The sequence below is a fragment of the Streptomyces sp. NPDC007157 genome (assembly GCF_040634235.1).
Lineage (GTDB): Bacteria > Actinomycetota > Actinomycetes > Streptomycetales > Streptomycetaceae > Streptomyces.
Genome location: NZ_JBEYFE010000039.1, coordinates 1 through 80,829, shown reverse-complemented (window position 1 = coordinate 80,829; position 80,829 = coordinate 1). Strand labels below are relative to the sequence as shown.

The following is an 80,829-nucleotide window of genomic DNA, read 5'->3' as shown; positions in this document are numbered from 1 at the left end:
ACGCCCGGTTACATTCCGAACCCGGAAGCTAAGCCTTACAGCGCCGATGGTACTGCAGGGGGGACCCTGTGGGAGAGTAGGACACCGCCGAACAATTATTCAAAGGGCTGGACCCGGAATTTCCGTTCCGGGTCCAGCCCTTTTTTGGTATGCGTAACGCAAAGTTCACGTTGCGCGCAGAGCATCGCTGTCATGGGTACTGCTGCAATGCTCAGGGCCGCCGGCGTCGGAGTCGGCGACGAGGTCATCGTGCCGGCCTTCGGGAACGCGGAGGTCGCCGAGGCCGTGACACTCGCCGGCGCGCTTCCGGTGTTCGCCGACATAGATCCGGTGAGCTACTGCCTCGACGTCTCGGCGGTGGAAGCGGCCGTAACTGCCCGGTCCGCGGCCGTGGTTGTCGTACACCGCTTCGGACGATGGGCCGACATCCGGGGGTTGCATGCGCTGGGGCAGCGGCACGGGCTGCTGGTCCTGGAGCAGGGCGAGTCCGAGGCGCCGTACGACGAGATCGCGCAGCGGCGGCAGCGGGCCGCCTACCTCGATGCGAAGCTGCGTGGCGTGCGGACGCCTGACGGTGGCGACGGGCACACCTACCAGCAGTACGTCGTGCGGGTGCCAGGGAACGGCCGGCCCGACCGGGACGCTTTCGCGCGGGCCCTGCGGGGCAAGGGGGTTGACTGCCGGGTGCCGGTGAAGACGCCCGTGCACCGGTTGCCGGAATTCCGGCGTTGTGTGTCGCTGCCGGAGACCGAGCTGGCGGCCGACGGGACGCTGGCGCTGCCCGTGGACGCCTCGTTGACGAAACGGGAGATGCAGCGGATCGTCTCCGCCTGCAACGCTCTCGGCGGACTGCTCCAGCCCGCCTTCTGAACGGGTTTGGGAACTCGGCTCCGTTCGGGGTATGATCTATTCCGTTGCCGCGGGGGAAACTCCGAAAAGGCAACAGGCCCCTATAGCTCAGTCGGCAGAGCGTCTCCATGGTAAGGAGAAGGTCAACGGTTCGATTCCGTTTGGGGGCTCCAGCAAGAAAAGTCCCGCCCTTTCGGGCGGGACTTTTTTGTGTCTTCTTCCGCCCCCGCCCTCAGTCCTTCTGAAGGCCGGGGACCCGCATCGCGAGAATCGCCATGTCGTCCGACGGGGCGTCGGACGCGAAGCGCTCCACCGCGCGCATGATGCGTGCGGCGACGGCACCCGCCGTCAGGCCCGTGCAGGTCGTGAGGACGTCCGCGAGACCGTCGTCGCCGAGCATGCGGGTGCCCTCCCGGCGTTCCGTCACACCGTCCGTGACGCACAGCAGGACATCACCCGGGTCGAGGGTGATCGTCTGCTCGTAGAGTTCCAGGTCCTCGATGACGCCGAGCAGCGGCTGGGGTTCGGCGGCGGCCTCCACCGTGCCGTCCTGGCGCAGGCGCAACGGCAGCGGATGGCCGGCGCACACCACCTTCATCTCCGCGCTGCCGTCCTCCTGCGGGCGCATCTCGCCGTACAGGAGGGTCAGGAAGCGGCTGCGGGAGCCCTCGTCGAGGATGGCCGAGTTGAGGCGCTCCAGGACCGCGGGGCCGCTGAGACCCTCCCGGGCCAGGAGCCGGAGCGCATGCCGCGCCAGGCCCGTCACGGCGGCCGCGTTGGGACCCGTACCGCAGACGTCGCCGATGGCGAAGCCGTACGTGCCGTCGGAGATGGGGAAGACGTCGTAGAAGTCGCCGCCGACCTCGTTGCCCTCGCCGGCCGCGCGGTAGATGACCTCGACCTCGACGCCCTCGATGTGCGGGGTGCCCGGGGGCAGGAGGCTGCGCTGGAGGGCCTGGCTGATGGCCGTGCGCTCCGAGTACAGGCGGGCGTTGTCCAGGGCGAGGGCGGCCCGGCGGGACAGGTCCTCGGCCAGTTCCAGGATTTCCTGACGGAAGTGTTCGTCGGTGGGCTTGCCCAGGGTGAGCATGCCGATGACGCGGTTGCGGGCCACCAGGGGAAGGACGACGGTCTCGCCGCCCACGGCCGAGGCGGTGGCGAGCGTCGGGCCGATGGCGGAGGACACCTGGCGGGCGGGGCCGCCGGTCAGGCCCAGGCTGCGCATGGAGCTGCGCAGGGCGGCCTGGTGGGCGTGCTCGGCGGGGGCCGCCCAGACGCGGGCGCCAGGGGTGGGTACCGGGTCCGGCGGGGGCACCTTGGAGAGCAACGACTTGATGCCGTCGATGAGTTCCTCGTCCTCGTGCAGGACGTACGACAGGTAGGGCTCGGAGGCCTGGTCGGCGATCGTGTAGACCGCGCACCAGGTGGCGAGGGTCGGGACCGTCATCTGTGCCATCAGGGCGAGGGTCTGGTCGCGGTCCAGGGTGCCGGCGAGCAGGTCGGAGGCCTCGACCAGGAAACTGAGCGAGCCGCGGCGCAGCCGCTCCAGTTCGCCCAGGCGGGCCGACTCGACGGCGAGGGCGATGCGGTCGGCGGCGAACTGGAGGCGCAGCGCCTCCTCGTTGGAGTATCTGCCCGGGCCCTCCGCGGCGACGCCCAGGGAGCCCGTCAGGCGGCCCTCGACCTTCAGCGGGACCGTGACGACCGAGCGCATGCCGGTGCCGCCCAGGAGGGGGACCGCGCCCGGAACGGCCGTCAGATCCTCGTGGACGGCCGGCATACGGGCCGAGCCGTAGCGGCCGGGGCCGGCTTCGACGGGCACGCGCGCGAAGCGCTGACGGGCGGACGGCAGCCCCGTGGAGGCGCGGACCTCCAGCTCGGTCTCGTCGTCGGTCGCCAGGAGCAGGAACGCGGAGTCGCCGTCGAGCATGTCGCGGGCGCGCTCGACGGTGCGCTGGAGGAGGCCGTCGAGGTCGTCGGGGGCCGGCGAGCCGATGAACACCTCGAAGGGGTCGGTGCTCTGGCCGTCGGGGGCGCCGCTGCCGTCGGAGGCGGGCAGGCGCAACGGGGTCTGCAGGACGGCGCGTTCGTGGTCGCGCACCAGCAGACAGACGGTGGAGGGCTCGCCGCCGGTGTCGCGGACCCTCAGGTGCGAGGCGTAGACGGAGGTGACGCGGCCGTCGGCGCCGCGGATGCCGTAACTGCCCTCCCAGCGGGACAGCTGGAGGGCCTCGGCGACGCCGGTGCCGGTTCCGGGGGTGTGCGGCCAGGCGGCGAGGTCGGTCAGCGGCTTGCCGGTGACCTCGGCGGTGGTGTGGCCGAAGAGTTCCTCGGCGTCCTCGTTCCAGGCCGTGATGGAGCCCTTGCGGTCGATCTGGACGACCGCGACCCGGACCCGGCCGTCCGCGAGGGGCAGCAGGTCGGCGGGGAGGGACGGGCCGGCCGCGCGCGTGCCCACCGGACGCTCGGGGAGATCGATCTGGAACCAGACATTCTTGTACGTGGGCGTGTACTCGACACCCCAGCGGGCGGCGAGGGCCGCGCAGAGCTGGAGCCCGCGGCCGCCCTCGCGGTCGGGGCTGCCCATGTTGACGGCGGAGCCCTGGAGCGGGACCTCGCGTTCCGGGTAGCGGTCGGCGACCTCGATGCGCACCCCGTCGTCCGCGCGCAGGCACAGGACGTCGGCGTGGGTGCCCGCGTGCACCACCGCGTTGGTCACCAGTTCGCTGGTGAGGACCACGGCGTCGTCGACGACGTCCGCGAAGCCCCAGCCCTGGAGCGTGTCGCGGACGAAGGCCCGGGCGGTCGCGACCGATCGCCCGACGGGCTCGAAGCTGGCGGCCGCGCGCGCGGTGATCACAGAACTCCTCGACCGGTTCTCGACATGCGGGCTTCCCTGGCCGGCCGGCTCGTGCCGCTGCTGCGGCATCCGCTCGCCCGTGGGCCGTGGCTCCGGGGTGTGTCCCCCGGGGATCACTCCGGTGGTCATGGTCTGCGGCCGCCCCTCCGAATGCCCGCTCGTTCTCGTGCCACCGCCCAGGCCGAACAAACCGGCGCGGCTGGACAGCCGCATGCAAGGTTACTTACCTTCGCCGTCCGAGCGGATGCCGGTCGCCAGTGTTCACGCCCCAGGGTGTGCGGACGATGTGCGAAGCTGCCGAACTGTTATGGCCTGGTTCGGACAGGGTGAAACACTGGGCAAGCTTCTGATGAAGGTACGGGCAGGCTGAGTGCGTTGCGTGTACGGCGGGCAGCAGCCCCTGGTGTGGCCGGATCCGATCTGGCAGAAATACGCAGCAGTAACGGGTACGCAGCAGTAACGGGTACGCCGGAGTGAGCGGTACGCCGACCAAGGCGGGTATCCGAGCACAGTGGTACGGGCACAGTGGTAACGGTCGACCCCTGCGGGAGGGACACAGTGGAGTCTGGCGCAGCGGCGCGGGGCACTAAGGCGCGCGCGAAAGGCGGACCGTCCCTGAGCAGGCAGCGGGGCGGTGACGGGACCACGGCGGTGGACACGGCTGCCCTGAACCGGCTGGTGGTGGCTCTCGAGGCGATGCGCGACGGGAACTTCCGCAAGCGGCTCACGGTGTCCGGTGACGGCGTGATGTCGGAGATCGCGGCGGTTTTCAACGAGGTCGCCGACCGCAATCTCCACCTCACGGGTGAGCTGTCACGGGTGCGGCGGGTCGTCGGACGTGAGGGAAAACTCACGGAACGGCTGGAAACGGGTGCCTGTGAAGGCTCCTGGGCGGCTGCCGTGGACAACTCCAACGCCCTTGTCGACGACCTCGTGCGGCCGGTCTCCGAGGTGGGCCGGGTCCTCACGGCGGTGGCCGAGGGTGACCTGTCGCCGCGGATGGATCTGCGGTCGCCGTCGGTGGACGGGGCCGGGCACCCGCTGCGCGGTGAGTTCCTGAAGGTCGGCCGGACCGTCAACAACCTGGTGGACCAGCTGTCGACGTTCACCGACGAGGTCACGCGCGTGGCCAGCGAGGTGGGTACCGAGGGCAAGTTGGGCGGGCAGGCCCGGGTGCGCGGTATGTCCGGTTCGTGGCGGGACCTCACGGACTCGGTCAACACGATGGCGTACCGGCTGACGGCCCAGGTGCGGGACATCGCGCTGGTGACGACCGCGGTCGCCAAGGGTGATCTGTCCCGGAAGGTCACGGTTCAGGTGGCCGGCGAGATGCTGGAGCTGAAGGAAACCGTCAACACGATGGTGGACCAGCTGTCGGCCTTCTCCTCCGAGGTGACCCGGGTCGCCCGTGAGGTGGGCACGGACGGCATCCTGGGCGGCCAGGCGCATGTGCCCGGGGTCGCCGGCACGTGGAAGGAGCTCACCGACTCCGTCAACACCATGGCGGGCAATCTGACCGCCCAGGTGCGCGGGATCTCCGAGGTGACCACCGCGGTCGCCAGCGGTGACCTGTCGCGCAAGGTGACCGTCCCGGCCCGTGGTGAGGTCGCGCAGCTCGCCGAGACGATCAACCAGATGACCGAGACGCTGCGGATCTTCGCGGACGAGGTCACGCGCGTGGCCAACGAGGTCGGTGCCGAGGGACAGCTCGGCGGGCAGGCGAACGTGCCGGGCGCGGCGGGCACCTGGAAGGACCTGACGGACTCCGTCAACACCGTCTTCCGGAACCTGACCACGCAGGTGCGGGACATCGCCGCGGTGACGACGGCGGTGGCCAACGGTGACCTCTCGCAGAAGGTCACCGTGGACGTGGCCGGCGAGATGCTGGAACTGAAGAACACCGTCAACGGCATGGTCGACCAGCTGTCGTCGTTCGGTGCCGAGGTCACCCGCGTGGCCCGGGAGATCGGTGTCGAGGGTGAACTGGGCGGCCAGGCCCAGGTGGCCGGGGCCGCCGGCACCTGGAAGGACCTGACCGACTCCGTCAACACCGCCTTCCGCAACCTCACCGGCCAGGTGCGCAACATCGCCCAGGTGACGACGGCGGTGGCCAACGGCGACCTCTCGCAGAAGGTCACGGTCGACGTCTCCGGTGAGATGCTCCAGCTGAAGAACACCGTGAACACGATGGTGGACCAGCTCTCCAGCTTCGCCGACCAGGTGACGCGGATGGCCAGGGACGTGGGTACGGAGGGCCGCCTCGGCGGTCAGGCCCGCGTGGACGGCGTCTCGGGCACCTGGAAGGAGCTCACGGACTCCGTCAACTTCATGGCCGGCAACCTCACCTCGCAGGTGCGGCAGATCGCCCAGGTGACGACGGCGGTGGCACGGGGCGACCTGTCCCAGAAGATCGACGTCGACGCGCGCGGCGAGATCCTCGAACTGAAGAGCACGATCAACACGATGGTCGATCAGCTCTCCGCCTTCGCCGACCAGGTCACCAAGGTGGCCCGCGAGGTGGGTACGGAGGGCCGGCTCGGCGGGCAGGCGCAGGTGCCCGGTGTGGCCGGGGTGTGGCGGGACCTGACGGACTCGGTGAACGGCATGGCCGGCAACCTCACCGCCCAGGTGCGCAACATCGCCCAGGTGGCGACCGCGGTGGCCCGGGGTGACCTCTCCCAGAAGATCACCGTGGACGCGCGCGGTGAGATCCAGGAGCTGAAGAACACCCTGAACACGATGGTCGACCAGCTGTCGTCGTTCGCCCAGGAGGTCACGCGCGTGGCGCGCGAGGTGGGCACCGAGGGCATCCTGGGCGGCCAGGCCGAGGTGCAGGGGGTGGCGGGCACCTGGAAGGACCTCACCCAGTCCGTGAACTTCATGGCGAACAACCTGACCATCCAGGTCCGCAACATCGCCGAGGTCACGACGGCGGTCGCCAAGGGCGACCTGTCGAAGAAGATCACTGTTGACGCGAAGGGCGAGATCCTCGAACTCGTCACGACGGTCAACACGATGGTCGACCAGCTGTCCAGCTTCGCCGAGCAGGTGACCCGGGTGGCCCGTGAGGTGGGTACCGAGGGCATCCTGGGCGGTCAGGCGCATGTTCCGGGTGTCACGGGCATCTGGAAGGACCTCAGCAACAACGTGAACCTGATGGCCAACAACCTGACCATGCAGGTGCGGAACATCTCCCAGGTCTCGGCGGCGGTCGCCAACGGCGACCTGACCCGGCAGGTCACCATCGAGGCCAGCGGTGAGGTGGCCCAGCTCGCCGACACCATCAACACGATGGTCAAGACGCTGAGTTCGTTCGCCGACCAGGTCACCAAGGTGGCCCGTGAGGTGGGCACGGACGGCATTCTGGGCGGTCAGGCGCACGTACCGGGTGTGGCGGGTACGTGGAAGGACCTCACCGAATCGGTGAACGGGATGGCGTCCAACCTGACCGGTCAGGTGCGCAACATCGCGATGGTCACCACGGCCATCGCCAAGGGCGACCTGACCAAGAAGATCGACATCGACGCCCGCGGCGAGATCCTCGAACTCAAGACGACGATCAACACGATGGTCGACCAGCTGTCCAGCTTCGCCGAGGAGGTCACCCGGGTGGCCCGCGAGGTGGGCACCGAGGGGCAGCTGGGCGGTCAGGCACGCGTGCGTGACGTGGACGGCACCTGGCGGGACCTCACCGAGTCCGTGAACGAGATGGCCGGGAACCTGACCCGGCAGGTGCGTGCCATCGCGCGCGTGGCGACCGCGGTGACCCGCGGCGACCTGAACCTGAAGATCGACGTGGACGCCTCCGGCGAGATCCAGGAACTGCAGGACTACATCAACAAGATGATCGCCAACCTGCGCGACACCACGGTCGCCAACCAGGAGCAGGACTGGCTCAAGGGCAACCTGGCGCGTATCTCGGCGCTGATGCAGGGCCGCCGCGACCTGGCGGACGTGGCCTCGCTGATCATGAGCGAGCTGACGCCGGTGGTCACCGCGCAGCACGGCGCGTTCTTCATGGCGATGCCCCTGGTCGACGGCAAGGACCTGAGCGCCGAGACCGAGGAGGCCTACGAGCTGCGCATGCAGGGGTCGTACGGCTACTCGATGGGCTCCATGCCGACGTCGTTCCGGCCCGGTGAGGCGCTGATCGGCACGGCCGCCCAGGAGAAGCGCACGATCCTGGTGGAGAAGGCGCCCACCGGCTACCTGAAGATCTCCTCCGGGCTCGGCGAGGCCCCCCCGGCGCAGGTGATCGTGCTTCCGGTGCTGTTCGAGGGCAATGTCCTCGGGGTGATCGAGCTGGCGTCCTTCACGCCGTTCACCCAGATCCAGAAGGACTTCCTCAACCAGATCGCCGAGATGATCGCGACCAGCGTCAACACCATCTCCGTCAACACCAAGACCGAGGTGCTGCTGAAGCAGTCGCAGGAGCTGACCGAGCAGCTGCGCGAGCGGTCGGCGGAGCTGGAGAACCGGCAGAAGGCCCTTCAGGCGTCCAACGCCGAACTGGAGGAGAAGGCCGAGCTGCTGGCCCAGCAGAACCGCGACATCGAGGTGAAGAACACCGAGATCGAGGAGGCCAGGCAGGTCCTGGAGGAGCGTGCCGAGCAACTCGCCGTCTCCATGCGCTACAAGAGCGAGTTCCTCGCCAACATGTCGCACGAGCTGCGCACCCCGCTCAACTCGCTGCTGATCCTGGCCAAGCTGCTCGCCGACAACGCCGAGGGCAACCTCTCCCCGAAGCAGGTGGAGTTCGCCGAGACCATCCACGGCGCGGGATCCGACCTGCTCCAGCTGATCAACGACATCCTCGACCTGTCGAAGGTCGAGGCGGGCAAGATGGACGTCTCCCCGACGCGTATCGCGCTGGTCCAGCTGGTGGACTACGTGGAGGCCACCTTCCGGCCGCTGACCGCGGAGAAGGGCCTCGACCTGTCGGTGCGGGTCTCCCCGGAGCTGCCCGCCACCCTGCACACCGACGAACAGCGGCTCCTCCAGGTGCTGCGCAACCTGCTTTCCAACGCGGTGAAGTTCACCGACTCCGGCTCGGTGGAGCTGGTGATCCGGCCGGCCAGCGGCGACGTGCCGGTGGGGATCAGGGAGCAGCTCCTGGAGGCCGGCTCGCTCAGCGATCCGGACGCGCCGCTGATCGCGTTCTCGGTGACCGACACCGGGATCGGCATCGCGGCCAGCAAGATGCGCGTCATCTTCGAGGCGTTCAAGCAGGCCGACGGCACGACCAGCCGCAAGTACGGCGGTACGGGCCTCGGTCTGTCGATCTCGCGGGAGATCGCGCAGCTGCTCGGCGGTGAGATCCACGCGCAGAGCGAGCCGGGCCGCGGCTCGACGTTCACGCTGTACCTGCCGCTGCACCCCAGCGAACTGCCGCCGCAGGGCTACCAGCAGTCCGTGCCCGCGCTGGAGGCCGGGGACCTGGTCGCCTCGCAGAACCGCGGCTCGGAGCTGTCCGGTGTGGAGATCGAGACGCCGGCCGAGGTGAAGTCGTACCAGGAGACCCAGAACGGTGCCGCGGCGCTCTTCCGGCGCCGCCGCCGGGCCACCCCGCAGATCGCCGAGTCGTGGCCGGTGCTGGCCGAGCAGGAGGCGATGGCTCCGGCGCCGCGCCGGGGCGTACGGTTCACCGGGGAGAAGGTGCTGATCGTCGACGACGACATCCGCAACGTCTTCGCGCTCACCAGCGTCCTGGAGCAGCACGGCCTGTCGGTGCTGTACGCCGAGAACGGTCGCGAGGGCATCGAGGTCCTGGAGCAGCACGACGATGTCGCGGTCGTTCTGATGGACATCATGATGCCCGAGATGGACGGCTATGCGACGACCACGGCGATCCGTCGGATGCCGCAGTTCGCGGGGTTGCCGATCATCGCGCTGACCGCCAAGGCGATGAAGGGCGACCGGGAGAAGGCGCTCGAGTCGGGAGCTTCCGACTATGTCACCAAGCCGGTCGACCCCGATCACCTGCTGGCGGTGATGGAGAAGTGGATGCGCGAGGAGTGACCGGAACGGGCGGGTGTGATGTGAACGTTTCGGGAACCTTCCGTGTGCACGGGGAGTTGCTGACTCAGGGTTGTCGAACCCGTGTAGAAGTGCGGGATTGGGGGAACCTTCTGGTCCCCGGCTGCGTTTCTGCTACGTGCACAGTGACATCGCGGTGACAGGGTGTGGCGACAGGCGGGGTGCGGCTACCATGACCGGCACAAGGACGGGCGGCGAAAGGGAGTCGTCCCCTGGGGCGGCGCCCGGTGCACATCCGGGGCGAGGAGGGCGGGCCATGGTGCAGAAGGCCAAGATCCTCCTGGTCGATGACCGGCCGGAGAATCTGCTGGCGCTGGAGGCCATCCTCTCTGCGCTCGATCAGACACTGGTGCGGGCATCGTCCGGGGAGGAAGCGCTCAAGGCACTGCTCACGGACGACTTCGCGGTCATTCTGCTGGACGTCCAGATGCCGGGCATGGACGGTTTCGAAACCGCGGCGCACATCAAGCGGCGGGAGCGGACCCGGGACATCCCGATCATCTTCCTCACCGCCATCAACCACGGCCCGCACCACACCTTCCGGGGTTACGCGGCCGGCGCGGTGGACTACATCTCCAAGCCCTTCGACCCGTGGGTGCTGCGCGCCAAGGTCTCGGTGTTCGTCGAGCTGTACATGAAGAACTGCCAGCTCCGTGAGCAGGCGGCGCTGCTTCGCCTGCAGTTGGAGGGCGGCGGCAAGGGCGCGGTCACCGGCAAGGAGTCCGCGGGGCTGCTCGCCGAGCTCTCCGCGCGGCTCGCGGCCGTCGAGGAGCAGGCCGAGGCGCTGTCCAAGCAGCTGGACGACGAGTCCGCGGACGCGGCGGCGGTGGCCACGGCGGCCCATCTGGAGCGCAAACTCACCGGCCTGCGCCGGGCGCTGGACGCTCTCGAACCGGGCACCGGAGGCGGCGCTCCATCGCTTCCCTCGCAGAACTGACGAAGGCGGCGGCCACAGTTGCCCATGAGAGCGCGTCAGTTCCGCGCCCCCGCAGGGGCGACACGAACGGGTGAAGCAGTGGGCACACGTGTCCCCTGTCGCATCCCCCGGTAACCTCACACCCATGGCCTCACGTCCCTCGGCAGCCAAGAAGCAGCCCCCGAAGAAGGCCGCTCCCGCGAAGGCGCCGGCGAAAAAGGCCGCCGCGAAGAAAGCCCCGGCCAAGAAGGCACCCGCCAAAAGGGCCGCGGCGAAGAAGGCCGCGCCGGCGCCCAGCCCGACCGGGGGCGTCTACCGCCTGGTGCGCGCCCTCTGGCTCGGCCTCGCGCACGCCGTCGGCGCCGTCTTCCGCGGCATAGGACAGGGAGCCAAGAACCTGGACCCGGCCCACCGCAAGGACGGCGTCGCGCTGCTCCTGCTGGGTATCGCCCTGATCGTCGCCGCCGGCACCTGGGCAGACCTGCGCGGCCCGGTCGGCGACCTGGTGGAGATCCTGGTCACCGGTGCCTTCGGCCGTCTCGACCTGCTGGTGCCGATACTGCTCGCGCTGATCGCCGTACGGTTCATGCGCCACCCCGAGCAGCCGGAGGCCAACGGCCGGATCGTGATCGGCCTGTCCGCGCTCGTCATCGGTGTGCTCGGCCAGGTCCACATCGCCTGCGGCTCGCCCGCCCGCAGCGACGGCATGCAGGGCATAAGGGACGCCGGCGGCCTCATCGGCTGGGCGGCGGCGACCCCGCTGACGTACACCATGACCGAGGTCCTCGCCGTACCGCTGCTGGCGCTGCTCACGATCTTCGGGCTGCTCGTCGTCACCGCGACCCCGGTGAACGCGATCCCGCAGCGGCTGCGCGCGCTCGGCATCCGCCTCGGGCTGCTGCACGACCCCGAACCCGACGAGTACGGCGAGTACGGCGAGTACACCGACGACGAGCGCTACGACGAGCAGTGGCGCGAGGCGCTGCCCGCGCGCTCCCGCAGGCGCTCCGGCGCCTCCCAGGCCTACGACCCGGACGTCGCCGAGCGGGAGGCCCTCGCCAAGCGCCGGGGCCGCCCGCGGCGCTCCGCCGTGCCGCAGCCCGAGATGGGCCGTCAGATGGACGCCGTGGACGTCGCCGCGGCGGCCGCCGCCGCGCTCGACGGGGCGGTCATGCACGGGATGCCGCCCTCGGCGCTCGTCGCCGACCTCACCCAGGGCGTCAGCGTCGGCGACCGCGAGGACACCACGCCCACGCCCGTGCCGGCCCCCAGCCCCAGCCCCAGTCCGGGCCCCAGCCCGAGTCCGGTCCCGGCCGCGCGGCCCAAGCAGGAGCAGCTCAAGGTCGAACAGGTCGTCGCCGACCTGACCAAGCCGGCCCCCGAGAAGCCCCGCGACCTGCCGCCGCGCGCCGAGCAGCTCCAGCTCTCCGGCGACATCACCTACTCGCTGCCCTCCCTGGACCTGCTCACCCGGGGCGGCCCGGGCAAGTCGCGCAGCGAGGCCAACGACAAGGTCGTCGCCTCGCTCTCCAACGTCTTCTCCGAATTCAAGGTCGACGCGCGCGTCACCGGCTTCACCCGCGGCCCGACGGTCACCCGGTACGAGGTGGAGCTCGGCCCCGCGGTCAAGGTCGAGCGGATCACCGCCCTCACCAAGAACATCGCGTACGCCGTCGCCAGCCCGGACGTGCGGATCATCAGCCCGATCCCAGGCAAGTCCGCCGTCGGCATCGAGATCCCCAACACCGACCGGGAGATGGTCAACCTCGGTGACGTGCTGCGGCTCGCCGAGTCCGCCGAGGACGACGACCCGATGCTGGTCGCCTTCGGCAAGGACGTCGAGGGCGGCTACGTCATGCACTCGCTGGCGAAGATGCCGCACGTGCTCGTCGCCGGTGCCACCGGCTCCGGCAAGTCGTCCTGCATCAACTGCCTGATCACCTCGGTCATGATGCGGGCGACCCCGGAGGACGTCCGCATGGTCCTGGTCGACCCCAAGCGGGTCGAGCTGACCGCCTACGAGGGCATCCCGCACCTGATCACGCCGATCATCACCAACCCGAAACGGGCCGCCGAGGCGCTCCAGTGGGTCGTGCGCGAGATGGACCTGCGCTACGACGACCTGGCCGCGTTCGGGTACCGGCACATCGACGACTTCAACCAGGCCATCCGCGACGGCAAGCTGAAGACGCCGGAGGGCAGCGAGCGGGAGCTCAAGACCTATCCGTATCTCCTGGTGATCGTCGACGAGCTCGCCGACCTGATGATGGTCGCGCCCCGGGACGTCGAGGACTCGATCGTGCGCATCACGCAGCTCGCGCGGGCGGCCGGCATCCACCTGGTGCTCGCCACCCAGCGCCCGTCGGTCGACGTGGTCACCGGCCTCATCAAGGCGAACGTGCCCTCCCGGCTCGCCTTCGCCACCTCCTCGCTCGCCGACAGTCGCGTCATCCTCGACCAGCCCGGCGCCGAGAAGCTGATCGGCAAGGGCGACGGCCTGTTCCTGCCGATGGGGGCGAACAAGCCGACCCGTATGCAGGGCGCGTTCGTCACCGAAGAAGAGGTCGCGGTGATCGTCCAGCACTGCAAGGACCAGATGGCGCCGGTCTTCCGGGACGACGTCACCGTGGGCACCAAGCAGAAGAAGGAGATCGACGAGGACATCGGCGACGACCTCGACCTGCTGTGCCAGGCGGCCGAGCTGGTCGTCTCCACGCAGTTCGGCTCCACCTCCATGCTCCAGCGCAAGCTGCGGGTGGGCTTCGCCAAGGCGGGCCGGCTCATGGACCTCATGGAGTCGCGCGGGGTGGTCGGACCCAGCGAAGGGTCCAAGGCGCGCGACGTTCTGGTGAAACCCGATGAGCTGGACGGAGTGCTTGCTGTGATCCGTGGGGAGTCTGAGGGGTAGGTCTGTTTCAGGGCTTCGGGCGCCCGTAGGCCGGGTGGAGCATGTCGTGATCCACCCGTTAGAGACCGACGGGCAACCGTTTCCCTTCGACGTACGTCAAGTTGAGCGAGAGGAAAGGTGTGCACCCCACCCTGGGGCGCGCACCTGACCCGTCATCGGGATGCCCGGCCATACCGATGGCGTACAAAGTCCCACCGCCCGGTTGCCCCACCCTTTCGTACCCCCCATAGACTGAACTTCCAGCACAGGTGGCTACACGCTCGAAAGGCGCCCCCGTGTCCATCGGCAGCAACTCCCCTGAAGACGAGCGTCCGTTCCCAGACGTGTCCGAGGAAAACCGCCCCTCCGTAGGCCGAGCCCTCAAGCAGGCCCGCATCGCCGCCGGGCTGACCGTCGACGAGATCAGCGGGAGCACCCGGGTCCGCATCGCCATCGTGCACGCCATCGAGGCCGACGACTTCGCCCCCTGTGGCGGCGATGTCTACGCCCGCGGGCACATCAGGACCCTCGCCAAGGCCGTCGGCCTCGACCCCGAACCGCTGCTGGCGCAGTTCGCGGCCGAACACGGTGGTGGGCGGCCCGCGCCGACGCCCGCCGCCCCGCTGTTCGAGGCGGAACGTATCCGCCCCGAGCGTCGAGGACCCAACTGGACGGCGGCCATGGTCGCCGCGATCGTCGTCGTGATCGGATTCGTCGGCTTCACCGCCTTCAAGGGCGGCGGCGGCGACGACGCCAAGCAGTCGGTCGCCGAGGGAGCCACCCCGACGACCAGCAAGCCGGCCTCGCCGACCCCGAAGGAAAGCAAGCCCGACAAGACCCCCGAGCCCTCCGACAGCGCGATCGCCGCCGCACCCCAGGACAAGGTCACCGTCCAGGTCAGCGCGGTGGACGGACGCAGCTGGATCTCGGCAAAGGACCACAACGGCCGGATGCTGTTCGACGGGCTTCTGAAGAAGGGCGAGTCCAAGACCTTCCAGGACAGCTCCAAGATCAACCTGATCCTCGGCGACGCCGGAGCCATCCAGCTCTACGTCAACGGCAAGAAGATCGAGGACCAGTTCCGGCCCGGAGCCGTGGAGCGCCTGACCTACACCAAGGGCGACCCGGAAGTCGGATAAGCGTTCGGATCGAGCACGTACCCGAGGGGTTGGCCATGATCGGCCAGCCCCTTCGACGTGGGCTGTCGGTGGGACGAAGTAGTCTTGAGCCCATGCCTGAACGCCGTACCGTCGCACTAGTCACTCTCGGCTGCGCCCGTAACGAGGTGGACTCGGAGGAGCTCGCAGGCCGTTTGGAGGCGGACGGCTGGCAGCTCGTCGAGGACGCCGAGAACGCGGATGTCGCCGTCGTCAACACCTGTGGATTCGTCGAGGCCGCCAAGAAGGACTCCGTCGACGCCCTCCTCGAGGCCAACGATCTCAAGGGGCACGGCAGAACCCAGGCCGTCGTGGCGGTGGGCTGCATGGCCGAGCGGTACGGCAAGGAACTCGCCGAGGCGCTGCCGGAGGCGGACGGCGTGCTCGGCTTCGACGACTACGCCGACATCTCCGACCGGCTGCAGACCATCCTCAACGGCGGCATCCACGCCTCGCACACCCCGCGCGACCGCCGCAAGCTGCTTCCCATCAGCCCGGCCGAGCGGCAGGACTCGGCCGCCTCGGTGGCACTGCCCGGGCACGGCCCGTCCGACCTCCCGGAGGGCCTGGCGCCCGCCTCCGGCCCGCGTGCGCCCCTGCGCCGCCGGCTGGACGGCGCCCCGGTCGCCTCGGTCAAGCTCGCCTCCGGCTGCGACCGGCGCTGCTCCTTCTGCGCCATCCCCTCCTTCCGCGGCTCCTTCATCTCACGCCGCCCCAGCGACGTGCTGAACGAGACCCGCTGGCTGGCCGAGCAGGGCGTGAAGGAGGTCATGCTGGTCTCCGAGAACAACACCTCGTACGGCAAGGACCTGGGCGACATCCGCCTTCTCGAGTCCCTGCTGCCGGAGCTGGCCGAGGTCGACGGCATCGAGCGGGTGCGCGTCAGCTACCTCCAGCCGGCCGAGATGCGCCCCGGCCTGATCGACGTCCTCACCTCCACACCCAACGTCGTCCCGTACTTCGACCTGTCCTTCCAGCACTCCGCCCCGGGCGTGCTGCGGGCCATGCGCCGCTTCGGCGACACCGACCGCTTCCTGGAGCTGCTCGACACCATCAGGTCCAAGGCGCCGCAGGCCGGCGTCCGCTCCAACTTCATCGTCGGCTTCCCCGGCGAGTCCGCGTCCGACCTGGCCGAGCTGGAGCGCTTCCTGAACGGCGCGCGGCTCGACGCGATCGGCGTCTTCGGGTACTCCGACGAGGAGGGCACCGAGGCCGCGACGTACGAGAACAAGCTGGACGAGGATCTTGTCGCCGAGCGGCTCGCGCGGGTCTCCCGGCTTGCCGAGGAACTCGTCTCGCAGCGGGCCGAGGAGCGCGTCGGCGAGACCGTGCACGTCCTCGTGGAATCCGTCGACGACGAGGACGGCGTCCGTGGCCGGGCGGCCCACCAGGCGCCGGAGACGGACGGGCAGGTGCTGCTCACGAGCGGCGAAGGACTGCGCGTGGGCCGTATCGTCGAGGCGAAGGTGGTCGGTACGGAGGGTGTCGACCTGGTGGCCGAGCCGCTGCTGGGCTCGGCCGCGTGGAGTGAGGAGGCCGGCAGATGACCGGAGTCCCGGCGTCCGCCGCGGGCGGCTCCTCCGGCGCGCAGGGCGCCGTCCCGGGCTCCGCCGCCACCTCCGGTGCCGCTCCGGACCTCTCCGGTCCGGATCTCTCCGGTCCGCAGAACGCCGGTGCCGAGGATGCCGGTCCGCGGAACGTCAGTGCCGAGAACGACGGTGTCGAGAACGCCGGTGTCACGGGTTCCCCGGGTGCCGAGCACGCTGGTGCCCCGAGCCTCGGCGCCGAGGGTTCCGGTTCGCGTGACGGCGAGCGGCCCGTGCGGGGCGGGAAGATCGCCGCTGCCGCCGTCAACCAGGCCAGCCTGTGGAACGTGGCCAATCTGCTGACCATGCTCCGGCTGGTCCTGGTCCCCGGCTTCGTCGCCCTGATGCTGGCCGGCGGCGGATACGACCCGGCCTGGCGCTCGCTCGCCTGGGCCGCCTTCGCCATCGCCATGATCACCGACCTGTTCGACGGCCATCTGGCGCGGACCTACAACCTGGTCACCGACTTCGGGAAGATCGCCGACCCCATCGCCGACAAGGCGATCATGGGCGCGGCGCTGATCTGTCTCTCCTCGCTCGGCGATCTCCCCTGGTGGGTGACGATCGTGATCCTCGGCCGGGAACTCGGGATCACCCTGCTGCGTTTCGTGGTCATCCGCTACGGCGTGATCCCGGCCAGCCGCGGCGGCAAGCTCAAGACCCTCACCCAGGGCATCGCCGTGGGGATGTACGTGCTGGCACTGACGGGGTGGCTGGCGACCCTGAGGTTCTGGGTGATGGCCGCGGCCGTCGTGCTGACGGTCCTGACGGGTCTCGACTACGTGAGACAGGCCATTGTGCTGCGGCGGCAGGGAATCGCCGAGCGCGCGGCGGCGTTGGAGGAGACGGAAGCGTGAATTCCACGGCCGCCGAACTGGTGCGACTACTGACGGTGAGGGGTCAGACCCTGGCTGTCGCCGAGTCGCTGACCGGCGGCCTGGTAGCGGCGGAGATCACCACGGTCCCCGGGGCGTCCAAGGCGTTCCGGGGTTCGGTCACCGCCTACGCCACCGAGCTCAAGCACGACGTGCTGGGTGTCGACGCCACTCTGCTGGCCCAGCACGGCGCGGTGGATCCGCAGGTCGCGGCCCAGATGGCGGCCGGAGTGCGGCAGGCACTGGGCGCCGACTGGGGTCTTGCGACCACCGGGGTCGCGGGTCCCGAACCCCAGGACGGCCGTCCGGTCGGCACGGTTTTCGTGGCCGTCGACGGCCCCTTCGCAGCAGGTTCCGGTTCTGCCGCTGGCGGAAAAGTGGAGGCCCTGCGGTTGAACGGCGACCGTGCGGAAATTCGTAGAGAGAGTGTACGGAGCGTACTCGCACTGCTTCTGAGGGAGCTTGCGAGCGAACAGACCGGGAATGAGCGGACACAGGATACGGAACAGAACGGGGGGTTTTGATGTTTGCAGCCCTGAGTGAACACGACATCGCTCCCCGCACGGCCGCGGCGCAAGGCGGTACGGTGGGGCGTGAAGGATGCGGCTACGCGGTCCGAGGAGGGAGCCACCGATGATTCTGCTCCGTCGCCTGCTGGGTGACGTGCTGCGTCGGCAGCGCCAGCGCCAGGGCCGTACTCTGCGCGAAGTCTCCTCGTCCGCCCGAGTCTCACTCGGCTATCTCTCCGAGGTGGAGCGGGGGCAGAAGGAGGCTTCCTCCGAGCTGCTCTCCGCCATCTGCGACGCGCTGGACGTACGGATGTCCGAGCTCATGCGAGAAGTGAGCGACGAACTCGCTCTCGCCGAGCTGGCCCAGTCCGCTCAGGCCACCGAGTCCGTTCCCACGCCGGTTCGCCCGATGCTGGGTACCGTCTCGGTGACCGGTGTGCCACCGGAACGGGTGACCATCAAGGCGCCCGCCGAGGCAGTGGACGTGGTCGCCGCGTGACGCCTGTGCGGGCGTAGCCCGACGCGGCGCCGACCCGGCGTCGAAGAAGTGTACGAGGCCCCGGCCCGGGCCTCTCCAGGCAGACCTGGGGAGGCGCGGCCGGGGCCTTCGTACGCCCGGAGACGGTGTGCGTCCATTTGCCGGTGTCCGGTGCTGCGGTCATGGTGGGAGGGACCGACAGGGGGCGAAACGACCGGAGAGACGCATGTACGTCGTGAAGAGCCCGCTGTCCGACGCGGACCTGAAGACCGTGGCCGAGGCGCTCCAGGGCGCCCTCGTCGATCTCGTGGACCTGGCGCTGATAGCCAAGCAGATCCACTGGAACGTGGTCGGCCCCCGCTTCCGGACCGTCCACCTCCAGCTCGACGAGGTCGTCGGCACGGCCCGGACGCACTCCGACACGGTCGCCGAGCGGGCCTCGGCGCTGGGCGTCTCGCCGGACGGACGTGCGGTGACGGTGGCCGCCGGCAGCGGCATCGCCACGGCCCCCGGGGGCTGGGTCAAGGACTCGGACGCGGTGGGTGCCCTGGTGGACGCGCTGGGCGCGGTGATCACCCGGATGCGGGAGCGGGTCATGGCCACCGCGGAGCCGGATCCGGTCTCCCAGGACATCTTCATCGGGATCACGGCGGATCTGGAGAAACATCACTGGATGTTCCAGGCGGAGAACGCGTAGCTGTGGCCGACGTCGGCCGACGGCCGTTGCTTCGGTGAGCCCTCGGTGCGCCTCCCCGGTGGACCGGGCGGCGTTCTAGCGTCCGGCTGGAGGTGGCGGCCATGGTGGGACGGATAGTGCGCTGGGGGGTTGCCCTGGGATTCGCGGCGGTGTGGTGGTGGGCCGTGCTGCGGATCACCTTCGCCGACGGCGCCGGGGCCCTGGAGGGGACCGTGGCCGCCGGAGGATGGGGACTGAGCCTGCTGCCGGTGAACTGCGTGCCGAGGAACCGGGCGGCGGGAGCCCTCGGCCCCGGGCGGTGGCGGGCCGCGTGGCGGACGCGGGGCGTTACCAGGGCATCGCGACCCCTCCGTTCGGGCGCAGGATCTGGCCCGTAGTGAACGAGGAGGCGTCGGACGCCAGATACAGCACGGCATGTGCGACGTCCGCCGCCTCGCCGACCCGGCCCAGGGGCGACAGCCGTGCCATCCATGCCTCCGTCTGCCGCTGCTCCTCGCCGTCGTCGCGCTCGGTCATGGGGGTGCGGGTCCAGCCCGGGGCGACCGCGTTGACGCGGATGCCCTGCCGGCCGACCTCGTTCGCGAGCGTCTTGGTCAGCTGGACCACGGCCGCCTTGGCGGCGCCGTAGCAGAGCAGGCCGGGGCCCCCGGTGTCGATCGCACCGGATGCCATGGTGATGATGCTGCCCCCGGTCTGCCGGTCGAGCATCAACCGCGCCGCCTCCTGGCAGGAGTGCAGGACGCCCTTGAAGTTGACGTCCAGCACTCGGTCGAGGTCCTCGTCCGTGGTCTCCAGTACCGGGCTGCGGTGCATGATCCCGGCGATCGCCGCCATGACGTCCAGTCGCTCGCAGGACCGGACGGCCTGCCCGAGCTGCGTCCGGTCGGTGACGTCGACGGTGTGGGTGTGGGCGGTGCCGCCGCCGTCCTTGATCAGCGTGGCCGTCTCGTGCAGGCCTTCCGCGTTGCGGTCGGCACAGTGCACGGTCGCACCCGCCTCGGCGAGCAGCACGGCGGAGGCACGGCCGATACCGCCGGCGGCCCCTGTGACGAATGCGGTGCGTCCGGTGAGGTCGTACGCCTTGAGGGACATGAAGGGACGGTACGAGCGTTTCTGACGGGTCGTCAATTAGTCGGGCGGGGGCGGCTTCTCGGGGTGTGTCGAGAGCCGGGGGCGGGGCCGGTCTGGCAGGCGGGGCACCAGTAGGTGGGGCGCTCGCGGGAGCCGTCGCCCTGGTCGGCCACCCGGATCGGGGTGTGGCAGCGCAGACAGGGGCGAGGCGCACGGCCGTAGACGAACAGGTCCTGGTCGCGCAGGCCCGTGGTGCGGCGGACCAGGCGCTCGCGGTTGGCCTCCAGGAGCCGCTTGGCGAGCTCGGGGAGTTGTGCGGCGCGGTCGGCGGGGAGCGCGCCGACCGGGAGCCAGGGAGTCGCGCCGATCAGGAAGCAGAGCTCGCTCTTGTAGACGTTGCCGATGCCGGCCAGGTTGCGCTGGTCGAGCAGGGCCTCGCCGAGCTGGCGGGCGGGGTCGGCGAGCAGGTTGGCGAGGGCGCGGCCGGGGTTCCAGTCGGGGCCCAGCAGGTCGGGACCGAGGTGGCCGACCGCGCGCTCCTCCTCGCCGGTGCGCAGGAACTCCAGGACCTGGAGGCGGTAGCCGACGGCCGTGCGGTCGGCGGCGCCGAGGATGGCCCTGATCTGGTGGGCGGGACCGCCTTTCCAGCGTTCGCCGCTCCCGTAGACCTTCCACGCGCCCTCCATCCGCAGATGCGTGTGCAGGGTCAGGCCGCCCTCGAAGCGGGTGAGCAGATGCTTGCCGCGTGGGGTGGTGCCGAGGACGGTGCGGCCGGTCAGGTCGACGGTGGCGTACTTGGGCACCCGGAAGTCGCTGCGGGTCAGCACCTGGCCGGCGAGCGCGTCGTGCAGGCGCCGCGCCGCCTGCCAGACCGTGTCACCTTCGGGCATGGGTCAAGGGTGACACGGGGGCGTGGAAGGTGGACCGGGGGCGGCGAGGGCGCAGGCGGCGCACCGGGGGCGCGGTGTTCATGTTCCTGCTGGGTCACGCCCGTAGGCGCAGGCCGCGCGGGGTCGCGATGAAGCCCGCTCCTTCCAGCACGGTGCCCAGCGGCGAGGTCAGGGCCGTGGCGCCGTTGACGCGCTCCACCGTCACCGTGCCGAGGGTGCCGGCGCGGGCGGCGGCCGCGAGGGCCTCGGCGGCCGTACGCAGGCGGGGGTCGTCGCCGGCGTCCGTGTCCGGGGCGGAGGGCCAGGCCAGCAGGGTCTTGCCGCCGCGCTCCATGTAGAGGGTCAGCTCACCGTCCACCAGGACGACCAGCGAGCCCGCCTTGCGGCCCGGCTTGTGCCCGGCGCCGGTCGGCGGCTCGGGCCAGGCCAGGGCGGCGCCGTAGGCGTTGGCGGGGTCGGCGGCGGCGAGGACCACGGCTCTGGGATCGGGGGTGGCCGGGGTACGGGTGTGGCGGTTGCCGTAGGTGTAGGGGTTCGCGGGGCTGCCGCCTCGGGGGCCGCCGTAGCCGGGGGCGGCGAAGGGGTCGGCGGGGGCGAGGTCCTTGGGGGAGACGTAGTCCCCGGGGGCGGTGGGCGGCTCGGGTGGCCAGGTGAAGTCGCCGTCCAGGCCCTGGAAGTCGGCCTCGTCGATGGGGCCGAGGGGGGTCTCGATGCCGAAGTCGGCAGGAGTGGCCGGGCCGCTGTCCCCGAAGCCGGCGGGATGGACCGGGCCGCCGTTCGCGAAGCCCGTGGCCGGGGCGCGGTTTCCGAAGCCGGTGCCCAGGGGTGCCTCCCCGCGCTCGCGGGCGTTGGACACCGCGCGCAGCCGGTCCACCGCGCCGTCCATCGCGAACTGGGCCGCGCCGAGCCCCTCGACGACGTAACCCCGGCGGGCCTGCCCGCTCTCCTCGAACGCCGACAGGATGCGGTACACCGCCGAGAAGCCGCCCTCGACGCCCTCCGCCGCGACCGCTCCCCGGGTGACCACACCGTGCCGGTCGAGCAGGGTGCGGGCCAGGGCGTGGGCGCGCACGGTGGTGTCCGGCTCGCGCTGCGGGAGCAGGGACCAGCGGCCGGCGACGGTCGGCGGGCCGGTACGGGAGGCGGTGCGGGCGGCCGCCGTCAGGGAGCCGTAGCGGCCGCGTGGGACGGCACGCTTGGCGCGGTGGGCCGTGGCGCCCGCGGTACGGCCCGAGCCCAGCAGCGAGCGCATCGGGGCCAGCGTGTCGTTGGTGAGCCGGCCGTACCAGGCCAGGTCCCAGACGGCGTCGGCCAGTTGGGGGTCGGTGGCGTCGGGGTGGGTGGTGGCGCGGACCTGGTCGGCGATCTGACGGAAGAACAGGCCGTAGCCACCGGAGAGGGTGTCCAGGACGGACTGGTGCAGGGCCGTCAGCTCCAGGGGGTGCGGCGGTGGCAGGAGCAGCGGGGCCGCGTCCGCCAGATACAGGCAGACCCAGCCGTCCTTGCCCGGCAGGGCGCCCGCGCCGGCCCACACGATCTCTCCGGCGGCGGTGAGTTCGTCGAGCATCGAGGGCGTGTAGCCGGCCACCCGGGACGGCAGGACCAGCTTCTCCAGGGCCGACGCCGGTACCGACGCGCCCTGCAACTGCTCGACGGCGCGCACCAGTCCGTCGATGCCGCGCAGCCCGTGCCCCTTGCCGATGTGCTGCCACTGCGGCAGGAACTTTGCGAGCGCGGCCGGTGCCACCGGCTCCAGCTCGTGCCGGAGCGCGGCCAGGGAGCGGCGGCGCAGCCTGCGCAGCACGGCCGCGTCGCACCACTCCTGGCCGATGCCCGCCGGATGGAACTCGCCCTGCACCACCCGGCCGCCCGCGGCCAGCCGCTGCAAAGCGCCCTCCGTCACCGCCACCCCGAGGCCGAACCGGGCCGCCGCCGTGGCCGACGTGAACGGGCCGTGCGTGCGGGCGTACCGGGCGAGGAGGTCGCCGAGCGGGTCCTTCACCGGTTCGGTGAACGCCTCGGGGACACCGACCGGCAGGGCGGTGCCGAGGGCGTCGCGCAGCCGGCCCGCGTCCTCGATCGCCGCCCAGCGGTCGGTGCCGGAGATCCGGACCCTGATCGCCCGGCGGGCCCCGGCCAGCTCCTTGGCCCAGTGCGGTTCGGCGCCCCGCTCGGCCAACTCGGCGTCCGTGAGCGGTCCGAGCAGCCGCAGCACGTCGGCGACGCCTTCCGGGTCCTTGATCCGGCGGTCCTCGGTCAGCCACTGGAGCTCGCGCTCCAGCTCGGTCAGCACGTCCGCGTCGAGCAGCTCGCGCAGCTCCGCCTGGCCCAGCAGCTCGGCCAGCAGCCGGGAGTCCAGGGAGAGCGCGGCCGCGCGGCGCTCGGCGAGCGGGGAGTCGCCCTCGTACAGGAACTGGGCGACGTATCCGAAGAGGAGGGAGCGGGCGAACGGGGACGGCTCCGGGGTGGTGACCTCGACCAGACGGACCTTTCGGGATTCGAGGTCGCCCATCAGCTCGACGAGCCCGGGGACGTCGAAGACGTCCTGGAGGCACTCGCGGACCGCCTCCAGGACGATCGGGAAGGATCCGAACTCGCTCGCCACCTGGAGCAGTTGGGCGGCGCGCTGACGCTGCTGCCACAGCGGGGTGCGCTTGCCCGGGCTGCGCCGGGGCAGCAGCAGCGCGCGGGCCGCGCACTCGCGGAACCGGGAGGCGAACAGGGCCGAGCCGCCCACCTGGTCGGTGACGATCTGGTTGACCTCGCCCTTGTCGAAGGCGACGTCCGCCGCGCCGACGGGCGCCTGCTCGGCGTCGTATTCGGTGCCCGACCTCGTGGGGGCCTGGTCGAGCAGGTCCAGGCCCATCAGATCGGCGTCGGGCAGCCGCAGCACGATGCCGTCGTCGGCGTGCATGACCTGGGCGTCCATGCCGTACCGCTCGGACAGCCTGGCGCCGAGGGCCAGTGCCCACGGGGCGTGCACCTGGGCGCCGAAGGGGGAGTGGACGACGACCCGCCAGTCGCCCAGTTCGTCGCGGAAGCGCTCCACGACGATCGTCCGGTCGTCGGGGACATGGCCGCAGGCCTCGCGCTGTTCGTCGAGGTACGACAGCACGTTGTCCGCCGCCCAGGCGTCCAGGCCCGCCGCGAGCAGGCGCAGCCGGGCGTCGTCCTTGGACAGCGAGCCGACCTCGCGCAGGAACGCGCCCACCGCGCGGCCCAGTTCGAGCGGGCGGCCCAGCTGGTCGCCCTTCCAGAAGGGCAGCCGGCCCGGCACCCCGGGGGCCGGGGAGACCAGGACGCGGTCCCGCGTGATGTCCTCGATGCGCCACGAACTGGTGCCCAGGGTGAAGACATCGCCCACCCGGGACTCGTACACCATCTCCTCGTCCAGCTCGCCGACCCGGCCGCCGCCCTTCTTGGGGTCGGCTCCGGCCAGGAAGACCCCGAAGAGGCCGCGGTCGGGAATGGTGCCGCCGGAGGTGACGGCGAGCCGCTGGGCGCCGGGGCGGCCGGTGACCGTGCCCGCGACCCGGTCCCAGACCACGCGTGGGCGCAACTCCGCGAAGGCGTCGGACGGGTAGCGGCCCGCGAGCATGTCCAGGACCGCGGTGAACGCCGACTCCGGGAGCGAGGCGAACGGAGCCGCCCGGCGGACCATGGCGAGCAGGTCGTCGACCTGCCAGGTGTCCAGCGAGGTCATCGCGACCAGCTGCTGTGCCAGCACGTCGAGCGGGTTGGCCGGCACCCTCAGGGACTCGATGGAGCCGGTGCGCATCCGCTCGGTGACCACGGCCGCCTGCACCAGGTCGCCCCGGTACTTGGGGAAGACCACGCCGGTGGAGACCGCGCCGACCTGGTGTCCCGCGCGGCCCACGCGCTGCAGGCCGGAGGCGACCGAGGGCGGCGACTCGACCTGGACGACCAGGTCCACCGCGCCCATGTCGATGCCCAGTTCAAGGCTGGAGGTGGCCACCACGGCGGGCAGCCTGCCGGCCTTCAGGTCCTCCTCGACCAGGGCGCGCTGCTCCTTGGAGACCGAGCCGTGGTGCGCGCGGGCGATGACCGGCGGGGCGCCCTGGGCCGCGCCCGAGCCGCCCATCAGCTCGGCGGGGGAGTGGTGCTCGTCCAGCGGCTCGCCGGTCACGCGCTCGTAGGCGATCTCGTTGAGCCGGTTGCACAGCCGCTCCGCCAGCCGGCGCGAGTTGGCGAAGACGATGGTCGAGCGGTGGGCCTGCACCAGGTCGGCGATCCGCTCCTCCACATGCGGCCAGATCGACGGCCGGTCCCCGCCCTCCTTGCCGTCGGTGGCCGGGGAGCCGCCCAGCTCGCCCATGTCCTCCACGGGTACGACGACGGAGAGGTCGAACTCCTTGCCGGACCGGGGCTGGACGATCTCCACCTTGCGGCGCGGCGAGAGATAGCGGGCCACCTCGTCGACCGGGCGGACGGTGGCCGACAGGCCGATGCGGCGGGCCGGCTTCGGCAGCAGCTCGTCCAGCCGCTCCAGGGAGAGCGCGAGGTGTGCGCCGCGCTTGGTGCCCGCGACCGCGTGCACCTCGTCCAGGATCACCGTCTCGATGCCGGTCAGCGCGTCGCGCGTGGCCGACGTCAGCATCAGGAACAGGGACTCCGGGGTGGTGATCAGGATGTCCGGCGGGCGGGTGGACAGGGCGCGGCGCTCGGCGGGCGGGGTGTCGCCGGAGCGGATACCGACCCTGACCTCCGGCTCGGGGAGGCCGAGGCGCACGGACTCCTGGCGGATGCCGGTCAGCGGACTGCGCAGGTTCCGCTCGACGTCGACCGCGAGGGCCTTGAGTGGAGACACGTACAGCACCCGGCAGCGCTTCCTCGGGTCGGCCGGGGGCGGGGCCGAGGCCAGCTGGTCCAGGGCGGCGAGGAAGGCGGCCAGCGTCTTGCCGGAGCCGGTCGGGGCGACCACCAGCACGTCCGAGCCCGCCCCGATGGCCTGCCACGCGCCGGCCTGGGCCGCGGTGGGCGCGGAAAACGCCCCCGTGAACCAGCCGCGGGTCGCGGGGGAGAAGCCGTCGAGGGCTCGGTGCGCGGATTTCGCCATGCGTCCATCCTGCACCCGGCCACTGACAACCAGGTCTGACCTCTGGATATGCGGGAGGAACGGGGGTGTGGATATGCGGGAGGGGCGGGGGCCGGCCGCGGAGAGCCGGACGGGGTGGCGGCCGGCGGCCCGGCGGGAAACGGGAAACGGGAAACGGGGGCCGGGGTGCGGGCGGTCGGGTGGGGCGGGGCGGTCGACAATGGGCGTATGACGGGATCGGACGAGCGGGCGCGGCACTGGCGGTACGAAGCGCTGCCCGACGTCGATCTGCTGCGCGCCCGGTATGTCCGCAAGACGTTTGTCCGGCACACCCACGAGCACTTCGTGATCGCCGGGATCGCGGACGGGGTCGAGGTCTTCCGGCACCGGGGCTCCGACGTGACCGTCGGCGCCGGGGCGCTCGCGCTCGTCAACCCCGACACCGCGCACACCGGCCGGGCCGGGGTCCCCGAGGGCTGGCGGTACGGGGCGGTCTACCCGTCCCCGGAACTGGTGGCGGCGATCGCCGCGGAGACCACCGCGATCCGGGGCACCCCCGGCTTCGTCAGCCCGATGCTCGACGACCCGTATTCGGTCTCCCTGGTGCACCGGGTGCTGCGCGCCGCCGACGAGGGCAACGCGCTCGCCGCCGACACGCTGCTGCGGGTGGCGGTGACCCGGCTGCTGCGGTCGAACGGCGGTCCGCTGCCGCAGCGGCAGGTCCGCACCGCAGGCGCCCTGCTCGCCGCACGCGCGCGTGCCGTGCTGGAGGAGCGGATGGCCGAGCCGCCGACCCTGGAGCGACTCGCCACCGACCTCGGCACCAGCCCCTTCGCGCTGCTGCGGGCGTTCCGCGACGCCTACGGCATGCCCCCGCACACCTGGCTGACCGACGCCCGGGTACGCCGCGCCCGGCTGCTGCTGGACGCGGGCACGGCACCCGCCCAGGCGGCCGTCGCCGTCGGCTTCACCGACCAGCCGCACCTCAACCGGCACTTCGCCCGGATCGTCGGCGTCCCGCCGGGCGCCTACCAGCGCGAGCGCGGAACCGGAGCGGACCCGCGCGGGCGGGGTCCCGGGCCGGACCCGCGCGGGCACCGTTCCGGAGCGCGCCCGAGCGAGCGCGGTTCCGGCGGCGCGCGCCCGAGCGGGCGCAAGAACGTACAAGACGCGCCGGACGGCGGTACGTAACGTCCTGGGCGTGGCACAGCAGACAGCACTCGCAGACATACATGGCGAAGGCGAGCCGAAACCGGACTCCGCCGTCGTCCGGGACGCCCTCGGGGTCGGCGTCGCCGTGGGACTCTCCGGGTTCGCCTTCGGGGTGACCTCGGCCGGCAGCGGGCTCGGCCTGCTCCAGACCTGCGCACTCAGCCTCCTGGTGTTCACCGGCGCCTCCCAGTTCGCCCTGGTCGGGGCGCTCGCGGCCGGCGGCAACCCGCTCACCGCGGCGGCCGGCGCCTTCTTCCTGGGGGTACGCAACGCGTTCTACGGGCTGCGTCTGTCGCAGGTGCTGGCCCTGCCGCGCGCGCTACGGCCGCTGGCCGCCCAGTGGGTGATCGACGAGACCACCGCGGTGACGCTCGCCCAGCCGACACGGCGCGCCGCGCGGATCGGCTTCACCGTCACCGGACTCAGCCTGTACGTGCTGTGGAACCTCACCACCCTGCTCGGCGCACTCGGCGCCAAGGCCGTCGGCGACACCGGCGCCTGGGGCCTGGACGCGGCCGGACCCGCCGTCTTCCTGGCACTGCTCGCCCCCATGCTGAAGACCACGACCGACCGCGCGGTCGCCGCTCTCGCGGTGCTGCTGGGACTCGGCCTGCTGCCCGTGCTGCCCGCCGGGGTGCCGGTCCTGGCGGCCGCGCTGGCGGCACCGGCCGTTCTGTACGTCTCCGGCCGCCGGTCCGGTCGTACCCGCGACGACGCCTCCGAGGAGACCCGATGAACACCTGGATCGCGATCGCCGCGACCGTCCTCGGCTGCTACGCCGTCAAGCTCGCCGGCCTGCTGGTGCCCGCGGGCGTCCTGGAGCGGCCGGTGGTGCGGCGGCTGGCCGCCCTGCTGCCGGTGGCCCTGCTCGCCGCCCTCACGGCCCAGCAGACGTTCGCCGACGGGCACACGCTCGTACTGGACGCCCGGGCCGCGGGGCTCGGGGCGGCCGCCGTGGCGCTGGTGCTGCGCGCGCCCTTCCTGGTCGTCGTCGGCGCGGCCGTGCTGGTGACCGCGGGGGTGCGTGTCATCGCGGGCTGAGCGGGGCCGGGGCTGCGAGGGCAGCGGCTGAGAGAGGGGTCACCCCACGAAGTGGCCGTACGACCTGAGCGTGCGCAGCGCCTCGACCGTCACCATCGGGCGGGCCTCCAGGGCGGTGGTCGGCGCCCACTGGAGCCAGCCGATCGGCCAGCCGCCGTCCTCCTGCTGCTCGGCGGCGAGGTGGTCCAGCGAGCGGGTCATCTCCTCGTCGGTGAACCATGCGCGCGCGAGCGAGTGCGGGGACTTCGCGAAGTCGTGCGGGAAGTGGTGCTCACCCGGGGCGTAGCCGGGCGCCACCGGGTACGCGTCCAGGTGCTCCGGGTCCAGCGCGGCCAGCCGGTGCTCGCGCACCAGGCGGCCCAGCCGGTCGGCGGCCGCCTCCGCCCGGGCGCGGTCGGGTACCGCGTCCAGGAAGGCGACGGCGGCCTCGACCTCGTAGGGATGTGACTTCTCCAGGGACTCCACCGCCTCCCAGCAGAAGTCGGTGGCCCGGAACAGCCAGGCGTGCCAGACCTCGTTGCGGTGCAGCAGACCCACCACCGGCCCGGTGGCGAGCAGCTCGCTGGGCGGGTCGTCGGTGATCGGGATGAACGGGGCGGCCGGATAGCCGCGCTGGCTCGGATGGATCGCCGGCAGCGCCCCGTCCGCGGTGGAGACGGACGTCAGATAGCGGCACACCCGCTCCACCCGCTGCCCGCCGCAGCGACCGATGGCGTCCAGGACGGCCAGCGCGCGCCCGGTGTGCAGCGGCTGGCTCACCGGACCGCGCAGGTCGGGTTCCAGCGCGTGACCGTACCCGCCGTCCTCGTTGCGGTAGGCGTCCAGCGCCGTCTCCACGGGATCGGGGCTGCCGCTCAGGAAGTGGTAGGCGAAGAGACGCTGCTCCAGCACGCGTGCGGTGAGCCACATGAACTGTTCGGCGCGGAAGAGCGGGGAGTGCGCCGGGGGCGTAGGGGGGAGTGGGGAAGCTCCGGTTTCGGCCATGCGTCAGACCGTAGGGCGGAAAGCGGTCTCGGCAGGCGGTCCCGGGCAGGGCCCACTCTCAGGGGCGGGATACTGGTGTCATGCGGTTGACGGTCTTCTGGCAGCGGATGGCGGAACACTTCGGTTCCGGGTACGCCGACACCTTCGCACGCGATCATGTGATGACGGAGCTCGGCGGACTCACGGTGCACGAGGCGCTGAACGCCGGCTGGGAGGCCAAGGAAGTGTGGCGTGTGGTCTGCACGGTCATGAACGTTCCCGGGGAGAAGCGCTGAACGTGCACAAAGATCGGATACGGGCCACACGTTGTCAGTGGCGTCGGCGAGACTTGCACCGTGGCACCCACTGACGACGACGGGCGGACCGCCCAGGACGCATCCCCGGTCGACACGACGCCGCCCGCCGGACCCCCGGCCGCCGGCGCCGCGCTACGTGCTGCCCGCATGCCGCGCTGGCTGCCGCGCGCCATGGTGCTGGCGCTCGCCCTCATCGCCGCCTTCCAGCTGGGCAGCTGGGCCTTCCACCAGCTCACCGGTCTGCTGATCAACATCCTCATCGCGTTCTTCCTGGCGCTCGCCATCGAGCCCGCGGTGAGCTGGATGGCCTCCCGCGGCATGCGCCGCGGGTTCGCGACCTTCCTGGTCTTCCTCGGCCTGGCCATCGCCGTCGCGGGATTCGTCACGCTGCTCGGCTCGATGCTGGCCGGCCAGATCATCAAGATCGTCGAAGACTTCCCGGACTACCTGGACTCGGTCATCAACTGGGTCAACCACACCTTTCACACCGACGTGAAGCGGGTCGACGTCCAGGAGGGTCTGCTGCACTCCGACTGGCTGCGCAAGTACGCGCAGAACAGCGCGGCCGGTGTGCTCGACGTCTCCGGGCAGGTGCTCGGCGGCCTCTTCCAGCTGCTGACGATCACCCTGTTCGCCTTCTACTTCGCCGCCGACGGCCCCCGGCTGCGCCGCACCCTGTGCTCCGTCCTGCCGCCCGCCCGCCAGGCCGAGGTGCTGCGCGCCTGGGAGATCGCCGTGGACAAGACCGGCGGCTATCTGTACTCGCGCGGTGTGATGGCGCTGATCTCCGGCATCGCCCACTACATCCTGCTGGAGGCCCTGGGCGTGCCGTACGCGCCCGTGCTCGGCGTCTGGGTTGGCCTGGTCTCGCAGTTCATCCCCACCATCGGCACCTATCTCGCGGGCGCGCTGCCGATGCTGATCGCGTTCACCGTCAACCCCCTGTACGCGGTGTGGGTGCTGGTGTTCGTCGTGATCTACCAGCAGTTCGAGAACTACATGCTCCAGCCCAAGCTCACCTCCAAGTCCGTCGACATCCACCCGGCGGTCGCCTTCGGCTCGGTCATCGCGGGCACCGCGCTCCTCGGCGCCGTCGGCGCCCTGATCGCGATCCCCGCGGTGGCCACGCTCCAGGCGTTCCTGGGCGCCTATGTGAAGCGGTACGACGTCACGGACGACCCCCGGGTGAACGGCCGCACCCGACGCGGCCCGACCGGCCCCGGGCTGCTCACGCGCGCGCGGCGCACGATATGGCAGCGGCCGGCCGAGGACACCGGAGAGGGCCCGGCCTGAGGTCCGCCGCGATCAGTGACGGCCGCCGGGATCGGTGAAGGCCACCGGGATCGGTGACGGGCACTGTGATCGGGGTAACGGGCACCGGATCCGTGACGGCCGCCGTGGTCAGTGCGGTCACCGGATCGACAACGGCCGCCGCGATCAGTAGGTGAGTACCGCCCACACCCCGGCGGCGGCCACGGCGGCCGTGTAGCAGCCCACCGCCGTGGCCACGACCCGCCACCGGACCTGTTCGCTCCAGGAGGTGCGGGACAGCAGCCAGGCCAGCGCGGGCAGCACCACCACCGCGTGCAGACTGACCCCGTGCAGCGGCTTGAGCGGGGCCGTCGAGTCGTATGCCGCCTCCTGGTGCCCGGTCCGGACGAGCACCACCCCGCGCGCGATCATCGCGGCCCCCGAGGCCAGCGCCACGAGCAGGACCGCGAACCCGGAGCGCACGGCGAGCGCCATGCCCACGGGACCGGTCGGCCGCCGCCGGAACGACACCACGGCGAAGACGGTGAGCAGCACCACCAGGACCCCGCCGCCCACCGCGAGTGTCATCGACACCGCCGTGTCGAACGGCGTCTCCATGTCGAGGTGCGAGGGCACCCGGCGCCACGCCTGCAGGGTGATCCCGCCGACCTCCACCACACAGTCGGCGGCGAACACCAGGAGCAGCACGGTCCGCAGCCGCTCCCCGATCCTCAGATACGAGGTGACCCAGGTGACCGCGATCAGCGTCAGCCCGAAGGACAGCCCGAAGGTGACCGGCTTGCGCCAGGAGACCGGGCCGTACCAGGGGCCGCCGTCGACCGCGAACACCACCAGATGCACCAGGCCGGAGAGGACGAGGAACACCCCGGTCGCATGACAGAGACGCTCGGCGGGGCGGACCCGGCGCAGGCGGCTCGCCGGTGGATTCCGGAGCGGACCCGCCAGGGAGGGCGGAGTCTCCGCGGAGGACGGACTTTCCAGGGGTGAGGGCATGCGACCACCCTCCCGGGGGCCGTCCGCGCGGTCGTCGTCCGGCCGAAGACACCCGTCGTACGCCGTCGGGAGTAGGCGTGGGCAGTGGGCATGGGCGGCAGGCGTGCGCGGTAGGCGTGCGCGGTAGGCGTGCGGACGGTCAGGAGACCGTGGCGGCCGGCGGGGTCCACCGCCGGGTGCGGGGCACCGCGCCCGGGACGCCGTAGTCCTTCCTGAGATGTTCCGGGATGGCGTAGTGCATGACGCGGCCACGGGTGAGGGAGGACAGTTCGAGGACGGTGGTGAGATGGCCGAGGCGGTCCAGGGCCCAGGCACCCAGCGGGGAGCGGTCCTCGATGGTCTCCAGGACGCCGAGGAGGTGCGGTACGGCCTTGACGACGGTGTCCCACGGGGTGCGCGGCACCTCCAGCCAGTCCGCGCAGGTGTCGCCGACGAGGTGGCGGACGAGGGCCGGGACGATCGGGTCGAAGAAGGTGCCGGGGACGACCTCCTCGTAGAGCTCGATGAGCTGCCGGGTCAGGTGGGCGCCCTCTTCGGAGGGGCCCATGTACCGGATCATGTACAGGTCGAGGAAGCGGCGGGCCTCGTCGAGGGTCTTGGGAACGGCCTCCTGGTCGACGCCGAGCATGGCGCCGACCACCCGCCACGCGTAGTAGTACGACTCCGCGCCCTCCGTGGACAGATGGATGCCCAGCCGGTGCAGGCTGTCGAGGACCAGCAGCGAGAAGAACATCTGCCCGCCGATCATGTCCTCCTGGCAGATCGGCGTCCCCAGCGCCTCGGTGTCCCAGCGGTTCTCGCGCTTGAGGTGATGCCGGATGGAGGCGTGCAGCAGGCGCACCTTCTGGGCGGCGGGGACGAAGCGGCCGCCGGCCTCGAAGGCGTCGGGCTGCATCAGGTAGACGGTGAACTGGCCGGTCTCCGCCATGCGCTTGGAGGGATAGCTGAGCCCGTGCGTGGCCGACAGCAGCTTCGCCACGCGTGGGACGACGTAACAGGCGGGCATGGAGGCGAAGGAGAGCGCGGTCGCGATGTGCACGTTGTTGTCGATGAAGAACAGCCGGGCCTTCTCCATCTCGCCCCAGTCCACCCAGGACGGCGGGACCCGGGTGGCCTCCAGATACTCCCGCGCGACGTCGGGCAGCCCGTCGGGCAGGGGAGCGCCGACGGTGGAGACATAGCGCATCAGGGTGTTGAACGTACCCACCTCCCCGCGCTCGAAGAGTGCGGCGACCGTGGCGTCGGCCAGTTCGTCACCGGCGTACCGCAGGGCGTCCAACGATGCCTCGGTGTGGGTCACGCAGGGCTCCTTGTCTTCGCGGATCTCTTCGCGGGTGTCTTCGTGCGTGTCTTCGCGGGGTGTCTTTCGTGGGGTGTCTTCATGGGTTCGTTCGTCCGTGCCACCGGGTGGGTGTCAGGACAGGCGGACCGCCGCCGAGTGGGCCAGCGCGGTCAGGGCGCCGGCGGCCGGGGCCGGCACGTCCAGGGAGTGGAGGGCGTCCAGCGCTTCCGTGACCCGCACCCCGATCATGTGCTCGATCCGGTCGGGCGCCCCGAGCCGGCACATCACCTCGCGGACCGCGTCCAGGCCCTCCGCACCCAGATCGCGCTTGCCGAGCAACGCGGCGAGCCGCTCCCGGTCGTCGTCACGGGCGAGCCGCCAGGTCTCCGCGAGTAGCGCGGTGGGCCGGTGGCCGCGCACGTCGTCGGCGTTGGCCTTGCCGGTGTGCTCCGGTTCCCCGAACAGGCCGAGCAGGTCGTCGCGGAGCTGGAACGCCTCGCCCAGCGGCAGCCCGTACGCGGAATACCCCGCCCGCAGCCGCTCGCCGGCCCCGGCCAGGGCGCCGCCGATCAGCAGGGGCTGCTCGACGGTGTACTTGGCGGTCTTGTAGCGGATCACCTTCAGCGAGGCGGTCGTGTCCGGACCGGTACCGGTGCGCAGGATCTCCAGGCACTCGCCCGCGATCAGCTCCCGGGCCAGCTGCGACCACAGGGGGCGGCCCCGGGCGAGATAGGCGGCGGGCAGACCGCAGGTCGCGAACAGCTGCCCGGCCAGCGACATCAGCAGATCGCCCACGAGCATCGCCAGCGACCGCGCGGTGCCGTCGGCACACGGGCGAGCCGGCACGGCTGCGCGCAGGGCGACATGTGCCGTGGGGCGCCCGTGCCGCAGCGGGCTGTCGTCGATGAGGTCGTCGTGCACGACGGCGGCGGCGTGCACCAGCTCCATGGAGGCCGCCGCCCGCACCAGCGCGTCGCTGTCCGGCTGCCCCACCGCACGCCAGCCCCAGTAGCAGAACGCCGCCCGTAGTCGTTTGCCGTCCGCGACCGCCGCCTCCAGCTGTTCGGCCACCGGGCCCAGGATCGGATCGATCGCCGCGAACAGGTCGGCCTCCTGAGCGACGAACCGGTTCAGTACCTCGTCGACGCGGACCTTGAAGGCGGTCGGATCCCACCGGTCAGTCATGGTCGGCGGTCCGCCGCGCGAGGGCGTGCCGGGCGAGGGTCTCCAGATGGGCCGGGGGCACGGTCGCGTACCGGTCCAGGACCAGGCGTCCGCGCGCGGTGAGGTCGTGCTCGGCCTCCGCCGCCAGTGCACCGGCGTCCGAGCGGCGCAGCAGCCCCCGTACCGTGCCGACGGCGGTGCCCAGCGTGCTCACCGCCAGGTCGGCCAGCCCCGCCGCCAGCAGTACGGCCTGCTCGTCCAGGCCGCGTCGTCCCGTCTCACGTGTCATGCGCTCTCCCACCCACGGCACACAGGGGCGCCGCCTACCGGCCGCCTCTTCGAGGATCGCGGCACGACGGGCGCGGGCATGCGGAAACTCACGATCGGGTGAACGCCTTGCCGGGTGGTGTGGATCGCCGTGCCGGGGTTCCGCTTCCGGCTGCCGCCCCCGGTGCGCCGCGCGCCCCCGCCCGCGTGCCGCGTACGACCGATTCGAGGGCGCCGCCCGTCCCCGCCCCGTGCGCCCCTCCCCGCGTCTGGCGCGCCCCGTCACTGCCCGACGCACCGCCCGGAGTCCTTGGGCGAGCGGCCCGGAGTCCGTGGGTGAGCGGCCCGGAGTCCGTGGGTGAGCGGCCCGGAGTCCGTGGGTGAGCGGTGGGTGAGCACCCTGCGGGGAAGTGGCGGGAGTACCGCGTGGTGCGCTTGACACGAAAATCGAACATCCATTCTTATGGAGGCTCCGGTGAGGTTCCCGACGGGGACTCCAGTGGCGGATCGACACGGTTTGGGCGGATATGCCACCGAGTTATCCACAGGCCGGACCGGCGTCGGGGCGCATTGTCAGTGGCAGGCGTTAGCGTCTTTGACGTGAAGCGATCGACTCAAGCAAACCGGGTGGAACCCATGGCAGGTACCGACCGCGAGAAGGCTCTCGAAGCCGCACTCGCACAGATTGAACGGCAGTTCGGCAAGGGCGCGGTCATGCGCATGGGTGACCGGACGAAGGAACCCATCGAGGTCATCTCGACCGGGTCGACCGCGCTCGACGTCGCCCTCGGTGTCGGCGGTCTGCCGCGCGGCCGGGTCGTGGAGATCTACGGACCGGAGTCCTCCGGTAAGACGACCCTGACCCTGCACGCCGTGGCCAACGCGCAGAAGGCCGGCGGCCAGGTCGCGTTCGTGGACGCGGAGCACGCCCTCGACCCCGAGTACGCGCAGAAGCTCGGCGTCGACATCGACAACCTGATCCTCTCCCAGCCCGACAACGGCGAGCAGGCCCTGGAGATCGTGGACATGCTGGTCCGCTCCGGCGCCCTCGACCTCATCGTCATCGACTCCGTCGCCGCGCTCGTCCCGCGCGCCGAGATCGAGGGCGAGATGGGCGACAGCCACGTCGGCCTCCAGGCCCGGCTGATGAGCCAGGCGCTGCGGAAGATCACCAGCGCGCTCAACCAGTCCAAGACCACCGCGATCTTCATCAACCAGCTCCGCGAGAAGATCGGCGTGATGTTCGGCTCCCCGGAGACCACGACCGGTGGCCGGGCGCTGAAGTTCTATGCCTCGGTGCGACTCGACATCCGCCGCATCGAGACCCTGAAGGACGGCACGGACGCGGTCGGCAACCGCACCCGCGTCAAGGTCGTCAAGAACAAGGTCGCGCCGCCCTTCAAGCAGGCCGAGTTCGACATCCTCTACGGCCAGGGCATCAGCCGCGAGGGCGGTCTGATCGACATGGGCGTGGAGAACGGCTTCGTCCGCAAGGCCGGCGCCTGGTACACGTACGAGGGCGACCAGCTCGGCCAGGGCAAGGAGAACGCGCGCAACTTCCTCAAGGACAACCCCGACCTGGCCAACGAGATCGAGAAGAAGATCAAGGAGAAGCTGGGCGTCGGCGTCCGCCCGCAGGAGCCCGCCGCCGAGCCCGGCGCGGACGCGGCGGTCACCACCGCGGCCCCGGCCGACGCCGCGAAGACGGTGCCCGCCCCGGCGGCCGCCAAGGTCACCAAGCCCAAGGCCGCCACCGCCAAGAGCTGACGCCGTGACACGACGAACCGACTGGGCCGACCACGAGTACATGTCCCCCGGTGCCCCCCGGGGGAGGGGCACCGGGGACGGTTCCGGGGCCTATGGCACGGGCGGCGACGGATACGGGGGCGACAGCGGGGGACACCCGGTGGCAGGTCGGCGCCGGGACGGGGGAGCGACACGGGGGAGCGATGGCTCATACGGGCGTGACGGCTCGTACGAGGACGACGGCCCGCCCGACTCGTACAGCGCGTACGAGAACGGCACGCACGAAGGCCCGGACGGGCCCCGCGGACACGGATCACCCGGCCGTGGCTCGCGGCGGCCCGGGACGCGCCGCCGGCGTGGCTCCGGGGGGCCGTCAGGTGAGGACGGGGGTTCCTCCTCCTTGTCGAGGGCCGAGCAGGGGGAGTCTCCGGCGGACCCGGCTGAGCGGGCGCGGGCGATCTGTCTGCGCCTGCTCACCGGGACCCCGCGCACCCGGAAACAGCTCGCGGACGCCCTGCGCAAGCGGGAGATCCCGGACGATGTCGCCGAGGAGGTGCTGTCGCGGTTCGAGGAGGTCGGGCTGATCAACGACAGCGCGTTCGCGGACGCGTGGGTGGAGTCCCGGCACCACGGCCGGGGGCTGGCCCGCCGCGCGCTCGCCCAGGAACTGCGGACCAAGGGCGTCGAATCGACGCTCATCGACGAGGCCGTCGCCCAGCTCGACTCCGAGCAGGAGGAGGAGACGGCCCGCGAACTCGTCGCCCGAAAGCTTCGCTCCACCCGGGGCCTCGACCGGGACAAACGCCTCCGCCGCCTCGCCGGCATGCTCGCCCGCAAGGGATACCCCGAGGGCATGGCCCTCAGGGTCGTCCGGCGAGCCCTGGAGGAGGAGGGCGAGGACACGGACTTCCTCGAGGGCGGGGACTTCTGACGGGCAGGCAGGCCTGACGGCCGACCAGGGCCGAGGCCTCAGCGGCTTGTAGGGGGTGGGGTGATCACCCTCCCAAGACGCCGGCTGGTCCTGGCGAGGGCGAAGGACTAGAGGTCGGCGTCGGCGTCGTTGTCAGGGTCGACCGGCAGCCCCGCTGACTTCCAGGCCTGGAAGCCGCCGACCAGGTCCGTCGCACGGTGCAGGCCCAGCTGGTGCAGAGAGGCGGCGGCCAGGCTGGAGGCGTAGCCCTCGTTGCAGATCACGACTATCCGGAGGTCGTGGCCGGTGGCCTCGGGGACCTTGTGGCTGCCCTGGGGGTCCAGGCGCCACTCCAGCTCGTTGCGCTCTATGACGAGGGCGCCCGGGATCACCCCGTCCCGCTCGCGCAGCGCCGCGTACCGGATGTCGACCAGCAGGGCGTCGCCGGCCTGCGCCGCCTCGTACGCCTCGTGCGCCGCCACGCGCCGGTAGTCGGCCCGCACCCGCTCCAGCAACTCGTCGATGCCCACGGGGTGCTGTCCGGCGCCGCTCACTGCCAGTCCTGCGGGCGCTCGACCTGCTCCAGGCGCAGCACCGGTCCGTTGCGGCTGTAGCGGCGGATCCGCGGCAGCGGCGGGTAGTAGGCGTGGACGGAGATCGCATGGTGCTCGGTGGACTCGTTGAGCACCTCGTGGACGTGGTCGCGGCCGAAGGAGCGGCCCTTTCCGGCGGGCAGCCGACGCTCGCGGTCGATGTCCTCGGAGAGCTCCAGGGTCTTCCAGCCGTCGGTGGGCAGCCTGGTGGCGAGCGAGTACTCCTTCAGCTCACCGGTGGCGGTGAGGAAGGCGCCGACCGACTCGGCGTGGTCGTGCCAGCCGGTGCCGGAGCCGGGCGGCCAGCCGATCAGCCAGGCCTCGCTGCCGCCGGGACCGTCGAGCCGTACCCAGGTGCGGCCCTCCGGGTCGAGCGGGAGCGAGGAGATCAGCTCGGTGTCGGCGGCCGTCCGCCGGACGAAGTCGAGGAGGTCCGCCTGGGTGGGCGCGGCGCCGGGCGCGGAGGCGGACGGGGAAACGGGGGAGGACGGAGTGGAGAGAGAGGCAGACACGTGCACCGTTCCTGATGAAGATTCGCCGAAGGGAGCGCAGACGGCGCCCCTGAGAAGGAAGGAGAAAAAGCGAATTCAGCAGGACGGGAGACACACGCAGCCCGCATAGCGGACCAGGTCAACATGGACCTTCCGCCACAGGCGCACAGTGGTGTCGTTCACGTTGCGGAGTACACCATGCCGGTGTGGACGGGTCAACTCACTGTCACTATGTGGACGGCGCGATCACCGCGCGCCGGATCCGGCCTGTGCTTCCGCCTCCGCCTCCTCCTCCGCCTCGGTCGTCTCGGGGTTCTTGCCACCCAGCGTCGCCTCGGCGGCCGCGTACAGGTCGGCCGGGCGGACCCCGTTGAGGGCGGTGACCAGATGGCCGTCGGGGCGCACGAGCAACACCGAATGCGCCGGTGCGCCCGGGTAGGCCTCGGCGACCAGCAGCTCGGCGGGGTGCGGCAGCGCGGTCACGGCCGCGGCCAGCCGGGGCATGATCCCGGCGGAGACCCAGTGCTTGCGGTCCCACACCCCCGTACCGGGCGCGATGAGGACGACGAGCAGCGCGCCGCGGCCGAGCCGGGAGCGCAGCTGTACGAAGGTGCCGTCCTCCGCGGTGACCCGGACGTCGGTGACCGGCGCGCCCAACGGGGTGTCGACCGGGATCTCGTGCTCCAGGTGCCGGGGCGCGAGCGGCGAGTCGGCGTACGCCCCGGGCGCGCCGAGCGGGCCGTGCCCCAGGTGACCGTCGGTGAGGAGCGCGTCGTGCCCCCGGGCCGTGCCGGGCACGATCCCGCGCAGCCCGCCACCGCCGCGCAGCACCGGCAGCACCTGGTCGGCGGCGCGCAGCCGGGCGGCGACCACCGCCCGCCGCTCGGTCTGGTAGCTGTCCAGCAGTGCCTCGTGCGGACCGTGGTGCCAGGCGGGGGCCAGCTTCCAGGCGAGATTGTCCACGTCCCGCAGGCCCTCCTCCAGCCCGTGCGTGCCGAACGCGCCGAGGAGATGCGCCGCGTCCCCGGCGACGAACACCCGGCCCACCCGCCACCGCCGGGCGAGACGGTGGTGGACGGTGTGCACGCCGGTGTCGAGCAGGTCGTACGGCGGTGTGGTGCCGTCCGTCCAGCCCGCGAGGGTCTCGCGGATCCGGTTCACCAGGAGCTCGGGGGTGACCAGGTCCTTGCCGGGCGGCAGCAGCCAGTCCAGGCGCCAGGCGCCGTCCGGGAGGGGGCGGGCGGTCACCTCCCCGGCCGAGGGCCCGGACATCCGCCACGGCGGGGTCCGATGGAGCAACGCCTGACCGGGCCACGGAAGTTCCGTGCGCAGCGCGGCGACCGCGTGCCGCTCCACCGCCGTACGGCCCGGGAAGCGGATGTCCAGGAGCTTGCGCACGGTCGAGCGGGGGCCGTCGCAGCCCACCAGGTAACTGCCGCGCCACCAGGTGCCCTTGGGGCCACGGGTGTGCGCGGTGACACCGGAGCGCTCCTGCTCCACGGTGTCCAGCCGGCTCTCCGTGGCGACCCTGACCAGCGGCTGGTCGGCGATCGCGGCGCGCAGGGCGTTGGTGAGCGTGTGCTGGGCGATGTGCAGCGGGGACGGTTCGCCGGCCTCGTCGAAGACGACCTCGCGCATCACCTGCTTGCGGCGCATCGAGCGCCAGCCGGTCCAGCGGGTGCCCAGCTCGTCCAGCGGGGCGCCGGACAGCCGCGTCAGCAGGGCGGCGGTGTCCTCGCGCAGCACCACCGTGCGCGCCGGGCGCGGTTCGTCCTTGCCCGGGCCCTCGTCCAGGACGACGGACGGCACCTCCTGACGGGCCAGCGCCAGGGCGAGCGTGAGCCCGACGGGCCCCGCTCCGACGATGATCACCGGGTCCACGGCGCGGCGCCCCCTGCCCGTACGCAAGTCCCGACGGACACGGATGAACAGGTTGGTTGAGCAGGGTGCACGATCACAGAACGTATGCAACAGACTGGGCGCCACCCGGTCAAGCGGCGCACCCGGGGACACGTCAGCATGGCGGGCGCGCGGGCCCTCCGACGGCCCGGAAAACGGCGGAGGCAGCGATCGTACGACCGCTGCCTCCGTGGGTGTCACCCGGGTTGACTCCGTGTCAGGCGGAAGCTCCCGTGGCGAACCCGCCGCCGACCTCGGCCGCGTTCAGTTCGTTGACCTCCTCGGCCCCCAGGACCGCGCCCGTGCCGCGCTTGCTGCGCCGCAGCCGGCGCTCCAGCCAGGAGGCGAACGTGGTGAGGGCGAAGTTGAGAGCCACGTAGATCAGCGCCACGATCGTGAAGCAGGCGATGGTGTTCGCGCCGTAGTACGAGCTCATCGGGGAGACCGAGGCCAGCAGCTCGGGGAAAGTGAGGATGGCGCCGCCGATCGCCGTGTCCTTCACGATCACGACGAGCTGGCTGACGATGGCCGGAAGCATCGCTGTGACCGCCTGCGGGAGCAGGATCGACACCATGGTCTGGGTCTTGCGCAGGCCGATCGCGTGGGCTGCCTCCGTCTGTCCCTTCGGCAGGGAGAGGATGCCCGCCCGGACGATCTCCGCGAGCACCGAGGCGTTGTACAGCACCAGGCCGGTGACCACCGCGTACAGCGGGCGGTCGTCGGAGTTGACGCTGGTGTACTTCGCGAACAGGGCGAGCCCGAAGATCATCAGGATGAGCACCGGGATCGCGCGGAAGAACTCCACGACCACGCTGGCGGGTATGCGGACCCAGGCGTGGTCGGACAGACGTGCGATGCCGAAGACGGCGCCCAGCGGCAGCGCGATGAGCATGGAGAGGGAAGCCGCGATAAGAGTGTTCTTCAGACCGGGCAGGATGTAGGTGGTCCAGGCCTCGGTGCCTACGAAGAAGGGCTTCCACTTCTCCCAGTCCAGCTGCCCCTTGTCGGCGAGGCTCCGGTAGACCCACCAGACCACGGCCGCGGCGGCGACCAGGAACACGGCGGTGTAGACGACGTTGCGCCGCTTGGCCCGGGGGCCCTGGGCGTCGTACAGCACGGAGGTCATCGCTTCACCGCCACCTTCTTGCCCACCCAGCCGAGTATCAGACCGGTCGGCAGCGTCAGACACACGAAGCCGAACGCGAATACCGCGGAGATCAGCAGGAGTTGTGCCTCGTTCTCGATCATCTTCTTCATCAGCAGGGCCGCCTCGGCCACCCCGATCGCGGCGGCCACCGTGGTGTTCTTGGTGAGCGCGATCAGTACGTTGGCGAGCGGACCGATCACGGAGCGGAACGCCTGCGGCAGCACTACCAGGGTCAGCACCTGGGTGAAACTCAGCCCGATGGCGCGGGCTGCCTCCGCCTGGCCGACCGGCACCGTGTTGATGCCGGACCGGATCGCCTCGCACACGAACGCCGAGGTGTAGGCGATCAGCCCGAACACGGCCAGCCGGAAGTTGATGGAGTCGAAGTTGCCGGCGCCGAGGCTGATGCCGAGGGTCTGGTTCAGGCCCAGTGAGGTGAACAGGATGATCACCGTCAGCGGGATGTTCCGCACCACGTTGATGTAGGCGGTGCCGAAGCCGCGCATCAGAGGCACCGGACCGACGCGCATGGCGGCCAGCAGGGTGCCCCACACCAGCGAACCGGCGGCTGAGAGCAGGGTGAGCTCAATCGTCACCCAGAAGGCCCCCAGCAGGTCGTAACCTTCAAGAAAGTCGAACACGATGTCCCGCGCTCCCGCTTGTGGTCGGCCCCGGTGCGCCGCCGTCCGGCGACGGCGCACCCGTCAGGCGCTGCTTCAGCTCTTGACGTCGCCGATCTTCGGCGCGGGCTCGTTCTTGTAGCCGGCCGGGCCGAAGTTCTTGTCCACGGCCTTCTGCCAGGAGCCGTCCGAGACCATCGCCTCCAAGGCGGTGTTGATCTTCGCCTTGAGGTCGCTGCCCTTCTTGACGCCGATGCCGTAGTTCTCGTTGGTCATCTTGAAGCCGCCGAGCTTGAACTTGTCCTTGAACTGGGACTGGGAGGCGTAACCGGCGAGAATCGAGTCGTCGGTGGTCAGCGCGTCGATGGCCTTGTTCTGCAGACCGGTCAGACAGGCCGAGTACGTCGGGTACTGCTGCAGGTCCGCCTTGGGCGCCAGCTTGTCCTTGACGTTCTGCGCCGAGGTCGAGCCGGTGACCGAGCACAGCTTCTTGCTGTTGAGGTCCGACGGGGACTTGATGGACGTGTCGTCGGAGCGGATCAGCACGTCCTGGTGGGCCAGCAGGTACGGCCCGGCGAAGTCGACCTTCTGCTGGCGCTCCGGGGTGATCGAGTACGACGCGGCGATGAAGTCGACGTCTCCGCGCTGCAGCATGGTCTCGCGGTCGGCGCTCTTGGACTCCTTCCACTCGATCTGGTCGGCGTTGTAGCCGAGCTTCTTGGCGACGTACGTGGCGACGTCGACGTCGAAGCCGGAGTAGCCCTGCGGGGTCTTCTGGCCGATGCCGGGCTGGTCGAACTTGATGCCGACGGTGATCTTCTTGCCGCCGCCCGACGAGCTGTCGTCGCCCTTGTCGCTGCCGCCGCACGCCGTGGCGGACAGGGCGAGCGCGAGTACGGCGGCCGAGGCGGCGGTGACCTTGCGGAGCTGCATGATGAACATCCCTCGTTTTGGTGAAGACGTCTGGGAAAGGAAGCGGGTCCCGCCGCGCCTCAGTGGTGCAGGATCTTCGACAGGAAGTCCTTGGCCCGGTCGCTGCGCGGATTGCTGAAGAACTGGTCGGGCGTGGCCTCTTCGACGATCCGGCCGTCCGCCATGAAGACCACCCGGTTCGCGGCCGACCTGGCGAAGCCCATCTCGTGGGTGACGACGATCATGGTCATGCCGTCCCGGGCCAGCTGCTGCATGACCTCCAGGACCTCGTTGATCATCTCGGGGTCGAGGGCCGAGGTCGGCTCGTCGAAGAGCATGACCTTCGGATCCATCGCCAGCGCCCGCGCGATCGCCACGCGCTGCTGCTGGCCGCCGGAGAGCTGTGCGGGGTACTTGTCGGCCTGGGTGCCCACGCCGACCCGGTCGAGCAGGGTGCGGGCCTTCTCCTCGGCCTGCTTCCTGTCCGTCCTGCGGACCTTCACCTGACCGAGCATCACGTTCTCGAGCACCGTCTTGTGCGCGAAGAGGTTGAAGGACTGGAAGACCATGCCGACGTCGGCGCGCAGCCGGGCCAGCTCCTTGCCCTCCTGGGGCAGCGGCTTGCCGTCGATCGTGATCGTTCCGGAGTCGATGGTCTCCAGACGGTTGACGGTGCGGCACAGAGTCGACTTACCGGACCCGGAGGGCCCGATCACCACGACGACCTCGCCGCGGGCGATCGTCAGGTCGATGTCCTGGAGCACGTGCAACGCGCCGAAGTGCTTGTTGACGCTCTTCAGGACGACCAGTTCGCCGGTCGCGGCCACATCTTCCTTGGCCACCGATACTTCGGTCATCGCTATCGGGCTCCGTCCTCCTCGGTTGCGGAGGAATGTAGTTACCGCGCATGACCAGCGTCATTACATCTGAGGGAGATCTGAGCATCACGATCCGATAGCATTCGGGCACATGTCGTAGCAGCCGTGACCTGTGTGCGTATCGGCCGGGTAACGGAACCTGTGCACCGCCCAAACCCACTTGACGCCGTCGTCGTCCATCAGCGTGACTGCCATCGTGCACACGCGCGTGCGCGCATTTTCTACAAGGCACAGGTTTTCCGCAGGCAAGCCGAGAACGAACCAGGACGAAACGAACGTTGAACCGGAGGGGGCCGGGATGAGACTGCTGCTCGTCGAGGACGACAACCACGTCGCCGCCGCACTCTCCGCGGTCCTGGCCCGGCACGGGTTCTCCGTCACCCACGCCCGCAGCGGCGAGGAGGCCCTCCAGGCGCTCGTCCCCGAGGGCGACGGCTACGACGTCGTCCTGCTCGACCTCGGACTGCCCGACCAGGACGGCTACGAGGTCTGCGGCAAGATCCGCAAGCGCACCAGCACCCCGGTCATCATGGTCACCGCCCGCGCCGACGTCCGCTCCCGCATCCACGGCCTCAACCTGGGCGCGGACGACTACGTGGTGAAGCCGTACGACACCGGGGAACTGCTCGCCCGGATCCACGCCGTCAGCCGGCGCACCCACCACGAGGACGGTCCGGCCGACGGCGACGACATGCTCAGGCTCGGCTCCGTCCACATAGAACTGCCCACCCGCCAGGTCAGCGTGGACGGCAAGGTCATCCAGCTCACCCGCAAGGAGTTCGACCTGCTGGCGCTGCTCGCCCAGCGGCCCGGTGTGGTCTTCCGCCGGGAACAGATCATCAGCGAGGTCTGGCGCACCAGCTGGGAGGGGACCGGCCGCACCCTGGAGGTGCATGTCGCCTCCCTGCGCGCGAAGCTGCGCATGCCCGCACTCATCGAGACCGTACGCGGCGTGGGCTACCGGCTCGTCGCCCCGGCCGCGTAGCGGGGACGGGTGCGCACACGTCTCCTCCCGCTGCTCATCGTGCTGCTGGCGGCCGTCCTGCTCGCGCTCGGCATCCCCCTCGCCGTCAGCGTGGCCGCCGCCCAGCAGCAGAAGGTCGTCGTGGACCGGATCGACGACACCGCGCGGTTCGCGGCCCTCGCCCAGTTCGTCACCGGCACACCCACCAGCGCGCGTCCCATGCGCACGGACGACCGGCAGGAGACCCTCCACCGCGAACTCATCAGCTACTACGAGGTGTACGGCATTCGCGCGGGCGTCTTCTACCGCAATGCGTCCTCCATGGCCAACGCGCCCGACGACTGGGTGCTGCCGCAGACGGGCGAGGTACGCGACGCCTACGCCGAGGCGCTGCTCAGCCGGCGCAGCCATGACCCGCAGCAGGTGTGGCCCTGGCAGCGCACCCGGCTCGTGGTGGCCTCGCCGGTGATCCGCGACGGTGACGTCGTCGCCGTGGTGGTCACCGACTCGCCCACCGGGCCGATGCGTTCACGGACCCTGCGCGGCTGGCTGTTCATCGGTGCCGGCGAGATCGCCGCGATGCTGCTCGCGGTCGGCGCGGCGCTACGGCTGACCGGGTGGGTGCTGCGGCCCGTACGGGTGCTGGACGCCACCACCCACGAGATCGCCAGTGGCCGGCTCAAGTCCCGGGTCGCGGCGGCCGGCGGTCCGCCGGAACTCAGACGGCTGGCCCGCGCGTTCAACGAGATGGCGGACAACGTCGAGGACGTGCTGGAGCAGCAGCGTGCGTTCGTCGCCGACGCCTCCCACCAACTGCGCAACCCGCTGGCCGCGCTGCTGCTGCGCATCGAACTGCTCGCCCTCGAACTCCCCGAGGGCAACGAGGAGATCGCCTCGGTCCGCACCGAGGGCAAGCGGCTCGCCCAGGTGCTGGACGACCTGCTCGACCTCGCGCTGGCCGAACACGCCGAGGCGGACCTGATGCTGACGGACATCGGGCGGCTGGCGGCGGAGCGGGTCGCGGCGTGGGCACCGGCCGCGGCGGCGAAGGGGGTCCGGCTGAGCGGGGAGTGCCCGGCGACCACCGGCTGGGCCGACCCGATCACGCTGTCCAGCGCGCTGGACGCAGTGATCGACAACGCGGTGAAGTTCACACCGAAGGGGGGTTCGGTGGAGGTGGACGTCGCGGCCGACGGTGGCGTGTCGAAGGTCGTGGTGACCGACACGGGGCCGGGGCTGACCGCCGAGGAACTCGCGCGCGTGGGGGACCGGTTCTGGCGGAGCGGTCGGCATCAGAACGTGAAGGGGTCGGGGCTGGGGCTGTCGATCACGCGGGCGTTGCTGGCGGCGGGTGGGGGCTCGTTGTCGTACGAGCACCGTGAGCCGCGAGGGTTGCGGGTGACTGTTTCGGTGCCGCGGAGCGGGTGAGGAGTGCGGGGTGGGAGCGGTTGCGGGGCGGTGGGGGTTGATCAGGGGTGCTTCAGGGCTTCACCGAGCGGTAGTACCGTCGCGCGCCCTCCTGCAGGGGTAGCGGGTCCGTGTAGATCGCCGTGCGGAGGTCCACCAGTTGGGCCGAGTGGACGTGGGCGCCGATGTCGTCCCGGCTCTTGATGACCGTGCGGGTCACCCACTCGGTGAGACGCGGGTCCATGTCCTTGCGGGTCATGAGGAGGTTGGAGACCGCGATCGTCGGCACCGTCGTGCCCTGCTGCACCGACGGATACGCCGACTCGGGCATGTTGGTCGCCCGGTAGTAGAGCGCGGCCGCGCTCTCGGAGTGCAGCTTGGAGACGAGGCCGCCGTCTATCGGGACGAACGTGAAGCTGTACTTCCGCGCGAGGTCCAGCAGCCCCTTGGTCGGCAGTCCGCCCGACCAGAAGAACGCGTCGATCTTGCCCTGCCGCAGCCGGTCCGGGCCCTTGTCGATGCCGTCGGCCAGCGGGGTGATGTCCTTCCCGGGGTCGATCCCGGCGGCCCTGAGCACCCGGTTGGCGATCAGCCGGACACCCGAGTTGGGCAGCCCTATCGCCACCCGCTTGTGCCGCAGCTGCGCGACGCTGGTGATGCCCGAGTCGCGCCCCACCACAAGCTGGACGTAGTCGTCGTAGAGCCGCGCCACTCCGCGCATCCGGTCGGCGCCCCGGCCGCCGTTCAGTTCGTACGTCTCCACCGCGTCGGCCGCCGCGATGGTGAAGTCGGCCTGGCCGGTCGCCACCCGCTGGACGTTCTCGTACGACCCCGCGCTCTGGACCAGCTTCACCTTCAGCCCCGGCATGTCCCGGCCCAGTTCGGTGCGCAGCCGAACGCCGTACTCCTGGTAGACCCCGCTCAGCGTCCCCGTGCTGAAGGTGATCGTCCCGGTCGGCGGGTTCTCACCCAGCGGCAGCAGCCACCACAGCAGCAGGCCGAACGCGACGACGCCCGCAGCCGAGCCCTGGAGCGCGCGGCGCCTGCCGATACGGGGGAACACCTTTGACATGCGCGCGATCCTGCCAGCCGGTCCCGCTCCTGACCAGGGCCGGGTGCCCGGCGGCGGACCGGGGAGTGTCAGTGGCGGCCGCTACAGTCGTTCGCATGACCAGCTCCTCGCCCGCCCGCCTCGTCCGAGAGTTCCACCACGCCTTCGGTCTGGACGCCCGCACCAGGCCGACGGAGGTGTCCCCCGAGCTGGCCGCGCACCGTGGGGAGCTGCTCGCCGAGGAGGCCGCGGAGGTCGCCGAGGTGGCCGTCGCCGGGCCCCTGGACCGGCTTGCGCACGAACTGGCGGACGTGGTCTACGTGGCCTACGGCACCGCGCTGGTGCACGGCATCGACCTCGACGCGGTGATCGCCGAGATCCACCGGTCCAACATGAGCAAGCTGGGGCCCGACGGGCAGGTCGCCCGCCGGGCCGACGGCAAGGTGCTGAAGGGCGAGCACTACCGGGCGCCGGACGTCTCGGCCGAGCTGCGCCGGCAGGGCTGGATATCCGGCGGCGAGGCCTGACCGGGGCTCAGAGCGAGCCGCCCGCCAGCTTCCACTCGCGGTGCAGGGCGCCCAGCGGGACGCTCCGCTGCAGCACCGGCGTACCGAAGATCGACAGCTGGAGGCGCAGGGTGCCGGAGAGGTCGACACCGCCGTACAGGCTCCAGGCGCCCCGGGCGTCCGCACCCGGGGTCGCGGAGTCGGCCGTGACCGTGCCGGAGGCCTCGCCGCGCAGATAGGGGGCCAGGTCGGCGGTGACGCCCACGGTGCCGTAGAGGCCGACCGAGGCCTCGGCGCCCAACGCGGTCTTGACGCTTCCGGCGGTGGTCACCGAGGTGCGCACCGGCGTGCTCGTCATGTCGGAGCTGCTCACCGGCGTCCAGCCCTGGGTCGTGCCGAAGGTGCCGCCCGCCTTGAAGTCGCCCTTGAGGCTCTGCTCCACGTCGACGGTGATCCTGCCGTCGCCGGTGATCTGGAGATAGCAGGTCAGGTCGAGGTTGACCACGACGGGGACCGGGCCGACCTGGAGGACGGGGTCGGCGTGCAGCTTGGCGAACGGGACGCGCAGCGGGGTGGCGGTGGCCGCCGCGGCCCGGCCCCTGACCGCCCAGCCCGAGTTCCAGTCGCCGGACACGCCGAGGTAGGCGGAGCCGGGCGCGCTGCCGGTGCCCGCGCCGCCGTAGGCGAAGTCGACCTGAGGGGCGACCTGGACGAAGCCGGACACCGAGGCGGAGGCGGAGGCCGGAGCACCCGCGGCGGGCGGGATCTCGGCGCTGACGTCCAGCCGGAGGCTGCCGAGCGGCACGGTGGCGCCCTTCGGGCCGACGTGCACATCACCAGACTTGGCCCAGGACACCTTGACGTCGGGCAGCAGCTTGTCCACGTCGAAGGCGTCCGGATCGACCGGCACGGTGCCCTTCGCGGTGTCGTCGCCGAGCAGGGCGTCGAGCGTGGCGGGCTCGGTCTGCACCTCGGTGCCCTCGTCGGTCTCGCCGATCACCTTGGTGACCTTGGCGAGCAGTCCGTCCGGGGCGCCGGGCGCGGGGGCGCTGGCGATCACGTCACCGACGGAGGCCTGGCCGGCCGCGGCCGACGCCGACGCCGACGGTGACGCCGAGGTGCTGGGGGAGACGGTCGGGGACACGGGACTCCCCTTGGCCGCCTTGGACATGACGGCTCGTCGGGTCTTGCTGTCGTACGAGCTGACGGTGAGCGCGGTGCGGTGCGCCGGGCGGCCCGAACCGGCCGAACCGGCGGCCGCGGTCGCGGGCGCGGCGGGCGCGGCGGCGACCGCGAGCGACTGGCCGTCCGTGCGGGCGGCGGCGGTGGTGTCGTCGGAGATCCGGGCGGTCTCCTGGGCGCGGTCCCCGGCGGGGCTCTGGTGCGGGGATGCGGAGCAGCCGACGGCGAGAAGGAGGGCGGTCACGGCGAAGGCGGGCATGAGGGCATGCCCGGGCCTCGTGCGTCTGCGCAAGGTCAGTCCTGAGGGTGGGGGGTGGCGAGGAGACACCGACGATGGCTACCGACGGGTAGAACCGGTCGGTAACTCGGTGTGGCCCCGAGCATGCCACGCCCGCGGACACCTGGCCTCCACAATCCGGCCACAGCCCAACGTGACCTGAACCACGGCGACTTCAGGCCGCCGTGGCCGCGGACGGCGATGCGGAAGGTGCGGATGGTCATGGCGCGACACCGGGCAGGGCGGGGCGCGTCGGTGCAGCGGATCTACCGCACCTCGCCGGAGACTCCCGGACCGCCGACCTGGCCGAGCCGCAGGTTCCAGCGGCCGGGGCCGCCCGTCACCTCCGTCGCCGTCAGCGGTGGCACGTCCACGCGCCAGAACGCCGTCTCGGGCGCCCCGAGCGCGTGCAGCACCACGGCCCGTACCACCTCCGGCTCCACCACCGCGATCGTCCGGCCGGTGGTACGGCCCGTCGTCTCCAGCCACTCGGTGACCCGTGCGCAGAACCCCCGGACCGATTCGCCCCCGTGCGGCGCGGCCCCCGGGTCGGACAGCCAGTGGACCAGCGCCTCGGGCTCGGCGGCGCTGACCTCCTCCAGGGTCCGGCCCCGCCAGCGGCCCGCGTCCAGGCCCGACAGCCCGGGTTCCGCCGAGGCGTCGAGGCCCAGTGCGGTCGCCGTCTCACGGCACCGCACGCTGGGGGAGCTGACCGCCCGGCCGGCGGGCAGGGACAGCGCCACCGCCGCCGGGTTCTCGATGGAGTCACCGTCGTCGAAGCGGGCCCGCCGCAGCGAGGGTGTGATCGCCGGGGCTATGAGAATGACTCGGCAGGTCACGGGGCGGATCCTCCTGGGGCGTCCATCGGGTGGGGGTGCCGGACGGGCACGACAGTACGCGGTCCGGGGCACCCGGTCCGGCACCAGTTCGCGGACGCGGGAACCGGCGGGGCTCGCACCGACAGCGGACTTCGGTACGGGATGTCGGCGGCACTCGCACCGACAGCGCCGACATCCGGTGCCGACGGCCTGATCGTCGCCGGAGCAGGCCGCCGGCCGCCGACCGCCGATCCGGGACGGCAGCCCTACGACCCGGAACTGTCAGTGAGTTTCCCGGCATCGGCTCGCCCGGCGTCGGCTCACCCGGCGTCGGCTCACCCGGCGTCGGCTCACCCGGCGTCGCGTTCCTGCCGCCGGCCTCGGTACGCGCCGACGAGGAACACCCAGATCTCGCTGACCGTGGGGAACGGCGCGATGGCGTGCCGGAGCCGCTTCAGCGGGACCTCGCCGGCGACCGCGATCGTGGCCGAGTGCAGCAGCTCGCTGACCCCGGAGCCGACCATGGTCACCCCGAGCAGCACATCCCGGTCCACGTCCACGACCAGCCGGGCATGGCCGGTGTAGCCGTCGGCGTAGAGGTTGGCGCCCTGGGCCGCGTTGAAGTCGAGGTCGACCGTCTCGACGCGGTGCCCGGCGGCGGCCGCCTGCTCGGCGGTCAGGCCCACCGCGCCCGCCTCCGGGTCGGTGAAGAAGACCTGGGCGACGGCGTGCTGGTCGGCGGTGGTGGCGTGATCGCCCCAGTCCCCGTCGTCCAGCGGCCGCCCGGCGGCCCGGGCGCCGATGGCGTCCCCCGCCGTCCGCGCCTGGTACTTGCCCTGATGGGTGAGGAGCGCGCGGTGGTTGACGTCTCCGAGGCCGTACAGCCACTCGCCCTCGACCCCGTCGACCAGGCAGGTCGTGTCCACGTCCAGCCAGGAGCCGGGGGTCAGGCCCACGGTCTCCAGGCCGATGTCGTCGGTGCCGGGGGCCCGTCCGGTGGCGAACAGGATCTCGTCGGCCGCCAGCTCGCTCCCGTCGTCCAGAGTGACGGTCACCGGCCCGGTGGGGTCCGGCCGGCGCAGGGCGGTCACCTGGACGCCGGTCCGCACGTCCGCGCCCGCCTCGGTCAGCCCCTGCGCGACCAGTTCCCCGGCGAAGGCCTCCATACGGGGGAGCAGCCGGCGGCGGACGAGCAGGGTGACCTGTGACCCCAGCCCCTGCCACAGCGTCGCCATCTCCACGCCGACCCCGCCGCCGCCGACCACGATCAGCCGGGCGGGCACGGTGCTGGAGTCGGTACCGTGCCGGTTCGTCCAGGGCCGGGCCTCCTCGATGCCCGGGATGTCGGGCAGCACCGGCCGGCTGCCGGTGGCGACGGCCACCGCGTGCCGGGCGACCAGGGTCTGCCGGGCGCCGTCGTCCCGGGTGACGGTGACCCGGCGCGGCCCGTCGAGCCGGCCGTGCCCGCGGAAGAGGTCGGCGCCGATGGACTTGACCCACAACGCCTGCCCGCTGTCGTCCCAGTCGGTGACGTAACGGTTGCGCCGGGCGAAGACGGCTTCGGTGTCGAGCCGGCCGGTGACGGCCTGCCGGGCGCCGTCCACCCGGCGGGCGTCGGCGACCGCGATGACCGGACGCAGCAGCGCCTTGCTGGGGACGCAGGCCCAGTAGGAGCACTCGCCGCCGACGAGTTCCCGCTCCACGACGGCCACCGAGAGGCCGGCGGCCCGGGCGCGGTCGGCGACGTTCTGCCCGACCGGTCCGGCGCCCATGACGATAAGATCGTAAGTACCATTTGTACCAGTTTGGTGTGGTGCGCTCACTGCTGCCTCACATGACGATCGATGCCGGTCCGAGCTGCTGGGGCACCACCTCGAAGGCGGCGACTCCCTGTGCCGTACGGGTCATGTAACCGCTGGACGCGCGGAGTTGATCGCCCTACGACCATTCGCCTCACAAAGACCCGCCATAAGCGCAACCTCTGGCCGCCGGGCGCCGCTGACCGGCGCAAACGCGGTACGGCCGAGGCGGTGACAGTCGGTACGGCAGGCCGGTCCGCGCACTTATGGAGGCCATCGGATCCGCCGATGGCCGGACCGGAATCCGCGGTGCGCCTCGGTGCTTGAGGACTTCCGTCACCTCGCGGACGAGGTGACGGGACGACCGGTTCGCCCCTACTTTCCACACCTGAGGACTTCTCATGGGAACTGTTGATCTGACCGGACGCGTGGCCCTGCTGACCGGCGCCACCAGCGGCATCGGTGCCGCGACCGCGACCCTGTTCGCCGAACGGGGCGCCCATGTGCTGGTCGCGGGACGGGACGCGGAGCGCGGTGACAAGGTGGTCGCGGCCGTCCGGGAGGCCGGCGGCAAGGCGGACTTCCTGGCGGCCGAGCTGCGGGACGCCGACTCGGTGCGGCAGCTGGCCAGGCGGGCCACCGAACTGGGTGGCGGCCGCGTGGACATCCTCGTCAACAACGCCGGCATCTTTCCGTTCGGCGCGACGGCCGAGACGCCGTCCAGTGATGTGGACGCCGTCTACGACCTGAACGTGAAGGCGCCGTTCTACCTGGTGGCCGAGCTGGCACCGGGCATGGCCGAGCGCGGCCGGGGTGCGATCGTCAACGTCAGCACGATCGTCGCCGAGTTCGGCCTCGCGGGCATGGCGCTGTACGGGTCGAGCAAGGCGGCGGTCAACCTGCTGACCAAGGCCTGGGCCGCCGAGTTCGGCCCGCGTGGCGTACGGGTGAACGCCGTGGAGCCCGGCCCCACCCGCACCGAGGGCACGGCCGCCATGGGTGACGACCTGGATGCCCTGGCCGCACAGGCGCCCGCCGGCCGGCCCGGCGAGGCTCGGGAGATCGCCGAGGCGATCGCCTACCTGGCGAGCGACGCGGCGAGCTTCGTACAGGGCGCGATCCTGCCGGTCGACGGCGGCCGCACGGCCGTCTGACACCCGGGGGCGCCGGCACCTGTCGGCCGGCGCCCCGGCTGTGTACATGTGCGGATCCGCCGCGTGGGCGCGACCGGCCACGACGGCGCCGCAGGGCGAACGACGGCGCATCACGCCACCTGCATCGCAGCGCTCGGTCGCGCGCGGTTTCAGCGCCGCACGATTCAGTCCCGCACGATTCAGTCCCGCACCGCTCAGTCCCGCACCGCTCAGTCCCGCGCCGCCCGGTCCAGGGCCGCGACGAAGCGGCCCAGGTCGCGGCGGCGGGCGTTGGACGGCCATACCGCCCAGGTGCGGCGGACCAGTGGGTGGCCGATCAGCGGTGACCAGGTCACGTGGTCGGGCAACGGCTGCTGCCAGCCCGGCGGAGCCAGCGCGAAGGCCTGCCCGGAGGCGACCGCGGCCAGCTTCACGTCGGCGATCAGGGCCTGCCCCTCGGGCGCCTGCGGACCGAGGTCGAGGCCGTGCCCGCGCAGGATCGCGGTCAGCTCGTCGTACCAGGCGGGGCTTCCGGCCCGCGGGAACCCGACCCACTGCAGCGTGCCGAGCGCGTCCAGCGGGATGCCGTCGGGGCCGGCCAGCTCGGCGGCCTGTTCGGCGGCGATCAGCACACCGAGCCTCTCCCGTACGACGAGCAGCGCGTCGAACTCCGGCCCCGACGGCCGTTCCCGGAGAAAGCCGACGTCGAGCTCATCGGCGCGCAGCGCGGTCAGCTGCTCCGCCGTGGACAGGTGCCGGGCGCGCACCCGCGTCTCGGGATGCGCCTCGGCCAGTTCGGCGAGCGCCGGGTCGAGCAGCCCGGACGGCAGCTCCAGGGGGATCCCGATACGCAGCGCCCCGCCGCCCGGACCGGCGTACCCGGCCATCACCCGCAGCGCCTGATCGTGCCGGGCGAGTACCGCCCGTGCCTCGCCGGCCAGCGCGGTCCCCGCCTCCGTGGCCCGCACCCCGCTGTGCCCGCGCAGCAGCAGCCGTACACCCAGCTGCCGCTCCAGCCCGCTGATCGTCTGGGACAGGGCGGGCTGACTCAGGTGCAGCCGCCGGGCGGCAGCGGACAGGCCGCCCTCCTCCACCACCGCCACGAACGCCCGCAGCTCCCGCAACTCCATGCGGCCCATGCCATCACGCCCGCCGACGGGAGTCACGCGCTTACGTGGCTCGCGCGGGACCTATCTTTTATGGCGATAACACTTATCTACGACTATTTAGCCCAAATGGGAAACAGTGGCACTTCCCGTGCGTTGGTATCTACGACGGCGAATAACCGGAAGGCTGGTAATCGCCGCCGATGGAAACCGCCATCGAGGATCGGAGTGCTGTCATGTCGCTGACGTCATCCGAACGGACGTATGCCGCTCGCCCGGCCATCGTGACCGACGAGACCAGGAACCCGGCCGAGCGCGGCGAGCGGACGCGGCACGGCGACCGCTCGGGTGCCCTGCGCGCCGCGGTGTTCGGCGTCAACGACGGCCTGGTCTCCAACACGGCCCTGGTGATGGGCTTCGCCGGTTCCGGCGTCTCCGGTACGGCTGTCTTGTTCGCCGGAGTCGCGGGGCTGCTGGCCGGTGCCTTCTCCATGGCCGCCGGCGAGTACATCTCCATGCGCAGCCAACGCGAGGCCTACGAGCGGGAGATAGCGGTCGCCGCCGACCGGCTGCGCGCGGACCCGGGCGCGCAGGAGGCGGAACTGACCCAGGTCTACCGGGACAAGGGGCTGGACACGGAGGACGCCCGGCATGTCGCGACGACCATCATGCGGGACCACGACACGGCCCTGAACACCATGGTCCGCGAGGGACTCGGGCTGGACCCTGACGAGTTGGGTTCGCCGTGGTCGGCGGCGTTCTCCAGCCTCGCCTCGTTCGCCGTCGGTGCCCTGGCCGCCGTCCTGCCCTTCCTCTTCCTTTCGGGAACGGCGGCGCTGTTCCTCGCCGTCGCTCTGGCGGGCAGCGCCCTGTTCGCCGTCGGCGGTGCGATCGGCCTGCTCAACGGCCGGTCCCCGCTGCGCTGCGGGGCCCGCCAGCTCTTCGTGGGCGCCCTCGCGGCCGCGGCCGTCTTCGGGATCGGGCACGTGATCGGCGCCAGGGTCGGCTGATCTCGACCGCGGTCCGAACCGACAGCGACGACTTGATCAAGATGGCGGCCGCCCCGGCCGCCGGACCTTCCCGGGAGAGTGTGTGATGACCGAACGAACAGAACGAACCGAGCCAGCAGGGGCAACCGAGCCAGCAGGGGCAACCGAATCGGCAGAGGCAACCGAACCGGCAGGGGCAGGAAGGGCCCGGGTCGCCGTCCTCGGCACCGGTGTCATGGGCGCCCCCATCGCGCGCAATCTGCTGAGGGCCGGGTTCGACGTGACGGTGTGGAACCGGACCCGGCAGAAGGCCGAAGCGCTCGCCGGACAGGGCGCGCGGGTCGCCGGCACCCCGGCCGGGGCGGCCGCGGAGGCCGGGTTCCTGATCACCATGCTCACCGACGGCGACGCCGTGGAGAGCGCGATGACCGGGGCCGACGGCGCCCTCACCGCGCTCGGCCCGGACGCGGTCTGGATCCAGATGAGCACGGTCGGCGTGCACGCCACCCGGCGGCTGGCGGAACTCGCCGAGGGGACGGCGGAGTTCGTAGACGCCCCGGTCTCCGGGAGCTCCGAGCCCGCGGAACGGGGCGAACTGCTCGTCCTCGCCTCCGGGAACCCGGCACTGCGCCCCCGCGTGCGGCCGGTGTTCGACGCGCTGGGCCGCCGGACGCTGTGGCTGGACCGCCTCGGCGACGGCAGCCGCTTCAAGCTCGTACTGAACAACTGGCTCGCGGTCCTGGTCGAAGGCATGGCCGAGACCGTCAGTCTGACCAGCGTGCTCGGGCTGGAACCCGGTCTGGTGCTCGGCACCCTCACCGAGAGCCCGCTGGGATCCGCGTATGCGACGGCCAAGGGCCGTGCCATGGTCGAGCACGACTTCGCCCCGGGTTTCCCGCTGCACCACGCCGGCAAGGACGCGGCCCTCGCCCTGGCGGCCGCCGACCACCGGGGGCTCGAACTGCCGCTCACCGAAGCGCTGCTGAAGCGCTGGGACGAGGCGATAGCGTCCGGCCACGCCATGGACGACGTGGCCTCGGCCATCACCGCGGCCGGCCCGTCCCGGCCCTGAGCCCGGTGCGGCAGGTGCCGGGCGAGGCCGCGGTGTCCGCCGTCTCCCGGCCCGTCCTGGACGCTCTCGGGCCGTCCTGGACGATCGGACGCGGACCGCCGCTGCGGCCGACGGCCGGGATGCGGTCGGCGGCCGGCACGCGGTAGGCGGAGTCCCCGGGAAGAGATCGGCGCCGGCCGCCGAGTCCCGTCCGGGAGAGCTGGTCGCCGGTCAGAGCTGGGAACCGCCGGTGGCGTCGATGACCTGCCCGGTCACCCAGCGGGCGTCGTCGGAGGCGAGGAAGGCGACCACGTCGGCGACGTCCTCGGGGCGGCCCACCCGGCCGAGCGCCGAGAGTGCCGCCGCGGACTCCTCGGCGGCGGTGTTGCCGCGCAGCCAGGAGGCGTTGATGTCGGTGTCGATGATGCCGGGCGCCACCGAGTTGACCGTGATGCCGCGACCGCCGAGCGCCTTGGCGAGGGTGCGGGTGAAGGCGTCGACGGCCCCCTTGGTCATGGCGTACGCGATGATGTCGGTGAGTGCGATACGGGTCGCTCCGGACGAGGTGTTGATGATCCGGCCGCCGTCCCGCAGGCGCTCGAGTCCCTGCTGCGCGAGGAAGAACGGTGCGCGCATGTTGACGGCGACGGCCTCGTCGAACGCCTCGGCCGTGGTCTCCTCGATCTCGCCGCGCGGCGTGATGCCGGCGTTGTTGACCAGGATGTCGAGGTCGGTGCTGCCGGAGAATTCCAGGACCTGGCTGTCGTAGCTCTCCCAGAGGGTCTCCACGTCACCGGCCCGGCCCAACCGCCGACGTCGAGGGGACCTGCGCACCCGCAGGGCGGCGAACATCCGGTCCTTCGAGGAGAGGCTGAAGGACGCCAAGGCCCGGGGGGCGCTCCCCGAAGGGGCCCACACCCGGGCCTTGGCCGTCTACTTCGGCGCCGTCGTCCAGGGCATGTCACAGCAGGCGCGGGACGGGGCGACCACGGAGGAACTGCGGCACGTGGCCGAGTACGCGATGGCTGTCTGGCCCGAACCGGCGTCCTGAACCGACTTCTGCGTCGGGATCGCACTCGGCAGCCGGTTCGGCGGCTTCCTGCTGTTGCGTCGCCACGCCTTCCGAACCGGCGGTCGGGGAGACGACAGCCCCCACACCCGTCCCGCCTTCGCACGGTTCCCGATGACCCCGTTCCCGCGCCGGCCGCGGGAGCCGGCCCGCGACGAGGTGCTCTCGGCACCGCCTACCCTTGAGCCATGACCATCAGCAGCGACCGGAGCCCGGCAGTGGACATTCGTTCATCCAAAACGTACGAAATCCGCACCTACGGGTGCCAGATGAACGTCCACGACTCCGAGCGATTGTCCGGGCTGCTGGAGGAGGCGGGCTACGTCCGCGCCCCCGAGGGCGCCGACGGCGACGCGGATGTCGTCGTCTTCAACACCTGCGCCGTCCGGGAGAACGCCGACAACCGCCTCTACGGCAACCTCGGCCGCCTCGCCCCGATGAAGACGAAGCGCCCCGGCATGCAGATCGCGGTCGGTGGCTGCCTCGCGCAGAAGGACCGCGACACCATCGTGAAGAAGGCCCCCTGGGTCGACGTGGTCTTCGGCACGCACAACATCGGCAAGCTGCCGGTGCTCCTGGAGCGCGCCCGGGTGCAGGAGGAGGCGCAGGTCGAGATCGCCGAGTCGCTGGAGGCGTTCCCCTCCACGCTGCCGACCCGGCGCGAGAGCGCGTACGCGGCCTGGGTGTCGATCTCCGTCGGCTGCAACAACACCTGCACCTTCTGCATCGTGCCGGCGCTGCGCGGCAAGGAGAAGGACCGGCGCACCGGCGACATCCTCGCCGAGATCGAGGCTCTGGTCGGCGAGGGCGTCTCCGAGATCACCCTGCTCGGCCAGAACGTCAACGCGTACGGCTCCGACATCGGCGACCGCGAGGCCTTCAGCAAGCTGCTGCGCGCCTGCGGGAGCATCGAAGGCCTGGAGCGGGTCCGGTTCACTTCCCCGCACCCCCGTGACTTCACCGACGACGTGATCGCCGCCATGGCCGAGACGCCGAACGTGATGCCGCAACTGCACATGCCGCTGCAGTCCGGTTCGGACACCCTGCTCAAGGCCATGCGCCGTTCGTACCGGCAGGACCGGTACCTCGGGATCATCGAGAAGGTCCGGGCCGCCATCCCGCACGCCGCGATCACGACGGACATCATCGTGGGCTTCCCCGGCGAGACCGAGGAGGACTTCGAGCAGACCATGCACGTGGTCCGCGAGGCCCGCTTCACCCAGGCCTTCACCTTCCAGTACTCCAAGCGGCCCGGCACCCCGGCCGCCACCATGGAGAACCAGATCCCCAAGGAGGTCGTCCAGGCGCGCTACGAGCGTCTCGTCGCCCTCCAGGAGGAGATCTCCTGGGACGAGAACAAGAAGCAGGTCGGCCGCACCCTGGAACTGATGGTCGCCGAGGGCGAGGGCCGCAAGGACGGCGCCACCCACCGCCTCTCCGGCCGCGCCCCCGACAACCGCCTGGTCCACTTCACCAAGCCCGACCAGGAGGTCCGCCCCGGCGACGTCGTCACGGTCGAGATCACCTACGCCGCCCCGCACCACCTCCTCGCCGAGGGCGCCGTCCTGGACGTGCGCCGGACCCGCGCGGGCGACGCCTGGGAGAAGCGCAACGCCGCCGAGGCGGCCAAGCCGGCGGGCGTGCTGCTCGGGCTGCCGAAGATCGGCGTGCCGGAGCCGCTGCCGGTGGCCTCGGGAAGCGGCTGCGGCCTCGACTGACGCGAACAGGCCGGCCGTGCCGGTCCTCGCCTCGACCGACCCGGGTGATGCCCCGATCGGGGTCTGACCTCGGGCGGCCGTCGCCGCTACCCTGCCGATCATGCTTGTCGCCGCAGCAGTCTGCCCCTGCCCGCCGCTCCTCGTGCCCGAGGTCGCCGCGGGTGCCGCCCCCGAGCTGGACACCGTCCGAGCCGCCTGCGCGGACGCGCTGGGCGTGCTCGCCGCAGCGCGGCCCGACCTGCTGGTGGTGGTCGGGCCCGCCGAGCAGTCCGGGCGGGGCGTGTTCCCGCAGGGCAGCCGGGGTTCCTTCGGCGGCTTCGGCGTCGACGTCGACGTACAGCTCGGAAGCGGCGAGGCCGGTGAGCGGGAGCTGCCGGCCTCCCTCGCCGTCGGCGCCTGGCTGCTGGAGCGCACCGGCTGGGCCGACGCGCCCATCGAGGGGCTGGGCGTGGGCGAGCCCCTGGAGGCCGAGCGGTGCGTGCGTACCGGCCGGGAGATCGCCGGCCGGGCCGCACGGGTGGCGATGCTGGTCATGGGCGACGCCAGCGCCCGCCGTACCCTCAAAGCGCCCGGCTACCTCGACGAGCGGGCGGCACCCTTCGACGCCGAGGCGGCCCGCGCGCTCGGCACCGCCGACCTCGCGGCGATCAGGGCCCTCGACGTGGAGCTCGCGTACCAGCTCAAGGCCTCGGGCCGGGCTCCCTGGCAGGTCCTGGCCGGCGCGGCCGAGGGCGCGGGCCTCGCCGGGGCGCTGCTCCACGACGACGCGCCGTACGGCGTGGGCTACCTCGTGGCGACCTGGTCCTGATCTGACCCGACCTGACCTGACTTGACCTGGCCTGTTCCGTCACGACCTGACCTGACCTGACCTGACCTGACCCGGCCTGCCCTGGCCCGACCGCCTCGCGGATCGGCGGACGGCCGGGAGTCGGGTGACTCTCGACCGTCCGCCGATCCGCGTGGTCCGCCCGGCTCAGGGAGCCGGTGGCGGGTCGTTCGGCCGGGTCGGCGCGGTGGGGTCGGTCGCGTCCGGGTGCACAAACCGGTCCATGGCCTCCTTGGCCCTGCCCGTACCCGTCTGGATCTTGTCGCTGTACTTGCCCTTGGTCTTCTCGTCGACGACCCGCGCGGCCTTGTCGATGCCGTGCTGGAGTTTGTCGATCTTGTCCTCGTGCTGGTGCGCGAGATCAGAGACCCGGTCCTTGGCCGGGGCGATCTTGGCCTTCAAATTGTCCAAAAGACCCATGGCTACCTTCCCTATGGCTTCCCTCGCGGGCCGCTATGTGCGGGCGCCCTCGCCGACCTCGTTGTCGGCGGCCTCCTTGGCGGACTGCTGCTTCGGGATCTCGGTGCTCTCGGCAACGGTCCCCGCGACGGGCTCCGGTTCCGTCCGTGCCTCCACGCTTCCGTCGCCGTCCTCGCCCGGCGCCTTCACTGCCGAGGCCCCGGCCGTCTCCTCCGCCGCGGTCTCCGCCGCATCCTCCGCCGCGGACCCGTCCGGCTCGGCAGCGGCCGGTGCCTCGGTGTCCGGCTCCTCCGTGGCCTTCGGCTTCTTCCCGAGGAATCGTGCAAAAACGCCCATATCCACTCCATACGTTACTCGTGCGAGCGAAATCCCGCGTGACCCGGTGCGTCCGTTTGCGCCACCCCGGTCACCGCCTCTCGCCGGCGGCGGGAATCTCGCAACGGGCAACGAAGCCGGACACGGACTGTCACGTAACTCGTTCGAGACCCGCCGCCGAGGTTTGCGAGACTGGTGCGGTGAGCAGCGCACCCCTCGCCCCCCGTGTCATCGCCGTCGTCGGCCCCACCGCGGCCGGAAAGTCCGACCTCGGCGTCTTTCTGGCCCAACGGCTCGGCGGTGAGGTCGTCAACGCCGACTCCATGCAGCTGTACCAGGGGATGGACATCGGCACCGCCAAGCTGACGCCCGAGGAGCGCGCCGAGGTCCCGCACCACCTGCTCGACATCTGGGAGGTGACCGTCACGGCCTCCGTCGCCGAGTACCAGCGACTCGCCCGCGCCCGCATCGACGCCCTGCTCGCCGAGGGTCGCTGGCCGATCCTGGTCGGCGGTTCCGGGCTATACATCCGCGGCGCCGTCGACAACCTGGAGTTCCCCGGCACCGACCCCGAGGTCAGGGCCCGTCTGGAGGAGGAACTCGCGCTGCGCGGCTCCGGCGCCCTGCACGCCCGGCTGTGCGCCGCCGACCCCGAGGCCGGCCGTGCCATCCTGCCCAGCAACGGGCGCCGTATCGTCAGGGCCCTGGAGGTGATCGAGATCACCGGCCAGCCCTTCACCGCCAACCTCCCGGGCCACGACTCGGTCTACGACACCGTCCAGATCGGCGTCGACGTGGCACGCCCCGAACTAGACGAGCGCATCGCGCTGCGCGTCGACCGAATGTGGGAGGCCGGGCTCGTGGACGAGGTGCGCGCCCTGGAGGCGCACGGGCTGCGCGAGGGCCGTACGGCGTCGCGTGCGCTCGGCTACCAGCAGGTCCTCGCGGCGCTCGCCGGGGAGTGCACGGAAGCGGAAGCGCGGACCGAGACCGTCCGTGCCACCAAGCGCTTCGCGCGCCGTCAGGATTCATGGTTCAGGCGCGACCCCCGGGTGCACTGGTTGAGTGGGGCCGCGGCGGACCGCGAGGAACTTCCGCGGCTGGCCCTGGCGTTGCTCGAACGACCGGTCACAGCCTGATCACGTCATGGCATCGGGATGCGCCACCGGTCATCGAGGCCTCCGGCGCCGTGCCATCATCGAGCTTCGATCGCAAGTGGAGTCCTAGTTGGGAGGGCGCGTGGCGATGGAGGCCGGCCCTCGCGACACCGCACAAGACACCGAGCACGTCGCCGTGGCACCGGGTGATCCGGACGAGGGCGAGGACCGACTGACGCCGGACGGTCCGGACGACACGGTGGGTGGCGGGGTGACCGCCGACGGCCCCGAGCCGGAGGAGATGTTCACCAGCGGCCCCGAGGTCGAGGTCGAGCTCCGCCCGCAGCGCCGTCTGCGCCTGTGGCAGCTGGCCCCGATCGTGGGCCTGGCCGCGGTGGGCTCCCTGATGTTCGCCTTCCCGCTGGCCTTTGACTTCGGCGACAGCGGCGCGGTGATCGCGATGCTTGGCCTGCTCATCTGCTCCTGCGCGGCGGGCTGGGGCATGATGGCGGCCCGTCGGGTGGGCTACACCCTGCCGGGCTTCCCGGCGAGGGGCTCGGACCGCAGGCCCGACTGGCGCGTGGTGATCGGGTACGTGGTCCTGGTGGCGCTCGTGGTCGTCCTGGCCGTCTGGCGAGTGGCCCGACTGCGCTGAGAGGCGTGTGGCGCGACTGCCCTGAGAGGCGAGTGGCGCGACTATGCCGAGCGGCGAGTGGCCCGACTGCGCCGAGAGACGTGTGGCGCCGCGGCTGCGCCGAGATACGACCGCGCTCACCGGATCGCCCGTCAGGGGCGCGGGCTGTGTCGACATGCGGCTCCGCCGCCTGAGCGCGAGCAGCTCCCCGCACCGGCCCGCAGCCGAACCACCACGCTCCCCTCCCTTACCCTCGAAGAATGAGCATCCCCTTCCTCAAGGGCCACGGCACCGAGAACGACTTCGTGATCGTCCCGGACCCGGACAACGCCCTGGACCTCACCCCGGCCGCCGTGACCGCCCTGTGCGACCGCCGGTCAGGCATCGGCGCCGACGGCGTGCTGCACGTCGTCCGGTCCGCCGCGCACCCCGAGGCCAAGGGGATGGCCACCGACGCGGAGTGGTTCATGGACTACCGCAACGGCGACGGCTCGATCGCCGAGATGTGCGGCAACGGCGTCCGCGTCTTCGCCCGCTACCTCCAGCACGCCGGTCACGTCACGGAGGGCGACCTCGCCGTCGCCACCCGCGGCGGTGTGAAGACCGTCCACATCGCAAAGGACGGCGACGTCACGGTCGGCATGGGCCGCGCCCGCCTTCCCGAGAGCGACGTCACGGTGAGCGTCGGCGACCGCACCTGGCCCGCCCGGAACGTGAACATGGGCAACCCGCACGCCGTCGCCTTCGTCGAGGATCTCGCGCACGCGGGCGACCTCTACACCCCGCCCCCCTTCAGCCCGCCCTCGGCCTACCCCGAAGGGGTCAACGTCGAGTTCGTCGTGGACCGCGGCCCTGGCCACGTCGCGATGCGCGTGCACGAGCGCGGCTCCGGCGAGACCCGGTCCTGCGGCACCGGCGCCTGCGCCGTCGCCGTGGCCACCGCCCGCCGGGACGGCGCCGACCCCGCCGTCACCGGAACCCCGGCGACATACACCGTGGACGTGCCCGGCGGACGCCTCGTCATCACCGAACGACCCGACGGCGAGATCGAGATGACCGGTCCCGCCGTGATCGTTGCCGAGGGCGAGATCGACGCCGAATGGCTGGAAAACGCCGCGCGCTGAATCGGCCGGACGTCATGAACCGTGGTCCGGGGCGTCTCACAACACCCGGATCCACGGCCCGCGTTGCCCTCGGTGGCGAGAAACGTCGGCCACCCCCCGAACAGGTGGCGCAAAATCGTAAACCTCCAAATCGTCGCTCGAATGGGTGATCCGTTTCACGCTCGGCGAGAGGCGGTCAGTCGGGCGTGTTGGGCTCGGTAGCATCAAGCACCGGCACGGACGGGGGAACGTCACCAATCCCTGAGCCATGTATGCCCTGGGGCCCCGTCCGCCGGTCCACGAGCCGGAGGTGCCCATGAGTGCGGAGGCCACGAACCCTGCGACGCCCGGGCCTGTAGTGCCCACAGCGGCCCGCAGGAAGGCCCGCCCCCGGATCGACCTGCGTCGGCTCGGCCGGGCCGCGCTCCTCGGCAACGCGGCCCGCGGCAAGCTGCCCGACGCCATCGGCCATGTCGCCGAGGCGCACCGCGCCCACTACCCCGACGCCGACCTCGAACCCCTGCGCCGGGCCTACGTCCTGGCCGAGTCCTCGCACCGCGGCCAGATGCGCAAGAGCGGCGAGCCGTACATCACCCACCCCCTCGCGGTCACCCTGATCCTCGCCGAACTCGGCGCCGAGACCACGACCCTGACGGCCTCTCTGCTCCACGACACCGTCGAGGACACCGATGTGACCCTCGACCAGGTGCGGGAACAGTTCGGCGAGGAGGTCCGTTATCTGGTCGACGGGGTGACGAAACTCGAGAAGGTCGACTACGGGGCCGCCGCCGAACCCGAGACGTTCCGGAAGATGCTCGTCGCCACCGGCAGCGACGTCCGGGTGATGTCGATCAAGCTCGCCGACCGTCTGCACAACATGCGCACCCTCGGCGTGATGCGCCCCGAGAAGCAGGAGCGCATCGCCAAGGTCACCCGTGACGTCCTCATCCCGCTCGCCGAACGGCTCGGCGTGCAGGCGCTGAAGACCGAACTGGAGGACCTGGTCTTCGCCATCCTGCACCCCGAGGAGTACGCGCACACGAGGGAGTTGATCGCCGAGAACGCGGCCCGCGCGGACGACCCCCTCGCAGACATCTCCGACGAGGTGCGCGGGGTGCTGCGCGAGGCCGACATCCCCGCCGAAGTCCTCATCCGGCCACGCCACTTCGTCTCCGTGCACCGCGTCAGCCGCAAACGCGGCGAACTGCGCGGCGCCGACTTCGGCCGGCTGCTGGTGCTGGTCAACGAGGACGCGGACTGTTACGCCGTACTCGGCGAACTGCACACCTGTCTGACCCCGGTCGTCTCGGAGTTCAAGGACTTCATCGCCGTACCGAAGTTCAACCTGTACCAGTCGCTGCACACCGCGGTCGCCCGCGCCGACGGACAGGTCGCCGAAGTCCTCATCCGCACCCACCAGATGCACAAGGTCGCCGAGGCCGGTGTCGTCGCCCTCGGCAACCCCTACGCCCCGGCGGCCGACGCACCCGTCTCCGACGCCCCGGCCGACGGCGAGCGCGCCGACCCGACCCGACCCGGCTGGCTCTCCCGCCTCCTCGACTGGCAGAAGGCCGCACCGGACGCCGACACCTTCTGGTCCACCCTCCGCGAGGACCTCGCCCAGGACCGCGAGATCACCGTCTTCCGCCCCGACGGCGGCACCCTCGGCCTGCCCGAGGGCGCCACCTGCGTCGACGCCGCCTACGCCCAGTACGGCGAGGACGCGCACGCCTGCATCGGCGCCCGGGTCAACGGCCGCCTCGCCACCCTCAGCACCGTCCTCAAGGACGGCGACACCGTCCAGCTGCTGATGGGCCAGGACCCGGCCTCCGAACCCTCCCGGGAGTGGCTGGAACACGCCCACACGCCCGCCGCGCGCATCGCCATCCAGCGCTGGCTCGCCACCCACCCGGACAGCACCGAAGAGCCCCACGCCCCCGTGGCCGTACCCACGCGCCCGATCCCGGAGCCCCAGGCCGCCACGCCCCGCACCGCCAGCGCCGTGGTCGTCGACCGGCCCGACGCGACCGTACGGCTGGCCGGCTGCTGCACCCCCGTACCGCCCGACGAGGTCACCGGCTTCGCGGTGCGCGGGGGAGTGGTCACCGTGCACCGCGTGGCCTGCGCCGCGGTGGCGCACATGAAGAGCACCGGGCGCCCCGAGACCGCCGTGAGCTGGGGCGACAGCACCGCCTGCCGGGTCACCCTGGTCGCCGAATCGTTCGGCCGCCCGCATCTGCTCGCCGACCTCACCGAGGCGATGGCCCAGGAGGGCGCCGAGATCGTCTCGGCGACCGTCGAACCCCCCACCCAGCAGCGGGTCCGCCACACCTACACCGTCGAGCTCCCCGACGCGGCCCACCTGCCCGCCCTCATGCGCGCGATGCGCAACGTGGCCGGGGTGTACGACGTCGACCGAGCGCAACACCAGTAGGTACCCGTTCGAGTGGATCGGGCGCGCGGCGTCGCCATGGGCCGGGAGCGCGCTGGTAGCGGTGGTTCATGTCGCTCACCCTCCGCGCCCGTCGGCCCCGGCGCCGGCACACCGCCCTGCTCGCCTCCGCCGTCTCCGTCGCCCTGCTCGGCGCGAGCGCCCCGCCGGCGCCGCTGGGCATCGGCGACCGGCTCTTCCCGTACCTCGGCAACCCGGGGTACGACGTGGCGTCGTACGACCTCTCCTTCACCTATCCCGGCAGCAACGACAAGCCGCTCCAGGCCGTCACCACCATCGACGCCTGGGCCACCACCGACCTGGACCGGATCAACCTGGACTTCGCGCACGGCAAGGTCGAGTCCGTCGAGGTCGACGGCAGGGCCGCCGCCTTCGGCAGCGCCGGTGAGGACCTGGTCGTCACCCCGGACCAGCCGCTGCGCCAGGGCAGCTGGACGCGGATCACCGTGAAGCACACCAGCGACCCGGTGGCCGCCAAGGGCCAGGACGGCGGCTGGGTGCGGACCACCGACGGGCTGGCCATGGCCAACCAGGCCGACGCCGCCCACCTGGTCTTCCCGTGCAACGACCACCCGTCCGACAAGGCGATGTTCACCTTCCACATCACCGCCCCGAACGGATACACCGTCGTCGCCAACGGCCTCCCCACCGAGTCCGCCCGGGTCGGCCGGCAGACCACCTGGACCTACCGCACCGAGCACCCCATGGCCACCGAACTGGCCCAGGTCTCCATCGGCCGCTCCGCCGTACTGCACCGCACCGGCCCGCACGGCCTGCCCGTCCGGGACGTCGTCCCGAGCGCCGCCGCCAAGACCCTCGAACCCTGGCTGGCCAAGACTCCGGACCAGATCGCCTGGCTGGAGAGCAAGGTCGGGACGTACCCCTTCGAGACCTACGGCGTGCTCATGGCACAGGCGTCCACCGGCTTCGAGCTGGAGACCCAGACCCTCTCCCTCTTCGAGAAGAACCTGTTCACCGAACCCGCGTACCCCAAGTGGTACATCGAGTCGATCATGGTGCACGAGCTGTCCCACCAGTGGTTCGGCGACAGCGTCAGCCCACGCGTCTGGTCCGACGTCTGGCTGAACGAGGGCCACGCCACCTGGTACGAGTCGCTGTACGCGGAGGAGAAGGGCCACCAGCCCATGATCAACCGCATGAAGGCCGCCTACGGCGCCTCCGACCGCTGGCGCGCCGCCGGCGGACCGCCCGCGCTGCCCAAGGCCCCCGACCCCGGCCAGAAGATCAGTATCTTCCGCCCCAACATCTACGACGGCGCCGCCCTCGCCCTCTACGCCCTGCGCCAGGAGATCGGCAAGCCCGCCTTCGAGCGCCTGGAGCGGATCTGGGTGCAGCGCCACAGGGACGCCACCGCCACCACCGCCGACTACGTGAAGCTGGCCTCGTCGATCGCGAACCGCGACCTCACCGGCTTCTTCGACGCCTGGCTGTACGGCGAGAAGACCCCGCCGATGCCCGGCCACCCGGACTGGAAGCAGGTCCCGGCCCCGGCCAGGCACTCCAAGAAGTGACGGCGGGGCGGCCCCCGGAACAAGCGGGGCGGCCCCCGGAATAACACGGTGCCGGGACGGTGCGTACCGTGCGACCATCATGAGGTCGGCGCGGTACGGGTCGCGGGGAATCTCCCGGGGTACTCGTACGTTGAGCAAGTGAACGCCGATTTCGGCATCCCCATCGACGTAAGGACCCAATGACCTCCTCTTCTTCCCCTTCCCAGGACACCAGGCGCCTCGCGCAGGACTACCCCGAAGGTCTTCGGGCCGATGCCCTGATGGAAGAGGACGTCGCCTGGAGCCACGAGATCGACGGAGAGCGGGACGGCGACCAGTTCGACCGCTCCGAGCGCGCGGCCCTGCGCCGCGTGGTGGGCCTCTCCACCGAACTCGAGGACGTCACCGAGGTCGAGTACCGACAGCTCCGCCTGGAGCGGGTCGTGCTGGTCGGGGTGTGGACCACGGGCACCGTGCAGGACGCGGACAACTCCCTCGCGGAGCTGGCCGCCCTCGCCGAGACGGCGGGCGCGCTGGTGCTCGACGGTGTCATCCAGCGCCGCGACAAGCCCGACGCGGCCACCTACATCGGCTCCGGCAAGGCCCTGGAGCTGCGCGACATCGTCGTCGAAACGGGCGCGGACACCGTCATCTGCGACGGTGAGCTGAGCCCGGGCCAGCTGATCCAGCTGGAGGACGTCGTCAAGGTCAAGGTCATCGACCGGACCGCCCTGATCCTGGACATCTTCGCCCAGCACGCCAAGTCCCGAGAGGGCAAGGCGCAGGTCGCGCTGGCGCAGATGCAGTACATGCTGCCGCGCCTGCGAGGCTGGGGTCAGTCGCTGTCCCGGCAGATGGGCGGCGGCTCGGGCGGCGGCCTCGCCACCCGTGGTCCCGGTGAGACCAAGATCGAGACGGACCGGCGGCGGATCCGCGAGAAGATGGCGAAGATGCGCCGGGAGATCGCGGAGATGAAGACCGGCCGCGACATCAAGCGCCAGGAGCGCAAGCGCCACAAGGTGCCGTCCGTCGCCATCGCGGGCTACACCAACGCCGGCAAGTCCTCCCTCCTCAACCGCCTCACCGGCGCCGGTGTCCTGGTCGAGAACGCCCTGTTCGCGACCCTGGACCCGACGGTCCGCCGCGCGGAGACCCCGAGCGGCCGCCTCTACACGCTGGCCGACACCGTCGGCTTCGTGCGCCACCTGCCCCACCACCTGGTCGAGGCGTTCCGCTCCACCATGGAGGAGGTCGGCGACGCCGACCTGATCCTGCACGTGGTCGACGGCTCACACCCGGTGCCGGAGGAGCAGCTGGCCGCCGTGCGCGAGGTGATCAGGGACGTCGGAGCCACCGACGTACCCGAGATTGTGGTGATCAACAAGGCGGACGCGGCCGACCCGCTGGTCCTCCAGCGGCTGCTGCGCAACGAGAAGCGGTCCATCGCGATCTCGGCCCGCACCGGCAAGGGCATCCAGGAGCTGCTCACCCTGATCGACGACGAGCTGCCCCGCCCGTCGGTCGAGATCGAGGCGCTCGTCCCCTACACCCACGGCAAGCTGGTCGCCCGCGCCCACAACGAGGGCGAGGTGCTCTCCGAGGAACACACCGCCGAGGGCACCCTGCTCAAGGTCCGGGTCCACGAGGAACTGGCGGCGGAACTGACGCCGTACGTCCCGACGCCGGCTGCCTGATAGTGCGTAGGTGAAAGGCCCGCTCCCTTTTCAAGGGGGCGGGCCTTTCACCTATCTGGGGGCGCGGAGAACCGCTATCTGGGGGCGCGGGGAACCGCGCGATCAACCACGACGGCGAGTTCGCCGCCGACGCCCCCCGGTGCACCACGGCGCGAAGGCGACACGCACCGCCCTCACTGGTCAGCGAACTCCTTGCTGACCCCCTCATACACACCCTTGGCCACATCACCGAACCGAGGACCGGCCAGCCACCCCGAGCTCACCGGCCCGATCGACGTGTTGGACACCAGCGCCGGCTTGCCGTCGGCCCCCGTCTCCACCCAGCCGCCACCCGACGCCCCACCGGTCATCGTGCAGCCGATCCGGTACATCGTCGGCGCCGACGCGTCGACCGACAGCCGCCCCGGCTTGTCCGCGCACTGGTACAGCAACGACCCGTCGTACGGCTTCGCCGCCGGATACCCGGTGGCCGTGATGCTCGACACCTTCGGCACGGCCGGCCCGTCGAAGTTCACCGGAAGCGCCGAACCGACCGTCTCCTCCAGGGACTTGCCGCCACTGCCCTGCTCCGGTGTCACATGGATCACCGCGTAGTCGTACGACGCACCGTTGCCGCCCGTCTCCCCGCCCTGGTCGATCCACTGCTGCGAGGTCTGCGCCCCGTCACCCCACCAGACGCCGTACGGCGCGATCTGGGAGCGCGTTGCCTGTGTGAGCGCCGTGCCCGTCAGCCCCTGGTCGTTGTACGACGGCACGAACGCGATGTTCCGGTACCAGCCGCCGTTCTTGCCGGCGTGCACGCAATGACCCGCCGTCCACACCAGGTTGGACCTGCCCGGGTGCGCCGGGTCCTCGACGACCGTCGCCGAGCAGACCATCGTGCCCTCGGGGGAATCGAAGAAGACCTTTCCGGCGGTGGCCGCGTTGGCGTGATACGTCGGCCGCACGGCCTTCGCCTCGACCGGCTCCGGCGTCGGGTCGGTCACCCCCTGGTCACCGGAGAGGTCGTTGTCGTCGACGCCCTTGTCCTTGTCCGGGTCGTTGGCGTCCCGCATCCGGTCCGGGTTCCACAGGCCCTTGATGATGGGGTTGATGAAGTCGTTGGCCTCGCGCAGCCAGTCGTCCCTGTCCCAGTTCTTCCAGGCGCCGTGCTTCCACTTGTCGATGTCGATCCCGTGCTCTTTGAGCTTGTTCCTGATGTCGTCCGGGATCTTGATCTTGCCGTCGCCGGTGTCGGCCGTGGCGGACGCGGACGCCGGGCCGCCCGCGTTGTCGTCGCCGGAGCTGTCGCAGGCGGTGGCGGTCAGCGCCAGCGCCGAAGCGAGGGCGACGGCCGCCAGCGCCCGGGGCGCGCCCCTTCGAAGGGTGAACGACGGCCGGATGGATCGCATGCTGGTGACTCCCCCTGTTGGTAAGGAACTTGGGCGTCACACTATGCGCTCGCTGTGCGGGCCCGCCCATGGAAGGGCAACGGTTTCGCTACGGGCGGTCCGGTGCGGCCGTCCCCGCGCTCCCGTCACTCGGACCCCGCTGGCCTCGTCAAACCGCGCTGACCCGGACGGGGGAGCTCCCGCTGGGTTCCGCCCGCTGGGTTCCGGCCGGGGGGCGAGCGTGCGGCCGCCGGTACCAGACGACGATCGGCATGTATCACGGTGTGCCGAACGGGGGGCCGGTGTCGGTGGCCGTTGGTTTTGGCAAGGCAAGGATCTTGAGGCAACCCGTAACCCACCGGCCGGTCCGGGGTTGGTAGCGGTGGGGGTCCCGCTGCCTGTGCCCGGTGCCCGCCGATCAACTCGCCTCTGGACAGCGGGGAGGACAGCGAGCCGTGGCCGTGACGGAGTCGGTGACCGGGGACACGTTCGGAGGAGCGCGCGCCGCGCACGAGGGGATCCTGAGACGCCAGTCGGCGCGCGAGTCGCGGGCGCGGACCTACGCGCGCGCCCTCCCCATCGTGCCGGTGCGGGCCCGTGGCCTGACCATCGAGGGCGCCGACGGCCGCCGCTACCTGGACTGCCTCTCCGGCGCCGGCACCCTCGCGCTCGGCCACAACCACCCGGTCGTACTGGAGGCGATCCGCAAAGTCCTCGACTCCGGCGCCCCGCTCTCCGTCCTCGACCTGGCGACCCCCGTCAAGGACGCCTTCATCACCGAGCTGTTCCGCACCCTGCCGCCCGGCCTCGCCGACCGCGCCCGCGTCCAGTTCTGCGGACCCGCCGGGACGGACGCCGTCGAAGCCGCCTTCAAACTCGTCCGGGCCGCGACCGGCCGCACCGGCATCCTCGCCTTCACCGGCGCGTACCACGGCATGACCAGCGGCGCGCTGGCCGCCTCCGGCGGGGCCTGCGATGTACGGGTCGCCCGGCTGCCCTACCCCCAGGACTATCGCTGCCCCTTCGGCGTCGGCGGCCCGGGCGGCGCCGAACTCGCCGCCCGCTGGACCGAGTCCGTCCTCGACGACCCCAAGTCCGGCGTCCCGCTGCCCGCCGGGATGATCCTCGAACCCGTCCAGGGCGAGGGTGGGGTGATCCCGGCGCCCGACGACTGGCTCCGGCGGATGCGGCAGCTCACCGCCGACCGCTCCATCCCCCTCATCGCGGACGAGATCCAGACCGGGGTGGGCAGGACCGGAGCCTTCTGGGCCGTCGAGCACAGCGGGGTCACCCCCGACGTGATGGTCCTGTCCAAGGCCATCGGCGGCAGCCTCCCTCTCGCCGTCGTCGTCTACCGCGACGACCTCGACGTCTGGGAACCCGGCGCCCACGCCGGCACGTTCCGTGGCAACCAACTCGCCATGGCCGCCGGCACGGCCACCCTCGCCCACGTCCGGGAGAACGGCCTCGCCGAACGCGCGGGTCTGCTCGGCTCCCGCATGCTCTCCCAGCTGCGAGGCCTCCAGGAGGAGTTCGCGTGCGTGGGCGACGTGCGGGGGCGGGGGCTGATGATCGGGGTGGAACTGGTGGATCCGGAGGGGGAGCAGGGCCCGGGAGCCGCGCAGGACGGGTACGCGCAGGCCGCGTGGGAGGGCGAGGGATATGCGCAGGCCCCGCACGACGGTGAGGTCCGGGGCTCCGGTAGGGGCAGGGCGGTGGACATGCGGGGCGGTGCCGTGGACGGAGGCGACTCGGACGGCGGTGCTGTGAGCGGGGTCGGCCGGCGCGAAGGTGCTGTGGGCACGGACGGCTGGGGCGGTGGGCGCGGTGGGCGTGGCGGTGCTGTGGGCGAGGGCGGCGGGCGCGGCAGTGCCATGGGCGAAGAGGGCAGGGGCGGCGGTGCCGTACTCGGCGGCGGGTGGGGTGGCGGTGCCGTACCCGGCGGCGGGTGGGACGGTGGCGCGGTGAGCGGGCGGGACGGCGGTGCCGTGAGCGGGTGGGACGGTGGCGCGGTGAGCAGGTGGAACGGTGGCGCGGGCCGTCGCCGTCCGCACCCGGCCGCTCCCGAACTGGCCTCCGCCGTGCAGCGCGCATGCCTGGAACGCGGGCTGATCGTCGAACTCGGCGGCCGCCACGCCGGTGTCGTCCGACTCCTGCCGCCGCTGACCATCACCGACGAACAGGCCGCCGCCGTCCTGGACCGCCTCGCCGACGCCGTGGCGGCGGTGGCCCGTGACCCGGCCGCCCACGGCGTACGGCCGCCCCGCCGACCGAGCGGCGGCAAGGAGCCGGCCGGCTAGCCCACCCATTCGGAACGGACCGACCGGCCACCGTGCCCGAGGCGACCGAGGCGACCGAGGCGAACACAACGCCCGCAGCGAACCCACCCGCCGGACCAACCGGAAGGCGCCCGCCCACCGGACCGCGGTCGGCAGGCCGGCCCCCGGGGCGCTGTCGGACCGCCGTGAGCAGGCCGCCGGCCCGGCGCCGCCGCACCGAAGCAGTCGCCCGGTGGGCCCGAACCGAATCACCCGGCCCGACCGGGCCGCGCATGACACCCCACATCGTCCACACCTCTCTCGTAAGGACAGCCGGCACCCGACTCACCCCCTGGACAGCCGAGTTCGCCGCACCCGACGGCCGACGGCCACCGGCCGACCCCGCACCGCCCGAGCCCCTGAGGAACCCCCTTGAACGCCACCCCCGCCCCCGACGACCACGGAGACCAAGGCCCACAGGGACGCCCCGTTCCGCTCGCCGAGTCGGTTCCCCAGCAACGCGGCCGCACATTCCCGCCCGAGCGGTCCCGGGACGACACCGGGGACCTTCTGGAACACCCCGACCCGCACATCGCCGCCCAGGCCGCCGCCGTGGAGAACCTGCTGCGCTGCTGGACACGTGAGACGAACCTCCCCGCGCCCGGCACCGGCACCCTCCGCATCCCGCTGCCGGCCAGCGGTACGGCCCTGATCACTCCGGTCCGCCACTGGTCCCCGACCGGCTGGCACCGCTTCGGCCCACCCCGCCTGGCCGGCACCCCCGATACCGCCCCGCCCGTCGACGCGCTCACCCTTGCGGCCCTGCTCAGCCGGGAGACGGCGGGAGCGGCTGGGGGCACGGTGGGTCGGCCGTCGGGCGGCCCCGTTCAGGTCGACGGCAGCCACGTTCAGGTCGACGGCAGCCCCGGTCCGGGCGGGGGTGTCGTCGACCAAGCCAACGGCAGTCCCCTCCGCCTCAACGGCGGCCCTCTCCAACCCGACGGCCAACCCCGCCTCGCCGAAGGCGCCCCCCGCACCCAGGCCGTCCCCTACGCCGGCGACCTCGTGGCCCGGGTCGCCGACTCCCTGCGCCGCACGGTCACCTTCATCGCGGATCGGCGTGCCCACCCCGCCGACGGCCCCGACCGCTTTCTCGGCGCCGAGCAGGCCCTCCTCCTCGGGCATCCACTGCACCCGACCCCGAAGAGCCGCGAGGGCCTGACCGACTCCGAAGCCCGGCTCTACTCACCGGAGTTGCGCGGCTCCTTCCCCCTGCACTGGATGGCGGTGGCCTCCTCCCTCCTCGCCACCGACTCCGCCTGGACGGAGCGTGGCCGCCCCGTCCCCGCGCCGCACCTCATGGAAAGCCTGGCCGGCACGGCTCTGCCCCTGCCCGACGGCTTTGCCGCCGCCCTGCCCCTGCACCCCTGGCAGGCCCGTGAGGCCCGCCACCGCGAGACGACCGCCGCCCTGCTCGACGCCGGACTCCTGCGCGACCTGGGCCCCCTCGGCGTCCCCTGGCATCCCACCTCCTCCGTACGAACCGTGCACCGCACCGGCGCTCCCGCCATGCTCAAGCTGTCGCTGGGCCTGCGCATCACCAACTCCCGCCGGGAGAACCTCCGCAAGGAACTCCACCGCGGCGTCGAGATGCACCGCCTGCTGCGCTCCGGCCTCGCCAAGCAGTGGCAGGCCGCCCACCCCGGCTTCGACATCGTGCGCGACCCCGCCTGGCTGGCCGTGGACGGCCAGGACGGCCGACCCGTGCCCGGACTCGACGTGATGATCAGGCACAACCCGTTCACCCCCGCCGCCGACGTGTCCTGCCTCGCCGGACTGGTCGCACCCGTCCCCCTCGACGCCCCGGCGGCGAACGGCGGTCCCCGGCCGTACCGGTCCCGGCTCGCCCTGGTGGTCGCCCGGCTCGCCGAACGCACCGGCCGCCCCGTCGGCGCCGTCAGCGCCGAGTGGTTCCTGCGCTACCTGGAGCAGGTCGTCCGCCCGGTGCTCTGGCTCGACGGCGAGGCCGGTATCGCCCTGGAGGCACACCAGCAGAACACCCTGCTCCTGCTGGACGCCGACGGCTGGCCCGCCGGCGGGCGCTACCGTGACAACCAGGGCTACTACTTCCGTGAGTCCCGGCGGGCGGAACTCGACGCCCGGCTGCCCGGCGTCGGCGAGCACAGCGACACCTTCGTCTCCGACGAGGTCACCGACGAACGCTTCGCCTACTACCTCGGCATCAACAACGTGCTCGGTCTGATCGGCGCGTTCGGCTCCCAGCGGCTCGCCGACGAGCGCCTGCTGCTCGCGGCCTTCCGCCGGTTCCTCACCGACGCGGCCTCCGGACCCGCCCGGCTGCGCACCTCCCTCCCCGGCCGCCTGCTCGACTCACCCGTCCTGCGCTGCAAGGCCAACCTGCTGACCCGCCTGCACGGCCTCGACGAACTCGTCGGCCCGGTCGACACCCAGTCCGTCTACGTCACCATCACCAACCCCCTCCACTCCTGACCGTCCGACCGCCCCGTCCACGCCGACTTTCATCACCGGCCCTCCCGCCCACCGCCCGACCTTCACCGGCCTCCGACCACTGACCCCACCCACTGCCCCTCATCCACCGCCCCTCATCCACCGCCCTTCATCCACCGCCCTCCAACCACCGACCTCCATTCACCTCACCGACCGAGGAACATGACCCACCTCGTCTCCTGAGAGGAGCGCACCATGCCTCCCACCGACGCGAGCGCCGACGCAGGCCCCGTACCGGTCCACCCCGTCCACCCCGGCCGCTCAGGTCCCGCCGAGGACACCCGGGACTGCGAGGACACCCTGGACCTCCGCCTGCCCGGCGATCTCCTCGCCCTCTTCGCCGGGAAGACGACCGGCCCCGATCCCGGTACGACGGTCCACACCGACGTGGGCGGGACACCTGGCCCCGACAACGGCGGTGGAGGACTGCCCGTACCGGCCGCGCCGCCCGCACCGCCCGCCCCGGACGGCACTCGCGCCGCCCCGACCACCGAGTCGCAGGCCCCCGCACTCGACCCTGACCGAGCCGCTGCGCTCGGGCATGACCGATCTGCCGTACTCGGACACGACCGAGCCGCCGCGGTCGACGACGAACGAGCTGCCGCGCTCAGTCACGATCGACAGACCCCGCTCGGTCATGGACAACCGACCCTGCTGGGCCACGACCGACCGAGCCCGCACACTCCTGACCGACCGACCCCGCATGCCGACGTCCGACCGGCTCCGCACGCTCAGGCCCGACCGACCCCGCTCCACCAAGACCCGCTCGGCCCACTGGACACGCTCGACCTGCTCGATCAGCCGGCCACCTGGGGCCCCACCGAGACCCCCGTCGGCGCCTTCCACCTCGTGCCCGTCCACGTCGAACGCGACCTGCCGATCATCAGCCGCTGGATGAACGACCCCGCCGTGGCCGCGTTCTGGCAGCTGGCCGGCTCACGGGCGCAGACGGAGGATCATCTGCGTGGCCAGCTCGAGGGAGACGGACGCAGCGTGCCCTGCCTGGGCAGTCTCGACGGCACCCCGATGAGCTACTGGGAGATCTACCGGGCCGACCTGGACCCGCTCGCCCGCCACTATCCGGCCCGCCCGCACGACACCGGAGTCCACGTCCTCATCGGCGATGCCGCCGACCGGGGGCGTGGCCTGGGGTCCGCCTTGCTCAGAGCCGTGGCCGATCTGGTACTCGATCACCGCCCCGCCTGTGCGCGCGTCGTCGCGGAGCCCGATCTTCGCAACACCCCCTCCGTGGCCGCCTTCCTCGGCGCGGGCTTCCGCTACGCCGCCGAGGTCGACCTGCCTGCCAAACGGGCCGCCCTCATGATCCGAGACCGGTCCCTACGTCATCTGATGTAGCGCTGAGTGATGGCGCGTACACATGTAGTACGAAGCGGCCGCCGATCAAGTTCCCGGTCACGCGGAAGAATTCGGAACAACCCGCTTCCCGGCCACCCGGAAGGAAACGACACGGGCAAACCCCCTGGCCTGCCCTTCCCTTGGCAGCCTCTTCGCAACTCCTCCTCAGCCCACCTGCCCAGGAGCACCTCGCGTGATCCCGCCCCTCGTCCCCGCCTTGATCGCCCGATTGTCAGTGCCGGGCCGTAGGGTGGTCGCGCTATGACGAAGCCCTCACTCCCTGAACTCCTGCATGCCGCTGTCACAGCTGTCGGCGGTACGGAGCGCCCCGGCCAGGTGACCATGGCCGAATCGGTCGCCGAAGCGATCGACGACGGATCCCATCTGCTGATCCAGGCCGGCACCGGCACCGGAAAGTCGCTCGGCTATCTGGTGCCCGCGCTGGCGCATGGCGAGCGGGTCGTCGTGGCGACGGCGACCCTCGCCCTGCAGAGACAGCTCGTGGAGCGGGACCTGCCGCGCACCGTCGACGCCCTGCACCCGCTGCTGCGCCGCCGCCCGGAGTTCGCGATGCTCAAGGGCCGGTCGAACTACCTGTGTCTGCACCGCCTGCACGAGGGCGTGCCGCAGGACGAGGAGGAGGGCCTCTTCGACCAGTTCGAGGCGGCGGCGCCGACCAGCAAGCTCGGTCAGGACCTGTTGCGACTGCGGGACTGGGCGGACGAGACCGAGACCGGTGACCGTGACGGCCTCACCCCGGGCGTCTCCGACAAGGCCTGGGCCCAGGTCTCGGTCTCCTCCCGGGAGTGTCTGGGTGCGTCCAAGTGCGCCTACGGCGCCGAGTGCTTCGCCGAGACGGCCCGTGAGCGCGCCAAGCTCGCGGACGTCGTCGTCACCAATCACGCGCTGCTGGCGATCGACGCCATCGAAGGTGCCCCGGTGCTCCCGCAGCACGAGGTGCTGATCGTGGACGAGGCGCACGAGCTGGTCTCGCGGGTCACCGGCGTCGCCACCGGCGAACTCACCGCGGGCCAGGTCAACCGTGCGGTCCGGCGCGCCGCCAAGCTGGTCGACGAGAAGGCCGCCGACCAGCTCCAGACCGCCGCCGAGGGCTTCGAGCGGCTGATGGAGCTGGCCCTGCCGGGCCGTCTGGAGGAGATCCCGGAGGATCTCGGCTACGCCCTGGCGGCCCTCAGGGACGCCGCCCGTACCGTGATCTCCGCGATCGGCACGACCCGCGACAAGTCGGTCCAGGACGAGGACGCGGTCCGCAAGCAGGCCCTGGCCTCGGTGGAGACCGTGCACGACGTGGCGGAGCGGATCGTGAACGGCTCCGAGTGGGACGTCGTCTGGTACGAACGCCACGACCGCTTCGGCGCCTCTGTGCGGGTCGCCCCGATGTCCGTCTCGGGCCTGCTCAGGGAGAAGCTCTTCGCGGACCGTTCGGTCACTCTCACCTCGGCGACCCTCAAGCTCGGCGGGGACTTCAACGGCGTCGGCGCATCCCTGGGTCTCGCCCCCGAGGGTACCGAGGGCGACGACCTTCCTCAGTGGAAGGGCGTCGACGTCGGTTCCCCCTTCGACTACCCGAAGCAGGGCATCCTCTACGTCGCCAAGCACCTGTCGCGCCCCGCGCGGGACGGTGACCGTGCCGACATGCTCGACGAACTGACCGAGCTGATCCAGGCGGCCGGAGGCCGCACCCTCGGCCTCTTCTCCTCGATGCGGGCCGCCCAGCAGGCCGCCGAGGAGCTGCGCGTCCGGATCCCCGAATTCCCGATACTGCTGCAGGGTGAGGAGACCCTCGGCGAGCTGATCAAGAACTTCGCGGCGGACCCCCGGACCTGTCTCTTCGGCACGCTGTCGCTGTGGCAGGGCGTCGACGTCCCGGGCCCCAGCTGCCAGCTGGTCGTCATGGACAAGATCCCGTTCCCGCGCCCGGACGACCCGCTGATGAGTGCCCGGCAGAAGGCCGTCGAGGACGCCGGTGGCAACGGCTTCATGGCGGTCGCCGCCACTCACGCCGCGCTCCTGATGGCCCAGGGCGCGGGCCGGCTGGTCCGGGCGTCGGGGGACCGGGGAGTGGTCGCCGTACTCGATCAGCGGCTGGCCACCGCGCGGTACGGCGGCTATCTGAAGTCGTCACTGCCCGACTTCTGGTTCACCACGGACCGTAACCAGGTCCGGAAGTCGCTGGCGGCCATCGACGCGGTGGCTCGGCAGGCGGAGACGGAGTGATCGCGGGTTAGCCTGACCCGGGGCCGGGTCAGGCTAACCCGCGATCCGAAGAGGCGGCCGCCGGGGGTCCGGACAGTACAAGACCCCGGAACCGGCGCAGGGGTCCCGGGGCCCGATCGAAGGGCGGGCGGGATGGCCGCCCGCCGCAGGCGTCACACGCGCCGCAGCACCGCGACGACCTTGCCCAGGATGGTCGCGTCGTCGCCGGGGATCGGCTCGTAGGCCGCGTTGTGAGGGAGGAGCCACACATGGCCGTCTTCGCGCTTGAAGCGCTTGACGGTGGCTTCGCCGTCGAGCATGGCGGCGACGATGTCGCCGTTCTCGGCGACCGGCTGGCGGCGGACGGTGACCCAGTCGCCGTCACAGATCGCGGCCTCGATCATGGAGTCACCGACGACCTTGAGCACGAACAGTTCGCCGTCGCCGACCAGCTGCCGAGGGAGGGGGAACACGTCCTCGACCGATTCCTCGGCGAGGATCGGGCCACCGGCGGCGATCCGGCCGACCAGCGGGACGTACGACGCGGCGGGCTTACCGGCGGTGTCCGTGGGCTGCACGCTCACGGCCTGGTCGGAGCCGCGTACCTCGTACGCGCGCGGGCGGTGCGGGTCGCGGCGCAGGAAGCCCTTGCGCTCCAGTGCCATCAGCTGGTGCGCCACCGAGGACGTGCTGGACAGGCCGACGGCCTGGCCGATCTCTCGCATCGACGGCGGATAGCCCCGCCGTTGCACCGAGTCCCTGATCACCTCGATCACCCGGCGCTGCCGGTCGGTGAGGCCCGAGCTGTCTGCCCGGATGCCTGGAGGTCGGCCCGGTAGGGAGCGCTTGTGCCCCTCGGGATTCACGGCTTCGTTCATGGCATGCACCGGGTCGAGTCGGCCCTGGGAGCGGTCCTGGGCGGTGATGGTGGCACTGTCTGCGGTCGTGGTCACGTCGGCCCCTCTCGATGGTCTCCCTGCTGGACAACGGTAGTTGCTTTCGAAAGGTTGCGCCAAACACACGTTCGAGTGAAAAAACGCGGATCACCGTACGCGATCACATGTCTGGGTGTATGGCTCACGCGGTACCCAGCGGACAAAAGGTCCCATTGTTGTACTCTTCACCGCCGGGCTGATGGCCTTGCGGGTGTGCCCAGTCTGCCATCCGGAGCCTCGCCGACCGGGACGACCGTCCCCATCTGCGCCGGAGTCGCACGTGACCTCCGTGCGGCGCCCACGGTATCTCCGTATCCGCCGTAGCGGTACGTGTGCGACACGCGCAACCTGGCGATGTATCAGCCAATCACCACATCTAGTGGTTGGATTGCTACAGCAGCCCACAAGTTGTGGTCCCCCGGGTCTCCGGTGCTTCTGAGATCGCCTATGCTTGGGGCTGCTTCGTAGGGCCCGGGTGGTCCAGCGAGGCCATTGAGTCTGCTGTGAGGAGGGTTGGAGATCATGCACTGCCCCTTCTGCAGGCACCCCGACAGCCGTGTGGTCGACAGTCGTACGACCGATGACGGCACGTCGATCCGCAGGCGCCGCCAGTGCCCTGACTGCTCCCGTCGTTTCACGACCGTGGAGACGTGCTCGCTCATGGTGGTGAAGCGGTCCGGAGTCACCGAGCCATTCAGCCGTATCAAGGTCATCAACGGCGTGCGCAAGGCGTGCCAGGGACGACCTGTCACCGAGGACGCACTCGCCCAGCTCGGCCAGCGGGTCGAGGAGGCGGTGCGGGCCACCGGAAGTGCCGAGCTGACCACCCATGACGTGGGGCTGGCCATACTCGGCCCGTTGCAGGAGCTCGACCTCGTCGCCTACCTGCGATTCGCCTCCGTCTACCGGGCTTTCGACTCGCTCGAGGACTTCGAGGCCGCGATCGCGGAGCTCAGGCAGGTGGCGCAGGACCCCGTCGCGGACGACGAAGACGCGGGAGCGGGGAGCCAGGAGGACGATCGCGGGCCGGGCGGTACCACCGGGGCGCCCGAGCCCGTCCATCTCGCCGGCTGACGGGCGGACCGGAACCGGGGGGAGGACCCGGATCCGATTGCCGGACGGCGATCCAGGACTTGTCGCGGGTGGCAGCTGAGGGTGCCCGCGGCGTCAGTACAGAACAGCGTGTCACGGGAACATCGTGGCATTTCAGGGCGTTTTTGCCCGTAGAGGGAGGCGGCATGACAGAGACGGCGAGCGGTCCGGCACGGAGTTCCCGCGCGAAGGGCACCAAGGCCACCAAGGGGCTGCGTATCGAGCGCATCCACACCACCCCCGGCGTGCATCCGTACGACGAGGTGAGCTGGGAGCGCCGTGACGTCGTCATGACCAACTGGCGCGACGGCTCGGTCAATTTCGAGCAGCGTGGCGTCGAGTTCCCCGACTTCTGGTCGGTGAACGCGGTCAACAT

At 71.5% G+C, this 80,829-nt stretch carries 67 protein-coding genes, 1 tRNA gene and 1 rRNA gene; 42 read left to right on the top strand and 27 right to left on the bottom strand.

The genetic code is table 11. The features are described 5' to 3' along the window. The 3 genes from rrf to ABZ642_RS42555 all read left to right on the top strand — a co-directional run. Positions 1-93: ribosomal RNA gene (rrf, locus tag ABZ642_RS42565) — 5S ribosomal RNA — on the top strand; the annotation flags it as partial. Positions 94-207: 114 nt separating this feature from the next. Then, the gene (locus ABZ642_RS42560; RefSeq protein ID WP_360495831.1) at positions 208-870 is read left to right on the top strand and encodes a DegT/DnrJ/EryC1/StrS family aminotransferase; all 663 of its coding nucleotides are present in this window, start codon (positions 208-210) and stop codon (positions 868-870) included. Between the two features lie 76 nt (positions 871-946). After that, a tRNA-Thr gene (locus ABZ642_RS42555) sits at positions 947-1,022 on the top strand. 59 nt (positions 1,023-1,081) lie between these two features. Here the strand turns inward: ABZ642_RS42555 and ABZ642_RS42550 are convergent. Next, entirely contained in the window at positions 1,082-3,838 is a 2,757-nt protein-coding gene (locus ABZ642_RS42550) for a SpoIIE family protein phosphatase (RefSeq protein ID WP_360495814.1), read from the bottom strand. Positions 3,839-4,267: 429 nt separating this feature from the next. Between ABZ642_RS42550 and ABZ642_RS42545 the strand changes: the two genes are divergently transcribed. From ABZ642_RS42545 to ABZ642_RS42500, 10 genes are all read left to right on the top strand, one after another. Further along, the gene (locus ABZ642_RS42545; protein ID WP_360495811.1) at positions 4,268-9,727 is read left to right on the top strand and encodes a HAMP domain-containing protein; all 5,460 of its coding nucleotides are present in this window, start codon (positions 4,268-4,270) and stop codon (positions 9,725-9,727) included. Positions 9,728-10,001: 274 nt separating this feature from the next. Beyond that, positions 10,002-10,682 (top strand): response regulator, encoded by a 681-nt coding sequence (locus ABZ642_RS42540; protein ID WP_360495808.1) that lies wholly within the window; start codon positions 10,002-10,004, stop codon positions 10,680-10,682. A 124-nt stretch (positions 10,683-10,806) separates the two neighbouring features. Beyond that, a complete protein-coding gene (locus ABZ642_RS42535; RefSeq protein WP_360495805.1) occupies positions 10,807-13,569 on the top strand; it encodes a DNA translocase FtsK in 2,763 nt (920 codons plus the stop codon). 275 nt (positions 13,570-13,844) lie between these two features. After that, on the top strand, positions 13,845-14,687 hold the full coding sequence (locus ABZ642_RS42530; RefSeq protein WP_360495802.1) for a RodZ domain-containing protein: 843 nt from the start codon (positions 13,845-13,847) through the stop codon (positions 14,685-14,687). Positions 14,688-14,779: 92 nt separating this feature from the next. Further along, entirely contained in the window at positions 14,780-16,252 is a 1,473-nt protein-coding gene (rimO, locus tag ABZ642_RS42525; protein WP_360495799.1) for a 30S ribosomal protein S12 methylthiotransferase RimO, read from the top strand. After that, positions 16,249-17,148 carry a CDP-diacylglycerol--glycerol-3-phosphate 3-phosphatidyltransferase gene (pgsA, locus tag ABZ642_RS42520; protein WP_360495796.1) on the top strand — a complete coding sequence of 300 codons (900 nt, stop codon included), beginning with the start codon at positions 16,249-16,251 and terminating at the stop codon, positions 17,146-17,148. The genes rimO and pgsA overlap by 4 nt, the downstream gene beginning before the upstream one ends. Then, complete coding sequence (locus tag ABZ642_RS42515; RefSeq protein WP_360495793.1) at positions 17,145-17,690, top strand: CinA family protein; 546 nt, start codon at positions 17,145-17,147, stop codon at positions 17,688-17,690. Before pgsA ends, ABZ642_RS42515 begins: the two co-directional genes overlap by 4 nt. Before the next feature lie 109 nt (positions 17,691-17,799). Then, positions 17,800-18,174: a helix-turn-helix transcriptional regulator gene (locus ABZ642_RS42510; protein WP_132894382.1), complete on the top strand. Its 375-nt coding sequence runs from the start codon at positions 17,800-17,802 to the stop codon at positions 18,172-18,174. Positions 18,175-18,379: 205 nt separating this feature from the next. Beyond that, on the top strand, positions 18,380-18,850 hold the full coding sequence (locus ABZ642_RS42505) for a DNA starvation/stationary phase protection protein (RefSeq protein ID WP_360495790.1): 471 nt from the start codon (positions 18,380-18,382) through the stop codon (positions 18,848-18,850). Between the two features lie 101 nt (positions 18,851-18,951). Further along, entirely contained in the window at positions 18,952-19,227 is a 276-nt protein-coding gene (locus ABZ642_RS42500; RefSeq protein ID WP_360495787.1) for a hypothetical protein, read from the top strand. Here the strand turns inward: ABZ642_RS42500 and ABZ642_RS42495 are convergent. From ABZ642_RS42495 to ABZ642_RS42485, 3 genes are all read right to left on the bottom strand, one after another. Beyond that, positions 19,178-19,942: an SDR family oxidoreductase gene (locus tag ABZ642_RS42495; RefSeq protein WP_360495785.1), complete on the bottom strand. Its 765-nt coding sequence runs from the start codon at positions 19,940-19,942 to the stop codon at positions 19,178-19,180. The two genes, ABZ642_RS42500 and ABZ642_RS42495, sit on opposite strands and share 50 nt — an antisense overlap. A gap of 32 nt (positions 19,943-19,974) precedes the next feature. Beyond that, positions 19,975-20,811, bottom strand: coding sequence for a DNA-formamidopyrimidine glycosylase family protein (locus ABZ642_RS42490; RefSeq protein WP_360495782.1), 837 nt, complete (start codon positions 20,809-20,811; stop codon positions 19,975-19,977). Positions 20,812-20,905: 94 nt separating this feature from the next. Continuing rightward, on the bottom strand, positions 20,906-25,888 hold the full coding sequence (locus ABZ642_RS42485) for an ATP-dependent helicase (RefSeq protein WP_360495779.1): 4,983 nt from the start codon (positions 25,886-25,888) through the stop codon (positions 20,906-20,908). 207 nt (positions 25,889-26,095) lie between these two features. Between ABZ642_RS42485 and ABZ642_RS42480 the strand changes: the two genes are divergently transcribed. The 3 genes from ABZ642_RS42480 to ABZ642_RS42470 are packed head-to-tail and all read left to right on the top strand — an operon-like array spanning position 26,096 to position 28,120. Continuing rightward, positions 26,096-27,058, top strand: a complete 963-nt coding sequence (locus ABZ642_RS42480; protein ID WP_360495776.1) for an AraC family transcriptional regulator — start codon at positions 26,096-26,098, stop codon at positions 27,056-27,058. 10 nt (positions 27,059-27,068) lie between these two features. Beyond that, positions 27,069-27,815: an AzlC family ABC transporter permease gene (locus tag ABZ642_RS42475; protein WP_360495773.1), complete on the top strand. Its 747-nt coding sequence runs from the start codon at positions 27,069-27,071 to the stop codon at positions 27,813-27,815. Beyond that, positions 27,812-28,120 (top strand): AzlD domain-containing protein, encoded by a 309-nt coding sequence (locus ABZ642_RS42470; RefSeq protein WP_360495770.1) that lies wholly within the window; start codon positions 27,812-27,814, stop codon positions 28,118-28,120. Before ABZ642_RS42475 ends, ABZ642_RS42470 begins: the two co-directional genes overlap by 4 nt. Before the next feature lie 39 nt (positions 28,121-28,159). On the opposite strand, the gene ABZ642_RS42465 is transcribed toward ABZ642_RS42470, so the two are convergent. Then, entirely contained in the window at positions 28,160-29,104 is a 945-nt protein-coding gene (locus ABZ642_RS42465; RefSeq protein WP_360495767.1) for a hypothetical protein, read from the bottom strand. Between the two features lie 80 nt (positions 29,105-29,184). Here ABZ642_RS42465 and ABZ642_RS42460 point away from each other — a divergent pair, with 80 nt between their 5' ends. Together ABZ642_RS42460 and ABZ642_RS42455 are read left to right on the top strand one after the other, a co-directional pair. Continuing rightward, complete coding sequence (locus ABZ642_RS42460; protein WP_360495764.1) at positions 29,185-29,379, top strand: DUF3046 domain-containing protein; 195 nt, start codon at positions 29,185-29,187, stop codon at positions 29,377-29,379. 60 nt (positions 29,380-29,439) lie between these two features. Beyond that, complete coding sequence (locus tag ABZ642_RS42455) at positions 29,440-30,693, top strand: AI-2E family transporter (protein WP_360495761.1); 1,254 nt, start codon at positions 29,440-29,442, stop codon at positions 30,691-30,693. Positions 30,694-30,837: 144 nt separating this feature from the next. On the opposite strand, the gene ABZ642_RS42450 is transcribed toward ABZ642_RS42455, so the two are convergent. The 4 genes from ABZ642_RS42450 to ABZ642_RS42435 form a co-directional block, all read right to left on the bottom strand. Further along, positions 30,838-31,581, bottom strand: a complete 744-nt coding sequence (locus ABZ642_RS42450; protein WP_360495828.1) for a hypothetical protein — start codon at positions 31,579-31,581, stop codon at positions 30,838-30,840. Positions 31,582-31,804: 223 nt separating this feature from the next. After that, positions 31,805-32,965, bottom strand: coding sequence for an oxygenase MpaB family protein (locus ABZ642_RS42445; RefSeq protein WP_360495758.1), 1,161 nt, complete (start codon positions 32,963-32,965; stop codon positions 31,805-31,807). Between the two features lie 114 nt (positions 32,966-33,079). Continuing rightward, positions 33,080-34,132, bottom strand: a complete 1,053-nt coding sequence (locus ABZ642_RS42440; protein ID WP_360495756.1) for a polyprenyl synthetase family protein — start codon at positions 34,130-34,132, stop codon at positions 33,080-33,082. After that, on the bottom strand, positions 34,125-34,400 hold the full coding sequence (locus ABZ642_RS42435; RefSeq protein ID WP_360495753.1) for a polyprenyl synthetase: 276 nt from the start codon (positions 34,398-34,400) through the stop codon (positions 34,125-34,127). The genes ABZ642_RS42440 and ABZ642_RS42435 overlap by 8 nt, the downstream gene beginning before the upstream one ends. Positions 34,401-35,014: 614 nt before the next feature. Here ABZ642_RS42435 and recA point away from each other — a divergent pair. Together recA and recX are read left to right on the top strand one after the other, a co-directional pair. Continuing rightward, positions 35,015-36,145, top strand: coding sequence for a recombinase RecA (gene recA, locus ABZ642_RS42430; RefSeq protein WP_360495750.1), 1,131 nt, complete (start codon positions 35,015-35,017; stop codon positions 36,143-36,145). Positions 36,146-36,149: 4 nt separating this feature from the next. Continuing rightward, a complete protein-coding gene (gene recX / locus ABZ642_RS42425; RefSeq protein ID WP_360495748.1) occupies positions 36,150-37,055 on the top strand; it encodes a recombination regulator RecX in 906 nt (301 codons plus the stop codon). Between the two features lie 107 nt (positions 37,056-37,162). Here the strand turns inward: recX and ABZ642_RS42420 are convergent, their stop codons facing one another. The 8 genes from ABZ642_RS42420 to ABZ642_RS42385 all read right to left on the bottom strand — a co-directional run bounded on the left by ABZ642_RS42420 (position 37,163) and on the right by ABZ642_RS42385 (position 43,553). Next, positions 37,163-37,588, bottom strand: a complete 426-nt coding sequence (locus tag ABZ642_RS42420) for a rhodanese-like domain-containing protein (RefSeq protein WP_360495745.1) — start codon at positions 37,586-37,588, stop codon at positions 37,163-37,165. Then, positions 37,585-38,139, bottom strand: coding sequence for a cysteine dioxygenase (locus ABZ642_RS42415; protein ID WP_360495743.1), 555 nt, complete (start codon positions 38,137-38,139; stop codon positions 37,585-37,587). The genes ABZ642_RS42420 and ABZ642_RS42415 overlap by 4 nt, the downstream gene beginning before the upstream one ends. Before the next feature lie 75 nt (positions 38,140-38,214). Then, positions 38,215-38,286: a putative leader peptide gene (locus ABZ642_RS42410; RefSeq protein WP_311737274.1), complete on the bottom strand. Its 72-nt coding sequence runs from the start codon at positions 38,284-38,286 to the stop codon at positions 38,215-38,217. A gap of 78 nt (positions 38,287-38,364) precedes the next feature. Further along, complete coding sequence (locus ABZ642_RS42405) at positions 38,365-39,999, bottom strand: FAD-dependent monooxygenase (protein WP_360495740.1); 1,635 nt, start codon at positions 39,997-39,999, stop codon at positions 38,365-38,367. Between the two features lie 235 nt (positions 40,000-40,234). Beyond that, complete coding sequence (locus tag ABZ642_RS42400; protein WP_360495737.1) at positions 40,235-41,143, bottom strand: amino acid ABC transporter permease; 909 nt, start codon at positions 41,141-41,143, stop codon at positions 40,235-40,237. Continuing rightward, positions 41,140-41,805, bottom strand: a complete 666-nt coding sequence (locus ABZ642_RS42395; RefSeq protein WP_360495735.1) for an amino acid ABC transporter permease — start codon at positions 41,803-41,805, stop codon at positions 41,140-41,142. Before ABZ642_RS42395 ends, ABZ642_RS42400 begins: the two co-directional genes overlap by 4 nt. A gap of 75 nt (positions 41,806-41,880) precedes the next feature. Further along, the gene (locus tag ABZ642_RS42390; RefSeq protein ID WP_360495733.1) at positions 41,881-42,717 is read right to left on the bottom strand and encodes a glutamate ABC transporter substrate-binding protein; all 837 of its coding nucleotides are present in this window, start codon (positions 42,715-42,717) and stop codon (positions 41,881-41,883) included. A gap of 59 nt (positions 42,718-42,776) precedes the next feature. Further along, positions 42,777-43,553 (bottom strand): amino acid ABC transporter ATP-binding protein, encoded by a 777-nt coding sequence (locus ABZ642_RS42385; protein WP_360495730.1) that lies wholly within the window; start codon positions 43,551-43,553, stop codon positions 42,777-42,779. 319 nt (positions 43,554-43,872) lie between these two features. Between ABZ642_RS42385 and ABZ642_RS42380 the strand changes: the two genes are divergently transcribed. Next, a complete protein-coding gene (locus ABZ642_RS42380) occupies positions 43,873-44,559 on the top strand; it encodes a response regulator transcription factor (RefSeq protein ID WP_360495727.1) in 687 nt (228 codons plus the stop codon). A 9-nt stretch (positions 44,560-44,568) separates the two neighbouring features. Then, positions 44,569-45,966, top strand: a complete 1,398-nt coding sequence (locus ABZ642_RS42375) for a HAMP domain-containing sensor histidine kinase (protein ID WP_360495724.1) — start codon at positions 44,569-44,571, stop codon at positions 45,964-45,966. Positions 45,967-46,018: 52 nt separating this feature from the next. Here ABZ642_RS42375 and ABZ642_RS42370 read toward each other — a convergent pair whose 3' ends face one another. Beyond that, a complete protein-coding gene (locus tag ABZ642_RS42370) occupies positions 46,019-47,017 on the bottom strand; it encodes a TAXI family TRAP transporter solute-binding subunit (protein WP_360495722.1) in 999 nt (332 codons plus the stop codon). A gap of 95 nt (positions 47,018-47,112) precedes the next feature. Between ABZ642_RS42370 and ABZ642_RS42365 the strand changes: the two genes are divergently transcribed. Continuing rightward, positions 47,113-47,523: a MazG nucleotide pyrophosphohydrolase domain-containing protein gene (locus tag ABZ642_RS42365; protein ID WP_360495719.1), complete on the top strand. Its 411-nt coding sequence runs from the start codon at positions 47,113-47,115 to the stop codon at positions 47,521-47,523. A gap of 7 nt (positions 47,524-47,530) precedes the next feature. Here ABZ642_RS42365 and ABZ642_RS42360 read toward each other — a convergent pair whose 3' ends face one another. From ABZ642_RS42360 to ABZ642_RS42350, 3 genes are all read right to left on the bottom strand, one after another. Next, positions 47,531-48,943: a hypothetical protein gene (locus tag ABZ642_RS42360; protein ID WP_360495716.1), complete on the bottom strand. Its 1,413-nt coding sequence runs from the start codon at positions 48,941-48,943 to the stop codon at positions 47,531-47,533. A gap of 284 nt (positions 48,944-49,227) precedes the next feature. Then, a complete protein-coding gene (locus ABZ642_RS42355; protein ID WP_360495713.1) occupies positions 49,228-49,800 on the bottom strand; it encodes a histidine phosphatase family protein in 573 nt (190 codons plus the stop codon). Positions 49,801-50,129: 329 nt separating this feature from the next. Further along, the gene (locus tag ABZ642_RS42350; protein WP_360495710.1) at positions 50,130-51,602 is read right to left on the bottom strand and encodes an NAD(P)/FAD-dependent oxidoreductase; all 1,473 of its coding nucleotides are present in this window, start codon (positions 51,600-51,602) and stop codon (positions 50,130-50,132) included. Between the two features lie 377 nt (positions 51,603-51,979). On the opposite strand from ABZ642_RS42350, the gene ABZ642_RS42345 reads away from it, so the two are divergent. Next, positions 51,980-52,732 carry an SDR family NAD(P)-dependent oxidoreductase gene (locus ABZ642_RS42345; RefSeq protein ID WP_360495707.1) on the top strand — a complete coding sequence of 251 codons (753 nt, stop codon included), beginning with the start codon at positions 51,980-51,982 and terminating at the stop codon, positions 52,730-52,732. A 209-nt stretch (positions 52,733-52,941) separates the two neighbouring features. On the opposite strand, the gene ABZ642_RS42340 is transcribed toward ABZ642_RS42345, so the two are convergent. Next, on the bottom strand, positions 52,942-53,841 hold the full coding sequence (locus ABZ642_RS42340) for a LysR substrate-binding domain-containing protein (RefSeq protein ID WP_360495704.1): 900 nt from the start codon (positions 53,839-53,841) through the stop codon (positions 52,942-52,944). 212 nt (positions 53,842-54,053) lie between these two features. Between ABZ642_RS42340 and ABZ642_RS42335 the strand changes: the two genes are divergently transcribed. The 3 genes from ABZ642_RS42335 (at position 54,054) to ABZ642_RS42325 (ending at position 56,024) form a co-directional block, all read left to right on the top strand. After that, a complete protein-coding gene (locus tag ABZ642_RS42335) occupies positions 54,054-54,827 on the top strand; it encodes a VIT1/CCC1 transporter family protein (RefSeq protein ID WP_360495701.1) in 774 nt (257 codons plus the stop codon). An 85-nt stretch (positions 54,828-54,912) separates the two neighbouring features. Beyond that, complete coding sequence (locus ABZ642_RS42330; protein WP_360495698.1) at positions 54,913-55,878, top strand: NAD(P)-dependent oxidoreductase; 966 nt, start codon at positions 54,913-54,915, stop codon at positions 55,876-55,878. Between the two features lie 5 nt (positions 55,879-55,883). Beyond that, positions 55,884-56,024: a hypothetical protein gene (locus tag ABZ642_RS42325; RefSeq protein WP_360495695.1), complete on the top strand. Its 141-nt coding sequence runs from the start codon at positions 55,884-55,886 to the stop codon at positions 56,022-56,024. Positions 56,025-56,088: 64 nt separating this feature from the next. Here the strand turns inward: ABZ642_RS42325 and ABZ642_RS42320 are convergent, their stop codons facing one another. Continuing rightward, the gene (locus ABZ642_RS42320; RefSeq protein WP_360495825.1) at positions 56,089-56,709 is read right to left on the bottom strand and encodes an SDR family oxidoreductase; all 621 of its coding nucleotides are present in this window, start codon (positions 56,707-56,709) and stop codon (positions 56,089-56,091) included. Positions 56,710-56,782: 73 nt separating this feature from the next. Here ABZ642_RS42320 and ABZ642_RS42315 point away from each other — a divergent pair, with 73 nt between their 5' ends. The 3 genes from ABZ642_RS42315 to ABZ642_RS42305 all read left to right on the top strand — a co-directional run bounded on the left by ABZ642_RS42315 (position 56,783) and on the right by ABZ642_RS42305 (position 59,452). After that, positions 56,783-56,908, top strand: coding sequence for a hypothetical protein (locus tag ABZ642_RS42315; RefSeq protein ID WP_360495692.1), 126 nt, complete (start codon positions 56,783-56,785; stop codon positions 56,906-56,908). 206 nt (positions 56,909-57,114) lie between these two features. Next, the gene (miaB, locus tag ABZ642_RS42310) at positions 57,115-58,644 is read left to right on the top strand and encodes a tRNA (N6-isopentenyl adenosine(37)-C2)-methylthiotransferase MiaB (RefSeq protein ID WP_360495689.1); all 1,530 of its coding nucleotides are present in this window, start codon (positions 57,115-57,117) and stop codon (positions 58,642-58,644) included. 100 nt (positions 58,645-58,744) lie between these two features. After that, positions 58,745-59,452 carry a class III extradiol dioxygenase subunit B-like domain-containing protein gene (locus ABZ642_RS42305; RefSeq protein WP_360495686.1) on the top strand — a complete coding sequence of 236 codons (708 nt, stop codon included), beginning with the start codon at positions 58,745-58,747 and terminating at the stop codon, positions 59,450-59,452. A gap of 165 nt (positions 59,453-59,617) precedes the next feature. Here ABZ642_RS42305 and ABZ642_RS42300 read toward each other — a convergent pair whose 3' ends face one another. Both ABZ642_RS42300 and ABZ642_RS42295 read right to left on the bottom strand, forming a co-directional pair. Then, on the bottom strand, positions 59,618-59,890 hold the full coding sequence (locus ABZ642_RS42300) for an antitoxin (RefSeq protein ID WP_360495683.1): 273 nt from the start codon (positions 59,888-59,890) through the stop codon (positions 59,618-59,620). 33 nt (positions 59,891-59,923) lie between these two features. Next, the gene (locus ABZ642_RS42295) at positions 59,924-60,226 is read right to left on the bottom strand and encodes a hypothetical protein (protein ID WP_360495681.1); all 303 of its coding nucleotides are present in this window, start codon (positions 60,224-60,226) and stop codon (positions 59,924-59,926) included. A gap of 179 nt (positions 60,227-60,405) precedes the next feature. Here ABZ642_RS42295 and miaA point away from each other — a divergent pair, with 179 nt between their 5' ends. The 6 genes from miaA (at position 60,406) to hflX (ending at position 68,696) form a co-directional block, all read left to right on the top strand. Beyond that, positions 60,406-61,344: a tRNA (adenosine(37)-N6)-dimethylallyltransferase MiaA gene (gene miaA / locus ABZ642_RS42290; RefSeq protein WP_360495678.1), complete on the top strand. Its 939-nt coding sequence runs from the start codon at positions 60,406-60,408 to the stop codon at positions 61,342-61,344. Positions 61,345-61,450: 106 nt separating this feature from the next. Then, positions 61,451-61,957, top strand: coding sequence for a hypothetical protein (locus tag ABZ642_RS42285; RefSeq protein WP_360495822.1), 507 nt, complete (start codon positions 61,451-61,453; stop codon positions 61,955-61,957). A 239-nt stretch (positions 61,958-62,196) separates the two neighbouring features. Next, the gene (gene dapF, locus ABZ642_RS42280) at positions 62,197-63,060 is read left to right on the top strand and encodes a diaminopimelate epimerase (protein WP_360495675.1); all 864 of its coding nucleotides are present in this window, start codon (positions 62,197-62,199) and stop codon (positions 63,058-63,060) included. 295 nt (positions 63,061-63,355) lie between these two features. After that, complete coding sequence (locus ABZ642_RS42275; RefSeq protein WP_360495672.1) at positions 63,356-65,473, top strand: HD domain-containing protein; 2,118 nt, start codon at positions 63,356-63,358, stop codon at positions 65,471-65,473. Positions 65,474-65,541: 68 nt separating this feature from the next. Further along, positions 65,542-67,023 (top strand): M1 family metallopeptidase, encoded by a 1,482-nt coding sequence (locus ABZ642_RS42270; RefSeq protein ID WP_360495669.1) that lies wholly within the window; start codon positions 65,542-65,544, stop codon positions 67,021-67,023. A gap of 179 nt (positions 67,024-67,202) precedes the next feature. Beyond that, complete coding sequence (gene hflX, locus ABZ642_RS42265; RefSeq protein ID WP_360495666.1) at positions 67,203-68,696, top strand: GTPase HflX; 1,494 nt, start codon at positions 67,203-67,205, stop codon at positions 68,694-68,696. A 173-nt stretch (positions 68,697-68,869) separates the two neighbouring features. Here the strand turns inward: hflX and ABZ642_RS42260 are convergent, their stop codons facing one another. Further along, positions 68,870-70,087 carry a hypothetical protein gene (locus ABZ642_RS42260; protein ID WP_360495663.1) on the bottom strand — a complete coding sequence of 406 codons (1,218 nt, stop codon included), beginning with the start codon at positions 70,085-70,087 and terminating at the stop codon, positions 68,870-68,872. A 440-nt stretch (positions 70,088-70,527) separates the two neighbouring features. Here ABZ642_RS42260 and ABZ642_RS42255 point away from each other — a divergent pair, with 440 nt between their 5' ends. The 4 genes from ABZ642_RS42255 (at position 70,528) to ABZ642_RS42240 (ending at position 78,447) form a co-directional block, all read left to right on the top strand. After that, positions 70,528-72,366 (top strand): diaminobutyrate--2-oxoglutarate transaminase family protein, encoded by a 1,839-nt coding sequence (locus ABZ642_RS42255; RefSeq protein ID WP_360495820.1) that lies wholly within the window; start codon positions 70,528-70,530, stop codon positions 72,364-72,366. Between the two features lie 390 nt (positions 72,367-72,756). Continuing rightward, the gene (locus tag ABZ642_RS42250; protein WP_360495660.1) at positions 72,757-74,835 is read left to right on the top strand and encodes an IucA/IucC family protein; all 2,079 of its coding nucleotides are present in this window, start codon (positions 72,757-72,759) and stop codon (positions 74,833-74,835) included. 669 nt (positions 74,836-75,504) lie between these two features. Continuing rightward, the gene (locus ABZ642_RS42245; RefSeq protein ID WP_360495817.1) at positions 75,505-76,209 is read left to right on the top strand and encodes a GNAT family N-acetyltransferase; all 705 of its coding nucleotides are present in this window, start codon (positions 75,505-75,507) and stop codon (positions 76,207-76,209) included. Between the two features lie 261 nt (positions 76,210-76,470). After that, the gene (locus ABZ642_RS42240; RefSeq protein ID WP_360495657.1) at positions 76,471-78,447 is read left to right on the top strand and encodes an ATP-dependent DNA helicase; all 1,977 of its coding nucleotides are present in this window, start codon (positions 76,471-76,473) and stop codon (positions 78,445-78,447) included. Positions 78,448-78,599: 152 nt separating this feature from the next. Here ABZ642_RS42240 and lexA read toward each other — a convergent pair whose 3' ends face one another. Beyond that, positions 78,600-79,379, bottom strand: coding sequence for a transcriptional repressor LexA (lexA, locus tag ABZ642_RS42235; RefSeq protein WP_089104346.1), 780 nt, complete (start codon positions 79,377-79,379; stop codon positions 78,600-78,602). Between the two features lie 504 nt (positions 79,380-79,883). Here lexA and nrdR point away from each other — a divergent pair. Together nrdR and ABZ642_RS42225 are read left to right on the top strand one after the other, a co-directional pair. Beyond that, positions 79,884-80,435, top strand: coding sequence for a transcriptional regulator NrdR (gene nrdR, locus ABZ642_RS42230; protein WP_360495654.1), 552 nt, complete (start codon positions 79,884-79,886; stop codon positions 80,433-80,435). 164 nt (positions 80,436-80,599) lie between these two features. After that, the coding region (locus tag ABZ642_RS42225) for a hypothetical protein (protein ID WP_360495651.1) at positions 80,600-80,829 on the top strand (230 nt) is incomplete at its 3' end.

Excerpts from the sequence above, each read along its gene's own strand:
- ABZ642_RS42560 (WP_360495831.1), top strand. The coding sequence starts at position 208 with ATGCTCAGGGCCGCCGGCGTCGGAGTCGGCGACGAGGTCATCGTGCCG.
- ABZ642_RS42550 (WP_360495814.1), bottom strand. The coding sequence starts at position 3,838 with ATGACCACCGGAGTGATCCCCGGGGGACACACCCCGGAGCCACGGCCC.
- ABZ642_RS42540 (WP_360495808.1), top strand. The coding sequence starts at position 10,002 with ATGGTGCAGAAGGCCAAGATCCTCCTGGTCGATGACCGGCCGGAGAAT.
- ABZ642_RS42535 (WP_360495805.1), top strand. The coding sequence starts at position 10,807 with ATGGCCTCACGTCCCTCGGCAGCCAAGAAGCAGCCCCCGAAGAAGGCC.
- rimO (WP_360495799.1), top strand. The coding sequence starts at position 14,780 with ATGCCTGAACGCCGTACCGTCGCACTAGTCACTCTCGGCTGCGCCCGT.
- pgsA (WP_360495796.1), top strand. The coding sequence starts at position 16,249 with ATGACCGGAGTCCCGGCGTCCGCCGCGGGCGGCTCCTCCGGCGCGCAG.
- ABZ642_RS42510 (WP_132894382.1), top strand. The coding sequence starts at position 17,800 with ATGATTCTGCTCCGTCGCCTGCTGGGTGACGTGCTGCGTCGGCAGCGC.
- ABZ642_RS42505 (WP_360495790.1), top strand. The coding sequence starts at position 18,380 with ATGTACGTCGTGAAGAGCCCGCTGTCCGACGCGGACCTGAAGACCGTG.
- ABZ642_RS42500 (WP_360495787.1), top strand. The coding sequence starts at position 18,952 with ATGGTGGGACGGATAGTGCGCTGGGGGGTTGCCCTGGGATTCGCGGCG.
- ABZ642_RS42495 (WP_360495785.1), bottom strand. The coding sequence starts at position 19,942 with ATGTCCCTCAAGGCGTACGACCTCACCGGACGCACCGCATTCGTCACA.
- ABZ642_RS42490 (WP_360495782.1), bottom strand. The coding sequence starts at position 20,811 with ATGCCCGAAGGTGACACGGTCTGGCAGGCGGCGCGGCGCCTGCACGAC.
- ABZ642_RS42485 (WP_360495779.1), bottom strand. The coding sequence starts at position 25,888 with ATGGCGAAATCCGCGCACCGAGCCCTCGACGGCTTCTCCCCCGCGACC.
- ABZ642_RS42480 (WP_360495776.1), top strand. The coding sequence starts at position 26,096 with ATGACGGGATCGGACGAGCGGGCGCGGCACTGGCGGTACGAAGCGCTG.
- ABZ642_RS42470 (WP_360495770.1), top strand. The coding sequence starts at position 27,812 with ATGAACACCTGGATCGCGATCGCCGCGACCGTCCTCGGCTGCTACGCC.
- ABZ642_RS42465 (WP_360495767.1), bottom strand. The coding sequence starts at position 29,104 with ATGGCCGAAACCGGAGCTTCCCCACTCCCCCCTACGCCCCCGGCGCAC.
- ABZ642_RS42460 (WP_360495764.1), top strand. The coding sequence starts at position 29,185 with ATGCGGTTGACGGTCTTCTGGCAGCGGATGGCGGAACACTTCGGTTCC.
- ABZ642_RS42440 (WP_360495756.1), bottom strand. The coding sequence starts at position 34,132 with ATGACTGACCGGTGGGATCCGACCGCCTTCAAGGTCCGCGTCGACGAG.
- ABZ642_RS42435 (WP_360495753.1), bottom strand. The coding sequence starts at position 34,400 with ATGACACGTGAGACGGGACGACGCGGCCTGGACGAGCAGGCCGTACTG.
- recA (WP_360495750.1), top strand. The coding sequence starts at position 35,015 with ATGGCAGGTACCGACCGCGAGAAGGCTCTCGAAGCCGCACTCGCACAG.
- ABZ642_RS42400 (WP_360495737.1), bottom strand. The coding sequence starts at position 41,143 with ATGACCTCCGTGCTGTACGACGCCCAGGGCCCCCGGGCCAAGCGGCGC.
- ABZ642_RS42390 (WP_360495733.1), bottom strand. The coding sequence starts at position 42,717 with ATGCAGCTCCGCAAGGTCACCGCCGCCTCGGCCGCCGTACTCGCGCTC.
- ABZ642_RS42385 (WP_360495730.1), bottom strand. The coding sequence starts at position 43,553 with ATGACCGAAGTATCGGTGGCCAAGGAAGATGTGGCCGCGACCGGCGAA.
- ABZ642_RS42380 (WP_360495727.1), top strand. The coding sequence starts at position 43,873 with ATGAGACTGCTGCTCGTCGAGGACGACAACCACGTCGCCGCCGCACTC.
- ABZ642_RS42370 (WP_360495722.1), bottom strand. The coding sequence starts at position 47,017 with ATGTCAAAGGTGTTCCCCCGTATCGGCAGGCGCCGCGCGCTCCAGGGC.
- ABZ642_RS42365 (WP_360495719.1), top strand. The coding sequence starts at position 47,113 with ATGACCAGCTCCTCGCCCGCCCGCCTCGTCCGAGAGTTCCACCACGCC.
- ABZ642_RS42360 (WP_360495716.1), bottom strand. The coding sequence starts at position 48,943 with ATGCCCGCCTTCGCCGTGACCGCCCTCCTTCTCGCCGTCGGCTGCTCC.
- ABZ642_RS42345 (WP_360495707.1), top strand. The coding sequence starts at position 51,980 with ATGGGAACTGTTGATCTGACCGGACGCGTGGCCCTGCTGACCGGCGCC.
- ABZ642_RS42340 (WP_360495704.1), bottom strand. The coding sequence starts at position 53,841 with ATGGAGTTGCGGGAGCTGCGGGCGTTCGTGGCGGTGGTGGAGGAGGGC.
- ABZ642_RS42335 (WP_360495701.1), top strand. The coding sequence starts at position 54,054 with ATGTCGCTGACGTCATCCGAACGGACGTATGCCGCTCGCCCGGCCATC.
- ABZ642_RS42330 (WP_360495698.1), top strand. The coding sequence starts at position 54,913 with ATGACCGAACGAACAGAACGAACCGAGCCAGCAGGGGCAACCGAGCCA.
- ABZ642_RS42320 (WP_360495825.1), bottom strand. The coding sequence starts at position 56,709 with ATGTTCGCCGCCCTGCGGGTGCGCAGGTCCCCTCGACGTCGGCGGTTG.
- miaB (WP_360495689.1), top strand. The coding sequence starts at position 57,115 with ATGACCATCAGCAGCGACCGGAGCCCGGCAGTGGACATTCGTTCATCC.
- ABZ642_RS42305 (WP_360495686.1), top strand. The coding sequence starts at position 58,745 with ATGCTTGTCGCCGCAGCAGTCTGCCCCTGCCCGCCGCTCCTCGTGCCC.
- ABZ642_RS42300 (WP_360495683.1), bottom strand. The coding sequence starts at position 59,890 with ATGGGTCTTTTGGACAATTTGAAGGCCAAGATCGCCCCGGCCAAGGAC.
- ABZ642_RS42295 (WP_360495681.1), bottom strand. The coding sequence starts at position 60,226 with ATGGGCGTTTTTGCACGATTCCTCGGGAAGAAGCCGAAGGCCACGGAG.
- ABZ642_RS42285 (WP_360495822.1), top strand. The coding sequence starts at position 61,451 with ATGGAGGCCGGCCCTCGCGACACCGCACAAGACACCGAGCACGTCGCC.
- dapF (WP_360495675.1), top strand. The coding sequence starts at position 62,197 with ATGAGCATCCCCTTCCTCAAGGGCCACGGCACCGAGAACGACTTCGTG.
- ABZ642_RS42275 (WP_360495672.1), top strand. The coding sequence starts at position 63,356 with ATGAGTGCGGAGGCCACGAACCCTGCGACGCCCGGGCCTGTAGTGCCC.
- ABZ642_RS42270 (WP_360495669.1), top strand. The coding sequence starts at position 65,542 with ATGTCGCTCACCCTCCGCGCCCGTCGGCCCCGGCGCCGGCACACCGCC.
- hflX (WP_360495666.1), top strand. The coding sequence starts at position 67,203 with ATGACCTCCTCTTCTTCCCCTTCCCAGGACACCAGGCGCCTCGCGCAG.
- ABZ642_RS42260 (WP_360495663.1), bottom strand. The coding sequence starts at position 70,087 with ATGCGATCCATCCGGCCGTCGTTCACCCTTCGAAGGGGCGCGCCCCGG.
- ABZ642_RS42240 (WP_360495657.1), top strand. The coding sequence starts at position 76,471 with ATGACGAAGCCCTCACTCCCTGAACTCCTGCATGCCGCTGTCACAGCT.
- nrdR (WP_360495654.1), top strand. The coding sequence starts at position 79,884 with ATGCACTGCCCCTTCTGCAGGCACCCCGACAGCCGTGTGGTCGACAGT.